This window comes from Streptomyces sp. NPDC042100, from assembly GCF_055582325.1.
Map to the genome: position 1 here is coordinate 1 of NZ_JBVJDK010000006.1, position 115,343 is coordinate 115,343.

Annotated in this window: 91 protein-coding genes, 1 tRNA gene, 1 rRNA gene and 1 pseudogene (1 of these 94 running past the window's edge); 64 read left to right on the plus strand and 30 right to left on the minus strand. The window is 73.4% G+C overall.

Going from position 1 to position 115,343, the window contains the following annotated elements; translation table 11 throughout:
* Nucleotides 1–93: ribosomal RNA gene (rrf, locus tag ACZ6J5_RS14865) — 5S ribosomal RNA — on the plus strand; the annotation flags it as partial.
* Nucleotides 94–98: 5 nt separating this feature from the next.
* A tRNA-Thr gene (locus tag ACZ6J5_RS14870) sits at nt 99–171 on the plus strand.
* A 112-nt stretch (nt 172–283) separates the two neighbouring features.
* Here the strand turns inward: ACZ6J5_RS14870 and ACZ6J5_RS14875 are convergent.
* Nucleotides 284–2,935, minus strand: a complete 2,652-nt coding sequence (locus ACZ6J5_RS14875) for a SpoIIE family protein phosphatase (protein WP_469391389.1) — start codon at nt 2,933–2,935, stop codon at nt 284–286.
* 272 nt (nt 2,936–3,207) lie between these two features.
* On the opposite strand from ACZ6J5_RS14875, the gene ACZ6J5_RS14880 reads away from it, so the two are divergent.
* The 10 genes from ACZ6J5_RS14880 to ACZ6J5_RS14925 all read left to right on the plus strand — a co-directional run bounded on the left by ACZ6J5_RS14880 (nt 3,208) and on the right by ACZ6J5_RS14925 (nt 18,168).
* Nucleotides 3,208–8,676 carry a HAMP domain-containing protein gene (locus ACZ6J5_RS14880; protein WP_469391391.1) on the plus strand — a complete coding sequence of 1,823 codons (5,469 nt, stop codon included), beginning with the start codon at nt 3,208–3,210 and terminating at the stop codon, nt 8,674–8,676.
* A gap of 280 nt (nt 8,677–8,956) precedes the next feature.
* Complete coding sequence (locus ACZ6J5_RS14885) at nt 8,957–9,631, plus strand: response regulator (protein WP_351661616.1); 675 nt, start codon at nt 8,957–8,959, stop codon at nt 9,629–9,631.
* 149 nt (nt 9,632–9,780) lie between these two features.
* The gene (locus tag ACZ6J5_RS14890; RefSeq protein ID WP_469391393.1) at nt 9,781–12,609 is read left to right on the plus strand and encodes a DNA translocase FtsK; all 2,829 of its coding nucleotides are present in this window, start codon (nt 9,781–9,783) and stop codon (nt 12,607–12,609) included.
* Nucleotides 12,610–12,851: 242 nt separating this feature from the next.
* Nucleotides 12,852–13,685: a helix-turn-helix domain-containing protein gene (locus ACZ6J5_RS14895; protein WP_469391395.1), complete on the plus strand. Its 834-nt coding sequence runs from the start codon at nt 12,852–12,854 to the stop codon at nt 13,683–13,685.
* A gap of 73 nt (nt 13,686–13,758) precedes the next feature.
* Nucleotides 13,759–15,318 (plus strand): 30S ribosomal protein S12 methylthiotransferase RimO, encoded by a 1,560-nt coding sequence (gene rimO / locus ACZ6J5_RS14900; RefSeq protein ID WP_469391397.1) that lies wholly within the window; start codon nt 13,759–13,761, stop codon nt 15,316–15,318.
* A complete protein-coding gene (gene pgsA, locus ACZ6J5_RS14905) occupies nt 15,315–15,989 on the plus strand; it encodes a CDP-diacylglycerol--glycerol-3-phosphate 3-phosphatidyltransferase (RefSeq protein WP_469391399.1) in 675 nt (224 codons plus the stop codon). Before rimO ends, pgsA begins: the two co-directional genes overlap by 4 nt.
* Nucleotides 15,986–16,519 carry a CinA family protein gene (locus ACZ6J5_RS14910; RefSeq protein ID WP_469391401.1) on the plus strand — a complete coding sequence of 178 codons (534 nt, stop codon included), beginning with the start codon at nt 15,986–15,988 and terminating at the stop codon, nt 16,517–16,519. Before pgsA ends, ACZ6J5_RS14910 begins: the two co-directional genes overlap by 4 nt.
* Nucleotides 16,520–16,628: 109 nt before the next feature.
* Nucleotides 16,629–17,003 carry a helix-turn-helix domain-containing protein gene (locus ACZ6J5_RS14915; protein WP_469391403.1) on the plus strand — a complete coding sequence of 125 codons (375 nt, stop codon included), beginning with the start codon at nt 16,629–16,631 and terminating at the stop codon, nt 17,001–17,003.
* Nucleotides 17,004–17,242: 239 nt separating this feature from the next.
* Nucleotides 17,243–17,713 carry a Dps family protein gene (locus ACZ6J5_RS14920; protein WP_469391405.1) on the plus strand — a complete coding sequence of 157 codons (471 nt, stop codon included), beginning with the start codon at nt 17,243–17,245 and terminating at the stop codon, nt 17,711–17,713.
* Nucleotides 17,714–17,838: 125 nt separating this feature from the next.
* Nucleotides 17,839–18,168 (plus strand): hypothetical protein, encoded by a 330-nt coding sequence (locus ACZ6J5_RS14925; protein ID WP_469391407.1) that lies wholly within the window; start codon nt 17,839–17,841, stop codon nt 18,166–18,168.
* Here the strand turns inward: ACZ6J5_RS14925 and ACZ6J5_RS14930 are convergent.
* The 3 genes from ACZ6J5_RS14930 to ACZ6J5_RS14940 form a co-directional block, all read right to left on the minus strand.
* Nucleotides 18,116–18,880, minus strand: coding sequence for an SDR family NAD(P)-dependent oxidoreductase (locus tag ACZ6J5_RS14930; protein ID WP_469391409.1), 765 nt, complete (start codon nt 18,878–18,880; stop codon nt 18,116–18,118). The two genes, ACZ6J5_RS14925 and ACZ6J5_RS14930, sit on opposite strands and share 53 nt — an antisense overlap.
* A gap of 151 nt (nt 18,881–19,031) precedes the next feature.
* The gene (locus ACZ6J5_RS14935) at nt 19,032–19,829 is read right to left on the minus strand and encodes a DNA-formamidopyrimidine glycosylase family protein (RefSeq protein WP_469391411.1); all 798 of its coding nucleotides are present in this window, start codon (nt 19,827–19,829) and stop codon (nt 19,032–19,034) included.
* Nucleotides 19,830–19,863: 34 nt separating this feature from the next.
* A complete protein-coding gene (locus ACZ6J5_RS14940; protein WP_469391412.1) occupies nt 19,864–24,558 on the minus strand; it encodes an Lhr family ATP-dependent helicase in 4,695 nt (1,564 codons plus the stop codon).
* A gap of 90 nt (nt 24,559–24,648) precedes the next feature.
* Between ACZ6J5_RS14940 and ACZ6J5_RS14945 the strand changes: the two genes are divergently transcribed.
* The 3 genes from ACZ6J5_RS14945 to ACZ6J5_RS14955 all read left to right on the plus strand — a co-directional run bounded on the left by ACZ6J5_RS14945 (nt 24,649) and on the right by ACZ6J5_RS14955 (nt 26,707).
* The gene (locus ACZ6J5_RS14945; protein ID WP_469391414.1) at nt 24,649–25,539 is read left to right on the plus strand and encodes an AraC family transcriptional regulator; all 891 of its coding nucleotides are present in this window, start codon (nt 24,649–24,651) and stop codon (nt 25,537–25,539) included.
* Nucleotides 25,540–25,667: 128 nt separating this feature from the next.
* On the plus strand, nt 25,668–26,402 hold the full coding sequence (locus ACZ6J5_RS14950; protein ID WP_469391416.1) for an AzlC family ABC transporter permease: 735 nt from the start codon (nt 25,668–25,670) through the stop codon (nt 26,400–26,402).
* Complete coding sequence (locus ACZ6J5_RS14955) at nt 26,399–26,707, plus strand: AzlD domain-containing protein (RefSeq protein WP_469391418.1); 309 nt, start codon at nt 26,399–26,401, stop codon at nt 26,705–26,707. The genes ACZ6J5_RS14950 and ACZ6J5_RS14955 overlap by 4 nt, the downstream gene beginning before the upstream one ends.
* A gap of 24 nt (nt 26,708–26,731) precedes the next feature.
* Here ACZ6J5_RS14955 and ACZ6J5_RS14960 read toward each other — a convergent pair whose 3' ends face one another.
* A complete protein-coding gene (locus tag ACZ6J5_RS14960; protein ID WP_469391420.1) occupies nt 26,732–27,652 on the minus strand; it encodes a hypothetical protein in 921 nt (306 codons plus the stop codon).
* 79 nt (nt 27,653–27,731) lie between these two features.
* Between ACZ6J5_RS14960 and ACZ6J5_RS14965 the strand changes: the two genes are divergently transcribed.
* From ACZ6J5_RS14965 to recX, 4 genes are all read left to right on the plus strand, one after another.
* On the plus strand, nt 27,732–27,926 hold the full coding sequence (locus ACZ6J5_RS14965) for a DUF3046 domain-containing protein (protein ID WP_469391421.1): 195 nt from the start codon (nt 27,732–27,734) through the stop codon (nt 27,924–27,926).
* 166 nt (nt 27,927–28,092) lie between these two features.
* Nucleotides 28,093–29,250 carry an AI-2E family transporter gene (locus tag ACZ6J5_RS14970; protein ID WP_469392144.1) on the plus strand — a complete coding sequence of 386 codons (1,158 nt, stop codon included), beginning with the start codon at nt 28,093–28,095 and terminating at the stop codon, nt 29,248–29,250.
* Between the two features lie 192 nt (nt 29,251–29,442).
* Nucleotides 29,443–30,570, plus strand: a complete 1,128-nt coding sequence (recA, locus tag ACZ6J5_RS14975) for a recombinase RecA (RefSeq protein ID WP_469391423.1) — start codon at nt 29,443–29,445, stop codon at nt 30,568–30,570.
* Between the two features lie 4 nt (nt 30,571–30,574).
* A complete protein-coding gene (gene recX / locus ACZ6J5_RS14980; protein ID WP_469391425.1) occupies nt 30,575–31,141 on the plus strand; it encodes a recombination regulator RecX in 567 nt (188 codons plus the stop codon).
* A 123-nt stretch (nt 31,142–31,264) separates the two neighbouring features.
* On the opposite strand, the gene ACZ6J5_RS14985 is transcribed toward recX, so the two are convergent.
* From ACZ6J5_RS14985 to ACZ6J5_RS15020, 8 genes are all read right to left on the minus strand, one after another.
* Nucleotides 31,265–31,687, minus strand: a complete 423-nt coding sequence (locus ACZ6J5_RS14985; protein WP_469391427.1) for a rhodanese-like domain-containing protein — start codon at nt 31,685–31,687, stop codon at nt 31,265–31,267.
* The gene (locus ACZ6J5_RS14990) at nt 31,684–32,226 is read right to left on the minus strand and encodes a cupin domain-containing protein (protein ID WP_469391429.1); all 543 of its coding nucleotides are present in this window, start codon (nt 32,224–32,226) and stop codon (nt 31,684–31,686) included. The genes ACZ6J5_RS14985 and ACZ6J5_RS14990 overlap by 4 nt, the downstream gene beginning before the upstream one ends.
* Before the next feature lie 76 nt (nt 32,227–32,302).
* The gene (locus ACZ6J5_RS14995; RefSeq protein WP_358477332.1) at nt 32,303–32,389 is read right to left on the minus strand and encodes a putative leader peptide; all 87 of its coding nucleotides are present in this window, start codon (nt 32,387–32,389) and stop codon (nt 32,303–32,305) included.
* A gap of 32 nt (nt 32,390–32,421) precedes the next feature.
* Nucleotides 32,422–34,071 carry an FAD-dependent monooxygenase gene (locus tag ACZ6J5_RS15000; RefSeq protein ID WP_469391431.1) on the minus strand — a complete coding sequence of 550 codons (1,650 nt, stop codon included), beginning with the start codon at nt 34,069–34,071 and terminating at the stop codon, nt 32,422–32,424.
* A gap of 161 nt (nt 34,072–34,232) precedes the next feature.
* On the minus strand, nt 34,233–35,159 hold the full coding sequence (locus ACZ6J5_RS15005) for an amino acid ABC transporter permease (protein WP_469391433.1): 927 nt from the start codon (nt 35,157–35,159) through the stop codon (nt 34,233–34,235).
* A complete protein-coding gene (locus ACZ6J5_RS15010; RefSeq protein WP_469391435.1) occupies nt 35,156–35,803 on the minus strand; it encodes an amino acid ABC transporter permease in 648 nt (215 codons plus the stop codon). Before ACZ6J5_RS15010 ends, ACZ6J5_RS15005 begins: the two co-directional genes overlap by 4 nt.
* A gap of 224 nt (nt 35,804–36,027) precedes the next feature.
* Nucleotides 36,028–36,945, minus strand: a complete 918-nt coding sequence (locus tag ACZ6J5_RS15015) for a glutamate ABC transporter substrate-binding protein (RefSeq protein WP_469391437.1) — start codon at nt 36,943–36,945, stop codon at nt 36,028–36,030.
* A gap of 90 nt (nt 36,946–37,035) precedes the next feature.
* Nucleotides 37,036–37,821: an amino acid ABC transporter ATP-binding protein gene (locus ACZ6J5_RS15020; RefSeq protein ID WP_469391438.1), complete on the minus strand. Its 786-nt coding sequence runs from the start codon at nt 37,819–37,821 to the stop codon at nt 37,036–37,038.
* A 285-nt stretch (nt 37,822–38,106) separates the two neighbouring features.
* On the opposite strand from ACZ6J5_RS15020, the gene ACZ6J5_RS15025 reads away from it, so the two are divergent.
* Nucleotides 38,107–38,811: a response regulator transcription factor gene (locus ACZ6J5_RS15025; RefSeq protein WP_469391440.1), complete on the plus strand. Its 705-nt coding sequence runs from the start codon at nt 38,107–38,109 to the stop codon at nt 38,809–38,811.
* Nucleotides 38,812–38,829: 18 nt separating this feature from the next.
* Nucleotides 38,830–40,269, plus strand: coding sequence for a sensor histidine kinase (locus ACZ6J5_RS15030; RefSeq protein ID WP_469391442.1), 1,440 nt, complete (start codon nt 38,830–38,832; stop codon nt 40,267–40,269).
* Nucleotides 40,270–40,308: 39 nt separating this feature from the next.
* Here ACZ6J5_RS15030 and ACZ6J5_RS15035 read toward each other — a convergent pair whose 3' ends face one another.
* Nucleotides 40,309–41,307, minus strand: coding sequence for a TAXI family TRAP transporter solute-binding subunit (locus tag ACZ6J5_RS15035; protein WP_469391444.1), 999 nt, complete (start codon nt 41,305–41,307; stop codon nt 40,309–40,311).
* Between the two features lie 87 nt (nt 41,308–41,394).
* Entirely contained in the window at nt 41,395–42,351 is a 957-nt protein-coding gene (locus ACZ6J5_RS15040) for a LysR substrate-binding domain-containing protein (protein WP_469391446.1), read from the minus strand.
* Nucleotides 42,352–42,461: 110 nt separating this feature from the next.
* On the opposite strand from ACZ6J5_RS15040, the gene ACZ6J5_RS15045 reads away from it, so the two are divergent.
* The 6 genes from ACZ6J5_RS15045 to ACZ6J5_RS15070 are packed head-to-tail and all read left to right on the plus strand — an operon-like array spanning nt 42,462 to nt 48,327.
* The gene (locus ACZ6J5_RS15045) at nt 42,462–43,625 is read left to right on the plus strand and encodes a four-carbon acid sugar kinase family protein (RefSeq protein WP_469391448.1); all 1,164 of its coding nucleotides are present in this window, start codon (nt 42,462–42,464) and stop codon (nt 43,623–43,625) included.
* Entirely contained in the window at nt 43,622–44,950 is a 1,329-nt protein-coding gene (gene pdxA, locus ACZ6J5_RS15050; protein WP_469391450.1) for a 4-hydroxythreonine-4-phosphate dehydrogenase PdxA, read from the plus strand. Before ACZ6J5_RS15045 ends, pdxA begins: the two co-directional genes overlap by 4 nt.
* A gap of 10 nt (nt 44,951–44,960) precedes the next feature.
* A complete protein-coding gene (locus ACZ6J5_RS15055; RefSeq protein ID WP_469391451.1) occupies nt 44,961–45,635 on the plus strand; it encodes a HisA/HisF-related TIM barrel protein in 675 nt (224 codons plus the stop codon).
* A gap of 34 nt (nt 45,636–45,669) precedes the next feature.
* The gene (gene miaB, locus ACZ6J5_RS15060) at nt 45,670–47,202 is read left to right on the plus strand and encodes a tRNA (N6-isopentenyl adenosine(37)-C2)-methylthiotransferase MiaB (RefSeq protein WP_469391453.1); all 1,533 of its coding nucleotides are present in this window, start codon (nt 45,670–45,672) and stop codon (nt 47,200–47,202) included.
* 44 nt (nt 47,203–47,246) lie between these two features.
* Complete coding sequence (locus tag ACZ6J5_RS15065; protein ID WP_469391454.1) at nt 47,247–47,609, plus strand: hypothetical protein; 363 nt, start codon at nt 47,247–47,249, stop codon at nt 47,607–47,609.
* Nucleotides 47,610–47,619: 10 nt separating this feature from the next.
* Complete coding sequence (locus ACZ6J5_RS15070; protein ID WP_469391456.1) at nt 47,620–48,327, plus strand: class III extradiol dioxygenase subunit B-like domain-containing protein; 708 nt, start codon at nt 47,620–47,622, stop codon at nt 48,325–48,327.
* A 143-nt stretch (nt 48,328–48,470) separates the two neighbouring features.
* On the opposite strand, the gene ACZ6J5_RS15075 is transcribed toward ACZ6J5_RS15070, so the two are convergent.
* Together ACZ6J5_RS15075 and ACZ6J5_RS15080 are read right to left on the minus strand one after the other, a co-directional pair.
* Nucleotides 48,471–48,728, minus strand: coding sequence for an antitoxin (locus ACZ6J5_RS15075; protein WP_469391458.1), 258 nt, complete (start codon nt 48,726–48,728; stop codon nt 48,471–48,473).
* A gap of 75 nt (nt 48,729–48,803) precedes the next feature.
* Nucleotides 48,804–49,052 carry a hypothetical protein gene (locus tag ACZ6J5_RS15080; protein WP_469391460.1) on the minus strand — a complete coding sequence of 83 codons (249 nt, stop codon included), beginning with the start codon at nt 49,050–49,052 and terminating at the stop codon, nt 48,804–48,806.
* Nucleotides 49,053–49,164: 112 nt separating this feature from the next.
* Between ACZ6J5_RS15080 and miaA the strand changes: the two genes are divergently transcribed.
* The 6 genes from miaA (at nt 49,165) to hflX (ending at nt 57,257) form a co-directional block, all read left to right on the plus strand.
* Nucleotides 49,165–50,103: a tRNA (adenosine(37)-N6)-dimethylallyltransferase MiaA gene (miaA, locus tag ACZ6J5_RS15085; RefSeq protein ID WP_469391462.1), complete on the plus strand. Its 939-nt coding sequence runs from the start codon at nt 49,165–49,167 to the stop codon at nt 50,101–50,103.
* A 108-nt stretch (nt 50,104–50,211) separates the two neighbouring features.
* On the plus strand, nt 50,212–50,676 hold the full coding sequence (locus ACZ6J5_RS15090) for a hypothetical protein (protein WP_469391463.1): 465 nt from the start codon (nt 50,212–50,214) through the stop codon (nt 50,674–50,676).
* 219 nt (nt 50,677–50,895) lie between these two features.
* Nucleotides 50,896–51,789 carry a diaminopimelate epimerase gene (dapF, locus tag ACZ6J5_RS15095; RefSeq protein ID WP_469391465.1) on the plus strand — a complete coding sequence of 298 codons (894 nt, stop codon included), beginning with the start codon at nt 50,896–50,898 and terminating at the stop codon, nt 51,787–51,789.
* A 141-nt stretch (nt 51,790–51,930) separates the two neighbouring features.
* Nucleotides 51,931–54,072: a RelA/SpoT family protein gene (locus ACZ6J5_RS15100; protein ID WP_469391467.1), complete on the plus strand. Its 2,142-nt coding sequence runs from the start codon at nt 51,931–51,933 to the stop codon at nt 54,070–54,072.
* Nucleotides 54,073–54,137: 65 nt separating this feature from the next.
* Nucleotides 54,138–55,616 carry a M1 family metallopeptidase gene (locus tag ACZ6J5_RS15105; protein ID WP_469391469.1) on the plus strand — a complete coding sequence of 493 codons (1,479 nt, stop codon included), beginning with the start codon at nt 54,138–54,140 and terminating at the stop codon, nt 55,614–55,616.
* A 147-nt stretch (nt 55,617–55,763) separates the two neighbouring features.
* Nucleotides 55,764–57,257: a GTPase HflX gene (gene hflX, locus ACZ6J5_RS15110; RefSeq protein WP_469391471.1), complete on the plus strand. Its 1,494-nt coding sequence runs from the start codon at nt 55,764–55,766 to the stop codon at nt 57,255–57,257.
* A 91-nt stretch (nt 57,258–57,348) separates the two neighbouring features.
* Here the strand turns inward: hflX and ACZ6J5_RS15115 are convergent, their stop codons facing one another.
* Both ACZ6J5_RS15115 and ACZ6J5_RS15120 read right to left on the minus strand, forming a co-directional pair.
* Nucleotides 57,349–58,518, minus strand: a complete 1,170-nt coding sequence (locus ACZ6J5_RS15115; RefSeq protein WP_469391473.1) for a trypsin-like serine peptidase — start codon at nt 58,516–58,518, stop codon at nt 57,349–57,351.
* Between the two features lie 186 nt (nt 58,519–58,704).
* Complete coding sequence (locus ACZ6J5_RS15120) at nt 58,705–59,883, minus strand: trypsin-like serine peptidase (RefSeq protein WP_469391475.1); 1,179 nt, start codon at nt 59,881–59,883, stop codon at nt 58,705–58,707.
* 319 nt (nt 59,884–60,202) lie between these two features.
* Here ACZ6J5_RS15120 and ACZ6J5_RS15125 point away from each other — a divergent pair, with 319 nt between their 5' ends.
* The 5 genes from ACZ6J5_RS15125 to ACZ6J5_RS15145 all read left to right on the plus strand — a co-directional run bounded on the left by ACZ6J5_RS15125 (nt 60,203) and on the right by ACZ6J5_RS15145 (nt 68,474).
* A complete protein-coding gene (locus ACZ6J5_RS15125; protein ID WP_469391477.1) occupies nt 60,203–61,672 on the plus strand; it encodes a diaminobutyrate--2-oxoglutarate transaminase family protein in 1,470 nt (489 codons plus the stop codon).
* Nucleotides 61,673–61,773: 101 nt separating this feature from the next.
* Entirely contained in the window at nt 61,774–63,726 is a 1,953-nt protein-coding gene (locus tag ACZ6J5_RS15130) for an IucA/IucC family protein (RefSeq protein ID WP_469391479.1), read from the plus strand.
* Between the two features lie 104 nt (nt 63,727–63,830).
* On the plus strand, nt 63,831–64,526 hold the full coding sequence (locus tag ACZ6J5_RS15135) for a GNAT family N-acetyltransferase (RefSeq protein WP_469391481.1): 696 nt from the start codon (nt 63,831–63,833) through the stop codon (nt 64,524–64,526).
* 88 nt (nt 64,527–64,614) lie between these two features.
* Nucleotides 64,615–66,435, plus strand: a complete 1,821-nt coding sequence (locus tag ACZ6J5_RS15140; RefSeq protein ID WP_469391483.1) for an IucA/IucC family protein — start codon at nt 64,615–64,617, stop codon at nt 66,433–66,435.
* A 50-nt stretch (nt 66,436–66,485) separates the two neighbouring features.
* Nucleotides 66,486–68,474 (plus strand): ATP-dependent DNA helicase, encoded by a 1,989-nt coding sequence (locus ACZ6J5_RS15145; protein WP_469391484.1) that lies wholly within the window; start codon nt 66,486–66,488, stop codon nt 68,472–68,474.
* Nucleotides 68,475–68,563: 89 nt separating this feature from the next.
* On the opposite strand, the gene lexA is transcribed toward ACZ6J5_RS15145, so the two are convergent.
* Nucleotides 68,564–69,352 (minus strand): transcriptional repressor LexA, encoded by a 789-nt coding sequence (lexA, locus tag ACZ6J5_RS15150; RefSeq protein WP_046911342.1) that lies wholly within the window; start codon nt 69,350–69,352, stop codon nt 68,564–68,566.
* A 535-nt stretch (nt 69,353–69,887) separates the two neighbouring features.
* On the opposite strand from lexA, the gene nrdR reads away from it, so the two are divergent.
* From nrdR to ACZ6J5_RS15165, 3 genes are all read left to right on the plus strand, one after another.
* A complete protein-coding gene (gene nrdR, locus ACZ6J5_RS15155) occupies nt 69,888–70,397 on the plus strand; it encodes a transcriptional regulator NrdR (RefSeq protein WP_469391486.1) in 510 nt (169 codons plus the stop codon).
* A 185-nt stretch (nt 70,398–70,582) separates the two neighbouring features.
* On the plus strand, nt 70,583–73,471 hold the full coding sequence (locus tag ACZ6J5_RS15160; RefSeq protein WP_469391488.1) for a vitamin B12-dependent ribonucleotide reductase: 2,889 nt from the start codon (nt 70,583–70,585) through the stop codon (nt 73,469–73,471).
* 193 nt (nt 73,472–73,664) lie between these two features.
* Nucleotides 73,665–74,399: a DUF6215 domain-containing protein gene (locus ACZ6J5_RS15165; RefSeq protein WP_469391490.1), complete on the plus strand. Its 735-nt coding sequence runs from the start codon at nt 73,665–73,667 to the stop codon at nt 74,397–74,399.
* 68 nt (nt 74,400–74,467) lie between these two features.
* Here the strand turns inward: ACZ6J5_RS15165 and ACZ6J5_RS15170 are convergent, their stop codons facing one another.
* Nucleotides 74,468–74,998, minus strand: coding sequence for a TerD family protein (locus tag ACZ6J5_RS15170; protein ID WP_469392146.1), 531 nt, complete (start codon nt 74,996–74,998; stop codon nt 74,468–74,470).
* 87 nt (nt 74,999–75,085) lie between these two features.
* Here ACZ6J5_RS15170 and ACZ6J5_RS15175 point away from each other — a divergent pair, with 87 nt between their 5' ends.
* A complete protein-coding gene (locus ACZ6J5_RS15175) occupies nt 75,086–75,904 on the plus strand; it encodes an arylamine N-acetyltransferase family protein (RefSeq protein WP_469391491.1) in 819 nt (272 codons plus the stop codon).
* Nucleotides 75,905–75,936: 32 nt separating this feature from the next.
* Entirely contained in the window at nt 75,937–76,542 is a 606-nt protein-coding gene (locus ACZ6J5_RS15180; RefSeq protein WP_469391493.1) for a YdbC family protein, read from the plus strand.
* Between the two features lie 221 nt (nt 76,543–76,763).
* Here ACZ6J5_RS15180 and ACZ6J5_RS15185 read toward each other — a convergent pair whose 3' ends face one another.
* Nucleotides 76,764–77,426, minus strand: a complete 663-nt coding sequence (locus ACZ6J5_RS15185) for a TetR/AcrR family transcriptional regulator (protein WP_469391495.1) — start codon at nt 77,424–77,426, stop codon at nt 76,764–76,766.
* Nucleotides 77,427–77,530: 104 nt separating this feature from the next.
* Here ACZ6J5_RS15185 and ACZ6J5_RS15190 point away from each other — a divergent pair, with 104 nt between their 5' ends.
* The 4 genes and pseudogenes from ACZ6J5_RS15190 to ACZ6J5_RS15205 form a co-directional block, all read left to right on the plus strand.
* Complete coding sequence (locus ACZ6J5_RS15190; RefSeq protein ID WP_469391497.1) at nt 77,531–79,147, plus strand: ABC-F family ATP-binding cassette domain-containing protein; 1,617 nt, start codon at nt 77,531–77,533, stop codon at nt 79,145–79,147.
* A gap of 33 nt (nt 79,148–79,180) precedes the next feature.
* Nucleotides 79,181–79,840, plus strand: coding sequence for a histidine phosphatase family protein (locus ACZ6J5_RS15195; RefSeq protein WP_469391499.1), 660 nt, complete (start codon nt 79,181–79,183; stop codon nt 79,838–79,840).
* 12 nt (nt 79,841–79,852) lie between these two features.
* Nucleotides 79,853–80,764 carry an ADP-ribosylglycohydrolase family protein gene (locus ACZ6J5_RS15200; RefSeq protein ID WP_469391501.1) on the plus strand — a complete coding sequence of 304 codons (912 nt, stop codon included), beginning with the start codon at nt 79,853–79,855 and terminating at the stop codon, nt 80,762–80,764.
* 127 nt (nt 80,765–80,891) lie between these two features.
* Nucleotides 80,892–81,197: pseudogene (locus ACZ6J5_RS15205) on the plus strand (DUF4153 domain-containing protein); the annotation flags it as partial.
* A gap of 264 nt (nt 81,198–81,461) precedes the next feature.
* Here the strand turns inward: ACZ6J5_RS15205 and ACZ6J5_RS15210 are convergent.
* Complete coding sequence (locus ACZ6J5_RS15210) at nt 81,462–83,015, minus strand: MFS transporter (protein ID WP_469391503.1); 1,554 nt, start codon at nt 83,013–83,015, stop codon at nt 81,462–81,464.
* A 134-nt stretch (nt 83,016–83,149) separates the two neighbouring features.
* Here ACZ6J5_RS15210 and ACZ6J5_RS15215 point away from each other — a divergent pair, with 134 nt between their 5' ends.
* The 3 genes from ACZ6J5_RS15215 (at nt 83,150) to ACZ6J5_RS15225 (ending at nt 85,421) form a co-directional block, all read left to right on the plus strand.
* Nucleotides 83,150–83,773 (plus strand): TetR/AcrR family transcriptional regulator, encoded by a 624-nt coding sequence (locus ACZ6J5_RS15215; RefSeq protein ID WP_469391505.1) that lies wholly within the window; start codon nt 83,150–83,152, stop codon nt 83,771–83,773.
* Between the two features lie 192 nt (nt 83,774–83,965).
* Complete coding sequence (locus ACZ6J5_RS15220; RefSeq protein WP_469391507.1) at nt 83,966–84,676, plus strand: ribonuclease HII; 711 nt, start codon at nt 83,966–83,968, stop codon at nt 84,674–84,676.
* 133 nt (nt 84,677–84,809) lie between these two features.
* Nucleotides 84,810–85,421, plus strand: coding sequence for a hypothetical protein (locus tag ACZ6J5_RS15225; protein ID WP_469391509.1), 612 nt, complete (start codon nt 84,810–84,812; stop codon nt 85,419–85,421).
* A gap of 129 nt (nt 85,422–85,550) precedes the next feature.
* Here the strand turns inward: ACZ6J5_RS15225 and ACZ6J5_RS15230 are convergent, their stop codons facing one another.
* Both ACZ6J5_RS15230 and ACZ6J5_RS15235 read right to left on the minus strand, forming a co-directional pair.
* Entirely contained in the window at nt 85,551–86,177 is a 627-nt protein-coding gene (locus ACZ6J5_RS15230) for a hypothetical protein (RefSeq protein ID WP_469391511.1), read from the minus strand.
* Between the two features lie 222 nt (nt 86,178–86,399).
* Nucleotides 86,400–88,583 carry a RecQ family ATP-dependent DNA helicase gene (locus ACZ6J5_RS15235; protein ID WP_469391513.1) on the minus strand — a complete coding sequence of 728 codons (2,184 nt, stop codon included), beginning with the start codon at nt 88,581–88,583 and terminating at the stop codon, nt 86,400–86,402.
* A gap of 146 nt (nt 88,584–88,729) precedes the next feature.
* Between ACZ6J5_RS15235 and ACZ6J5_RS15240 the strand changes: the two genes are divergently transcribed.
* The 7 genes from ACZ6J5_RS15240 (at nt 88,730) to ACZ6J5_RS15270 (ending at nt 99,164) form a co-directional block, all read left to right on the plus strand.
* Nucleotides 88,730–90,205, plus strand: coding sequence for a DUF4192 domain-containing protein (locus tag ACZ6J5_RS15240; protein WP_469391515.1), 1,476 nt, complete (start codon nt 88,730–88,732; stop codon nt 90,203–90,205).
* A 169-nt stretch (nt 90,206–90,374) separates the two neighbouring features.
* Nucleotides 90,375–92,411, plus strand: a complete 2,037-nt coding sequence (locus tag ACZ6J5_RS15245; RefSeq protein WP_469391517.1) for a glycogen debranching N-terminal domain-containing protein — start codon at nt 90,375–90,377, stop codon at nt 92,409–92,411.
* 64 nt (nt 92,412–92,475) lie between these two features.
* Nucleotides 92,476–93,249 (plus strand): NUDIX hydrolase, encoded by a 774-nt coding sequence (locus tag ACZ6J5_RS15250; protein ID WP_469391519.1) that lies wholly within the window; start codon nt 92,476–92,478, stop codon nt 93,247–93,249.
* A gap of 120 nt (nt 93,250–93,369) precedes the next feature.
* Nucleotides 93,370–95,160 (plus strand): ABC transporter ATP-binding protein, encoded by a 1,791-nt coding sequence (locus ACZ6J5_RS15255; RefSeq protein ID WP_469391520.1) that lies wholly within the window; start codon nt 93,370–93,372, stop codon nt 95,158–95,160.
* A 159-nt stretch (nt 95,161–95,319) separates the two neighbouring features.
* On the plus strand, nt 95,320–96,207 hold the full coding sequence (locus tag ACZ6J5_RS15260; protein WP_469391522.1) for a FadR/GntR family transcriptional regulator: 888 nt from the start codon (nt 95,320–95,322) through the stop codon (nt 96,205–96,207).
* 465 nt (nt 96,208–96,672) lie between these two features.
* Nucleotides 96,673–98,214 carry an RNA polymerase sigma factor gene (locus ACZ6J5_RS15265; RefSeq protein ID WP_469391524.1) on the plus strand — a complete coding sequence of 514 codons (1,542 nt, stop codon included), beginning with the start codon at nt 96,673–96,675 and terminating at the stop codon, nt 98,212–98,214.
* 131 nt (nt 98,215–98,345) lie between these two features.
* Entirely contained in the window at nt 98,346–99,164 is an 819-nt protein-coding gene (locus ACZ6J5_RS15270) for a serine protease (RefSeq protein WP_469391526.1), read from the plus strand.
* A gap of 100 nt (nt 99,165–99,264) precedes the next feature.
* Here ACZ6J5_RS15270 and ACZ6J5_RS15275 read toward each other — a convergent pair whose 3' ends face one another.
* Nucleotides 99,265–99,495 carry a DUF7455 domain-containing protein gene (locus tag ACZ6J5_RS15275; protein ID WP_046910811.1) on the minus strand — a complete coding sequence of 77 codons (231 nt, stop codon included), beginning with the start codon at nt 99,493–99,495 and terminating at the stop codon, nt 99,265–99,267.
* A 432-nt stretch (nt 99,496–99,927) separates the two neighbouring features.
* On the opposite strand from ACZ6J5_RS15275, the gene ACZ6J5_RS15280 reads away from it, so the two are divergent.
* The 3 genes from ACZ6J5_RS15280 (at nt 99,928) to ACZ6J5_RS15290 (ending at nt 104,290) form a co-directional block, all read left to right on the plus strand.
* Entirely contained in the window at nt 99,928–102,045 is a 2,118-nt protein-coding gene (locus ACZ6J5_RS15280; protein WP_469391528.1) for a DNA gyrase/topoisomerase IV subunit B, read from the plus strand.
* A gap of 182 nt (nt 102,046–102,227) precedes the next feature.
* Complete coding sequence (locus tag ACZ6J5_RS15285) at nt 102,228–102,701, plus strand: DUF485 domain-containing protein (protein WP_469391530.1); 474 nt, start codon at nt 102,228–102,230, stop codon at nt 102,699–102,701.
* Nucleotides 102,698–104,290 carry a solute symporter family protein gene (locus ACZ6J5_RS15290; RefSeq protein ID WP_469391532.1) on the plus strand — a complete coding sequence of 531 codons (1,593 nt, stop codon included), beginning with the start codon at nt 102,698–102,700 and terminating at the stop codon, nt 104,288–104,290. Before ACZ6J5_RS15285 ends, ACZ6J5_RS15290 begins: the two co-directional genes overlap by 4 nt.
* A 92-nt stretch (nt 104,291–104,382) precedes the next feature.
* Here ACZ6J5_RS15290 and ACZ6J5_RS15295 read toward each other — a convergent pair whose 3' ends face one another.
* Complete coding sequence (locus tag ACZ6J5_RS15295; protein WP_469391534.1) at nt 104,383–105,075, minus strand: response regulator; 693 nt, start codon at nt 105,073–105,075, stop codon at nt 104,383–104,385.
* A complete protein-coding gene (locus tag ACZ6J5_RS15300) occupies nt 105,072–106,748 on the minus strand; it encodes a sensor histidine kinase (RefSeq protein WP_469391536.1) in 1,677 nt (558 codons plus the stop codon). The genes ACZ6J5_RS15295 and ACZ6J5_RS15300 overlap by 4 nt, the downstream gene beginning before the upstream one ends.
* Nucleotides 106,749–106,886: 138 nt before the next feature.
* Between ACZ6J5_RS15300 and ACZ6J5_RS15305 the strand changes: the two genes are divergently transcribed.
* Complete coding sequence (locus ACZ6J5_RS15305) at nt 106,887–107,969, plus strand: CobW family GTP-binding protein (RefSeq protein ID WP_469391538.1); 1,083 nt, start codon at nt 106,887–106,889, stop codon at nt 107,967–107,969.
* Here ACZ6J5_RS15305 and ACZ6J5_RS15310 read toward each other — a convergent pair.
* Nucleotides 107,966–109,438: an FAD-dependent monooxygenase gene (locus ACZ6J5_RS15310; protein ID WP_469391540.1), complete on the minus strand. Its 1,473-nt coding sequence runs from the start codon at nt 109,436–109,438 to the stop codon at nt 107,966–107,968. The two genes, ACZ6J5_RS15305 and ACZ6J5_RS15310, sit on opposite strands and share 4 nt — an antisense overlap.
* Nucleotides 109,439–109,535: 97 nt before the next feature.
* Here ACZ6J5_RS15310 and ACZ6J5_RS15315 point away from each other — a divergent pair, with 97 nt between their 5' ends.
* Nucleotides 109,536–110,243, plus strand: a complete 708-nt coding sequence (locus ACZ6J5_RS15315; protein ID WP_469391542.1) for a TetR/AcrR family transcriptional regulator C-terminal domain-containing protein — start codon at nt 109,536–109,538, stop codon at nt 110,241–110,243.
* A gap of 107 nt (nt 110,244–110,350) precedes the next feature.
* Here ACZ6J5_RS15315 and ACZ6J5_RS15320 read toward each other — a convergent pair whose 3' ends face one another.
* Nucleotides 110,351–112,807, minus strand: a complete 2,457-nt coding sequence (locus tag ACZ6J5_RS15320; RefSeq protein ID WP_469391544.1) for a DNA gyrase/topoisomerase IV subunit A — start codon at nt 112,805–112,807, stop codon at nt 110,351–110,353.
* A gap of 223 nt (nt 112,808–113,030) precedes the next feature.
* Between ACZ6J5_RS15320 and ACZ6J5_RS15325 the strand changes: the two genes are divergently transcribed.
* Nucleotides 113,031–114,380, plus strand: a complete 1,350-nt coding sequence (locus ACZ6J5_RS15325) for a M16 family metallopeptidase (RefSeq protein WP_469391546.1) — start codon at nt 113,031–113,033, stop codon at nt 114,378–114,380.
* A 26-nt stretch (nt 114,381–114,406) separates the two neighbouring features.
* A protein-coding gene (locus tag ACZ6J5_RS15330) for a M16 family metallopeptidase (protein WP_469392148.1) crosses the window boundary here: on the plus strand, nt 114,407–115,343 show its 5' portion. 431 nt of this gene lie beyond the right edge of the window; only the first 937 of its 1,368 coding nucleotides appear in the window; it begins with the start codon at nt 114,407–114,409; its stop codon lies beyond the right edge, outside the window.

Consider the following 115,343-nt stretch of genomic DNA (forward strand, 5'->3'; position numbering starts at 1 on the left):
ACGCCCGGTTACATTCCGAACCCGGAAGCTAAGCCTTTCAGCGCCGATGGTACTGCAGGGGGGACCCTGTGGGAGAGTAGGACGCCGCCGAACAACCCGCCCTTTTAGCTCAGTCGGTAGAGCGTCTCCATGGTAAGGAGAAGGTCAACGGTTCGATTCCGTTAAAGGGCTCAGAGAAAAGGCCCCCGCCTGATGGCGGGGGCCTTTTTGTGTTTCCGGGGGATGAGAGGAGGGGGGGAGGGGAAGGCTGTTGACCTTCCCCTCCCCCCTCCTCTTCTCCGCTTCAGCGGTTGTGCGGTTCCGGGATGCGGAGGGCCAGGATGGCCATGTCGTCCGAGGCCGGCTCCTGGGCGAAGCGCTCGACCGCGCGCAGGACGCGGGAGGCGACCGCGCCGGCCGTCAGGCCCGTACACGACCTCAGGACCTCCGTGAGGCCGTCGTCGCCCAGCATCCTGGTGCCCTCGCGGCGTTCGGTGACGCCGTCCGTGACGCACAGGAGGACGTCGCCCGGGTCCAGGGTGACCGTCTGCTCGTACAGCTCCAGGTCGTCCATGACGCCGAGGAGGGGCTGCGGGTCCGCCGCGGGGCGGACCGTGCCGTCCTGGCTCAGACGGAGCGGGAGCGGGTGGCCGGCGCAGACGACCTTCAGGACCGCCGAGCCGTCCTCCTGCGGGCGCATCTCGCCGTACAGCAGGGTCAGGAAGCGGCTGCGGGCGCCCTCGTCGAGGATCGCCGCGTTCAGGCGCTCCAAGACGGCCGGGCCGCCGAAGCCCTCGCGGGCCAGCAGGCGCAGGGCGTGCCGGGCCAGGCCCGTGACGGCGGCGGCCTCCGGGCCCGTACCGCAGACGTCGCCGATGGCGAAGCCGTACGCGCCGTCGCGGATCGGGAAGAGGTCGTAGAAGTCTCCGCCGACCTCGTTGCCCTCGCCGGCCGCGCGGTAGATGACGTCGACCTCGACACCCGGGACGACGGGGAGGCCGGGCGGCAGCAGGCTGCGCTGGAGGGAGCGGCTGATGGCCGTGCGCTCCGAGTACAGGCGGGCGTTGTCCAGGGCCAGGGCGGCGCGCCGGGAGAGGTCCTCGGCGAGCTCCAGGATCTCCTGGCGGAAGTGGTCGTCCGAGGGCTTGCCGAGGGTCAGCATGCCGATGACGCGGTTGCGGGCGACGAGGGGCAGGACCACCGTCTCGCCGCCGACGGCCGTGGCGGTCGCCAGGGCCGTACCGATGCCGGAGGACATCGGGCCGCCGGGGGCGTCGAGTTCGCGCATCGAGGCGTTGAGGGCCGCACGGTGCGCGGCGTCGCCCGGGGCCGTCCACACGCGGGCGCCGGGCGTGGTCACCGGGTCCGGCGGGGAGATCGACACCAGCAGGGCCTTCAGGCCGTCGATCAGGTCCTCGTCCTCGTGCAGGACGTAGGAGAGGTACGGGTCGGAGGCCTGGTCGGCGATCGTGTAGACGGCGCACCAGGTGGCCAGGGTCGGGACCGTCATCTGGGCCATCAGGGCCAGCGTCTGGTCGCGGTCGAGGGTGCCGGCCAGCAGGTCGGAGGCCTCGACGAGGAAGCTGAGGGAGCCGCGGCGCAGGCGTTCGAGCTCGCCGAGGCGGGCGGACTCGACGGCGAGCGCGATCCGGTCGGCGGCAAACTGGAGGCGCAGGGCCTCCTCGTTGGAGTAGCGGTTGGCACCTTCCGCAGCGACGCCGAGGGAGCCGGTGAGGCGGCCCTCCACCTTGAGCGGGACCGTGACGACCGAGCGCATCCCGGTGCCTTCGAGGAGGGGTACGGCGCCGGGGACGGCGGCCAGGTCCTCGTGGACGGCGGGCATCCGGGCGGAGCCGTAGCGGCTGGCGCCGGTCTCGACGGGGACACGGGCGAAGCGCTGGCGGGCGGAGGGCAGGCCCGTGGTGGCCCGTACCTCCAGTTCGGTCTCGTCGTCGGTGGCGAGGAGGAGGAAGGCGGAGTCGCCGTCGAGCATGTCGCGGGCGCGCTCGACCGTGCGCTGGAGGAGGCCGTCGAGGTCGTCGGGGGCCGGGGAGCCGATGAAGACCTCGAAGGGGTCGGCGGCGGTGCGGCTCTCGGGGCCGGCGTCGGAGGCGGCGGGGCGCTGCGGGGTCTGGAGGACGGCGCGCTCGTACTCGCGGACGAGCAGGCAGACCGTGGACGGCTCGCCCTGGGCGTCGCGGACGCGCAGGTGGGAGGCGTAGACGGGGATGACGCGGCCGTCGGCGCAGCGGATGCCGTAGCTGCCCTCCCAGCGGGACAGGCGCAGGGCCTCGGCGAGGCCGGTGCCGATGCCGGGGGTGTGGGGCCAGGCGGCGAGGTCGCCGAGGGGTTTGCCGGTGACCTGCTCGGAGCCGTAGCCGAAGAGCTCCTCGGCGTCCTCGTTCCAGGCGGCGATGGCGCCGCCGCGGTCGATCTGGACGACGGCGACGCGGACGCGGCTCTCGGTGACGGGGAGGAGGGGGTCCGGCAGGACGGGGCCCGCGGAGCGGGTGCCGACGGGCCGCTCGGGCAGGTCGAGGTGGAACCAGACGTGCTTGCGGGTGGGGCTGTACTCGACGCCCCAGCGGGTGGCGAGGGCGGCGCAGAGCAGCAGGCCCCGGCCGTTCTCGCGGTCGGGGCCGGTCATGGCGCGGCCCTGCTGGACCGGGATCTCGCGCTCGGGGTAGCGGTCGGCGACCTCGATGCGGACGCCGTCGTCGGCGCGCAGGCAGAGGACGTCGGCGGCGGTGCCGGCGTGGATGACGGCGTTGGTGACGAGTTCGCTGGTGAGGACGACGGCGTCGTCGACGACCTCGGCGTACCCCCAGCCCTGGAGGGTGTCCCGGACGAAGGCCCGGGCGGTGGCCACGGACCGTCCGACGGGATCGAAACTGGCAGCCGCCCGCGCGGTGATCACTGAACTCCTCGTACGCGTCTCGACACCCGGCTCCGCCATGGTCGGTCTGCCCCTCCCGCCGCCTGTGCTCTTTCCGGCCGTCCGCACCGCACCCCGCCGCCGGGCGGACCGGGGCGGGTGGACAGCCGGATGCCAGGTTACTTACCTTCGCTGTCCCAGCGGATGCCGGTCATCGCTGTTTCCGTCCCCCGGGGGTGGGGACGTTGTGCGAAGCTGCCGAACTGTTATGGCCTGGTTCGGACACGGTGAAACACTGGGCAGGCTGGTAGCGAGAGACCGAGTGCATGGTCGACCCCTTCGGGAGGGACACGGTGGAGTCTGGCACGACGACGCGGCGCGGTGGCGGTTCGCGGGCGTGGGGGGCCTCCGGTGGCGGGCGGTCCCGGGGCGGCGGCACGGTGCAGGTGGACGCGGCGGCGCTGCAGCGGCTGCTCGGGGCGCTGGCGTCGATGCGCGACGGGAACTTCCGCAAGCGGCTGCCGGTCTCCGGCGACGGGGTGATGGCGGAGATCTCCGCCGTCTTCAACGAGCTCGCGGACCGGCAGACGCATCTGACGGGGGAGCTTTCGCGGGTGCGCCGGGTGGTGGGCCGTGAGGGCAAGCTGTCGGAGCGGCTGGAGACCGGGGCCGGCGAGGGGGCGTGGGCGGCGGCCGTGGAGGCCGCGAACGCGCTGGTGGACGAGTTGGCGCGGCCTGTCTCCGAGGTCGGGCGGGTGCTCTCGTCGGTGGCCGAGGGTGATCTGGGGCAGCGGATGGAGCTGCGCTCGGAGGGGGCGGACGGGACGACGCGGCCGTTGCGCGGCGAGTTCCTGAAGGTCGCCCGTACCGTGAACAACCTGGTCGACCAGCTGTCGGTGTTCGCCGACGAGGTGACCCGGGTCGCCCTGGAGGTGGGCACCGAGGGCAAGCTGGGCGGGCAGGCGCAGGTCCGGGGGATGTCGGGTTCGTGGAAGGACCTCACGGACTCGGTCAACACGATGGCGAACCGGCTGACGGCGCAGGTGCGGGACATCGCGCTGGTGACGACGGCGGTCGCGAACGGCGATCTGTCGCAGAAGGTCACGGCGAACGTGGCCGGCGAGATGCTGGAGCTGAAGAACACCGTCAACCGGATGGTGGACCAGCTCTCCTCGTTCTCGTCCGAGGTGACCCGGGTGGCGCGTGAGGTGGGCACCGAGGGGGAGCTGGGCGGCCAGGCGGAGGTGGCCGGGGTCGCCGGGGTGTGGAAGGACCTCACGGATTCCGTCAACACGATGGCGGGAAATCTCACCAATCAGGTGAGGGGTATCGCCGAGGTCACCACGGCGGTGGCCAACGGCGACCTGTCGCAGAAGGTGCGCGTGTCGGCGCGGGGCGAGATCGCGCAGCTCGCGGACACGATCAACCAGATGACGGAGACGCTGCGGACCTTCGCGGACGAGGTGACCCGGGTCTCCGGCGAGGTCGGCGCGCAGGGTCTGCTCGGCGGGCAGGCGCAGGTGCCGGGCGCGGCGGGCACGTGGAAGGACCTGACGGACTCGGTCAACACGGTCTTCCGGAACATCACCACGCAGGTGCGGGACATCGCGCAGGTGACGACGGCGGTGGCCAACGGCGACCTGTCGCAGAAGGTCACGGTGGACGTGGCCGGGGAGATGCTGGAGCTGAAGAACACCGTCAACACGATGGTGGACCAGCTGTCGGCGTTCGGCTCCGAGGTGACCCGGGTGGCGCGGGAGGTCGGCGTCGAGGGTCTGCTGGGCGGTCAGGCCGAGGTGCCGGGTGCGGCCGGTACGTGGAAGGACCTCACCGATTCGGTGAACACGGCCTTCCGGAACCTGACCGGCCAGGTGCGGGACATCGCGCAGGTGACGACGGCGGTGGCCAACGGCGACCTGTCGCAGAAGGTCACGGTGGACGTGGCCGGGGAGATGCTGGAGCTGAAGAACACCGTCAACACGATGGTGTCGCAGCTGTCGTCCTTCGCCGACCAGGTGACGCGGATGGCGAGGGACGTGGGCACGGAGGGCCGGCTGGGCGGTCAGGCCCGGGTGGACGGCGTGTCCGGGCGCTGGCGGGAGCTCACCGACTCGGTGAACTTCATGGCCGGCAACCTGACCTCGCAGGTGCGGCAGATCGCGCAGGTGACGACGGCGGTGGCGCGGGGCGACCTGTCGCAGAAGATCGACGTGGACGCGCGCGGGGAGATCCTGGAGCTGAAGAACACCATCAACACGATGGTCGACCAGCTCTCGGCCTTCGCGGACCAGGTGACCCGGGTGGCCCGCGAGGTGGGTACGGACGGGCGGCTGGGCGGTCAGGCGCAGGTGCCGGGCGTCGCCGGCGTGTGGCGGGACCTGACCGACTCGGTGAACGGCATGGCCGGGAACCTGACGGCGCAGGTCCGCAACATCGCGCAGGTCGCGACGGCGGTGGCCCGCGGCGACCTGTCGCAGAAGATCGACGTGGACGCGCGGGGCGAGATCCTGGAGCTGAAGAACACCCTCAACACGATGGTGGACCAGCTGTCCAGCTTCGCGGACCAGGTGACGAGGGTGGCCCGCGAGGTGGGCACCGAGGGCATCCTGGGCGGTCAGGCCGAGGTGCAGGGGGTCTCCGGCACCTGGAAGGACCTGACCCAGTCGGTGAACTTCATGGCGAACAACCTGACCTTCCAGGTCCGGAACATCGCCGAGGTCACCACGGCGGTCGCGCGCGGCGACCTGTCGAAGAAGATCACCGTGGACGCCAAGGGCGAGATCCTGGAGCTGGTGACGACCGTCAACACGATGGTGGACCAGCTGTCGAACTTCGCCGACGAGGTGACCCGGGTGGCGCGCGAGGTGGGCACCGAGGGCATCCTCGGCGGGCAGGCGCGGGTGCGCGGGGTGACGGGCATCTGGAAGGACCTGAGCGACAACGTCAACCTGATGGCCAACAACCTCACCAGCCAGGTGCGGAACATCTCCCGGGTCTCGGCGGCCGTCGCCAACGGCGACCTGACCAAGAAGGTCACCGTGGACGCGCGCGGCGAGGTCGCCGAGCTCGCCGACACCGTCAACACGATGGTGACGACGCTGTCCTCGTTCGCCGACGAGGTGACCCGCGTGGCCCGGGAGGTGGGCACCGAGGGCGAACTGGGCGGCCAGGCGCGGGTGCCCGGGGTGTCGGGCACCTGGAAGGACCTGACCGAGTCGGTGAACTCGATGGCCGACAACCTGACCGGTCAGGTGCGCCAGATCGCCGCCGTCACCACGGCCATCGCCAAGGGCGACCTCACCAAGAAGATCGACATCGACGCGCGCGGCGAGATCCAGCAGCTGAAGAGCACCATCAACACGATGGTCGACCAGCTGTCGAACTTCGCCGAGGAGGTCACGCGCGTGGCCCGCGAGGTGGGTACGGACGGGCAGCTCGGCGGTCAGGCCCGGGTGCGGGACGTGGAGGGCACCTGGTCGGACCTCACCCAGTCGGTGAACGAGATGGCCGGGAACCTGACCCGTCAGGTGCGGGCGATCGCGGCGGTCGCCACGGCGGTGACGCGCGGCGACCTCAACGTGAAGATCGACGGCGTGGACGCGGCCGGTGAGATCCAGGCGCTCCAGGACAACATCAACACGATGATCTCCAACCTGCGCGACACCACCCTCGCCAACGACGAGCAGGACTGGCTCAAGGGCAACCTGGCCCGGATCTCCGGTCTGATGCAGGGCCGGCGGGACCTGGACGACGTGGCCTCGCTCATCATGAGCGAGCTGACGCCGGTGGTCTCGGCCCAGCACGGCGCCTTCTTCGTGGCGATGCCGACGGGCTCCGCGCACAACGACGCCGAGCCGCTGGGCGAGGGGGAGGGCTCGTACGAGCTGCGGATGCGCGGCAGTTACGGCTACTCCGCCGGGTCGATGCCGACCTCGTTCCGGCCCGGGGAGACGCTGATCGGGACGGCGGCGGAGGAGAAGCGGACCATCCAGGTCAATGTGCCGCCGGGCTATCTGAAGATCTCGTCCGGGCTCGGCGAGGCGGCTCCGGCGCACGTCATCGTGCTGCCGGTGCTGTTCGAGGGGCGGGTGCTGGGCGTGATCGAGCTGGCGTCGTTCCAGCCGTTCACGCAGATCCAGCGGGACTTCCTCAACCAGATCGCCGAGCTGATCGCGACCACGGTCAACACGATCAGCGTCAACACCCGTACCGAGGTGCTGCTCCAGCAGTCGCAGGAGCTCACCGAGCAGCTGCGGGAGCGGTCGGCGGAGCTGGAGCACCGGCAGAAGGAGCTGCAGAACTCCAACGCGGAGCTGGAGGACAAGGCGGAGCTGCTGGCCCGTCAGAACCGGGACATCGAGGTGAAGAACACCGAGATCGAGGAGGCCCGGCAGGTCCTGGAGGAGCGGGCCGAGCAGCTCGCGGTGTCGATGCGCTACAAGTCCGAGTTCCTGGCGAACATGTCGCACGAGCTGCGCACGCCGCTCAACTCGCTGCTGATCCTGGCGAAGCTGCTCGCCGACAACGCGGACACCAATCTGACGCCGAAGCAGGTGGAGTTCGCCGAGACGATCCACGGGGCGGGTTCCGACCTGCTCCAGCTGATCAACGACATCCTGGACCTGTCGAAGGTCGAGGCGGGCAAGATGGACGTCTCGCCGACCCGGATCGCGCTGGTGCAGCTCGTCGACTACGTGGAGGCGACCTTCCGGCCGCTGACCGCGGAGAAGGGGCTGGACTTCTCGGTGCGGGTGTCGCCCGAGCTGCCGGCCACCCTGCACACCGACGAGCAGCGGCTGCTCCAGGTGCTGCGCAACCTGCTGTCCAACGCGGTGAAGTTCACCGACACGGGCGCGGTGGAGCTGGTGATCCGGCCGGCGGGCGCGGACGTGCCGCAGTCGATCCGGGAGCAGCTCCTGGAGGCGGGGACGCTGCGCGACCCGGACGCGGACCTGATCGCGTTCTCGGTGACGGACACCGGCATCGGCATCGCCCCGGGCAAGATGCGGGTGATCTTCGAGGCGTTCAAGCAGGCGGACGGCACGACCAGCCGCAAGTACGGGGGTACGGGGCTGGGGCTTTCGATCAGCCGGGAGATCGCGCGGCTGCTGGGCGGCGAGATCCACGCGGCGAGCGAGCCGGGCCGAGGCTCGACGTTCACGCTGTATCTGCCGCTGAGCCCCGGCGAGACGGCGCACCCCGGGCACGGGCAGGAGCCGCCGGAGGCCGCCGGGGCGCACACGCCGGTGGGCGACTTCGGCGACGGGCTCGTGCACTTCGCGCCGGCGCCGCCGGCCGAGGCGAGGTCCGGGGCGCTGTTCCGGCACCGGCGCAAGGCGGTCGAGCAGCCGCGGGCGGCCCTTCCCGGGCAGCCGGAGCGGACCGGCGCGGCCGAGCCGGAGGAGCGGCCGGAGCCGGCTCCGCGCCGTACCTTCGGCTTCGCCGGGGAGAAGGTGCTCATCGTCGACGACGACATCCGCAACGTCTTCGCCCTCACCAGCGTCCTGGAGCAGCACGGGCTCGCGGTGCTGTACGCGGAGAACGGGCGCGAGGGCATCGAGGTGCTGGAGCAGCACGAGGACGTGTCGGTCGTGCTGATGGACATCATGATGCCGGAGATGGACGGGTACGCGACGACGACCGCGATCCGGCGGATGCCGCAGTTCGCGGGGCTGCCGATCATCGCGCTGACGGCGAAGGCGATGAAGGGGGACAAGGAGAAGGCACTGGAGTCGGGCGCCTCGGCCTATGTGACCAAGCCCGTCGACCCGGACTTCCTGCTGACCGAGATGGAGAAGTGGATGCGGGACGGGGAGGGCTGAGCGGGGCCGGTGGCACCGGTCGGCCGGCGGGCCGGTGCCATCCGGGTGTGAGAGGCCCGGGGACGGGGAACCTTCTGGTCTCCCACCGCGTTCGACGTACGGGCACGGGGCCGTGCTCAGTGACAATGCGGTGACAGGGTGTGGCGACGGGCGGGGTGCGGCTACGATGACCGGCACAAGGACGGACGGCGCATGGGAGTCGTCTTCTGGGGCGGCGCCCGGTGCTTCCCCCGGCTCGCGGAGCCGGAGCGAGACAGTGCCGGGGCGAGGAGGACGGGGCATGGTGCAGAAGGCCAAGATCCTCCTGGTCGATGACCGGCCGGAGAATCTGCTGGCGCTGGAGGCCATTCTCTCGGCGCTCGATCAGACGCTGGTGCGGGCATCGTCCGGGGAGGAAGCGCTCAAGGCGCTGCTGACCGACGATTTCGCGGTCATCCTGCTGGACGTCCAGATGCCCGGCATGGACGGGTTCGAGACGGCGGCGCACATCAAGCGGCGCGAGCGGACCCGGGACATCCCGATCATCTTCCTCACCGCGATCAACCACGGCCCGCACCACACCTTCCGGGGATACGCGGCGGGCGCGGTCGACTACATCTCGAAGCCGTTCGACCCGTGGGTGCTGCGGGCCAAGGTCTCCGTCTTCGTCGAGCTGTACATGAAGAACTGCCAGCTCCGGGAGCAGGCGGCGCTGCTGCGGCTCCAGCTGGAGGGCGGCGGACACAACGGGCACGCCAAGGAGTCCGCGGGGCTGCTCGCCGAGCTCTCCGCCCGGCTGGCGGCGGTCGAGGAGCAGGCCGAGGCGCTGTCCAAGCAGCTCGACGACGACTCCGCCGACGCGGCGGCCGTCGCCACCGCGGCCCATCTGGAGCGCAAGCTCACCGGGCTCCGCCGTGCCCTCGACGCCCTGGAACCGGGCACGGGCGGCGCGCCCACGCTGCCCGCGCAGAGCTGACCCGGCGTCACTCCGCTTCGCCCGCGCGCCGGCGCGGAACGTCACCCGTAGGGCGTCGGCCGTGAGCGGGCGTCAGTTTCGCGCCCCGTAGCGGCGACACGAACGGGTGAGCTGTTTCCCCGGCCGCGTACACCGGTAACCTCAGCATCATGGCCTCACGTACGTCCGGCAAGGGTTCCCAGGGCACGGCGGGCACCGCGAAGCCGCGCGCCGGCCGTACGACCGGCACCGCGAAGAAGGCGGTGCCCGCGAAGGCGCCCGCCAAGCCTGCCGCGAAGAAGGCGCCCGCCAAGAAGGCGGCGCCCGCCAAGCGCGCGCCCGCGCGCAAGACCGCCGCGAAGAAGGCCGCGCCGCGCCCCGCGCCGTCCCCGACCGGGGGCCTCTACCGGCTCGTGCGCGGGCTCTGGCTGGGTCTCGCGCACGGTGTCGGCGCGATGTTCCGGGGGATAGGGCGCGGAGCCAAGGGCCTCGACCCGGCGCACCGCAAGGACGGCATGGCGCTGCTGCTGCTCGGCGTCGCCCTGATCGTCGCCGCCGGGACCTGGTCCAATCTGCGCGGTCCCGTCGGCGACCTGGTCGAGATGCTGGTCACCGGCGCCTTCGGGCGGCTCGACCTGCTGGTCCCGCTGCTGGTCGGCGCGATCGGCGTCCGGCTGATCCTCCACCCGGAGAAGCCCGAGGCCAACGGGCGGATCGCGATCGGGCTGTCGGCGCTGGTCGTCGGCGTGCTCGGGCAGGTGCACATCGCCTGCGGCTCGCCCGGCCGCGAGGACGGAACCAAGGCCATGCAGGACGCGGGCGGGCTCATCGGCTGGGCCGCCTCCAAGCCGCTCGTCTTCATGATGGGCGAGGTCCTCGCGGTGCCCCTGCTGGTGCTGCTCACGCTCTTCGGGCTGCTCGTCGTCACCGCCACCCCGGTCAACGCGATCCCGCAGCGGCTGCGCGCCCTCGGCGCCCGGCTGGGGATCGTCGAGCCGGAGTACGAGCCGGAGCACGACGACCTCCGTGACGCGCGCGACGCGTACGGCGACGACTGGCGCGAGGCCGGGCCCGGTCCCGCGCGCCCGGCGCGCCGGCGTGCGCCCGGCGCGGGGCCGGGCTACGACGCGGACGGGGCCGACCGGGCGGAGTCCGCGGCCCTGGAGCGGCGCGGCCGGCGCCGTACGCCGTCCTCGTCGGCCTTCGACACCGGCGGGCTCGACCCGGTCGACGTCGCCGCCGCGGCGGCCGCCGCCCTGGACGGGGCCGTCCTCAACGGGATGCCGCCGTCGCCGCTGGTCGCCGATCTGACCCGGGACCTGACCGCCGAGCGGGCCGCCGCCGTCGCGGCCGCCGCGGCCGAGGCCGCAGAGGCGCCCGGGGCTCCCGCGAAGCCGGTGCCGACCGCGCGCGGTGCCAAGGCGGCCGGGGAGCGGGCGTCCGGGGGAGTGCCGGACCTGACGAAGCCGGCGCCCGAGCCGACCGACCTGCCCGCGCGCGCCGAGCAGCTCCAGCTCTCCGGCGACATCACGTACTCCCTGCCCTCCATGGACCTGCTGGAGCGCGGCGGGCCCGGCAAGACCCGCAGCGCCGCCAACGACCTGATCGTGGAGTCGCTGACCAACGTCTTCGCCGAGTTCAAGGTGGACGCGGCCGTCACCGGCTTCACCCGGGGCCCGACGGTCACCCGCTACGAGGTGGAGCTGGGCCCGGCGGTCAAGGTCGAGAAGATCACCGCGCTGACCAAGAACATCGCGTACGCCGTGGCCAGCCCCGACGTGCGGATCATCTCGCCGATCCCGGGCAAGTCCGCCGTCGGCATCGAGATCCCGAACACCGACCGTGAGATGGTCAACCTCGGCGACGTGCTGCGGCTGGCCGAGGCGGCGGAGGACGACCACCCGATGCTGGTGGCGCTCGGCAAGGACGTCGAGGGCGGCTACGTGATGGCCAACCTGGCGAAGATGCCGCACATCCTGGTCGCCGGAGCCACCGGCTCCGGCAAGTCCTCGTGCATCAACTGCCTGATCACCTCGGTGATGATAAGAGCGACCCCGGAGGACGTCCGGATGGTGCTCGTCGACCCCAAGCGGGTCGAGCTCACCGCCTACGAGGGCATCCCGCACCTGATCACGCCGATCATCACCAACCCGAAGCGGGCCGCCGAGGCCCTCCAGTGGGTCGTGCGCGAGATGGACCTGCGCTACGACGACCTGGCCGCCTTCGGCTTCCGGCACATCGACGACTTCAACCAGGCGATCCGCGACGGCAAGGTCCAGCTCCCGCCGGGCAGTGAGCGCGAGCTCAAGCCGTACCCGTACCTCCTGGTGATCGTCGACGAGCTCGCCGACCTGATGATGGTGGCCCCCCGGGACGTCGAGGACGCCATCGTCCGCATCACCCAGCTGGCCCGCGCGGCCGGCATCCACCTGGTGCTCGCCACCCAGCGGCCCTCCGTGGACGTCGTCACCGGTCTGATCAAGGCGAACGTGCCCTCCCGGCTCGCCTTCGCCACCTCCTCGCTCGCCGACAGCCGGGTCATCCTCGACCAGCCGGGCGCCGAGAAGCTGATCGGAAAGGGCGACGGCCTGTTCCTGCCGATGGGTGCGAACAAGCCGACCCGTATGCAGGGCGCCTTCGTCACCGAGGCCGAGGTCGCCCTTGTCGTCCAGCACTGCAAGGACCAGATGGCGCCCGTCTTCCGGGACGACGTCACCGTCGGCGCCAAGCAGAAGAAGGAGATCGACGAGGAGATCGGCGACGACCTGGACCTGCTGTGCCAGGCCGCCGAGCTGGTCGTCTCGACCCAGTTCGGCTCCACCTCGATGCTCCAGCGCAAGCTGCGGGTCGGCTTCGCGAAGGCCGGGCGGCTGATGGACCTGATGGAGTCGCGCAACATCGTCGGACCGAGCGAGGGATCCAAGGCCCGGGACGTGCTTGTCAAACCGGATGAGCTGGACGGGGTGCTGGCCGTGATCCGCGGGGAGTCCGACGGCTGAGCGGGGGAGTCCGACGGCCGGCGGGAGTGGCCGGAAGACGCCGTGACGAGACCGGGCCGAGACTCACTCGTAAGGGAACGAGGGCAACCGTTTCCCTTGGGCATACGTCAAGTTGGAGGGAGGGACAGGACGATGTCCCAGCCTCATGGCGTACAAACGACGCCCGCCCGGTTGCCCCACCCTTTCGTACCACCCATAGACTGAACGTCCAGCAGGTGGCTACACGCTCGAAAGGCGCTCTCGTGTCCATCGGCAACTCCCCCGAATCCCCCGAGGACGACCGGAACTTCCCGGCAGATGACCGGGATTCGATCGGTCGCGCCCTCCAGCAGGCCCGTGTCGCCGCCGGTCTCACCGTCGAAGAGGTCAGCGCCTCCACCCGAGTGCGCGTGCCGATCGTGCACGCGATCGAGGAGGACGACTTCTCGCGCTGCGGCGGCGACGTCTACGCCCGCGGGCACATCCGCACCCTCGCGCGCGCCGTCCGGCTCGATCCGGCCCCCCTGATCGAGCGGTACGACGCCGAGCACGGCGGCCGGCCCGCCCCGACCCCCGCGGCGCCGCTCTTCGAGGCGGAGCGCATCCGCCCCGAGCCGCGCCGCCCCAACTGGACCGCCGCCATGGTCGCGGCGATCGTGGCCGTCGTCGGCTTCGTCGGCTTCACGATGTTCAACGGGAACGACGTGCGCGGCAACGGCGCGGTCGCCGAGGGCCCCGCCCCGGCGCCCAAGGCCACCGCCAGCGCCAAGCCCAAGCCGGTGAAGCCCGCCCCCAAGCCCGCGCCCTCCGAGAGCGCCATCGCGGCGGTCCCGCAGGACAAGGTCACCGTGAAGCTCACCGCGACCGACGACAAGAGCTGGATCTCGGCCAAGGCGCACGACGGCAAGCTGCTCTTCGACGGACTGCTCCTCCCGGGCGAGTCCAAGACCTTCCAGGACGACGAGCGCGTGGACCTGATCCTCGGCAACGCCGGGCCGATCGAGCTCTACGTCAACGGCAAGAAGGTCCAGGACACCTTCGAGTCCGGCCAGGTCGAGCGCTTGTCGTACACCAAGGGAGACCCCGAGGCCGGCTGATCCCGGTGACGTGAGTGACGAGGGTGAACCCTGCGCGGCGGAGGTACGGCCGGGACGAAGTAGTCTTGAGTCCATGCCCGAACGCCGTACCGTCGCCCTTGTCACTCTCGGCTGCGCCCGTAACGAGGTGGACTCGGAGGAGCTCGCAGGCCGCTTGGCAGCGGACGGCTGGGAGCTCGTCGAATCCGCCGAGGACGCAGACGTCGCCGTCGTCAACACCTGCGGCTTCGTCGAAGCCGCCAAGAAGGACTCCGTCGACGCCCTCCTCGAAGCCAATGATCTGAAGGACCACGGCCGCACCCAGGCCGTCGTCGCCGTCGGCTGTATGGCCGAGCGCTACGGCAAGGAACTCGCCGACGCGCTCCCCGAGGCCGACGGCGTGCTCGGCTTCGACGACTACGCCGACATCTCCAACCGCCTCCAGACCATCCTCAGCGGCGGCAGTGTCGAGGCGCACACCCCGCGTGACCGGCGCAGCCTGCTGCCGCTGTCCCCGGTGGAGCGCCAGAAGGCCGCCACGGCGGTCGCCCTGCCCGGCCATGGGTCCGCCGCGGCCGCTGAGGCGCCTGAGGCGCCCGAGGCGCCCGTCGCCCCGGAGAACGTGCCGACCGACCTCCCCGACGGCCTGGCGCCCGCCTCCGGCCCCCGCGCGCCCCTGCGCCGCCGCCTGGACACCAGCCCGGTCGCCTCGGTGAAGCTGGCGTCCGGCTGTGACCGCCGCTGCTCCTTCTGCGCGATCCCGTCCTTCCGCGGCTCCTTCGTCTCGCGCCGCCCCTCGGACGTGCTGAACGAGACCCGCTGGCTCGCCGAGCAGGGCGTCAAGGAGGTCATGCTGGTCTCCGAGAACAACACCTCGTACGGCAAGGACCTCGGCGACATCCGCCTCCTGGAGAGCCTGCTGCCCGAGCTGGCCGCCGTCGACGGCATCGAGCGCGTCCGGGTCAGCTACCTGCAGCCCGCCGAGATGCGCCCCGGCCTGATCGACGTGCTCACCTCGACCGAGAAGGTCGTCCCGTACTTCGACCTGTCCTTCCAGCACAGCGCCCCGGACGTGCTGCGCGCGATGCGCCGCTTCGGCGACACCGACCGCTTCCTGGAGCTCCTGGAGACGATCCGCTCCAAGGCCCCGACCGCCGGCGCCCGCTCCAACTTCATCGTCGGCTTCCCCGGCGAGACCGAGGCGGACTTCGCCGAGCTGGAACGCTTCGTCACCCACGCCCGCCTCGACGCCATCGGCGTCTTCGGCTACTCCGACGAGGACGGCACCGAGGCCGCCACGTACGAGCACAAGCTCGACCAGGACGTCGTCGACGCGCGCCTCGCGCACCTCTCCCGGCTCGCCGAGGAGCTCACCGCCCAGCGCGCGGAGGAGCGGATCGGAGAGACCCTGGAGGTGCTGGTCGAGTCCTTCGACGAGGAGGCCGACGGCTGGATCGGCCGCGCCGCGCACCAGGCGCCCGAGACCGACGGCCAGGTGCTGCTCCCGGCGGACTCCGCCGAGGGCCTCGGCCTGGCCCCGGGCCGCATGGTCACGGCCAAGGTCGTGGACACCGAGGGCGTCGACCTGGTCGCCGAGTGCTGCGACGTCCTGGGCGAGGCGCAGGGTCCCGGTGCCGAGGAGGCGGACAGATGACCGGAGTGCCGGCATCCGCGACGGGCGGGTCCGGTACGCCGGCGCCCCGCGGCAAGCTGGGCACCGCGGCCGTCAAGCAGGCCGGCCTCTGGAACATCGCGAACATCCTCACCATGGTCCGGCTCGTGCTCGTGCCCGGCTTCGTGGTGCTGCTCTTCCAGGACGGCGGGCACGACCCGGCCTGGCGCGCCTGGGCGTGGGCGGCGTTCGCCGTCGCCATGATCACCGACGTCTTCGACGGGCACCTGGCGCGCACGTACAACCTGGTCACCGACTTCGGGAAGATCGCCGACCCGATCGCCGACAAGGCGATCATGGCGGCCGGCCTGATCTCCCTCTCGTACCTCGGGGACCTGCCGTGGTGGGTCACGGGTGTGATCCTCGCCCGTGAGCTGGGGATCACCCTGATGCGGTTCTGGGTGATCCGGCACGGGGTCATCCCGGCCAGCCGGGGCGGCAAGATGAAGACCCTCGCGCAGGGCACGGCGGTCGGCATGTACGTGCTGATGCTCACCGGTCCACTCGCCACCCTGCGCTTCTGGGTGATGGCGGTGGCCGTCGTGCTGACGGTCGTCACCGGCCTCGACTACGTCCGGCAGGCCGTCACGCTGCGCCGCCGGGGACTGGCCGCCGAGCGCGCCGCGGCGGCCGCGGAGGCGGACGGACGATGAACGAAGCCGCCCGGGTGCTGGAGCTGCTCGCGGAACGAGGCCAGACGCTGGCCGCCGCGGAGTCCCTCACGGGCGGTCTGGTGGCCGCGGAGCTGACCGGGGTCCCCGGGGCCTCGAAGAACTTCCTCGGCTCCGTCACGGCCTACGCGACGCCGCTCAAGGAGCGGCTGCTCGGGGTCGACGGCACCCTTCTGGCGGAGCGAGGCGCGGTCGATCCCGAGGTCGCGCTGCAGATGGCGGCGGGTGTGCGGACCCGTCTGGGGGCCGACTGGGGCATCGCGACCACGGGGGTCGCGGGGCCCGATCCGCAGGACGGACAGCCCGTGGGGACGGTCTACGTGGCCGTCGCCGGGCCCTCGGGGGAGCGCTGCGGGGCGGGCAAGGTGGCCTCGTTGCGATTGAACGGCGATCGCGCGGAAATCCGTAGAGAGAGCGTGCGGAGCGTGCTCGAATTGCTCCGAGAGCTGCTCGGCGGAGAACACCCGGAAAATGCGCGGGCACAGGATACGGAACAGAACGGGGGAGATTGATGTTTGCAGCCATGAGTGAACACGACATCGCTCCCCGCACGGCCGCGGCGCGAGGCGGTACGGTGGGGCGTGAAGGATGCGGCTACGCGGTCCGAGGAGGGAGCCACCGATGATTCTGCTCCGTCGCCTGTTGGGTGACGTGCTGCGTCGGCAGCGCCAGCGCCAGGGCCGTACTCTGCGCGAAGTCTCCTCGTCCGCCCGAGTCTCACTCGGCTATCTATCCGAGGTGGAGCGGGGGCAGAAGGAGGCGTCCTCCGAGCTGCTCTCCGCGATCTGCGACGCGCTGGACGTACGGATGTCCGAGCTCATGCGTGAAGTCAGCGACGAGCTGTCACTGGCCGAACTGGCCGCGTCGGCAGCGGCGAGCGAACCGGTGCCGGCGCCGGTCCGCCCGATGCTCAACTCGGTTTCGGTGACGTCGGTGTCCACCGAGCGGGTGACCATCAAGGCGCCCGCCGAGGCTGTGGACGTCGTCGCGGCCTGAGGCCGACGCATCTCGATCGAGCGCTACCGAGCCCCGGTCGGCACCCCCTCGCGGGGTGCCGACCGGGGCTCGCTCTCGTTCCGCGAGGCCGCCCTCCTCCCCGCCCGCCCCGCTGCCCGGCGTACCCCGCTCCCCCCGCGTTCGGAGCCCCGGGCGCGGTGTGCGGTGAGGTGTTTGAGATGCCGGATCGGGGCGAGACGTGCAGGGTGGGGGAATATACGACTGTTGGGAGAAAAGGCATGTCCGTGGTCAAGAGCCCGCTGTCCGAGACCGATCTCAAGACGGTCGGAGGCGCCCTGCAAGGGGCGCTGGTCGATCTGGTCGATCTCGCCCTGGTGGCCAAGCAGGTGCACTGGAACGTGGTCGGCCCCCGGTTCCGCTCGGTCCACCTGCAGCTCGACGAGGTCGTCACCACCGCCCGCACGCACTCCGACACCGTGGCGGAGCGCGCCTCCGCGATAGGAGTGAACCCGGACGGGCGGGCGACGACGGTGGCGTCCGGCAGCGCGATCGGCTCCGTCCCGGACGGCTGGATCAAGGACGAGGACGCCGTGCGGATCCTCGTGGACGCGCTCGGCGCCGTGGTGGCGCGGATGCGCGAGCGCATCGACGCGACGGGTGATCCGGACCCGGTGAGCCAGGACATCCTGATCGCGGTCACGGCCGACCTCGAGAAGCACAGCTGGATGTACCAGGCGGAGAGTGCCTGACGATGGCGGAGCGCCGGACGGCGGCGGGAGCGACCGCGATACGCGTGGTGTGCGCCCGGTCTGCCCCTTGTGCGCCCTCCCGCAGGGTGATCCTGCCGGACTAGCGTCGACCGGAGGAGGCGGCCATGGTACGGCGACGGGTTCCGCTGGTGACGCTCACGCTGGTCGCGGTCGGGCTGGTGGCCGGTGGGCTCTGGTGGTGGGCGGTGATGCGCCTGCTGCTGGTGCCGGGGGAGGCGGGACCGGTCGAGGGGGCGGTGGCCGCGGGCGGCTGGGGGCTGAGCCTGTTGCCGGTGCACGTGGCCGCCTCTTCGCGACGACGGGCTGCCGCCTCGGGGCGTCCGGGTGGTCAGGGAGGTCCCGGAGGTCAGGCAGGTCTCGGGGCGGTGCCGGAGCTGCCGGTCACCACGGCATGGCGACGCCGCCGTTGGGGCGGAGGATCTGGCCCGTCGTGAACGAGGAGGCGTCGCTCGCCAGGTGCAGCACCGCGTGTGCGATCTCCTCGGACTCGCCGACGCGGCCGAGCGGCGAGACGCGGACCATCATCGCCTCGGCCTGCTCCTGCGCGGCCGGCTCGTGGCGGTCGGTCATCGGGGTGCGGATCCAGCCCGGCGCGACCGCGTTCACCCGGATGCCGTGCCGGCCCACCTCGGCGGCGAGCGTCTTCGTCAGCTGCACCACGGCCGCCTTGGCGACGCTGTAGCAGAGCAGCCCCGGGCTCGCGGTGTCCATCGCCCCGGAGGCCATGGTCACGATGGAGCCCGGGACGCCGTGCTCGATCATGGCGCCCGCCGCCTCCTGGCAGGCGTGCAGCACGCCCTTGAAGTTGACCGCGAGGACCCGGTCCAGGTCCTCCTCGCGGGTCTCCAGGACCGTACTCGTGTGCATGATCCCGGCGACCGCCGCCATCACGTGCAGCGGGCCCGCGGCGCGCACCGCGGCGGCGAGGGCCGTGCGGTCGGTGACGTCCAGGGCGTGGACGTGCGCGGTGCCGCCGCGCCGGCCGATCCGGGCCGCGGTCTCCTTGAGGCCGTCCGCGTCGCGGTCCGCGCAGTGGACGGCGGCGCCCGCCTCGGCGAGCAGCTCGGCGGTGGCGCGGCCGATGCCGCTCGCCGCTCCGGTGACGAAGGCCGTGCGGCCGGTGAGGTCGTACGCGGTGAGGGCCATGACCCGGACGGTACGACCGGATCTGACGGGTCGTCAATTGGCGGGGGCGGTCGGATCCGGCGGGGACGTCAGGTCGGACCGGCGGGGACGCGGCCTGGGGTGAGCCGGGGGACGTGGCCTGGGCCGGGGCGCGGCCTGGGGCGGATGCGGGTCAGGCCGCTCCCGGGCCCGGGCCCCGTTGGCAGCCGGGGCACCAGTACGTCACCCGGTCGTCGAGCTCCGCCTTGCGGACCGGGCGGCCGCAGCGGGGACAGGCGCGGCCCTCGCGGCCGTAGACGTACAGCCGCTCGCCGGAGCGCCCGGTCGTGGTGGTGCGGCGGTCGGGGCGGGCCTTGTTCGCCTCCAGGAGACGGTGGGCGGTGACCGCCAGCCGCTCGGGGACGCCCGGCGGCAGCTCGCCGACCGGCAGCCAGGGGGTGACGGCGGCGAGGAAGGCCAGCTCCGACTTGTACACGTTGCCGATCCCGGCGAGGTTCCGCTGGTCGAGCAGCGCCTCGCCCAGCGGGCGCGCCGGGTCCCCGGCCAGGCGGCGGGCGGCCTCCTCGGCGTCCCAGTCGGGGCCCAGCAGGTCCGGGCCGAGATGGCCCACCACCCGCCGCTCCTCGGCGGTCCTGAGCAGTTCCAGGACCGGAAGCCGGTAGCCGTACGCGGTGAACTCCGCGTTCCCCAGGATCGCCCGGAGCTGGTGCTCCGCGCCGCCGCGCGGGCGCTCCCCGGTGGCGAAGACCCGCCACGCCCCGTCCATCCGCAGATGCGAGTGGAGCGTCAGCCCGCCCTCGATCCGGGCCAGCAGGTGCTTGCCGCGCGGCGTGACGTCGAGCACCCGCCGCCCGGTGAGATCGGCGGTCGCGAACCGGGGCACACGCAGGTCGGAGCGGGTCAGCACCCGCCCCGCGAGCGCCTCGTCCAGCCGGCGGGCGACGGACCAGACGGTGTCTCCTTCGGGCATGGGGCCATGATGCCCTCGGGGAGCACCGCCCGGGTCAGGCGCGCAGGCGGAGGCCCCTGGGGGTGGCGTGGAAGCCCGCGGCCTCCAAGGCGCGGGACAGGGGGGAGGTCAGGGCGGCCGCCCCGTTGATCCGCTCCACCGTCACCGTGCCGAGCGAGCCCGCCGTCGCCGCCGCGGCCAGGGACTCCGCCGCCGCCCGCAGGACCGGGGAGTCCGGGTCCGTCGGCCAGGACAGCAGCGTCTTGCCGCCCCGCTCCATGTAGAGCGCGAGCTCGCCGTCGACCAGCACGACCATCGCCCCCGCCTTGCGGCCCGGCTTGTGGCCGGCGCCCGTCGGCGGCTCCGGCCAGGAGAGGGCGGCCCCGTACGCGTTCGCCGGGTCGGCCGCCGCCAGGACCACCGCGCGGGGGCCCGCGCCCTCTTCGACGCCCCGGTCCCGCGCGGTGGCCGCCGCGCGCAGCCGGTCCACGGCGCCGTCCATCGCGAACTGGGCCGCGCCGAGCCCCTCGACCACATAGCCGCGGCGGGCCTGGCCGCTGTCCTCGAACGCGGACAGGATCCGGTACGTCGCCGAGAAGCCGCCCTCCACGCCCTCGGCCGCCACCGCGCCCCGGGTCACCACCCCGTGCCGGTCCAGGAGCGTGCGGGCCAGGGCGTGCGCCCGGTGCGTCGGCTCCGGCTCCGGCGGCGGCAGCAGCGACCACCGGCCGCTCACCGTCGGCGGACCCGTGCGGGAGGCCGGGCGGGAGGCCGCGCCCAGCGTCCCGTACCGCCCGCGCGGGACCGTGCGCCGGGCCCGGTGGGCCGTGGCGCCGGCCGTGCGGCCCGAGCCGAGCAGGGCCCGCAGCGGGGCCAGTGTGTCGTTGGTCAGCCGCCCCGACCAGGCCAGGTCCCACAGGGCGTCGGCGAGCTGCGGGTCCGTCGCGTCCGGGTGGGTGGTCGCCCGCACCTGGTCGGCGATCTGCCGGAAGAACAGCCCGTACCCCCCGGAGAGGGCCGTCAGGAGGGACTCGTGGAGGGCCGTCTGCTCCAGCGGGTGCGGCGGGGGCAGCAGCAACGGGGCCGCGTCCGCCAGATACAGCGAGATCCAGCCGTCCTTGCCGGGCAGCGCCCCCGCGCCCGCCCAGACCACCTCGCCGGTCGTCGTGAGCTCGTCGAGCAGGGCCGGGGAGTAGTCCCGCACCCGGGACGGCAGGATCAGCTTCTCCAGGGCCGAGGCCGGCACCGGGGCGCCCTGGAGCTGCTCGACCGCGCGGGCCAGGCCGTCGATCCCGCGCAGGCTGCTGCTCCCCAGGTGCTGCCACTGGGGCAGGAACGTGGCGAGGGCGGCCGGGGCGACCGGCTCCAGCTCGTGCCGCAGGGCCGCGAGGGAGCGGCGCCGCAGCCGGCGCAGCACGGCCGCGTCGCACCACTCCTGGCCGATGCCCGAGGGGTGGAACTCGCCCTGCACGACCCGGCCGGCCGCCGCCAGCCGCTGGAGGGCGCCGTCGGTGACCGCCGTGCCCAGGCCGAAGCGGGCGGCGGCGGACGAGGAGGTGAAGGGGCCGTGGGTCCGGGCGTGCCGTGCCAGCAGGTCGCCCAGCGGGTCCTTCACCGGCTCCGTGAACGCCTCGGGCACTCCGACCGGCAGCGCCGTGCCGAGCGCGTCCCGCAGCCGGCCCGCGTCCTCGATCGCGGCCCAGTGCTCGGCGCCCGCGATCCGCACCCGGATGGCCCGGCGGGCCCGGCCCAGCTCCGGCGCCCAGTCGGGGGCGGCGCCCCGCGCGGCCAGCTCCGCGTCGGTGAGCGGCCCCAGCACCCGGAGCAGGTCGGCCACCCCCTCCGCGTCCTTGATCCGCCGGTCCTCCGTCAGCCACTGGAGCTCGCGCTCCAGCTCGGTGAGCACGTCCGGGTCGAGCAGCTCGCGCAGCTCCGCCTGCCCGAGGAGCTCGGCGAGCAGCCGGGAGTCCAGCGACAGGGCCGCCGCGCGGCGCTCGGCGAGCGGCGAGTCGCCCTCGTACAGGAACTGGGCGACGTAGCCGAAGAGCAGGGAGCGGGCGAACGGGGACGGCTCGGGGGTGGTGACCTCGACCAGGCGCACCCGGCGGGCCTCGATGTCCCCCATGAGCTCGGTCAGGCCCGGGACGTCGAACACGTCCTGGAGGCACTCGCGCACCGCCTCCAGGACGATCGGGAAGGAGCCGAACTCGCTCGCCACCTCCAGCAGCTGCGCCGCCCGCTGGCGCTGCTGCCACAGCGGGGTGCGCTTGCCCGGATTGCGCTTGGGCAGCAGCAGGGCCCGCGCGGCGCACTCGCGGAAGCGGGAGGCGAACAGCGCCGAGCCGCCCACCTGGTCGGTGACGATCTGGCCGATCTCGCCCTTGTCGAAGACGGCGTCGGCGGCGCCGACGGGTGCCTGCTCGCCGTCGAAGGCGGTGTCGGCGAAGCGGCTCGGGTCCACCGGGCCGCCCGCGCCGGCGGAGCCGCCCGGGCCGCCGGGGCCGTCGCCCGGGGGCCCGTCGAGGAGGTCGAGGCCCATCAGGTCGGCGTCCGGCAGGCGCAGCACGATGCCGTCGTCGGCGTGCATCACCTGCGCGTCCATCCCGTACCGCTCGGCGAGCCGGGCGCCCAGCGCCAGCGCCCACGGGGCGTGCACCTGCGCCCCGAAGGGCGAGTGGATCACGATCCGCCAGTCGCCCAGCTCGTCCCGGAAGCGCTCCACCAGGATCGTGCGGTCGTCCGGCACGTGCCCGCAGGCCTCGCGCTGCTCGGCGAGGTACGCCAGCACGTTGTCCGCGGCCCAGGCGTCCAGACCGGCGGCCACCAGCCGCAGCCGGGCGTCGTCCGGCCGCAGCGAGCCCACCTCGCGCAGGAAGGCGCCCACCGCGCGGCCCAGCTCCAGCGGCCGGCCGAGCTGGTCGCCCTTCCAGAACGGCAGCCGGCCCGGCACGCCCGGCGCGGGCGAGACCAGCACCCGGTCGCGGGTGATGTCCTCGATCCGCCAGGACGTCGTGCCCAGCGTGAAGACGTCGCCGACCCGTGACTCGTACACCATCTCCTCGTCGAGCTCGCCGACCCGCCCGCCGCCCTTCTTCGGGTCGGCGCCCGCCAGGAACACCCCGAACAGGCCCCGGTCGGGGATCGTGCCGCCCGAGGTGACCGCGAGCCGCTGGGCGCCCGGGCGGCCCGTGACCGTGCCCGCCACCCGGTCCCACACCACGCGCGGGCGCAGCTCCGCGAAGGCGTCCGAGGGATAGCGGCCGGCCAGCATGTCCAGGACCGCCGTGAACGCCGACTCCGGCAGCGAGGCGAACGGCGCCGCCCGCCGGACCAGCGCCAGCAGGTCGTCCGCCTGCCAGGTGTCCAGCGCGACCGTCGCCACCAGCTGCTGGGCCAGCACGTCCAGGGGGTTGGCCGGGACCCGCAGGGACTCGATGGAGCCGCTGCGCATCCGCTCGGTCACCACGGCCGACTGGACGAGGTCGCCCCGGTACTTCGGGAAGACCACGCCCGTGGACACCGCCCCCACCTGGTGCCCCGCGCGGCCGACGCGCTGGAGCCCGGAGGCGACCGAGGGGGGCGACTCGACCTGGACCACCAGGTCCACCGCGCCCATGTCGATGCCCAGCTCCAGGCTGGACGTGGCCACCACGGCGGGCAGCCGGCCCGCCTTCAGGTCCTCCTCCACCAGGGCCCGCTGCTCCTTGGAGACCGAGCCGTGGTGCGCGCGGGCCAGCAGCGGCGGGGCACCCTGGGCCGCCCCCGACTGGGCCATGATCTCGGCGGGCGGCTTCCCGTCGGGCAGGGCCTCGCCGGTGGCCCGCTCGTACGCGATCTCGTTCAGCCGGTTGCACAGGCGCTCGGCGAGGCGGCGGGAGTTGGCGAAGACGATCGTCGAGCGGTGGGCCTGCACGAGGTCGGCGATCCGCTCTTCCACATGCGGCCAGATCGACGGCCGGTCGCCGCCCTGAGCCCCGCCCGGGGCGTCCGACGCGGGGGAGCCGCCCAGCTCGCCCATGTCCTCCACGGGCACGACCACGGAGAGGTCGAACTCCTTGCCGGACGGCGGCTGGACGATCTCCGCCTTCCGCCGCGGCGAGAGGTAGCGCGCCACCTCCTCCACCGGCCGGACCGTCGCCGACAGGCCGATCCGGCGGGCCGGCCGGGGCAGCAGCTCGTCCAGCCGCTCCAGGGAGAGCGCCAGATGCGCGCCGCGCTTGGTCCCGGCGACCGCGTGGACCTCGTCCAGGATGACGGTCTCGACGCCCGCCAGGGCGTCCCGGGTGGCCGAGGTCAGCATCAGGAACAGCGACTCGGGGGTGGTGATCAGGATGTCCGGCGGCCGGGTCGCCAGCGCCCGCCGCTCGGCGGGCGGGGTGTCGCCGGAGCGGATGCCCACCCGCACGTCCGGCTCGGGCAGCCCGAGCCGGACCGACTCCTGGCGGATGCCGGTCAGCGGCGAGCGCAGATTGCGCTCGACGTCGACCGCGAGCGCCTTCAGCGGCGACACGTAGAGCACCCGGCAGCGCTTCTTGGCGTCGGCCGGCGGGGGCGTGGCGGCCAGCCGGTCGAGCGAGGCGAGGAAGGCGGCGAGCGTCTTGCCCGAGCCCGTCGGCGCGACCACGAGCACGTCCGAGCCCGCGCCGATGGCCCGCCAGGCGCCCTCCTGCGCCGCCGTGGGCGCCGTGAAGGCCCCGGTGAACCAGCCGCGGGTCGCGGGGGAGAACGAGTCGAGCGCGGACCTGACCATGCCCCCCATCGTGCACCCCGGCACTGACAACCGCCCGGACCTGGGGAAACCGGCTCGTGGCGGCGGAGCGGGGTGGCGGAGAATGGGGGCATGGCGAACGGCGACGCGGGGCACGGACGCGCGGCCCGGGAGCACGCGGCGGCGGGCGAGCCGGTCGGACGCGGCGAGCGGGCGCGGTACTGGCGCCCGGCGGGGCTCTCCGTGGACCTGCTGCACGCCCACTACGTCCGCAAGGAGTTCGCCCGGCACACCCACGAGAGCTTCGTCTTCGCCGCCATCACCGACGGGGTCGAGGCCTTCCACTACCGCGGCGACCTGGTCCGGGCCGGTCCCGGGCAGATCGCCCTGGTCAACCCGGACACCCCGCACACCGGGCACGCCGGGGTGCCCGAGGGCTGGACGTACCGCACGATCTATCCGGACGCCGAACTGGTCGCCGCCATCGCCGCCGACACCCTCGCCGTGCGGGGAGCCGTCGGCTTCGTGGAGCCGGTCGTCGACGACCCGTACGCGGCCCAGCTCGTCATCGGGGTGCACCGGGCCGCCGAGGAGGGCAACGCGCTGGCCGCCGACAGCATGCTGCGGCTGGTGACCGCGCGGATGCTGCGCAGCCACGGCGGGCGGGTCCGGCCGCTGGCCCCGCGCGCGGCCGGGGCCCGGGACGCGGCCCGCGCGCGGGCCGTCCTGGAGGAGCGGATGGCCGAGCCGCCGACCCTGGAACGGCTCGCCGCCGAGCTCGGCACCAGCCCCTTCGCGCTGCTCAGGGCCTTCCGCGCCGCCTACGGGATGCCACCGCACACCTGGCTCACCGACGCCCGGGTCCGGCGGGCCCGGCGGCTGCTCGACGCGGGCACGCCCCCGGCGCAGGCCGCCGTCGCCGTCGGCTTCACGGACCAGCCGCACCTCAACCGGCACTTCACCCGGAGCGTGGGCGTGCCCCCGGGGGCCTACCAGCGCGCCCGGCGCTGGTCCCTGTCGTAGCGGGTGGGCGCGTGGGACGGCGGGGTACGCGGGACGGCGGGGTACGCGGGACGGCGGGGTACGCGGCGCGGAGGCGTGCGCAAGAACGTACAAGACCCCGTCCGCCGTCCTCCCGTACCGTCCCCGACGTGGCAGAACAGACAGCACCCCCGCACATACGCGACACATCGGCAGTCCCCGGGAAGAGCGACGCGGCCGTCGTCCGTGACGCCCTCGGGGTGGGCGTCGCCGTCGGGCTCTCCGGCTTCGCCTTCGGCGTCACCTCGGCGGGCTCGGGCCTCAGCCTGCTCCAGACCTGCGCGCTCAGCCTGCTGGTGTTCACCGGAGCCTCCCAGTTCGCCCTGGTGGGCGCGCTCGCGGCGGGCGGGAACCCGTTCACGGCCGCCGCCGGGGCGTTCTTCCTCGGCACCCGCAACGCCTTCTACGGCCTCCGGCTCAGCCAGTTGCTCGCCTTCCGGCGGATCGTCCGGCCCTTCGCGGCGCAGTGGGTGATCGACGAGACCACGGCCGTCGCCCTCGCCCAGCCGGACCGGCGGACCGCGCGGCTCGGCTTCACCGTCACCGGCCTCGCCCTGTACGTGCTGTGGAACGCCACCACCCTGCTCGGCGCGCTCGGCGCCGAGGCCATCGGCGACACCGGTGCCTGGGGGCTGGACGCGGCCGGGCCCGCCGTCTTCCTGGCGCTGCTCGCGCCCATGCTGACCTCGGCCACCGAGCGGGCCACCGCCGCCCTCGCCGTGCTCCTCGGCCTCGGCCTGCTGCCGGTCCTGCCGGCCGGCGTCCCGGTGCTGGCCGCCGCGCTCGCCGCGCCCGCCGTGCTCTGGTTCCGGGGCCGCCGCGACCGCGCGGGGGAGGGCCGATGAACGTCTGGCTCGCCATCGGCCTGACCGCCGCCGGGTGCTACCTGGTCAAACTGCTCGGCCTGCTGGTGCCGGCCGACACCCTGGAACGCCCGCTGGTCCAGCGCCTCGCGGCCCTCGTGCCCGTCGCGCTGCTGGCCGCCCTCACCGCCCAGCAGACCTTCAGCAGCCAGGGCGCCCTCGCCCTCGACGCGCGCGCCGCGGGCCTCGGGGCGGCGGGTCTCGCCCTGCTGCTGCGCGCCCCCTTCCTGGTGGTCGTCGGCGCGGCGGTGCTCGTCACGGCGGGGGTACGGGCGCTGGGCGGCTGACACCGCGCCCCGCGCGGGGCCGTGTCAGATCGCGCGGCCGTGCGCGCGCAGCGTCCGCAGCGCCTCCACGGTCACGACCGGCCGCCACTCCAGGGCCGAGCCGGGCGCCCACCGCCGCCAGCCGATCGGCCAGCCGCCGTCCTCGTCCTGGCTCGCCGCGAGATGGTCCAGGGAGCGGGACATCTCCTCGTCCGTGAACCAGCGGCGGGCCAGCGAGTCGGGCACGCGCGCGTAGTCGTACGGGAAGTGGTGCTCGCCCGGCGCGTAGCCGTCCGCGACGGGGAAGTCCTCCGGCCGGTCCGGGTCGAGCACCGCGAGCCGCTGTTCCCGGACCAGCCGCCCGAGCCGGTCGCCGGCCGCCTGGGCCCGGGAGCGGTCCGGGACCCCGTCGAGGAAGGCGACCGCCGCCTGGACCTCGTACGGATGGGACTTCTCCAGCGATTCGACGGCCGCCCAGCAGAACTCGGTGGCCCGGAACAGCCAGGCGTGCCAGACCTGGTTGCGGTGGAGCAGCCCGACGACGGGGCCGGTGGAGAGCAGCGCGCCCGGCGGCCGGTCGACGACGGGCACGAACGGGGCCGCCGGATAGCCGCGCTGCGAGGGATGGATCGCGGGCAGCGCGCCCTCGGGTGTCGACACCTCGGTCAGATAGCGGCAGATGCGCTCGATCCGCAGCCCGCCGCAGCGGCCGATCGAGTCGAGCACCCGCAGGGCGTGCGCGGTGTGCAGCGGCTGGCTGACCGGACCGCGCAGGTCCGGTTCGAGGGCGTGTCCGTAGCCGCCGTCCTCGTTGAGGTACGCGCCGAGGGCGGTCTCCACCGGGTCGGCGCCGCCGCGCAGGAAGTGGTAGGCGAACCGGCGCTGTTCGAGCACGCGGGCGGTCAGCCAGACGAAGTGCTCGGCCCGGGCGAGCGGGGACGCGTTCTCTGGGGGTTTTCCGGCCATGTTCCGACCGTAGGGCGCACAGCCCGTCTGACAAGGGCTTAGGGCCGGGCTGCACCCTTGAGAGCGCGATACTGGTCTCATGCGGTTGACGATTTTCTGGGAGCGGATGGCCGACCACTTCGGGGCCGGGTACGCGGAGAGCTTCGCCAAGGACCATGTGATGGCCGAGCTCGGCGGGCGTACGGTGCGCGAGGCGCTGGACGCGGGCTGGGAGGCCAAGGACGTGTGGCGGGCGGTCTGCGCGGCCGTCGGCGTACCCGCCGAGAAACGGTGAGGTGACGGCCCCTGGCCGGAATGTCCGGACGGTGCGCGAGACTGGCGGGGTGGCCACCGACGACGCGAACGACACCCCACCTCCCGACGCCGCCGCGAGCGCGGCCGGCGGCGCGACCGCGACCGCTTCGGAGCCCGCTCCGGACGACGGGGTCCCCGCCGCGCGAATGCCGCGCTGGCTGCCCCGGGCCCTGGTGCTCGCGCTCGCCCTCTACGCCTGCTTCCAGCTCGGCAGCTGGGCCTTCCACCAGCTCGTCGGGCTGCTCGTCAACATCCTGCTCGCCTTCTTCCTGGCGCTGGCCATCGAGCCGGCGGTGGGACGCATGGCCGCGCGCGGGATGCGCCGGGGCCTCGCCACCTTCATCGTCTTCGTCGCCGTCCTGGTCGCGAGCGTCGGCTTCGTCGTCCTGCTGGGCTCGATGCTGGCCGGCCAGATCGTCGACATGGTCGAGAACTTCCCCAAGTACCTCGACTCGCTGATCAACTGGACCAACCAGCACTTCCACACCGACCTGTCCCGGGTCGAGGTGCAGGACAGCGTGCTGCGCTCCGACTGGCTGCAGAAGTACGTCCAGAACAGCGCCTCCGGCGTGCTGGACGTCTCCACCACCCTGCTCGGCGGTCTCTTCAAGCTTCTGACGATCTTCCTGTTCTCGTTCTACTTCGCCGCAGACGGGCCCCGGCTGCGGCGGGCGCTGTGCTCCGTCCTGCCGCCGGCCCGCCAGACCGAGGTGCTGCGGGCGTGGGAGATCGCCGTGGACAAGACGGGCGGCTACCTCTACTCGCGCGGGCTGATGGCGCTGATCTCCGGTGTGGCGCACTTCGTGCTCTTCGAGATCCTGGGCGTGCCGTACGCGCCGGCGCTCGCGGTCTGGGTCGGCCTGGTCTCGCAGTTCATCCCGACCATCGGCACGTACCTGGCGGGCGCGCTCCCGATGCTGATCGCGTTCACCGTCGACCCCTGGTACGCGCTGTGGGTGCTGGTCTTCGTCGTGGTCTACCAGCAGTTCGAGAACTACATGCTCCAGCCGAAGCTGACCTCCAAGACGGTGGACATCCACCCGGCGGTCGCCTTCGGATCGGTCATCGCGGGCACCGCGCTGCTCGGCGCGGTCGGCGCGCTGATCGCCATCCCCGCCGTGGCCACCCTGCAGGCCTTCCTCGGGGCGTACGTGAAGCGGTACGACGTGACCGACGACCCCCGGGTGCACGGGCACCGGCGCTACGGCGAGGCCGTGGTCGCCCGGCTCCAGAAGGCCCTGCACCACAAGAAGGACCAGGCCGGCGCGGGCCGGGAGGCCGGTTCGGGACCGGGGCGGGGATAGGCCCCGCGGCACCGGCGTGGTGCGCTTGACACGAAAATCGAACATCCATTCTCATGAGAGGCAGAGCCGAGGAACCACGGGCTTTTCGCCGAGTTATCCACAGGCTGGAAGAGGCGCCGGGGCCCATTGTCAGTGGCAGGGGTTAGCGTCTTTCACATGAAGCGATCGACTCAAGCAAACCGGGTGGAACCCATGGCAGGAACCGACCGCGAGAAGGCGCTCGACGCCGCGCTCGCACAGATCGAACGGCAATTCGGCAAGGGTGCCGTGATGCGCATGGGCGAGCGCTCGAAGGAGCCGATCGAGGTCATCCCGACCGGATCGACGGCCCTGGACGTCGCGCTCGGCGTCGGCGGCCTGCCGCGCGGCCGTGTCGTGGAGATCTACGGCCCGGAGTCCTCCGGCAAGACGACCCTGACCCTGCACGCCGTGGCCAACGCGCAGCGGGCCGGCGGCCAGGTCGCCTTCGTGGACGCCGAGCACGCGCTCGACCCCGAGTACGCCCGCAAGCTGGGCGTCGACATCGACAACCTCATCCTGTCCCAGCCGGACAACGGCGAGCAGGCCCTTGAGATCGTCGACATGCTGGTCCGCTCCGGCGCCCTCGACCTGATCGTCATCGACTCCGTCGCCGCGCTCGTCCCGCGCGCGGAGATCGAGGGCGAGATGGGCGACTCGCACGTCGGCCTCCAGGCGCGGCTGATGAGCCAGGCGCTCCGGAAGATCACCAGCGCGCTCAACCAGTCCAAGACCACCGCGATCTTCATCAACCAGCTCCGCGAGAAGATCGGCGTGATGTTCGGTTCGCCGGAGACCACGACCGGTGGCCGCGCGCTGAAGTTCTACGCCTCCGTGCGGCTCGACATCCGCCGCATCGAGACCCTCAAGGACGGCACGGACGCGGTGGGCAACCGCACCCGCGTCAAGGTCGTCAAGAACAAGGTCGCGCCCCCCTTCAAGCAGGCCGAGTTCGACATCCTCTACGGCCAGGGCATCAGCCGCGAGGGCGGTCTGATCGACATGGGCGTCGAGCACGGCTTCGTGCGCAAGGCCGGTGCCTGGTACACGTACGAGGGCGACCAGCTCGGCCAGGGCAAGGAGAACGCCCGTAACTTCCTGAAGGACAACCCCGACCTCGCCGACGAGATCGAGAAGAAGATCAAGGAGAAGCTGGGCGTCGGCGTCCGGCCCGAGGAGCCCTCGGCCGCGACCGCCGCGGACGCCGCGAGCGCCTCGGGCGAGCCGGCCGCCGACGGCGGCTCCGTCCCGGCACCGGCCAAGGCCGCCAAGGTGACCAAGGCCACCGCGGCCAAGAGCTGAACCGGTGACGGGCCGCACCGAATGGCCGGACGACAGCCCCGACTCGTCGAGGGCCGAGAAGGAGCTGTCGTCCCAGGATCCGGCTGAGCGGGCGCGGGCGATCTGCCTGCGCCTGCTCACCGGGACCCCCCGCACCCGCAAGCAGCTCGCCGACGCCCTGCGCAAGCGGGAGATCCCCGACGAGGTCGCCGAGGAGGTCCTGTCCCGCTTCGAGGACGTCGGGCTCATCGACGACGCCGCCTTCGCCGGGGCCTGGGTCGAGTCCCGGCACCACGGCCGGGGGCTCGCCCGCCGGGCGCTCGCCCGCGAGCTGCGGACCAAGGGTGTCGACGCCGCGCTCATCCAGGAGGCCGTCGAGCGCCTGGACTCCGACCAGGAGGAGACCCGGGCACGCGAGCTCGTCGACCGCAAGCTGCGCGCCACCCGCGGCCTGGAGCGCGACCGGCGGCTGCGCCGCCTCGCCGGGATGCTCGCCCGCAAGGGATACCCGGAGGGCATGGCCCTGCGGGTGGTCCGCCAGGCCCTGGCGGAGGAGGGCGAGGACACGGACGGCTTGGACGAGCCGTTCTAGCCGGGCCGGCCCCGGCCGACGCGACCCGCCCGGACCCGCTCCGACCCGCCCCCGAGGTAACCGGGCCCGGCCTCAGGCCGGCCCCCTCAGGCCCGGCCGCAGTCCCCGCCCCCGTCCGTCGCCCTACCGGCCGGTGCCTCTCGCCGGGAGGAGGACCGGGAGGCCCGCCGACTTCCAGGCCTGGAAGCCGCCGATGACGTCCGTGGCGCGGTGCAGGCCCAGTTGGTGCAGGGACGCGGCGGCCAGGGACGAGGCGTAGCCCTCGTTGCAGAAGACCACCACGCGCAGGTCATGGCTGTTCGCCTGGGGCGCGCGATGGCTGCCCAGGGGGTCCAGGCGCCATTCCAGCTCGTTGCGCTCCACGACCAGGGCGCCCGGGATCAGGCCGTCCCTCTCGCGCAGCGCCGCGTAGCGGGTGTCGACCAGCAGGGCGTCACCCGCCTCGTACGCCTCGTACGCGGTGCGCGCGTCGACGCGGTCCAGGCCCGCCCGGACCCGCTCAAGGAGCTCGTCGATGCCGACCCGTTCGTTCGCCGGCCCGCTCACTGCCAGTCCTCCGGGCGCTCGACCTGCTCCAGGCGGAGCACCGGGCCCGAGCGGCTGAAGCGCCGGATCAGCGGGAGCGGCGGATAGTAGGCGTGCACCGAGACCGCGTGCTCCGACGCCGACTCGTTGAGCACCTCGTGCACATGGTGGCGGCCGAAGGCGCGGCCTTGGCCCGCCGAGAGCTCCCGGCGGCGGTCCACCCCGTCCGCCAGCTCCAGGTTCTTCCAGCCGCCGGCCGGCAGCCGTACGGCCAGGGAGTTCTCCTTCAGGGCCCCGCGCGCGGTGGCGAAGGCGCCCAGCGACTCGGCGTGGTCGTGCCAGCCGGTGCCCGTGCCGGGCGGCCAGCCGATCAGCCAGGCCTCGCTCCCGCCGGGCCCGTCCAGCCGCACCCAGGTGCGGCCCTCCGGGTCGAGCGGCAGGGAGGCGATCAGCGCGGTGTCGGCGGCCGTGCGCCGGACGAAGTCCAGGAGCTCGGCCGAGGTCGGGGAGCCGGCCCGGGAGCCGGGAACGGGCAGGGGGGCGTGCTGTGTCTGGGACACGGAAGACCGTCCTGAGGGTTCGCGAAAGCGCGCACGACCGGGCCGGCGCGCGAAGAAGCGGAAGAGGGATGCGAATTCAGCAGGACGGACGACACATGCAGCCCGCGTAGCGGACCAGGTCCATATGGACCCTCCGCCACAGGCGCACATCGGTGTCGGTCACGTTCCGGAGTACACCATGCGCGCCTGCGAGGGTCAATTGACGTCCGCAGTCCGGTCACTGTCCGTGGACGTCTCCTGGACATCCGGGCTTCCGCCGCGCAGCGCGTCCGCCGCGGCGTGCAGTTCCTCGGGGCGGACCCCGGCGAACGCGGCGGCCAGGTGCCCGTCCGGGCGGACCAGCAGCACGGCGTGGGCCGGGGCGCCGGGGTAGCCCTCCGTCACCAGCAGCTCGGCGGGGGCCGGCAGGGCGTCCACCGCCTCGGCCAGCCTCGGCATCACACCCGCGCTCATCCAGTGCCGCCGGTCCCACACCCCGGTGCCCGGGGCGACCAGGACGACCAGCGACCGCCCCTGGCCGAGCCGGTCCCGCAGCCGCACGGTGGTGCCGTCGGGGGCCGTCACCCGGACGTCCTCCGCCGGGGCCCCGTCTGGTGTGCCGACCGGGATGCGCCCCTCCGAGAGCGGCGGGGCCAACGGGGAGTGCGGGTAGGCGGGCGGCGCGCCCAGCGGGCCGCGCCCCAGGTGCCCCTCGGTGAGCAGCGCGTCGTGCCCGCGCCCGCTCCCCGGCAGGTAGGCGCGCAGGCCCCCGCCGCCGCGCAGCGCCGGCAACGACTGGTCGGCGGCCCGCAGCCGGGCGGCGACGGCCGCGCGCCGCTCGCTCTGGTAGCTGTCGAGGAGCACGGGCGAGGTGTCCCGGTGGTGCCAGGCGCGGGCGAGCTTCCAGGACAGGTTGTCGACGTCCCGCAGCCCCTCGTCCAGGCCCTGGGTGCCGACCGCGCCCAGCAGGTGCGCCGCGTCCCCGGCGAGGAAGACCCGGTCCACCCGCCAGCGCCGGGCGAGCCGGTGGTGCACGGTGTACACGCCGGTGTCGATCAGGTCGTACGGCGGGGTGGTGCCCTCGCACCAGCCGGCCAGGGTGTCGCGGATCCGGGTCACCAGCGCGTCGGGGGTGACCAGGTCGCCGCGCGGCGGCAGCAGCCAGTCGATCCGCCAGACCCCGTCGGGCAGCGGCCGGGCCGTGATCTCGTCGCCCGCGCCCCGCCACGGCGGCTGACGGTGCGACAGGGCCTCGCCGGCCCAGGGGAGTTCGGTGCGCAGCGCGGCCACCGCGTGCCGCTCCACGGCCGTGCGCCCGGGGAAGCGGACCCCGAGGAGCTTGCGCACGGTGGAGCGGGCGCCGTCGCAGCCGACCAGGTGGCTGCCGCGCCACCAGGTGCCGTCGGTCCCGCGGGTGTGCGCGCCGACCCCGTGCCCGTCCTGCTCGATGGTGTCGACCCGTGAGTCGGGTACGAGGGTGATCAGCGGGTGCCGCGCGATCGCGTCGCGCAGTCCCCGGGCGAGGGCGTGCTGGGGGATGTGCAGGGGCGCGGGCGGGCCCTCGGCCCCGTCGGCCGCGCCGGCGTCGCCGGAGAGCCCGAGGTCGAGCGGGACGTGCCGGGTCTGCTGCTTGCGCCGGAGGGAGCGCCAGCCGACCCAGCGGACCCCTTCGTCACGCAGGGTGGTGCAGCCGAGCCGCTCCACCAGGGCGGCCGTGTCGGCGCGCAGCACGACGGTGCGGGCGGGGCGTGGCTCCTCCTTGCCGGGGCCCTCGTCGAGGACGACGCTGGGCACGTCCTGGGCGGCCAGGGCGAGGGAGAGCGCGAGGCCGACGGGCCCCGCGCCCACGATGATCACCGGGTCCACGGCGCGGCTCCTGAAGGCCGTACGGTCATGCGGGTAGCACAGCGAGAGGTGGCGCGGGCCCGGAGCTTGATCACAGAACGTATGCAACCCACTGCGGGTGCGTGCGTCAAGTGACAGGGGCAGCGGCGGTCGCCACTGCCCCCGGATGATGTCACATGCCGTCAGTTCTTCGTGATGGCAGGGCCGTCGGCGGGGCCCCCGGTGTCGCCCGTGGTGGTGCCGGTGCCGAGCGGGGCCGGCCCGGTGGCCGCGCCGGGGGCCGTGGCGGGTGTGCCGCCTCCGCCGGTCCTGGCGCGGCTGCCGCGCCGCTCGATCCAGGTGGCGAGCGCGGAGAGGGCCAGGCAGAGCGCGATGTAGATGACGCCGAAGACCACGATCACGGAGACGTACGGGTACTTGCCGTCGACCAGGGTGTTGGAGGCGATCAGCTGGGCCGAGTACAGCAGCTCGGGGTAGAGGATCATGTAGCCGAGCGAGGTGTCCTTGAGCGTCACCACGAGCTGGCTGATGATCGTCGGCAGCATGGCCCGGACCGCCTGCGGCAGCAGGACGGTGGTCATCACCTGGGTCTTGCTCATGCCGAGCGCGTACGCGGCCTCGCGCTGCCCGCGCGGCACCGCGTTCACGCCGGCCCGCAGCACCTCGGCCTGGACGCAGCCGTTGTAGATGGACAGGCCGAGCGCCAGCGCCCACATCGAGTAGTCGGTGAGGAAGGCGACCCAGACCGCGTAGATCGTGATCAGCAGCGGCAGCGAGCGGAAGACCTCGATGAAGCCGGTGGCCGCCCAGCGGACCGGCTTGTGGTCGGAGAGCCGGGCGACGGCGAGCAGCACGCCGAGGACGAGGGAGCCGACGGCCGCGAGACCGAAGGCCTTCAGGGTGGCGAGCAGCGCGTCGGCGATGTTCTGCCGGATGCCCGCGTAGTTGAAGATGTCCCACATCCCGGGGGCGAGGTGCCCCTTCTCGTTCAGCCGGACCACGCTCACGGCGAGCAGGGCCAGGATGAGGAGGGTGCCGAGGACGGCGTAGATCCGGTTGCGGACGCGGGCCTTGGGGCCGGGGGCGTCGAAGAGAACGCTGGCGCTCATCGGGCGACCTCCATGGTGCGCTCAAGGAGTCGGAAGAGACCGCTGATGGCGAAGGTGACGACGAGGTAGGCGATGGCGACCCAGACGAAGACCGGGGCGATCGCGTAGCCCTGCTCGCTCATGAGCGTCTGCCAGCCGAAGAGCTCGGTGACGCTGAAGGCGCCGGCGATGGCGGAGTTCTTGGTCAGCGCGATGAAGATCGAGCTCAGCGGGGGCAGCACGGTCCGGGTGGCCTGCGGCAGCACGATCAGCCGCAGCGTCTGCGAGAAGCTCATGCCCAGCGAGCGGGCGGCCTCGGCCTGGCCCAGCGGCACCGTGGAGATGCCGGAGCGGACGGCCTCGCAGACGAAGGTGGAGGTGTAGAAGCCCAGCGCGAGCGAGGCGAGCACGAAGGGGCTCATGCCCGGGAAGAGGATCTCCGGGACGACGAAGAAGAAGACCAGGAAGAGCAGGGTCAGCGGGGTGTTGCGCAGCAGGGTCACCCAGACGGTGCCGAAGAAGCGCAGCGGGGGGACGGGGGAGACCCGGAAGCCCGCGATGACGATGCCGAGGACCAGGGCGATGACCGAGCTGACGGCGGTGATCGACACGGTTCCTATGAATCCGTCGCGGAACTCCGGGAAATGGTCGAGCAGTACGTTCATGAGGACTCCGCGTCGGCAGTCAGCGGCGGGCGGGCGGTGGGCGGCGGGGCGGCGGCTGTGCGGGCAGGGGGCGCGGCGCCCCGCAGCGCCTGGCGGCGTACGGGGCGCTCACGCGCGGGCCGGATCGGCGTGGACCGGAGCGGTCCGCACCGGTACGGACCGATATAGACCAGTACGGATCGATGCAGACCGGTATGGACCGGTCCGTACCGCTCCGGAGTCGGTCAGTAGCGCACGACCGCCGGCGGCTCGGTGTAGGCGGAGCCGGAGAGGCCCAGGGTGGCCTCGTAGATCTTCTTGTAGGTGCCGTCCTTCTCGAACTTCTCCAGGACGTCGTTGACCTTGTCGCGCAGGACCTTGTCGTCCTTGTTCATGCCGATGCCGTAGGGCTCCTCGGTGAACGGCTTGCCGACGACCTTGAGCTTGCCGGCGTTGGCGGCGGCGTAGCCCTTGAGGATCGAGTCGTCGGTGGTGACGGCGTCGACCTGGTTGGTGAGCAGCTGCTGGACGCAGTCGGAGTACTTGCCGAGCTCGATGGTCTCCGCGCCGTACTGCGGCTTCTTGATCTCCTGGAGCGGGGTGGAGCCCGTGATCGAGCAGACCTTCTTGCCCTTGACCGACTCGGGGCCGGTGATCGAGGTCTCGTCCTTGCGGACCAGGAGGTCGGCGCCGGCCTTGTAGTACGGGCCCGCGAAGCCGACCTGCGCCTTGCGCTTGTCGTTGATGGTGTAGGTGCCGACGTAGTAGTCGACCTGGCCCGTGGAGATGGCGGTCTCGCGGAGCTTGGAGTTGACGGTCTTCCACTCGATCTTGTCGGGGGAGAAGCCGAGCTCGGCCGCGATCATCTTCGCGATCTCGATGTCGAAGCCGGAGCGCTCCTTGGTGGCCTGGTCCTCGAAGCCCAGGTACGGCTGGTCGGCCTTGGAGCCGATGATGAGCTTGCCGCGCTCCTTGGCCTTCTTGAAGGTCGGGGAGTTCAGGTCCACCCCGCTCGCGACGGCGTACGTGGGCAGCTTGGGCGCGGCGGAGTCGCCGGGCTTCGTGGCGGGCTTGTCGCCGGCCGAGCCCTCCTTGCCGCCGCAGGCGGTCGCGGTCAGGGCGAGTACGGCGACGGCCACGGCCGCGGTCTTGCGGAGCTTCATCGTGAACATCCCTCAGGTCGTGGGTAGTTGATCGTCAGTGTGCGGCGCGTCGCCGGATGGTGCGGCCGGGGGAGGGCCGGCCGGACGGCGTCAGTGGTGCAGGATCTTCGACAGGAAGTCCTTGGCCCGGTCGCTGCGCGGGTTGCTGAAGAACTCGTCCGGGGTGGCCTGTTCGACGATCTTCCCGTCGGCCATGAAGACCACGCGGTTGGCGGCCGAGCGCGCGAAGCCCATCTCGTGGGTGACGACCACCATCGTCATGCCGTCCCTGGCCAGCTGCTGCATGACCTCAAGGACCTCGTTGATCATCTCCGGGTCGAGCGCCGAGGTCGGCTCGTCGAACAGGATGACCTTCGGGTCCATGGCCAGGGCGCGGGCGATGGCCACGCGCTGCTGCTGCCCGCCGGAGAGCTGCGCCGGGTACTTGTCGGCCTGGGTGCCGACGCCGACCCGGTCCAGGAGCGCGCGGGCCTTGGTCTCGGCGGCCTTCTTCTCCGTCTTGCGGACCTTGACCTGACCCAGCATCACGTTCTCGAGCACCGTCTTGTGCGCGAAGAGGTTGAACGACTGGAAGACCATGCCGACGTCGGCCCGCAGCCGCGCCAGCTCCCGGCCCTCCTGGGGCAGCGGCTTCCCGTCGATGGTGATGGCGCCGGAGTCGATCGTCTCCAGCCGGTTGATGGTGCGGCACAGCGTGGACTTGCCGGACCCGGAGGGCCCGATGACCACCACGACCTCGCCGCGGGCGATGGTCAGGTCGATGTCCTGGAGGACGTGCAGAGCGCCGAAGTGCTTGTTCACGTCGGACAGTACGACCAGGTCGTCCGCGGCCGGTGCGGCGTCCTGGGAACCCTTGGTCACTGACTCTCCGCTCATCGGCTTCTGGCTCCGTCCTGCTCGGTTGGGGAGGACACTAGAGACCGGGTGTGACGTGCGTCATCAGATCTGAGCGAAGTTTGAGGATAACGATCCGGTCGCACCCGGGCACTCTGTGTGAAGGGGGCAGTCGGCGCCGTACCGGGTGGATAACGGAAACGCCGGGGGAACGGGGGGCCACTTGACTGTGGCCGTCGCCATCGGCGTTCATGCCCTGATAGACACGTAGGCATCGTGACGCCCGCGCGGCCACCGCGCGGAGGGACCACACGGAGGAGGAGGGCCATGAGACTGCTGCTCGTCGAGGACGACGACCACGTCGCCGCCGCGCTCTCCGCGATCCTCGCCCGGCACGGCTTCCACGTCACCCACGCCCGCAACGGCGAGGAGGCGCTCCAGGCCGTGCTGCCCGCCGCGCACGGCGAGCGTCCCTCGTACGGGGTGATCCTGCTCGACCTCGGCCTGCCCGACCAGGACGGCTACCAGGTCTGCGGCCGGATCCGGAAGCTCACCGCCACCCCCGTGATCATGGTGACCGCGCGCGCCGACGTCCGCTCCCGGATACACGGGCTCAACCTCGGCGCCGACGACTACGTGGTCAAGCCCTACGACACCGGCGAGCTGCTCGCCCGTATCCACGCGGTCAGCCGGCGCACCACCGGCGGCGAGGACGGCACCGGCACCGCCGAGGACGGCACCCTGCGCCTGGGCCAGGTCACCATCGAGCTGCCCACCCGCCGGGTCAGTGTCGACGGCGAGGCCGTCGCGCTCACCCGCAAGGAGTTCGACCTGCTGGCCCTGCTCGCCCAGCGGCCCGGCGTGGTCTTCCGCCGCGAGCAGATCATCAGCGAGGTCTGGCGCACCAGTTGGGAGGGGACCGGCCGCACCCTGGAGGTGCACGTCGCCTCGCTGCGCTCCAAGCTGCGGATGCCCGCCCTGATCGAGACCGTGCGGGGCGTCGGCTACCGCCTGGTCGCGCCCGCCGCCTGATCCCGGACCCGCCGGCACGTGCGCACCCGACTCCTCCCGCTCCTCATCGTCCTGATGGCCGGCGTCCTGCTGGCCCTCGGCTTCCCGCTCGCCGCCGGGCTCGCCGCCTCCGAGCAGCAGCGGGTGGTGGTGGACCGGCTGGACGACTCCGCGCGGTTCGCCGCGCTCGCGCAGTTCGTCGACGAGTCGGTCATCGGCCCCGACGAACGGCGGACCACCCTCAGCGGCGAACTCGCCAGCTACCACGACGTCTACGGCATCCGCGCCGGCATCTTCTACCGCAACAACCGTGCCATGGCCGCCGCCCCCGAGGACTGGGTCGTACCGTACGAGGGGGAGAGCAGACGCGCGTTCAACGAGGCGCTGCTCGGTCGCCGCAGCCACGACCCGCCGCAGGTCTGGCCCTGGCAGAGCGACGCCCGGCTCACCATCGCCTCCCCGGTCGTACGGGACGGTGACGTCGTCGCCGTCGTCGTCACCGACTCGCCCACCGGGCAGCTCCGCAGCCGCATCCTGCACGGCTGGCTGCTGATCTTCGCCGGCGAGTCCGCCGCCATGCTGCTCGCCGTCGGCGCCGCCTTCCGGCTCACCGGCTGGGTGCTGCGGCCCGTCCGGATCCTGGACGCCGTCACCCACGACATCGCCACCGGCCGGATGGCCTCACGCGTCGCCGCCGCCGGCGGACCGCCCGAACTGCGCCGCCTGGCCCGCTCGTTCAACGAGATGGCCGACAACGTCGAGGACGTCCTGGAACAGCAGCGGGCCTTCGTCGCCGACGCCTCCCACCAGCTGCGCAACCCGCTCGCCGCGCTGCTGCTCCGCATCGAGCTGCTCGCCCTGGAGCTGCCCGAGGACAACGAGGAGATCGCCTCCGTGCGCACCGAGGGCAAGCGGCTCGCGCAGGTCCTCGACGACCTGCTCGGCCTGGCGCTCGCCGAGCACGCCGACGCCGACCTCCGGCTCACCGACATCGGGGCGCTCACCGCCGAGCGGGTCGCCTCCTGGCGCCCGGTCGCCGACGAGAAGGGCGTGGCGCTGCTCGCCGACACCGCCGCCGTCACCGCCTGGGCGGACCCGGTGGCGCTGTCCAGCGCCCTCGACGCGGTGATCGACAACGCCCTGAAGTTCACCCCGGCCGGCGAGGACGTCGCCGTCCGCGTGGCGCTGAGCCCCGGCGGCCGGACCGTCACCGTGGAGGTCGCCGACCACGGGCCGGGCCTCACCGACGAGGAGCTGGAGCGGGTCGGCGACCGCTTCTGGCGCTCCCCCCTGCACCAGAACGTCAAGGGCTCCGGCCTCGGCCTCTCCATCGCCCGGGTGCTGCTCACCGCCGGGGGCGGCGCCGTCGCCTTCGCCCGCCACGAGCCGCACGGGCTCAAGGTGACCGTCGCCGTCCCGCGCGACGAGCCGCGCCGGCAGGCCGGGCGCGGACAGGCGGCGCCGGGGCCCGCCGCGTAGAGCCTTCGGGGCGGGCCGGGCGGCCGGGCGGCGAGGCGGTCAGGGCTTCACGGAGCGGTAGTACCGCCGGGCGCCCTCGTGCAGGGGCAGCGGCTCGGTGTAGATCGCGGTGCGCAGATCGACGAGCTGCGCCGGGTGGACCTGCCCGCCGATCCGGTCCCGGCTGCCGATCACCGTCCGGGTCAGGCCCTCCACCAGGTCCGGATCCGCCGCGTCGGTGGTGACCAGGATGTTCGCCACCGCGAGGGTCTTCACCGGGTTGCCGTCCTGGGCCAGTCCGTAGGCGTCGGCGGGGATCACCGCCGAGCGGTAGTAGCGGGTGGACTCGCCCACGTCGTGCAGGCTGTCCACCAGGGAATCGTCGAGCTGCACCAGCCGGACCGGCGTCCGCTCGGACAGCTTCTGCACGGCCTCGGTGGGCAGGCCGCCGGACCAGAAGAACGCGTCGAGCCGCTTCCGCTCCAGCAGGCCCGGCATGGTGTCGATGCCCGCCGAGACCGGCCGGATGTCGACGTCCGGGGTGACCCCGGCCGCCGCCAGCACCCGGTCGGCGATCAGCCGCACGCCGGAGCCCGGCTGCCCGACCCCGACCCGCAGCCCGCGCAGGTCGGCCACCGACTGCACGGACGAGCCCTTCGGGACGACGAGCTGGACGTAGTCGTCGTAGAGCCGGGCGCAGCCGCGTAGCCGCTCGAAGCCGGGCCTGCGGTCGCGCTGGTACTGGGCCACCGCGTCCGCCGTCGCCACGGTGAAGTCCGCCTCGCCGGACGCGAGCCGCGCGAGGTTCTGCTGGGAGCCCTCGCTGTCGCGGAGCGTGATCGACACGTCCGGCAGATCGCGGTGGAGGGCCTCCTGGAGCAGCTTCCCGTACCGCTGGTACACACCCGAGGGCACGCCGGTGCTGAAGGTGACGTGTCCGCTCGGGGCCTTCGCGCCGAACGGCGCCAGCCACCACACCAGGGCGCCCGCCAGCACCAGCAGCGCCGCCGTGACCTGGAGGACGCGGCGGCGGGCGGTACGGGTGAGAGCGGGGAGCATGGCGCGATCCTGCCAGCTCGCTCCCCGTCCTGACCAGGGCGGACCGGGCCGGACCGGGCCGGATCAGTCCCCGGACACGTCCCTGAATCAGTCCCCGGAGCGGTCCCTGAAGCGGTACCCGGCGGGCGGCGTCAGCGGCGCCGCCTGCTCCCGCAGCCAGTCGAGCAGCGCGGCGACCCTCGTGTCCCGCTCCGGCGGGCGGGGGCTGAGCAGCCCGTAGCCGGTGCCGTCGGCGACGAAGCCGTACGGGGCCGCCAACTGCCCCCGCACCAGGTCGTCGTGGACGAGCGCGTACGGCCCGACGGCGACCCCGACCCCGGCGACGGCGGCCTGGAGCGCCAGGTAGAAGTGCTCGAAGGTCTGCTCGGGAGCGGGAGCGGGAGCGGGAGCCACGGAGAAGCCCGAGCCCGGGGTTCCGGGAGACTCCCGTCCCGTCAGGCGCCGCCAGTCCGCCCAGGCGGCCGGCCGGGTACTGGTGTGCAGCAGGGGCACCGGCTCCCCGGCGGTCAGCCGCGCGGCGAGCCCGGGGTGGCAGACCGGGCCGATCCACTCGTCGAAGAGCGGCACCCGGCTCACCCCCTCGGGCACGGCGAAGTCGTCCCGCCGCACCGCCGCGTCCACCGTGTCCCGGGCGAAGGCCACCGGCCCGCCGCCCGCCGACAGGTGCACGGTCAGCTCCGGGTGCCGGGCGGCCAGGTCCGGCAGGCGCGGGATCAGCCAGCGCATCAGCAGCGTCGGCTCGCAGGACAGCGCGAGCGGTCCGCCGGGCCGCCGGCCCGAGACCTCCAGGGCCGCCGCCTCGACCAGGTCGAGCGCGTCCCGGACCGCCGCGGCGAGGCGGCGGGCCTGCGGGGTGGGGCGCAGGGCGCGCGGGCCCCGCTCGAAGAGGGGCGTGCCGAGGGCCCGCTCCAGATTCCGCACCTGGCGGCTGACCGCCCCGTGGGTGACGTGCAGCTCCCGTGCCGCCCGGGTCATGCTCGCGTGGCGCACGGTCGCCTCGAAGGGCAGCAGCGTGTTCAGCGGGGGCAGGTCGGGCCGGCTCATGTGTGAAACCTACTCACAGGTGAGGTGAGAAGGAATCGCTTGTCCAGGGCATTCGCTCGGGCCAGTGTTGATCGTGTCACGGAACCCGAGCCGAGGGGCAATGCCACCCGATGGAGCCGTCCACCCTCGTCGTCCTCGCCGACGACCTCACCAGCGCCGCCGACGGCGCCGTCCCCTTCCGGCGGGCGGGCCACCCGGCCCTGGTCCTCTTCGCGCCGCCCGCGCCCGGCGCCGGGACCCCGGACCCCGGCGTCACCGCCGTCGACCTGGGCACCCGGCTGCTCGCCGAGCCCGAGGCGGTCGCCCGGACGCGAGCGGCGGCCGTCGCGTACGCGGGCGCCGACCTGCTGCTCAAGACGGTCGACTCGACGCTGCGCGGCCATGTCGCCGCCGAACTCCGCGCCGCCCTCGCCGGCTCGGGCCGCCGCGCGGCCGTCCTCGCCCCCGCCTTCCCCGCCGAGGGGCGCACGACGGTCGGCGGCGTCCAGTACGTCCGGGGGGTACGGGTCGACGAGAGCGAGTTCGCCCGCGACCCGGCCCACCCGGTCCGCACCGCCGAGCTCGCCGCGCTGCTGCCCGAGGCCGTCGCCGTCGACGCCGGCCGGCTCGGACTCCTCGCCGGGGACGGGGTGTTCACGTGCTCGGCGGCCACGGACGCGGAGCTCGACGCGCTCGTCGCCGCCGTGCCCCGGCCCGAGGAGGTGCTGTGGGTCGGCTCCCCGGGCCTCGCCGCCGCGCTGGCCCGCCGCCACGGCCGCGCTCCTTCCCGTACCGCCGCCCTCCCCGCGGCGCCGCCCGTCCACCGCCCGCTGGCCGTCGTCGGCAGCGCCAACCCCGCCAGCCGGCGCCAGCTCGCCGCGCTGTACGAGCGCGCGGGCGCGGCCGGAGCGGTCGCCGAGGACCCGGCCGAGGCGCTCGCCGCCCTGCGCGGCGCGACGGCGCCCCTGCTCGCGCTGCACACCCCCGACGCGCGGGGCGCCGATCCGGCCGAGCTGATCCGCCGTCTCGCCGCCTCGGCGGCCGGGGCGGTCGCCGAGGGCCTGGCCGACGGACTCGTGCTCACCGGCGGCGAGACCGCCGCCGCCGTCCTCGGCGTCCTCGGCGCCACCGGCGTCGAGCTGCGGGACGAACCCGAACCGGGCATCGCCCGCGGCACCCTGTACGGACCCGCCGCCCCCCGCCTCCCCGTCCTCGTCAAGGCGGGCGGCTTCGGCGACGACGGCGCCCTCGTCCGCCTCTGCGCGCTGCTGGCCGGGGGAGGCGAGGAGCGGTGAGCCGCCCCGGCCCCCGCCCGATCGCCCTCACCATGGGCGACCCGCACGGCATCGGGCCCGAGATCACCGTCAGGGCCTTCGCCGACCCCGGGCGCCCCGCCCCGGTCGTCGTCATCGGCGACCCCGCCGTCCTCGCCCGCGCCTGCCGCGTCACCGGCGTCCCGCTGACCGTCCACCCGGTCGCGAGCGCCGCCGAGGCCGCCGCCCTCGACCCGGGCCCTGGCGGCCCCGGCGGCTTCGGCGGTCCCGGCGACTGCGCAGGATCCGGTGGCCCTGGCGGCCTCGGTGGCCTCGGTGGCCCTGGCGGCCTCGGCAGCCCTGGCAGCCCTGGCAGCCCTGGTGGCCTCGGTGGCCCCGGTGGCCCTGGCGGCCTCGGCGGCCCCGCCGACCGCGCGAGGTCCGGTGGTCCCGGAGGCCCCAGTGCCCCCGGCAACCCCAGTGCCCCCGACCGCCCCATCGCCCCCGACCGCCCCGCCGCCCCCCGCCTCCTCCCCGTGCTCCCCGTCCTCCCCGACGGCCCCGCCCTCCCGGACGAGCCCGCTCTCGGCACCGTGGACGCCCGCGCGGGCGCCGCCTCCTTCGCGTACGTGCGCCGGGCGATCGAGCTCGCGCTCGCCGGAGAGGTGCGCGCGATCACGACCGCGCCGATCAACAAGGAGGCCCTCGGCCTCGCCGGACTGCCCTACCCCGGCCACACCGAGATCCTGGCCGAGCTCTCCGGGACCGAGCGGTACGCCATGATGCTGGCCAACGACGAGCTGCGGACCGTCCTCGTCACCGTCCACCAGTCGCTGCGCGACGCCATCGACGCCCTCACGCCCGCGCGCGAGCTGGACATCATCCGGCTCGCCCGCCAGGCCCTCGGGCCCGGCGCCCGGATCGCCGTGGCGGGACTCAACCCGCACGCCGGGGAGAACGGCCTCTTCGGCCGCGAGGACCTCGACGTCATCGCGCCCGCCGTGCGCGCCGCCCGCGCCGAGGGCATCGACGCCAGCGGGCCGCACCCCGCGGACACCGTGTTCATGCGGGCCCGCGCGGGGGAGTTCGACGTCGTCGTGGCGCAGTACCACGACCAGGGCCTGATCCCGGTGAAGTACCTGGGCCTGGAGCACGGCGTGAACATCACCCTCGGCCTGCCGTTCGTCCGCACCAGCGTCGACCACGGCACCGCGTTCGACCTGGCGGGCACCGGGACCGCCGACCCCACCAGCCTGCTCACCGCCCTGCGCCACGCCGCCGCACTGGCCGACCGCGCGGACGCCCTCGCCGGGGCCCGTGCCGAGGCCCGCGCGGACGCCCCGGCCGATCCCGCCGCCCATTCCTGAGGGGGACCCCATGGACTTCATCTTCATGCTCACCCGCGCCGACCGGACCGTCACCGACTGCCTCCACGTCCTGGACTCCGTCCGCGACCTCGGCATCACCCACATCGGCTTCAAGGACGTCGGCGTGGACCCGGCCACCCTGGCCCGCCTGCACGAGCAGATCAGGGAGCTCGGCGCCACCAGCCACCTGGAGGTCGTCGCCACCGGCCGCGCCCAGGCCCTCGACTCCGTACGAGCGGCCGCCGACCTCGGCGTCGACTGGCTGATGGGCGGGGTCTGGATCGAGGAGACCCTCGCCCTGCTCGACGGCGGCCCCGTCCGCTACCTGCCCTTCGCGGGCGAGCCCCAGGGCCATCCCACCCGGCTGGCCGGTTCCCCCGCCCGTATCGCCGCCGACTGCCGCCGCGCCGAGGCCGCGGGCTGCGCCGGGGTCGACCTGCTCGCCCACCGGGCCACCGAGGCCGACCCGCTCGACCTGGTCCGCGCCGCCCGCGCGGCCACGAAGGGCCGGCTCGTCGTGGCCGGCTCGCTGTCCACCCCGGCCCAGGTGCACGCGCTCGCCGAGGCGGGCGCCGACGCCTTCACGGTCGGTTCCGCGGCCTTCGCGGGCGCCGTCCGCCCGGCCGCCGGAGGGCTTGCCGCGCAGCTCACGGCCCTGGTCGAGGCGAGCGGCGGCCCGAGGTAGCCGGACAGTCCCGGGGCCCCCTTACCCTTGTGAGGTGACCAGCAGCAAAGACGGGACCGGAGCAGTGGCCGAGGCGGGCGTGACGCGCACCTACGAAGTACGCACCTACGGGTGCCAGATGAACGTCCACGACTCCGAGCGGCTCTCCGGCCTCCTGGAGGAGGCGGGTTACGTCAAGGCCCCGGCGGACGCCGACGGCGACGCCGACGTCGTGGTCTTCAACACCTGCGCGGTCCGCGAGAACGCCGACAACAAGCTCTACGGCAACCTCGGCCGGCTCGCCCCGCGCAAGGCCGGGCGTCCCGGCATGCAGATCGCCGTCGGCGGCTGCCTGGCGCAGAAGGACCGCGACACCATCGTCAAGAAGGCCCCCTGGGTCGACGTGGTCTTCGGCACGCACAACATCGGCAAGCTGCCCGTCCTCCTGGAGCGCGCCCGCGTCCAGGAGGAGGCGCAGGTCGAGATCGCCGAGTCGCTGGAGGCCTTCCCCTCCACGCTGCCGACTCGTCGCGAGTCCGCGTACGCCGCCTGGGTCTCGATCTCCGTCGGCTGCAACAACACGTGCACCTTCTGCATCGTCCCCGCGCTGCGTGGCAAGGAGGAGGACCGCCGCCCCGGCGACATCCTCGCCGAGATCGAGGCGCTGGTCGCCGAGGGCGTCTCCGAGATCACCCTGCTCGGCCAGAACGTGAACGCGTACGGCTCCGACCTGGGAGACCGCGAGGCCTTCAGCAAGCTGCTGCGGGCCTGCGGCGACATCGAGGGCCTGGAGCGGGTCCGCTTCACCTCGCCGCACCCCCGCGACTTCACCGACGACGTCATCGCCGCCATGGCCGAGACCCCGAACGTGATGCCGCAGCTGCACATGCCGATGCAGTCCGGCTCCGACACGGTCCTGAAGGCGATGCGCCGCTCGTACCGCCAGGAGCGCTTCCTCGGGATCATCGAGAAGGTGCGCGCCGCGATCCCGCACGCCGCCATCTCCACCGACATCATCGTGGGCTTCCCCGGCGAGACCGAGGAGGACTTCGAGCAGACCATGCACGCCGTCCGCGAGGCCCGCTTCGCGAACGCCTTCACCTTCCAGTACTCCAAGCGCCCCGGCACCCCCGCGGCCACCATGGAGGGGCAGATCCCCAAGGAGGTCGTCCAGGACCGCTACATGCGCCTGGTCGCCCTCCAGGAGGAGATCTCCTGGGAGGAGAACAAGAAGCAGGTCGGCCGCACCCTGGAGGTCATGGTCGCGGAGGGCGAGGGCCGCAAGGACGGCGAGACCCACCGGCTCTCCGGCCGCGCCCCCGACAACCGGCTCGTCCACTTCACCAAGCCGGACGAGGACGTGCGCCCGGGCGACGTGGTGACCGTCGAGATCACCTACGCCGCCCCGCACCACCTCCTCGCCGAAGGTCCGACCACCGGCGTCCGGCGCACCCGCGCGGGCGACGCCTGGGAGAAGCGCAACGCCGAGGCCGCCGCCAAGCCGGCCGGCGTGCTGCTGGGGCTGCCGAAGATCGGCGTCCCGGAGCCGCTGCCCGTCGCCGACGCGCCGGCCTGCGGAAGCCACTGAGGACCGGGCCGCCAGGCGACCGGGCCACGAGCAGAGGGGGCACCATGGGACGGTGGGCCGTCATCGCCCAGTTCGGCCGCAACGAGGGGTACGTCACCGAGGTGGTGTCCCGGGTGACCGGCACCCGGGACGACGCCCGGCAGGCGCTCGTCGAGGCCGCGCGGTGGTACCGCAGGCCGCGCCGGGAGAAGCGCCGCGAGGTGTTCCGCCTGCCGGACGGCGAGAGCCACCTGCTGGTGCTCCAGGGCGCCGTGACCCGCCTGGAGATCACCCTGACCGTCGCGGAGCTGCTGTACGACTCCGCCGACGGGCCGGACGCGCCCGAGGGCCAGGACGCGGCCGCCTGGGTCGCCGGGACCGCGGACGGTCCGGGGCGGTCTCCCGAGGACGGGCGCCCCGCACAGTAGGCTGCGGATCATGCTTGTCGCCGCCGCCGTGTGCCCCTGCCCCCCGCTGCTCGTGCCCGCCGTCGCGGCCGGTGCGGCGGCCGAGCTCGACGACGCGCGGACGGCCTGCTCCGACGCGCTCTCGGTGCTCGCCGCCGCCCGCCCCGACCGGCTCGTCGTCGTCGGCCCCGCGGGGGAGGGCGCCCGGGGCGTCCACCCCGGCGGGGCGGCCGGGTCCTTCGCCGGCTTCGGCGTCGACCTGACCGTACGGCTCGGCTCCGGGCCCGGCGGCGAGCGCCCGCTGCCCGCCTCGCTGGCGGTCGCCGGCTGGCTCCTGGAGCACACCGGCTGGGCCGACGCGCCCGTCGAGGGGCTCGGCGTCGCGGAGGACGCGGAGCCCGCGCGGTGCGCCGCCACGGGCCGGGAGCTGGGCGCCTCGGCCGAGCGCGTCGCCCTGCTCGTGATGGGTGACGGCAGCGCCTGCCGCACCGTGAAGGCGCCCGGCTACCACGACGAGCGCGCCGAGGGCTTCGACGCCGGGGCCGCCCACGCGCTCGGCACGGCCGACCCGGCCGCCCTGCTCGCCCTGGACCCGGACCTGGCCCGCGCGCTCAAGGTCTCCGGCCGGGCCCCCTGGCAGGTGCTCGCGGGCGCCGCCGAGGGCGCGGGCCTGGAGGGCCGGCTGTTCTACGAGGACGCCCCCTACGGCGTCGGCTACGCGGTCGCCGCCTGGAGCTGAGCCCGCGCGGGCACCCCCCCCTGACGTACGACGGCGGACGGCCGCGGAGCGTGCTGCTCCGCGGCCGTCCGCCGTGCTCGTACGAAGGCCGTCCGCCGTGCTCGTACGAAGGCCGTGTCCGTACGAAGGGACCGGGGTCCGCGTCAGGCGGCCGGCGGCGGGGTCGTGCCGCCCTGACCGCCGTCCGGCCCGTCCTTGTGGGCGAGCTTCTCGATGGCCTCCTTGGCCTTCCCGGTGCCCGTCTCGATCTTGTCGCTGTACTTGCCCTTGGTCTTCTCGTCGACCATCTTCGCGGCCTTGTCCAGGCCCTGCTCCACCTTGTCCCCGTGCTGCTGCGCGAGGTCCGTGACCTTGTCCTTCGCCGGGGCGAGCTTGGCCTTCAGTGAATCCAGGAGACCCATGGGGTCACCCTCCCTCCGACGGACCCCCGAGGGCCCGTGTCCGTGCCGGTCGTGCCGGTCCGTACTGGTCCGTGTTTACTTCCGGGCGCCTTCGCCGGCCCCGTTGTCCGCGGCCGCCTCGGCCGACTGCTGCTTCGGGATCTCGACGGCCTCGGCCTTCGCCTCGGCCGCCTCCGGCGCGGCGGGCCCGGCGGCCTCGTCGCCGCCGTCCGCCGCCTCCGCCTGCGGCTCCTCGGTCACGGCCGCCGGCCCGGCGGTGTCCGTGACCTCCGTGACCTCGGCGTCCTTGGTGCCCTTGCGTCGAAACATCGCGAAAACGCCCATATCTGCTCCCTAGCCTACTCAGGGTCGGAATCCCGCAACAGCAACGAAGCCCGGTGGGGCCCGTCACGTCGCTCGTTCGGGGACGCGCCCCGGGGTTTGCGAGACTGGTGCGGTGAGAAGCGCACCTCCCGCCCCGCGGGTCATCGCCGTCGTCGGTCCCACAGCGGCCGGCAAGTCCGATCTGGGCGTCTACCTCGCCCAGCAGCTGGGCGGCGAGGTCGTCAACGCCGACTCGATGCAGCTCTACCGGGGGATGGACATCGGCACCGCCAAACTGACGCTGGAGGAGCGCGACGGCGTCCCGCACCACCTCCTCGACATCTGGGACGTGACCGAGGCCGCCAGCGTCGCCGAGTACCAGCGGCTGGCCCGCGCGGAGATCGACCGGCTGCTCGCCGAGGGCCGCGTCCCGATCCTCGTCGGCGGCTCCGGCCTCTACGTGCGCGGCGCCCTCGACGTGATGGAGTTCCCCGGCACCGACCCGGAGGTCCGGGCCCGCCTGGAAGCCGAACTGGAGGAGCGCGGCTCCGGCGTGCTGCACGCCCGGCTCGCCGCCGCCGACCCGGAGGCCGCCCACGCCATCCTGGCCGGAAACGGACGCCGCATCGTGCGCGCCCTGGAGGTCATCGAGATCACCGGAAAGCCCTTCACGGCCAACCTGCCCGGCCACGAGTCCGTCTACGACACCGTGCAGATCGGCGTGGACGTCGGCCGCCCCGAACTCGACGAGCGGATCACCACGCGCGTGGACCGCATGTGGGAAGCCGGGCTGGTCGACGAGGTGCGGGCGCTGGAGGCGCTGGGCCTGCGCGAGGGCCGTACGGCCGCCCGCGCGCTCGGCTACCAGCAGGTGCTCGCGGCGCTCGCGGGGGAGTGCACCGAGGACGAGGCGCGCGCGGACACCGTGCGCACCACCAAGCGCTTCGCCCGCCGCCAGGACTCCTGGTTCCGGCGCGATCCGCGCGTCCACTGGCTGAGCGGCGCCCTCGCGGACCGGGGAGAACTCCCGGGTCGGGCGCTGACGTTGGTCGAACGAGCGGTTACAGCCTGATCACGTGATGGCATCGGGACGTCATGCCCGTCATTCCGGGGGGTGAGGCCGTGCCATCATCGAGCATCGATCGACCAAGTGGAGTCCGAGTTGGGAGGGCGCGTGGCGATGGAGGCCGGCCCTCGCGACACGGAAGAGCAGGCCGCCGTCCGGGGGGAAACCCCCGGTGGGGCGGCCGGTCTGACCCCGGACGGGCCCGACCAGGCCGAAGGCAGCGCCGTACAGGTGGACGCGGCGGAGGTCGAGGTGGAACTGCGCCCGCAGCGCCGCCTGAGGATCTGGCAGCTCGCCCCGATCGTCGGACTCGCCGCCGTCGGCTCGCTCATGTTCGCCTTCCCGCTCGCCTTCGGCTCGGGCGACGGCGGCGCCGTCGTCGCCATGCTCGGACTGCTCATCAGCTCCTGCGCGGCCGGCTGGGGCATGATGGCCGCCCGCCGGGTCGGCTACACCTGGCCGGGCCTGCCCGCCCGAGGCTCCGGCGAGCGGCCGAACTGGCGCGCCCTCGCGCTGTACGTCTCGCTGAGCGCCCTCCTGGTCGCCCTGGCCGTCTGGCGCGTCGCCCGCCTCCGCTGATTCCGGTCCCCTGATCCCGGTCCTCTGATCCCGATCACCTGGCCCCGGTCCCCTGATCCCGATCACCTGGCCCGGTCTCCGCCGATCCCCCCGCCTCCTGGCCCCGGTCTCCGCCGATCCCCCGGCCTCCTGGCCCTGGCCTCCGCCGAGACCGGCCTCCTGGTCCCGCCCCCTGGACCGTCCCGGCCGCTGTCGGCGGCGACCCGTACAGTTGATCCCGTGACCAGCGCGCAGACCTCGCCCCTCGCCTTCCTCAAGGGCCACGGCACCGAGAACGACTTCGTGATCGTCCCCGACGCGGACAACGCCGTGGACCTGCCGCCCGCCCTCGTCGCCCGGCTGTGCGACCGGCGGGCCGGGATCGGCGGCGACGGCGTGCTGCACGTGGTGCGCAGCGCCGCCCACCCCGACGCGCGGCACCTGGCCGACGAGGCCGAGTGGTTCATGGACTACCGCAACGCGGACGGCTCCGTCGCCGAGATGTGTGGCAACGGCGTCCGGGTCTTCGCCCGCTACCTGGAGCACGCCGGGCTCGTCACCGCCGGCGAGGTCGCCGTCGCCACCCGCGGCGGCGTCAAGCGCGTCCACCTCGACAAGGACGGCTCCGTCACCGTCCGCATGGGCCGCGCCGTGCTCCCCGAGGACGGCGTCACCGTCACCGTCGGCGAGCGCAGCTGGCCCGCCCGCAACGTCGACATGGGCAACCCCCACGCGGTCGCCTTCGTCGACTCCCTCGACCACGCGGGGACCCTGTACGACGAGCCGCCGTACGAGCCCGCCGCCGTCTACCCGCACGGCGTCAACATCGAGTTCGTCGCCGACCGGGGCCCCCGCCACGTCGCCATGCGCGTCCACGAGCGCGGCGCCGCCGAGACCCGCTCCTGCGGCACCGGCGCCTGCGCCGTGGCCGTCGCCGCCGCCCGCCGCGACGGCGCCGACCCCGCCCGCACCGGCACCCCCGTCACGTACACCGTGGACGTCCTCGGCGGCACCCTCGTGATCACCGAGCACCCCGACGGCGAGATCGAGATGACCGGGCCCGCCGTGATCGTCGCCGAGGGCACCGTGGACCCGGCGTGGCTCGCGCCCCGAATCGAAACCGGCACCGACTGATTCGTCCCTCGAATGGGTGATCCGGTTCACGCTCGGCGAGAGCGGGACTGCGCCACGTGGTGGGGTCGGTAGCATCAAGCACCGGCCCGCCGGGCACACCCCGCCCCGGCCCTCCGCCGGTCCATGCCGCCGGAGGTGCCCATGAGCGCAGAGGCCACCAACCCCGTGAGCGAGGCCACCGGGCCCGACGCTCCCGGCCGCAGACGCGGCCGCCCGAGGATCGACCTGCGCCGGCTCGGCCGCGCCGCGCTCCTCGGCGCGACCGCCGGACCCGCCGTGCGCGACCGGCTGCCGGACGCCATCGGGCACGTCGCCGAGGCGCACCGCGCCCACCACCCCGAAGCCGACCTGGCCGTGCTGCGCCGGGCGTACGTCCTCGCCGAGTCCTCGCACCGGGGCCAGTTCCGCAAGAGCGGCGAGCCGTACATCACCCACCCGCTCGCGGTCACCCTGATCCTCGCCGAACTCGGCGCCGAGACCACCACCCTGACCGCCGCCCTCCTCCACGACACCGTCGAGGACACCGAGGTGACCCTCGATCAGGTGCGCCGCGAGTTCGGCGACGAGGTCGCCTACCTCGTGGACGGCGTCACCAAGCTGGAGAAGGTCGACTACGGGGCGGCGGCCGAGCCCGAGACCTTCCGCAAGATGCTCGTCTCCACCGGCAACGACGTCCGGGTCATGTCCATCAAGCTCGCCGACCGTCTGCACAACATGCGCACCCTCGGCGTGATGCGCCCCGAGAAACAGGTCCGCATCGCCAAGGTCACCCGGGACGTCCTCATCCCGCTCGCCGAACGCCTCGGCGTCCAGGCCCTCAAGAGCGAGCTGGAGGACCTGGTCTTCGCCATCCTCCACCCCGAGGAGTACGAGGCCACCCGCGCCCTGATCGCCGGGAACAGCGGCGCCGACGACACCCTCGGCGCCATCGCCGAACAGGTCTCCGGGCTGCTGCGCGAGGCCGGTGTCGGCGCCGAAGTGCTCGTCCGGCCGCGCCACTTCGTCTCCGTCCACCGGGTCCGCCTCAAGCGCGGCGAACTGCGCGGCAGCGACTTCGGCCGGCTCCTCGTCCTCGTCTCCGAGGACGCCGACTGCTACGCGGTCCTCGGTGAGCTGCACACCTGCTTCACCCCGGTGGTCTCCGAGTTCAAGGACTTCATCGCGGCCCCCAAGTTCAACCTCTACCAGTCGCTGCACACCGCCGTCGCCGCGCCCGACGGCGCCGTCGCCGAAGTCCTCATCCGCACCCACCGGATGCACAAGGTCGCCGAGGCGGGCGTGGTCGCCCTCGGCAACCCGTACAGCGGCCAGGACGCCACCGCCGAACAGCCCGGCGAGGACGGCGAGCGCGTCGACCCCACCCGCCCCGGCTGGCTCTCCCGGCTCCTCGACTGGCAGCAGTCCGCCCCCGACGCCGACACCTTCTGGACCTCGCTGCGCGCCGACCTCGCCCAGGACCAGGAGATCACCGTCTACCGCGCCGACGGCGGCGCGCCCGGCGCCATCAGCCTGCCGCCGGGCGCCACCTGCGTCGACGCCGCCTACGCCCAGTACGGCGAGGCCGCCCACAGCTGCCTCGGCGCGCGGGTCAACGGCAGGCTCGCGCCCCTGAGCACCGTCCTCGCCGACGGCGACACCGTCCAGCCGCTGCTCGCCCAGGACACCGCCTCCGGGCCCTCCCCGCAGTGGCTCGACCACGCCCGCACCCCCGCCGCCCGGATCGCCATCACCGGCTGGCTCCAGGCCCACCCCGAGGCCGCCAAGATCCCCGCCGCCGCCCCCCGCCCCGCCGCCGGTGTCACCGCCGACCGGCGCTCCGGCGCCCGGCTGCGCGCCGAGCTGCCCGGCACCGAGACCCCCGCCGTCCGGCCCGCCGGCTGCTGCACCCCCGTACCGCCCGACGAGATCACCGGCTTCGTCGTGCGCGGCGGCGCCGTCACCGTCCACCGCACCGGCTGCGCCTCCGCCGACGCCATGCGGCGGCTCGGCCGCAGCCCCGTCACCGTCGACTGGGGCGACACCGACGCCTGCCGGGTCACCCTGGTCGCCGAGTCCTTCGGCCGCCCCCGGCTGCTCGCCGACCTCACCGAGGCCATCGCCACGGAGGGCGCCGCCGTCGTCGCCGCCACCGTCGAACCCCCCAGCGAGCAGCGGGTCCGGCACACCTACACTCTCCAACTCCCGGACGCCGCCGGGCTGCCCGCCCTCATGCGGGCCATGCGGGACGTCCCCGGCGTCTACGACGTCAGCCGCGCCCGGCACCCCGCGTCACCGCGGCCCTGACCCCTTCGGGTGGCGGGCGCGCGCGCCGCCCGAAGGAGCGGCCCGCGTCCTGGTAGCGGTAGCCCATGCCGCTCCCCACCCGTACCCGCCGCCATCCCTCGCCCCGCGCGCGCGTGCTGCGCTCCGCCGTCCTCGTCGCCCTCTCCGCCGGGCTCGTCGCCGCCGCGCTGCCCCCGGCCGCGCCGCTCGGCATCGGGGACCCGCTCTTCCCGACGCTCGGCAACCCCGGCTACGACGTCCTGTCGTACGACATCTCCCTCACCTACCCCGGCCGCAACACCGAGCCCCTCGCGGGCCTCACCCGCGTCCAGGCCCTCGCCACCGACGACCTGGACCGGATCAACCTCGACTTCACCCACGGCACCGTCTCCGCCGTCACCGTCGAGGGCGAGCCCGCCGCCTACGAGACCGTCGGCGAGGACCTGGTGATCACCCCCGCGCGCCCGGTCGCGCGCGGGGAGGCCGTCGAGATCGACGTCACGCACACCAGCGACCCGCGCGGGCCCGCCGACAGCGGCGGCTGGGTCCGCACCGGCGACGGCCTCGCCATGGCCAACCAGGCCGACGCCGCCCACCGGGTCTTCCCGTCCAACGACCACCCCTCCGACAAGGCCTTCTTCACCTTCCGGATCACCGCCCCCAGCGGGCTGACCGCCGTCGCCAACGGGCTCCCCGAGAGCCGCGTGGACAACGGCGCCACCACCACCTGGACGTACCGCACCGCCCACCCCATGGCCACCGAGCTCGCCCAGGTCTCCATCGGCGACTCCACCGTCGTGCACCGCGAGGGCCCGCACGGCCTCAGGCTCCGGGACGTCGTGCGCACCGCCGACCGCGAGCTCCTGGAGCCCTGGCTGCGGCGCACCCCCGGCCACCTGGAGTGGCTGGAGAGCCGGCTCGGCACGTACCCCTTCGAGACCTACGGGGTGCTGATCGCCGACGCCGACACCGGCTTCGAGCTGGAGACCCAGACCCTCTCCCTCTTCGAGCGCGGCCTCTTCACCGAGCCCGGCTACCCCGAGTGGTACGTCGACTCGATCATGGTCCACGAGCTCTCCCACCAGTGGTTCGGCGACAGCGTCTCGCCCCGCGTCTGGTCCGACCTCTGGCTCAACGAGGGCCATGCCACCTGGTACGAGGCGCTGTACGCCGAGGGGAAGGGCGGGCCCACCCTGGAGCGGCGCATGAAGGCCGCCTACGGGGCCTCCGACCAGTGGCGCGCGGACGGCGGCCCGCCCGCCGCGCCCAAGCCGCCGGAGCCCGGCGAGAAGATCAGCCTCTTCCGCCCCGTCGTCTACGACGGAGCCGCCCTCGCCCTGTACGCGCTGCGCCACGAGATCGGCACCGACGCCTTCCAGCGGCTGGAGCGCGCCTGGGTGGACGGGAACCGGGACGGCACGCCCGGCACCGCCGACTTCACCGCGCTCGCCGAGCGGATCTCGGGCCGCGACCTGAAGCGCTTCTTCGCCGACTGGCTGTACGCCGAGAAGACCCCGCCGATGCCGGGCCACCCGGACTGGAAGAGCCGGGCGCCCCGGGCCTGAAACCGGGATGACGGGCCCGGTGCGGTCATGTCACCATCTTCTGGTCGGCGGCGCGGCCGGGCCCCGGGAATTCTTCCCGGACGTCACGCGTTGTGACTGCCGTGACGGATTTTTCCGTGACCACTTCCTCTTCGACGTAAGGATCCAATGACCTCCTCTTCATCTTCTTCCCAGGACGAGCAGCGCTTCGCGGAGACCAGCCGCACCGAGAGCCTTCGGGCCGATGCCCTGATGGAAGAGGACGTCGCCTGGAGCCACGAGATCGACGGGGAGCGGGACGGCGACCAGTTCGACCGCTCCGAGCGCGCGGCCCTGCGCCGCGTGGCCGGCCTCTCCACCGAGCTCGAGGACGTCACCGAGGTCGAGTACCGCCAGCTGCGCCTGGAGCGCGTCGTGCTGGTCGGTGTGTGGACCTCGGGGACGGTGCAGGACGCGGAGAACTCCCTGGCGGAGCTCGCCGCGCTCGCCGAGACGGCCGGTGCCCTGGTGCTCGACGGCGTCATCCAGCGCCGCGACAAGCCGGACCCGGCCACCTTCATCGGCTCCGGCAAGGCCCGGGAACTGCGGGACATCGTGCTGGAGACCGGTGCCGACACCGTCGTCTGCGACGGTGAGCTCAGCCCCGGCCAGCTGATCGCCCTCGAAGACGTCGTCAAGGTGAAGGTGGTCGACCGGACCGCCCTCATCCTCGACATCTTCGCCCAGCACGCCAAGTCCCGGGAGGGCAAGGCGCAGGTCGCGCTCGCGCAGATGCAGTACATGCTGCCGAGGCTGCGCGGCTGGGGTCAGTCGCTCTCCCGTCAGATGGGTGGCGGCGGCGGTGGCGGCATGGCCACCCGAGGCCCCGGTGAGACCAAGATCGAGACGGACCGGCGCCGGATCCGCGAGAAGATGGCGAAGATGCGCCGGGAGATCGCGGAGATGAAGACCGGCCGCGACATCAAGCGCCAGGAGCGCCGGCGGAACAAGATCCCGTCGGTCGCCATCGCCGGTTACACCAACGCGGGCAAGTCCTCGCTGCTCAACCGCCTCACGGGCGCGGGCGTCCTGGTGGAGAACGCGCTGTTCGCCACCCTCGACCCGACCGTGCGCCGGGCCGAGACGCCCACCGGCCGGGTCTACACCCTGGCCGACACGGTGGGCTTCGTCCGGCACCTGCCCCACCACCTGGTCGAGGCCTTCCGCTCCACCATGGAGGAGGTCGGCGACTCCGACCTCATCCTGCACGTGGTGGACGGCTCGCACCCGGCGCCGGAGGAGCAGCTGGCGGCGGTCCGCGAGGTCTTCCGCGACGTCGGCGCGGTGAACGTGCCGGAGATCGTCGTCATCAACAAGGCGGACGCGGCCGACCCGCTCGTCCTCCAGCGCCTGCTCCGGGTGGAGAAGCACTCCATCGCCGTCTCCGCCCGCTCGGGCGAGGGCATGGAGGAGCTGCTGGCGCTCCTGGAGTCCGAGCTGCCGCGCCCGCAGGTCGAGATCGAGGTCCTGGTGCCGTACACCGAGGGCGGTCTGGTCTCGCGGGTGCACGCCGAGGGCGAGGTCCTCTCCGAGGAGCACACCGCGGAGGGCACCCTGCTCAAGGCGCGGGTGCACGAGGAGCTGGCGGCGCTGCTCGCGCCGTACGTCCCGGCCGCGCACTGACGCGGGCGCCGACGGGCGCCTCGGACCGGCGAAAGCGCCGGCCGTCTCCCCTCCGGGAGGCGGCCGGCGCTTTCGCGTGGGTGGGTCCGGGTCAGCGGGCGAACTTCTTGCTGACCATCTCGTGGGCCGCCTTGGCGCCCTTGCCGAGCTGCGGTCCGGCCAGCCAGCCGTTGCCGCCGGCCGGGCCGATCGAGGTGTTCGACACCAGCGCCGTGGTGCCGTTGGGCAGCACCCGGAACCAGCCGCCGCCGGAGGAGCCGCCGGTCATGGTGCAGCCGATGCGGTACATCGTCGGCGTGGCCGGGGCCGTGGTGAGGCGGGTGCCGCGGTCCAGGCACTTGTGCATGATCATGCCGTTGTACGGGGGCGCCGCCGGGTAGCCCCAGGCGCCGAGGGTGCCGGCCTGCGCGGCGGACGGCGCGGAGAAGTCGACCGGCAGGGCCACGCCCACGGTCTCCTCCAGCGACTTGCGGCCCCGCTCCGGCTGGACGTGCAGCACGGCGTAGTCGTACGGCCAGGCCTGGTTGGTGCCGCCGCTCTTGATCCACTCGCCCGAGGTCACGGCCCAGTCGGCCCAGTACTGCCCGTACGGGTAGATCTCCTGCGGCTGCGCGTTGCGCAGCGCCGCCGGGGACTTGCCGAGGTCGTTGAAGGCCGGCACGAAGGTGATGTTGCGGTACCAGCCGCCCTTCTTGCCCGCGTGCACGCAGTGGCCGGCCGTCCACACCAGGTTGGACTTGCCCGGGTGGCGCGGGTCCTTGACGATCGTGCCGGAGCAGACCATCGAGCCCTGCGGCGAGTCGAAGAAGATCTTGCCGACCGGGGCCGCGTTGCGGTGGTACGGGGTCTTCTCGCGCTGGGCCGTCACCGGACGCGGCACCGGGTCGCTGCCGGAGCTGCCCGCCTGCGCGGTGATCGTCGGGTCGGGGCTCTTGGCGGACTGCATCCGGGCCGGGTCCCAGAGGCCGTCGATCACCGGGTTGACGAAGTCCTGGGCCTCGCGGAGCCAGGTGTCCTGGTCCCAGTTCTTCCAGTCGCCGTTCTTCCACTTGTCGAGGTCGACGCCGTGCTTCTTCAGCTTGCCGGCGATGTCGTCGACGAGGTCCGCGCCGGAGCCGTCCGAGGCGGGCGCGCTGGAGGCCGAGGGCGTGTCGGCGGGCTTGTCGGCCGCCGGGGTCTCCGTCGGGCCGCAGGCCGTGGCGGTCAGCGCGAGCGCCGCCGCCAGGGCCGTGAGGCCGGGCAGGAGTCGTATGGAACGCATGAAGTGTCTGTCCCCCTGGGTTGTTCGCGCGTCCGGCCGCCGGGCCGCTCGCGGACCGTGGTCCGGAACCGGCCGCCGGGGCGGGATCGCCCGCCCGGGATTGCCATGGACGCGTCACTAGCGGTGCACAGTATGCCCGGCGCGGAGGGCGGGACCCGACGGGGTCCCGCCCTCCGGACCGCCGGGTCAGCGGTTCGCGTACTTCGCGCTGACGCCCGCGTAGACCGCCTTGGCCTCGGCACCGAGGCGCGGCCCGGCCAGCCAGCCCGCCGTCACCGGGCCGATCGAGGTGTTCGACACCAGCGCGGGCTTGCCGTCCCGGCCGGTGGCCACCCAGCCGCCGCCGGAGGAGCCGCCGGTCATGGAGCAGCCGATCCGGTACATCGTCGGCTGGTCCGTCTTCACCGAGAGCCGGCCCGGCTTGTCCTGGCACCGGAACATCCGCTGCCCGTCATAGGGCGGGCCCGCCGGGAAACCGGTCGCCGTCATCTTCGCGATCTTCGGCACCGCCGGGGCGTTGAACTCCACCGGGAGCGCCGAACCGACCGTCTCCTCCAGCGACTTGCCCGTCCCGCCCTTCTCCGGCGTCACGTGCAGCACGGCGAAGTCGTACGGGGCGCCCTGGCCGCCGGTCTGCCCGCCCTGCGCGATCCACTGGTCGGAGGTCTTCGCCCAGTCGCTCCACCACACGCCGTACGGCGCGATCTCCTCGCGCGGCGCCTTCTCCAGCTCGGCGGTCGGCTTCCCGGCGTCGTTGTACGAGGGCACGAAGGCGATGTTGCGGTACCAGCCGCCCTTCTTGCCCGCGTGCACGCAGTGGCCCGCCGTCCAGACCATGTTGGACTTGCCCGGGTGCGCCGGGTCCTGGACCACCGTGGCCGAGCAGACCATCGAGCCCTCGGGCCCGTCGAAGAAGACCTTCCCGGAGGCGGGCGAGGACGAGTGGTACGGCGCCGGCACCGAGGCCGCCCGCACCGGGACCGGCGTCGGGTCGGTGACGCCCTTGTCGCCGGAGAGGTCCTCCTCCTTCACCGGCTTGTCGGGCCGCTCGGCGTCCCGCATCCGGTCCGGGTCCCAGAGGTCCTCGATGATCGGGTTGACGAAGTCCTTGGCCTCACGCAGCCACTTGTCCTTGTCCCAGTTCTTCCACTCGCCGTTCCGCCACCGGTCCACGTCGATCCCGTGGTCCTTCAGGCGCTGCTTCAGGTCGTCCGGGATCGTGAGCTTCCCGTCCGGGCTCGGCGTCGCGGTGGCGCTGGGCTTGTCACCCCCCGCGTTGTCCTCCGTCGGACCGCAGGCCGTCGCCGTCAGCGTCAGCGCCGCGACGGCGGATGCCGCAACCAGCAGCGGACGAATCGATCGCATCTCGTGATCCCCCTGGGACTACGTCAACTTGTGCATCAGTGAACCGTCCCGGCACGGACGGCCGCGCCGGGTGAAGCCCCCACTATGCCGGTGCCGGAGGGGACGGCACGACGCAGGTCCGCGGTTCCGCCCGCCAACGGCCTTTGCCCGGGCGTGATCCGGGACACGCCAAGGTTCTCGGCCTCCGCCCGTGATCCCCGGCAGGCCCCGTCGTTGGTACGGACGGGGGACACAACGACGTTGTCCGGGACACCTCTTCGGGTGGCACCGCAACGTACCGATGTGCAACGCGAACGTGACAGCGGGAGGACAGCGAGCCGTGGCCGTGACCGAACCAGCTCCGGCCGTGACGCCGGCCGAGCGGACCTGCGACGCCCACCGGGACGCGGCCGGGGACGCGCACCGTCCCGGCCCCCGGGACGCGCCCCCCGGCGAGCCGCGTCCGGCCGGTGAAGGGGCCGCCCAGGGCATCCTGCGCCGCCAGGCCCAGCGGGAGTCGGCTGCCCGCACCTACGCGCGCTCGCTGCCGATCGTCCCCGTACGGGCCCGGGGCATCACCATCGAGGGCGCCGACGGACGCCGCTACCTGGACTGCCTCTCCGGCGCCGGGACCCTGGCGCTCGGCCACAACCACCCCGTCGTCCTCGAAGCCATCCGCAAGGTCCTCGACTCCGGCGCCCCGCTGCACGTCCTGGACCTCGCCACACCCGTCAAGGACGCCTTCACCACCGAGCTCTTCGCCACCCTGCCGGCCGGACTCGCCGACGACGCCCGCGTCCAGTTCTGCGGCCCGGCCGGCACCGACGCCGTCGAAGCCGCCCTCAAGCTCGTCCGCACCGCCACCGGCCGCGGCGGCGTCCTCGCCTTCAGCGGCGCCTACCACGGCATGACCGCCGGCGCCCTCGACGTCTCCGGCGGCGCCACCGACGTCCGCGTGGCCCGGCTGCCCTACCCGCAGGACTACCGCTGCCCCTTCGGCATCGGCGGCGAACGCGGCGCCGAACTGGCCGCCCGCTGGACCGAGACCGCCCTCGACGACCCCAAGAGCGGCGTCCCCACCCCCGCCGGGATGATCCTCGAACCCGTCCAGGGCGAAGGCGGCGTCATCCCCGCCCCCGACAGCTGGCTGCGCCGGATGCGGGAGCTCACCGCAGCCCGGGGCATCCCGCTGATCGCCGACGAGGTGCAGACCGGCGTCGGCCGCACCGGCACCTTCTGGGCCGTCGAGCACAGCGGCGTCGTCCCCGACGTGATGGTCCTCTCCAAGGCCATCGGCGGCTCCCTCCCGCTCGCCGTCGTCGTCTACCGCTCCGAGCTCGACGCCTGGGAGCCCGGCGCCCACGCCGGCACCTTCCGAGGCAACCAGCTCGCCATGGCCGCGGGCGCCGCCACCCTCGCGTACGTCCGGGAGAACGGGCTCGCCGCCCGCGCCGGCGTCCTCGGCGCCCGGCTGCTCGGGCAGCTCCAGGGCCTCGCCGCCGCCCACCCCTGCGTCGGCGACGTCCGGGGCCGGGGCCTGATGATCGGCGTCGAGCTGGTCGACCCCGAGGCCCCGGACACCGACACCGCCCCGCCGCCGGACCCCGTCCTCGCCACCGCCGTCCAGCGCCAGTGCCTGGACCGCGGCCTCATCGTCGAACTCGGCGGCCGGCACAACGCCGTCGTCCGGCTGCTGCCCCCGCTCACCCTCACCGACGAGCAGGCGGCCGCCGTCCTCGACCGCTTCGCCGACGCCCTCGCCGCCGCCGAACGTGCCCACCGGGCCCGCCCCACGGGGCCGCCCCGCTGACACCGGGCCCCCGCCGCGTCCGGGCCGCGCCCCGCCCCCGGACCCGCCCGGACCGCACCCGCCCGGCCGCATTCCCCGGCCCGCCTCCCAAGGAAGCCCCCGTGAATCCCACTCCCGCCCACGAATCCGCCGGCGCCGCCTGCGCCCCGCTCACCGCCGAGCCCACCGTGCCCCGCCAGTACCCGGGCCCGGCCACCGGGGCCCACACCGGGGCACTGACGGCGGCGGTCATCGCCGCCCCCACCGGCCCGGCCCGGCCCACCACCCCCGCCGGCGGCCCGGACCCCCTGGACGACCCCGACCCCCACCGCGCCGCCGACCAGGCCGCCGTCGAGAACCTGCTCCGCTGCTGGGTACGCGAGAAGGACCTCAAGGGGCCCGGGTCCGGCGCCGGCACCGGCGCGGGGAGCGGACCCGGCGTCGGCGGCGGACCCGGCACCGTCGGCACCCTCCGCATCCCCCTCGTCTCCTCCGGCACCGTCCTCGTCGTCCCCGTCCGCTACTGGTCGCCCACCGGCTGGCACCGCTTCGGTGCCCCCGCCCTCGAAGGGCTCCCCGCCACCGCGCCGACCGTCGACGCCGTCACCCTCGCCGCCCTGCTCAGCCGCGAGACCGGCCGCCCCGAAGGCACCGAACTCGTCGGCCGCGTCGCCGACTCCGCCCGCCGCACCGCCGAGTTCATCGCTCTCCGGCGCCGCGAACCGCTCCCCGGACCCGGCGCCGACCTCTTCCTCACCGCCGAGCAGTCCCTCCTCCTCGGCCACCCTCTGCACCCCACCCCCAAGAGCCGCGAGGGCCTCTCCGACAGCGAGTCCCGCCGCTACTCGCCCGAGACCCACGGTTCCTTCCGGCTCCACTGGATGGCCGTCGACCCCCGCGTCCTCGCCACCGACTCCGCCTGGACCGAACAGGGCCGACCCGTCGCCGCCCCCCAGCTCACCGCCGCCCTCGCCGAGGGCCTCGACCTCCCCGACGGCACCGCCGCCCTGCCCCTGCACCCCTGGCAGGCCCGCGAGCTGAGGCACCGCCCCGCCGTCGCCGCCCTCCTCGACGCGGGCCTGCTCCACGACCTCGGCCCGCACGGCGCCCCCTGGCACCCCACCTCCTCGGTCCGCACCGTGCACCGCCCCGGCGCCCGCGCCATGCTCAAGCTCTCCCTCGGCGTACGGATCACCAACTCCCGCCGCGAGAACCTGCGCAAGGAGCTCCACCGGGGCGTCGAGGTGCACCGGCTGCTGCGCACCGGACTCGTCGACGAGTGGCAGGCCGCCCACCCCGGCTTCGACATCGTCCGCGACCCCGCCTGGCTCGCCGTCGACACCCCCGGGGGCGAGCCCGTCCCCGGGCTCGACGTGATGATCCGGCACAACCCCTTCGCCGCCGGCGACGACGCCGTCTGCCTCGCCGCCCTCACCTCTCCCCGGCCCGGCCCCGGCTCGCCCCGGATGAGCTCGCGGCTCGCCGAGGTCGTCGTCCGGCTCGCCGCCCGCACCGGCCGCCCCACCACGGCCGTCGCCACCGAATGGTTCCTGCGCTACCTCGACCTGGTCGTCCGCCCCGTCCTCTGGCTCGACGGCCACGCCGGTGTCGCCCTGGAGGCCCACCAGCAGAACACCCTGGTCCTGCTCGACCCCGAGGGCTGGCCCGCCGGCGGCCGCTACCGCGACAACCAGGGCTACTACTTCCGCGAGTCCCGCCGCGACGAGCTGGAGAGCCGCCTGCCCGGCATCGGCGCGACCAGCGACACCTTCGTCTCCGACCAGGTCACCGACGAGCGCTTCGCCTACTACCTCGGCATCAACAACATCCTCGGCCTCATCGGCGCCTTCGGCGCCCAGCACCTCGCCGACGAGCGCGTCCTGCTCGCCGCCCTGCGCCAGTTCCTCACCGCCTCGACCGGCCTCGGGTCCCCGCTGCCGCACCGCCTCCTGGAGGCCGCGACCCTGCGCTGCAAGGCCAACCTGCTCACCCGCCTGCACGGCCTCGACGAACTGGTCGGCCCCGTCGACACCCAGTCCGTCTACGTCGCCGTCACCAACCCGCTGCGCGCCTGACCCGTCCCGGGCCCGCCGCACCCCTCCGCACCGCCCGGGCCCACCCCAGGCCCCCGCACCCCACGGAAACCACCGACACCGACCCGCCGAGAGGAGAGCACCCCGTGCCTCCCACCGAAGCGCACCCCGGCCCCGGACCCACCGGCGCCGACGACACCCTGGACCTCCAGCTCACCGAGGAGTTCGTCGCGCTCCTCGCCGCCGGCCCGCCGGACCCGCCCGCCGACGCCGACCTGCTGGACTCCGTCGCCGACTGGCGGCCCGCCGCCACCCCCTTCGGCTCCTTCCGGCTCGTCCCCGTACGTCTCGACCGGGACCTGCCGCTCGTCGCCCGCTGGATGAACGACCCCGCCGTCGCCGCCTTCTGGGAGCTCGCCGGAGCCCCGGAGGTCACCGCCGCCCACATCCGCGCCCAGCTCGACGCCGACGGCCGCAGCGTGCCCTGCCTCGGCGTCCTCGACGGCACCCCGATGAGCTACTTCGAGATCTACCGCGCCGACCTCGACCCGCTCGCCCGCCACTATCCCGCGCGCCCCCACGACACCGGGATCCACCTGCTCATCGGCGGCGTCGCCGACCGAGGCCGGGGCCTCGGCACGGGCCTGCTGCGCGCCGTCGCCGACCTCGTCCTCGACCACCGGCCCCGCTGCACCCGGGTCCTCGCCGAGCCCGACCTGCGCAACACCCCCTCCGTCGCCGCCTTCCTCGGCGCCGGCTTCCGCCTGTCCGCGGAGGTCGAGCTTCCGGAGAAGCGCGCCGCGTTAATGGTCCGCGACCGTGCCCACCGCCAGGTCCTGTGACCGGCGCCTGAGCACCACCGCCCGAGCCGCTTCCCCCGTCCCGTACCCACCGCCCGACCCGCAGCGGTGCCCACCCAGAGGAGTCCCCGTGTCGCCGTCCCCTGCACCCCACGACTCCGCCCCGCCCACCCCGCCGGCCCCCAGCGGGCCGCCCGAACTGAACCCGGCCGCCTGGTCCCGCGCCTCGGCCCGGATGCTCGCCAAGGCCCTCGCCGAGTTCGCCTACGAGGAGGTCATCGAACCCCTACCGGCCGGGCCCGGCGGCGAGGACGGCCGGACCCGCCCGTACACCCTCACCCTCGACGACGGCGGCACGCTCGCCTTCACCGCCCGCCGCGGCGCCTACGACGGCTGGCGGATCACACCGGGCTCGATCACCGTGGACGGCGCCCCCGCCGGCGACCCGCTGGAGTTCCTCGTCCGCGCCCGGCGCCTGCTCGACCTCGACGGCGCCACCCTCGGACACCTCATCCGCGAGCTCACCACCACCCTCGCCGCCGACACCCGGCTCGACCACACCGCGCTGCCCGCCGCCCGGCTCGCCGAGCTCGGCTACGCGGAGCTCGAAGGCCACCAGACCGGCCACCCCTGGCTCGTCCTCAACAAGGGCCGCATCGGCTTCTCCGCCGCCGACACCGCCCGCTGGGCCCCCGAGTCCCGCCGCCCCGCCCGGCTGCCCTGGATCGCGGTCAGCAGCCGGATCGCCGCCTACCGCGGCGTCGCCGGCCTCGACACCCCCGAGCTGCTGTACGCGCGCGAGCTCGACCCCGAGGTCCGGGAGGGCTTCCACGCCGCCCTGCGCGCCCGCGGCCTCGACCCGGACGGCTACCTCCTGCTGCCCGTCCACCCCTGGCAGTGGGACGAGGTCCTGCTCCCGCTGTACGCCCCCGCCATCGCCTCCGGGGCCCTCGTACCGCTCACCGAGGACCCCGACCTGCGGCTGCCGCAGCAGTCGGTCCGCACCTTCCTCAACACCAGCCGCCCCGACCGCCACACGGTCAAGCTCCCGCTCTCCGTCCTCAACACCCTCGTCTGGCGCGGCCTGCCCACCGAACGCACCCTCGCCGCCCCCTCCGTCACCTCCTGGGTGCACGGCCTGCGCGACACGGACCCCTTCCTGCGCGAGGAGTGCGGGGTGATCCTGCTCGGCGAGGTCGCCTCCGTCACCGTCGAGCACCCGCTGTACGACCGGCTGCCGGAGGTGCCGTACCAGTACAAGGAGCTCCTCGGCGCGATCTGGCGCGAGCCCCTGCGGCTGCCGCCCGGCGAGCGCGCCCGGACCCTGGCCGCCCTGCTGCACACCGACCCCGACGGGCGCGCCTTCGTCGCCGAGCTCGTCGGCCGCTCCGGGCTCGCCCCGCGCGCCTGGCTCCAGCGCCTCTTCGCCGCCCTGATGCCGCCGCTGCTGCACTTCCTCTACCAGTACGGCACGGTCTTCTCCCCGCACGGCGAGAACGCCATCGTCGTCTTCGACACGGACGACGTGCCCGTACGCCTGGCGATCAAGGACTTCGTCGACGACGTCAACATCAGCGCCCACCCGCTGCCCGAGCACGCCACCATGCCGGACGACGTCCGGGCCGTGCTGCTCACCGAGGAGCCCGACTTCCTCACCCAGTTCATCCATTCGGGGCTCTTCGTCGGCGTCTTCCGCTACCTCGCCCCGCTGTACGAGGAGCAACTGGATCTCCCGGAGGAGGAGTTCTGGACCCTGCTGCGCGCCGAGATCCTGCGCCACCAGGCCCGCTTCCCCGAGCTGAAGGAACGCTTCGAGCTGTTCGACCTCCTGGTCCCGCGGATCGAGCGCCTCTGTCTCAACCGCAACCGGCTCCACCTGGACGGCTACCGCGACCGGCCCGAACGCCCGCACGCGGCCGTCCACGGCACCGTCCCGAACCCGCTCGCGTGAGCACGGGGGAGGGACCGGCTGTCGGTGTCGCCCCGTAGGCTGGAAGGGCTATGACGAAGCCATCCCTCCCCGATCTCCTCCACGCCGCCGTCGCCGCCGTCGGCGGCGTGGAGCGCCCCGGCCAGGTCGCCATGGCCGAGGCCGTGACCGAGGCCATCGACGACGGTTCCCACCTACTCGTCCAGGCCGGCACCGGCACCGGTAAATCCCTCGGCTATCTCGTTCCGGCACTGGCGCAGGGGGAGCGGGTGGTGGTCGCGACGGCGACGCTGGCCCTCCAGCGCCAGCTCGTCGAGCGCGACCTGCCGCGCACGGTCGACGCCCTGCATCCGCAGCTCCGGCGCCGCCCCGAGTTCGCCATGCTCAAGGGCCGGTCGAACTACCTGTGCCTGCACCGGCTGCACGAGGGCGTCCCGCAGGACGAGGAGGAAGGCCTCTTCGACCCCTTCGAGGCGGCCGCCCCCACCAGCAAGCTCGGCCAGGACCTGCTGCGGCTGCGGGACTGGTCGGACGAGACGGAGACCGGCGACCGGGACGATCTGACCCCGGGCGTCTCCGACCGGGCCTGGGCGCAGGTCTCGGTCTCCTCGCGCGAGTGCCTGGGCGCGAGCAAGTGCGCGTACGGGCCGGAGTGCTTCGCCGAGGCGGCCCGCGAGCGCGCCAAGCTCGCCGAGGTCGTCGTCACCAACCACGCGCTGCTCGCCATCGACGCGATCGAGGGCGCCCCGGTCCTCCCGCAGCACGAGGTGCTGATCGTGGACGAGGCCCACGAGCTGGTCTCCCGGGTCACCGGCGTGGCCACCGGCGAGCTCACCCCGGGCCAGGTGAACCGTGCGGTGCGCCGGGCGGCGAAGCTGGTGGACGAGAAGACCGCGGACCAGCTGCAGACGGCCGCCGAGGGCTTCGAGCGGCTGATGGAGCTGGCGCTCCCGGGCCGCCTGGAGGAGATCCCGGAGGACCTGTCGTACGCGCTGATGGCGCTGCGCGACGCCGCCCGCGCGGTGATCACCGCCCTCGGCAACACCCGGGACCGCTCGGTCCAGGACGAGGACGCCGTCCGCAAGCAGGCCATGGCCTCGGTGGAGACGGTGCACGGGGTGGCCGAGCGGATCACCATGGGCTCGGAGTACGACGTCGTCTGGTACGAGCGGCACGACCGCTTCGGCGCCTCGCTGCGGGTCGCCCCGATGAGCGTCTCCGGGCTGCTGCGCGAGAAGCTGTTCGCCGACCGCTCGGTGGTCCTCACCTCCGCCACCCTCAAGCTGGGCGGCGACTTCAACGGGGTGGGGGCCTCGCTCGGGCTGGCCCCCGAGGGCACCACGGGCGACGACCTGCCGGTCTGGAAGGGCATCGACGTCGGCTCGCCCTTCGACTACCCGAAGCAGGGCATCCTCTACGTCGCCAAGCACCTGAACCGGCCCGCCCGGGACGGCGAGCGCGGCGACATGCTGGACGAGCTGACGGAGCTGATGCAGGCGGCCGGCGGACGGACGCTCGGCCTGTTCTCCTCGATGCGGGCCGCCCAGCAGGCGGCGGAGGAGCTGCGGAGCCGGATCCCCGAGCTGCCGATCCTGCTCCAGGGCGAGGACACCCTCGGCGAGCTGATCAAGAACTTCGCCGCCGACCCGAAGACCTGTCTCTTCGGCACGCTCTCGCTCTGGCAGGGCGTGGACGTGCCGGGCCCGAGCTGCCAGCTCGTGGTCATGGACAAGATCCCCTTCCCTCGGCCCGACGACCCGCTGATGAGCGCGCGGCAGAAGGCGGTGGAGGACGCGGGGGGCAACGGCTTCATGGCGGTCGCGGCGACGCACGCGGCGCTGCTGATGGCGCAGGGGGCCGGCCGGCTGGTCCGGGCGACCGGGGACCGGGGTGTCGTGGCGGTGCTCGACCCCAGGCTCGCGACGGCCCGCTACGGCAGCTATCTGAAGGCCTCGCTGCCGGACTTCTGGTACACCACGGACCGCAATCAGGTGCGCAGGTCGCTGGCGGCCATCGACGCGGCGGCCTCGGCGGCGGCGTCGGCGGCGTCGGAGGAGTAGCCCACGTCCTGGGGGCCCTGGAGACACGGCAGGGCCCCGGGACCGGCGCAGTGGGTCCCGGGGCCCGGTTCAGGGCTGACGAGGTGAGGTCACACCCGTCGCAGCACGGCGACGACCTTGCCGAGGATGGTGGCCTCGTCGCCGGGGATCGGCTGGTACGCCGCGTTGTGCGGGAGCAGCCAGACGTGGCCGTCCTCGCGCTTGAAGCGCTTGACCGTGGCCTCGCCGTCGAGCATGGCGGCGACGATGTCACCGTTCTCCGCGACGGGCTGGCGGCGGACCGTGACCCAGTCGCCGTCGCAGATGGCGGCCTCGATCATGGAGTCGCCGACGACCTTGAGGACGAAGAGCTCGCCGTCGCCGACCAGCTGCCGGGGGAGCGGGAAGACGTCCTCGACGGACTCCTCGGCCAGGATGGGGCCACCGGCCGCGATCCGGCCGACCAGGGGGACGTACGAGGCGGCCGGCTTGCCCGTGGTGTCCGTCGGCTGGGTGCTGGGCTGGTCCGAGCCCCGGACCTCGTACGCGCGCGGGCGGTGCGGGTCGCGGCGCAGGAAGCCCTTGCGCTCCAGGGCCATGAGCTGGTGCGCCACGGAGGAGGTGCTGGACAGGCCCACGGCCTGGCCGATCTCGCGCATCGACGGCGGGTAGCCGCGGCGCTGGACCGAGTCGCGGATGACCTCGATGACGCGGCGCTGCCGGTCGGTGAGGCCGGAGCTGTCGGCCCGGATGCCAGGGGGGCGTCCGGGGAGTGAGCGGGCGGGTCGGCCTGGCTCCTCCCCGTTCATGGCTGCGTCATTCATCGCATGCACCGGCTCGAGTCGGCCCTGGGAGCGGTCCTGGGCAGTGATGGTGGCACTGTCTGCGGTGGTGGTCACGTCGGCGGCCCCTCTCGAATGGTCTCCCTGGCTGGCACAACGGTAGTGGCTTTCGAAAGGTTGCGCCAAACACACGTTCGAGTGAAAAATCGCAGATCGCCTTACGTGTGTGCGTACGGGGGTGTATACGCCGTCCACGGAGCGTGACCGAACGCTTCCTGGGAGCCCATCCGCAGCCTCTCCGGAGGGTCGGCGCCGAGGGAGTCGAGGACGGCTCAATTCGGTCATTGCGGTAACCTTCAGCGCCGGGTCGCCCGCGGCCGGGTGCCCTCCCAGTGTCGCACCGGGCACCCCGGAATCCGCGCCGCCGCGCCCTTCCCGTACCCTCGTGGCCGGTCGGGAGCGGCGACACGCGGTTCGGGTCGAAATCGCGGACGAACCCAAGATCTAGTGGTTGTATCGCATCAGCCACCTAGAAGTAGTGGTCCTCGGTCCTCCGGGGGTCTCCACATCACCTATGCTGGTGGTCGCTTCGAGGGCCTTGACGGGCCCGGTGAGGCTATTCAGTCGTGCCGCGAGGGAGGGTCGGAACCACATGCACTGCCCCTTCTGCAGGCACCCCGACAGCCGGGTCGTCGACAGTCGCACCACCGATGACGGAACGTCGATCCGACGCCGTCGCCAGTGCCCCGACTGCTCCCGCCGTTTCACCACGGTGGAGACGTGCTCGCTGATGGTGGTCAAGCGGTCCGGGGTCACCGAGCCCTTCAGTCGTACCAAGGTCATCTCCGGCGTGCGCAAGGCGTGCCAGGGGCGGCCGGTCACCGAGGACGCCCTCGCCAAGCTCGGCCAGCGGGTCGAGGAGGCGGTGCGCGCCACCGGCAGCGCCGAGCTGACCACCCACGACGTGGGCCTGGCCATCCTGGGCCCGCTGCAGGAGCTCGACCTCGTCGCGTACCTGCGGTTCGCGTCCGTTTACAAGGCCTTCAACAGCCTCGAAGACTTCGAGGCCGCCATCACGGAGCTCCGTGAGCGGCCTCCCGCTGAGCCGCGCGGGACCGGAGCGACCCCCGAGGTCCCCGTTCCCGCCACCCCCGCCGACTAGACCGGCGGGCCGGCCCGACCCGTCAGCGGTCGGTCCGGCACAGGCCGCCGTGCGGCCCCGAAAGACCTGCCCCGGGCCGACCATGAGGTGCCCGTGGCAACTGCACTACAAGACGAAGTACAGAAGGCGGAGCCCTGGAATTTTCCGGGCGCTTCAGCGTGTTTTGCCCGTATATGGGAGGCGGCATGACAGAGACGGCGAGCGGTCCGGCACGTGGTTCCCGCACCAAGGGAGCCAAGGCGGCGAGCAAGGGCCTGCGTATCGAGCGCATCCACACCACCCCCGGCGTGCATCCGTACGACGAGGTGAGCTGGGAGCGCCGTGACGTCGTCATGACCAACTGGCGCGACGGCTCGATCAACTTCGAGCAGCGCGGCGTCGAGTTCCCCGACTTCTGGTCGGTGAACGCGGTCAACATCGTCACCAGCAAGTACTTCCGCGGGGCCGTCGGCACCCCGCAGCGCGAGACCGGTCTCAAGCAGCTCATCGACCGGATCGTGAAGACCTACACGAAGGCCGGCGAGGAGTACGGCTACTTCGCCTCGCCCGCCGACGCCGAGATCTTCGAGCACGAGCTGGCGTACGCCCTCCTGCACCAGATCTTCAGCTTCAACTCCCCGGTGTGGTTCAACGTCGGCACCCCGCAGCCCCAGCAGGTCTCCGCCTGCTTCATCCTGTCCGTCGACGACTCCATGGAGTCGATCCTCGACTGGTACAAGGAAGAGGGCATGATCTTCAAGGGCGGCTCCGGCGCCGGCCTGAACCTCTCCCGCATCCGCTCCTCCAAGGAGCTGCTCTCCTCCGGCGGCAACGCCTCCGGCCCGGTCTCCTTCATGCGCGGCGCCGACGCCTCCGCGGGAACCATCAAGTCGGGCGGTGCCACCCGCCGCGCGGCCAAGATGGTCATCCTCGACGTCGACCACCCGGACATCGAGAACTTCATCGAGACCAAGGTCAAGGAGGAGGAGAAGATCCGCGCCCTCCGTGACGCGGGCTTCGACATGGACCTGGGCGGCGACGACATCACGTCCGTCCAGTACCAGAACGCCAACAACTCCGTCCGCGTGAACGACACGTTCATGAAGGCCGTCGAGGCCGGCGGAAAGTTCGGCCTGACCTCCCGCATGACGGGCGAGGTCATCGAGGAGGTCGACGCCAAGTCGCTCTTCCGCAAGATGGCCGAGGCCGCGTGGGCCTGCGCCGACCCGGGCATCCAGTACGACGACACGATCAACCACTGGCACACCTGCCCCGAGTCCGGCCGCATCAACGGCTCGAACCCGTGCAGCGAGTACATGCACCTGGACAACACGTCCTGCAACCTCGCCTCGCTGAACCTGATGAAGTTCCTCAAGGACGACGGCAAGGGCCACCAGTCCTTCGACGTCGAGCGCTTCTCCAAGGTCGTCGAGCTCGTCATCACCGCGATGGACATCTCCATCTGCTTCGCCGACTTCCCCACCCAGAAGATCGGCGAGAACACCCGCGCCTTCCGCCAGCTCGGCATCGGCTACGCCAACCTCGGCGCCCTGCTGATGGCGACCGGCCACGCGTACGACTCCGACGGCGGCCGCGCCCTCGCCGGTGCCATCAGCTCCCTGATGACCGGCACCTCGTACCGGCGCTCCGCCGAGCTCGCCGCGGTCGTCGGCGCCTACGACGGCTACGCGCTCAACGCCGAGCCGCACCAGCGCGTGATGCAGCAGCACGCCGACGAGAACACCAAGGCCGTGCGCTTCGACGACCTGGACTCGCCGATCTGGGCCGCCGCCACGGAGGCCTGGCAGGACGTGATCCGCCTCGGCGCCAAGAACGGCTTCCGCAACGCGCAGGCCTCGGTCATCGCCCCCACCGGCACCATCGGTCTCGCGATGTCCTGCGACACCACCGGCCTTGAGCCCGACCTCGCCCTGGTCAAGTTCAAGAAGCTGGTCGGCGGCGGCTCGATGCAGATCGTCAACGGCACCGTCCCGCAGGCCCTGCGCCGCCTGGGTTACCAGGAGGAGCAGATCGAGGCGATCGTCGCCCACATCGCCGAGCACGGCAACGTGGTGGACGCCCCCGGCCTGAAGACCGAGCACTACGAGGTCTTCGACTGCGCCATGGGCGAGCGCTCCATCTCCGCGATGGGTCACGTCCGCATGATGGCCGCCATCCAGCCGTGGATCTCGGGCGCCCTCTCCAAGACCGTCAACCTGCCGGAGACGGCGACGGTCGAGGACGTCGAGGAGGTCTACTTCGAGGCCTGGAAGATGGGCGTCAAGGCGCTCGCCATCTACCGCGACAACTGCAAGGTCGGCCAGCCCCTCTCCGCCAAGAAGAAGGAAGCGGAGAAGGCCGAGGTCACCGCGAAGTCCGAGGCGACGATCCGCGAGGCCGTCGAGAAGGTCGTCGAGTACCGCCCGGTGCGCAAGCGCCTCCCCAAGGGCCGTCCGGGGATCACCACCTCCTTCACCGTGGGTGGCGCCGAGGGCTACATGACCGCCAACTCCTACCCGGACGACGGTCTCGGCGAGGTCTTCCTGAAGATGTCCAAGCAGGGTTCGACGCTCGCGGGCATGATGGACGCCTTCTCCATCGCCGTCTCCGTCGGCCTGCAGTACGGCGTCCCGCTGGAGACCTACGTCTCGAAGTTCACCAACATGCGCTTCGAGCCGGCCGGCATGACGGACGACCCGGACGTGCGGATGGCGCAGTCGATCGTCGACTACATCTTCCGCCGCCTGGCGCTGGACTTCCTGCCCTTCGAGACCCGCTCCGCGCTCGGCATCCACTCCGCCGAGGAGCGCCAGCGTCACCTGGAGACCGGCTCGTACGAGCAGTCCGAGGACGACGTGGACGTGGAGGGCCTGGCCCAGTCCGCGCCGCTCGCCCAGGAGCCGAAGGCCGTGGCCGCCGAGGTCCGCGTCGAGGTCCCGGCCCCGAAGCAGGCCCACACCTCGGCCGAGCTCGTCGAGATGCAGCTGGGCATCAGCGCGGACGCCCCGCTCTGCTTCTCCTGCGGCACGAAGATGCAGCGCGCCGGCTCCTGCTACATCTGCGAGGGCTGCGGCTCGACCAGCGGTTGCAGCTGAGCGGTGCTGAGGAGTTCCAGCGGCTCCAGCAGTTTCAGTAGTTCCGAGTAGGTCCTGAAGGGGGCGTCGGCCACAGGTCGGCGCCCCCTTCGGCGTATCCGCGCGAGCGCCCCCTTTTTCCGTACGCGTTTTTGCCTACTCGCAGGTAGGCTCGCCGCCGCGTGATCATCACGCGCGTACGACAGGGGGGAACGTGACCGAGGGAACCGAAGGCGCGGACGGGACGCTCAGCCGCTCGAACGTGGCCGGGCAGGCGATCGCCGCGCTGGCGCTGGGGGCCGTCCTGGCGGGCGGCTTCTGGTACATGGCGAGGACCGGCATGGAGGAGGCCGAGGCGCGCGGACCGGCCGTGTGCACGCCCGCGCACCCCGCGACGCCGAAGGGCTCGCCGGAGCCGAAGCGCACCCGCCCGGCCGGATACGTCCCGGGCGACGCGCTCTGCCGGGCGCTGAACCGCCCGGACCTGCCGCGTCTCCTGGGCACCCCCGGCGAGGAGGCGCAGAACGCCTGGGGCAGTGACGGGTGGGTCGGCCTAGAGGGGGGCACCGGCATCGCGTCGCCCGAGGGGGACGTGCGCTTCCCGACGTACTCGGCGAACCTCTCGGTCTCCTACGACCGCCTTTCCGTCGCCACGATGGGGCGGCTCCTCGGGAGGACGGCGGAGCCCACACGGGTGCTGGGGCGCCAGGCGGTCCTCTACTCGGACCGGACGATCGCCCTCAAGATCCCGCTCGCCGGCGGGAGCAAGGCCGAGAGCGCCCCCGGCGGCATCGCCCGGCACCTGCTCGTCGCCAAGGACGCCAAGGACGGCGGCGGTTCGTACGAGCTCGTCATCTGGCGCCAGGACGAGGCCGTCCCCGACGACGCGGCCCTGCTGCGGGTCGCCGAGCACGTGCTGCCCACGCTGCCCGGCTGGACCGCGCGGTGAGGCGGGCGGCCGGGCGGTGAGGCGAGCGGGGCCGGGCGTCGTCCGTCCGGTCCCCGCCCCGCCGCTGCTCAGGCGCGCCGCGCGCCCATGTGGGCGCCGAAGTCGCCCGGATCGGTGTCGAAGCCGACGGACAGCGGACGCAGGGTCCACACCTCGGGCCCCTCGCGGGTGAACTCGACGACCGTGGCGGCGGTCGCGTCCGCCACGGACGAGAAGTCGTCCTCCAGCAGCTCGGTGTAGCCCTCGCGGACCCGGACGCCCGTGTGGGCGACCTGGCCGAAGGTGAGCCGGCCGTCGCGCTGCTGGATCGCCACGCCGACGACCACGCGCGCGTAGCGGGGCGCCAGGCGCGTCAGCTCCAGGGTCATCGCCTCGTCGTAGCCGAAGCCCTGCCCCGTGCGGCTGTCCCGGTTGAGGGTGATGGTGCCGTCGGGCGAACGGCTGTCGAAGTGCACGAGATAGGCCGGCGGGCCGTAGGGCGCGTCGGCGGTGTAGACCCCCGCGACGAGGTCCAGGTCGTGTGCCGGGCTCCCCATCGGACTCGGGTCCCACTTGAGCGTCACCTCGGCCTTGCCGACCCCCTTGTTGAGTCCGCTCACCATGAATCCCCTCTCCCTGTGCGGTTCCTGACGTCCCGTTCATGGTGTCATGTGATCAACGTGTCATCGGTTCGGGGGGAGCGCGGTATGTGGAGCGGGGAAGAGCTGGATCTGGACGCATATCTGGCGCGGATCGGCCACTCGGGCACCGTCACGCCGGACCTGCGGACGCTGCGCGCGCTGCACCGGGCCCATGTGGCGGCCATCCCCTTCGAGAACGTGGACGTGGCACTCGGGCGTCGCGTCCCGCTCGATCTGGTCAGCCTTCAGGGCAAGTTGGTCGGCAGGCGCCGCGGCGGCTACTGCTACGAACAGAACTCGCTCTTCGCCGCGGTCCTGGAGCGGATCGGCTTCGACGTGGCCGGGCGCGCGGCCCGCAACCGCTCGCGCGGGAGCGCGCTGACGCCCATCACCCACGCCCTCCTCGTCGTCACGGTCGACGGCGAACAGTGGCTCGCCGACACCGGGTTCGGCTGGCAGGGCCCGCTGGAACCGGTCCCCCTGACCGACGGCGCGCGGGTCGAGCAGGACGGCTGGGTCTTCGGGGTCGTGGCCGAGCCCGGGGGCGTCCACGTGCTGCGCTCGCTTCGCCCGGAGGGGTGGGCCGACCTGTACGCGTTCGCGCCGCACCCCGTGTACCCGGTGGACTTCGAGCTGATGAACCACTACAGCTCCAGCCACCCGCTGTCGCGCTTCGTCGGCCAGGTGGTGGCCCTGCGTCCGGGTGCCGACGCGCGGCTCGCGCTCGTACGGTCCACCCTGACGTCGGTGCGCGTGGACGGTACGACGGAGGAACGCATGCTCGGACCTGCGGAGTTGACCGGAACGCTGGACCGGCTCTTCGGAATCGAACTGGACGACGAGGAGGCCGAAGGGCTGCTGCGGCTGGGGTCCGCGACGGTCTGACGGGGCGTTGTTCCGACCCGTACCATGGCGCGGTGCTGGTCAAGTGGATTCGCTGCACCGTGGTGGACCGTCGAGGGTTCGAGCGGGGGCAGCGGAAATGGGCGGGGCTGCTCGGGGAGCCGGGCTTCCGGGGGCAGGGTGGCGGCTGGAGCCGGCGACGGCCGGATGTCGCCCATGTCTTCGCGTTCTGGGAGAGCCGGGCGTTCTACGACTCGTTCATGGCGCGCTCCCATGACCGGCTCGCCGCGGCGCAGGCCGGCACCTTCAAGAACGCCCAGGTCAAGCTGTTCGACCACCGATTCGACGTGAAGACGGGGTTCGAGCCGCGGTTCGCCGACGCCGACGTGGCGCGGGTCGCGCACAGCCGGGTGCACGAGGAGCGGGCCGAGCACTTCGCCCTCATGCAGGAGAAGGTGTGGAACCCGGCGATGGCCGGGTCCCCGGGGATGCTCCGCGGGGTCTTCGGCGAGGCGCCGGGGCACGAGTTCCTGGTGCTGTCGATGTGGAACTCGGCCGCCGAGCACGGGAAGTACCGCGTGGAGCGGATCGAACGCCTCGGCCTGCGCGCCCAGACCGCCGCCGATGTGGCGGCCCTGACGGGGGACGTCGTCCAGCTTGAGTCGGCCTGGGCGGTCTGACCTGGGTCTGTGTGTCTGTGTGTCTGCGTCTGCGTCTGCGTGTCCGCGTGTCTGGGGGACGGTGCGCGGGGGCGGTGCGTAGGGGAGAGTGCGCGGGCGGGGCGGGGCGGGGCGGGGCGAGGCGGGGCGAGGCGGGGTGCGGCGGTGCGCGGTGGGCCGGCTGGCCGGGTGGGGTGTGGTGAGCCCGGCGGGGGTGCGGTGGGACGGGCGGGTGACGCGGGTCAGGGCGGGGACGCCGGCCCGGTCGCCGGAGCCGCCGTGCTGATGAAGGCCCCCGCCTTCACCGCCGTGAGCACCGTCCGCGCCGCCTCCTCGGCCACGGTGGCGTCCACCGGCTCCCGGGTGACGAACAGGCGCAGGAAGAGCGGTGCCGACACGGCCCGCACGACCGCGCCCGCGTCCGTCCCGGCCGGGGCCTCGCCACGGGTCACGGCCCGGTCCACCACGGGCTCGCAGCGCCGGAACCGCTCCGTGTAGAAGGCGCGGAGGGAGTCGGCGGCCGTCGCCGACTGGAACGCGGCGGCGACGAAGGCCGTCGGCGCGGCGGCCCGCGCCGGGTCGGCGAAGGAGTCGGCCAGCTCGCGGGCCAGCGCCAGCAGATCGCCCCCGAGGCTCCCGGTGTCCGGTGCCGTCCACGCGTCCTCGCCGGCGAGCGCGAGCGCGTCGGCGAGCATGCCCTCGACGCCCCCCCAGCGCCGGTAGAGCGTCGTCTTGTGCACGCCGGACCGCTCCGCGACGTACTCGACCGTGAGGGCGGGATAGCCGTGCTCGGCCAGCCCGGTCAGGACCGCGTCCCGGACGGCGGCACGGGTCCGCGCCGTGCGCCCGCCGGGGCGTCTGCTGCCGGGGGCGGGGGAGGTCTCTGTCTCGGACGACTCGTTCAATTGCGACTCCCGTTGCGTTAGTGGCTACGAGTGTGCCACACTCACCGTAACGCGACAACCGTTGTGTTAATCGGAGCTCGTCCTTCCCGCACCGGAGGCGCCCCTTGCCCACGCCCACCCAGATCTCCCTTCACGACGCGACCGTGACCCGTGGCGAACGCCTGCTGCTCGACCAGGTCTCACTCACCGTGCGCCCCGGCGAGCGGATCGGGATCGTGGGGGAGAACGGAGCGGGGAAATCCACCCTGCTCCGCATCCTCGCGGGACTCGACGCCCCCGACTCCGGCGAGGCCGTCACCGTCGCCGACGGCGGCACCGCACTGCTCGCCCAGACACCCGAGCTGCCGCCCGGAGCCACCGTCGCCGAAGCCGTCGACGCCGCGCTCGGCGAGCTGCGCGCCATGGAGCGGCGCCTGCGCGCACTGGAGGCCGGCCTCGGCGCGGCGGACCAGTGGACCCTCGATGCCTACGGGGACCTGCTCACCGCCTTCGAGCTGCGCGGGGGATACGAGGCCGACGCCCGCGTCGACAAGGCCCTGCACGCCCTCGGCCTGGCCCACCTGGACCGGGAGCGCGGGCTCGGCAGCCTCTCCGGCGGCGAGCGCGCCAGGCTCGGGATCGCCTGCGCCGTCGCCGCCGCGCCCGAGGCGCTGTTCCTCGACGAGCCGACCAACCACCTGGACGCCCGGGCGCTCGACTGGCTGGAGGACTCCCTCCTCGCCCACCGGGGCACCGTCGTGGCCGTCTCCCATGACCGTGCCTTCCTGGAGCGGGTGGCCACCGCGATCCTGGAGGTCGACGCGGACCGCCGCGCCGTCGTGCGGTACGGAGACGGCTACGCGGGCTTCCGCGCCGAGCGGGCCGCGGCCCGGCGCCGCTGGGAGCAGGCCCGCGCCGACTGGCTGGCCGAGACCGAGCGCCTCGCCGCGTACGCCACGACCACCGCCCACGGAGTGGCCGCGGGCCGGGCCGCCAAGGACAACAACAAGATGGCGTACGACCGCGCGGGCGGCCGGGTCCAGGCCGCCGTCTCCGGCCGCGTGCGCCACGCGCAGGAGCGGCTGCGGCGGCTCCAGGAGGAGCCCGTCCCCGAGCCGCCCCGGCCCCTCTCCTTCACCGCCCGGCCGGCCGTCGGCCGAGCCCGGGGCGAGCTCCTCTCCCTGGACGGGGTGCGGGTCGCCGACCGGCTGCGCGTCGGCCGGCTCACCGTCGCCGCGGGCGAACGGCTGCTGATCCACGGGGGCAACGGGGCCGGCAAGACCACCCTGCTCCGGGTCATGGCGGGCCTGGCCCAGCCCGACGCCGGCCGGGTCACCCGCCAGGGCCGCACGGGATATCTCGCCCAGGAGATACCGGCGCACCGGCCGGCCGAACGCCTCCTCGCCGCCTTCGGCCGAGGACTCCCGCTCACCGAGGACGAGCGGAGCGAACTGCTCCTCTCCTACGGACTGTTCCGCCCCGACGACCTGCGGATACCCGTCGGACGCCTTTCCGCGGGCCAGCGCCGCCGCCTGGCGCTCGCCCGGCTGCTCGCCCGCCCCGCCGACCTGCTGCTGCTCGACGAGCCGGCCAACCACCTGGCGCTCGGCCTCGTCGAGGAGCTGGAGGAGGCGCTGGAGCGGTGGCCGGGTGCCGTGGTCGTCGTCTCCCACGACCGCGCGCTCCGCCGCCGCTTCACCGGGACGGTACGCCAGATGGACTCCGGACACCTGCTCGACTGAGCCATATGGCGCGCGGCGATCTAGGGTCGTCCCATGGCACGACCGCGGCGCATCGTCCTCGTACGGCACGGAGAATCCGAGGGCAATGCCGATGACACGGTGTACGAGAGGGAGCCCGACCACGCGCTCCGGCTCACCGGGACCGGATGGCGGCAGGCCGAGGAGACGGGGGGACGGCTGCGGGAGATGTTCGGGCAGGAGCAGGTCAGCGTCTATGTGTCGCCCTACCGGCGGACGCACGAGACCCTGCGCGCCTTCCGCCTCGATCCGGAGAACATACGCGTCAGAGAGGAGCCGCGCCTGAGGGAACAGGACTGGGGAAACTGGCAGGACCGGGAGGACGTACGCCTCCAGAAGGCCTACCGGGACGCCTACGGGCACTTCTTCTACCGCTTCGCCCAGGGAGAGTCGGGTGCCGACGTGTACGACCGCGTCGGGGCGTTCCTGGAGAGCCTCTACCGGAGCTTCGAGGCCCCGGACCACCCGCCGAACGTCCTGCTCGTCACCCACGGGCTGACCATGCGGCTGTTCTGCATGCGCTGGTTCCACTGGACGGTCGCCGACTTCGAGTCGCTGTCCAACCCGGGAAACGCGGAGGCCAGGACGCTGCTGCTCGGAGCGGACGGGAAGTACCGGCTCGACCGGCCCTTCGAACGCTGGCGTACCCCGGAACCGTATGGCCCCACCGGATAGAGTGGCAGAGCGATGACCGCTGATTCCTCTTCCGACCGGCGCCTCGACCGCGCCCTGGCCAGCCTGCGCGGGCTGTCCGTGGGGGACGCCCTGGGTTCCCAGTACTTCGTCCCCGCCCACTATCCCCTGCTGAAGCGGCACGAGCCGCCCACCGGTCCCTGGCAGTGGACCGACGACACCGAGATGGCCTGCTCCGTGCTCGCCGTGCTCGTCACCCACGGCCGGATCGACCAGGACGCGCTCGCCGCGTCCTTCGCCCACCATCACGACTTCGACCGGGGCTACGGCCCCGCCGTCAACCGGATGCTCCGGCTGATCCGGGAGGGCGGCGACTGGCGGGAGCTCGCCGCCGCCCTCTTCAAGGGGCAGGGCTCGTGGGGCAACGGCGCAGCCATGCGGATCGCCCCGCTCGGCGCCTGGTACGCCGACGACCCCGAGCAGGCCACCCACCAGGCCGAGATCTCCTCGTACACCACCCACCAGCACCGCGAGGCCGTGGTCGGCGCGATGGCCGTCGCCGCGGCCGCCGCGCTCGCCGCCGACCCCGCCGGGCCGCCCACCCCCGAGGCGCTGCTCGACGGCGTCATCGCCCTGGTCCCGCGCAGCGCCGTCGGGGCCGGTCTGCGCCGGGCCCGCGACATGCTCGACTACGGGGACGCGGGGACCGTGGCGGCCGTCCTCGGGAGCGGCCGGCGCACCAGCGCGCACGACACCGTGCCGTTCGCGCTCTGGTCCGCCGCGCGGTCGCTCGGCGACTACGAGCGGATGTTCTGGACGACCGCGGCCGTCGGCGGCGACGTCGACACCACCTGCGCCATCGCGGGCGGAGTCGTAGCCTCCGGCACGACCGGGGCGCCGCCGGCCGCGTGGCTGGAACAGACCGAGGAACTGCCCGCCTGGCTGCCGAGCGGGCCCCCCGCCTAGCGGACCGCGACGCCCGACCGCCAAGGCCCCGCGCCGGGGCCGGGTGTCACGGTCCTGCCACGGGGGCCTCCGGGCGGGTTCGCGGGGGCTGGGCGCGACGAGAGTCGGCCGCTCCGAAGCGCCGCTCATGACAAGAGCGCGCCGCCGAGACACCCGCCCCCCCGGACGCCTCCCGCGGCGGCGGGATGCCGTGGGTCTGGAGCGGGGCGCGGCAGCGCGCGGCGTCGCCATCCTGCTGATCATGGCCGCCGGGGTCTGGGGCGCCCGGCTGCCGCCCCGCGCGATCGCCGCGAGCGCGGCCGGTTTCGTCTTCGCCGTCGGCCTTATCCAGCCGGACGCCGTGATCGCCCGGCAGAACGTCGACCGGCACGAGCGGCTCGGCAAGATCGACGTGCGGTACCTCAGGGGCCTCTCGGCCGAGGCCGTCCCCGCCCTCGACCGGCTCCCGGAGCCGCTGCGCTCCTGCGCGCTCGCCGGGATCCACGAACCGCTCCAGGAGGCGGACGGGGGAGCCGGAACACGAGGAGCCGGGAGCCGGGAGCCGGGAGCCGGGACATCCTCGATGCCCGCCCGCCGACCCGTACGCCGGGGGAGTGCGGCCCGTCCGGCCGTGAGGAGGACTAGGACCCGCACGCCGACCCGTACGGCTCCCCCTGACCCGTACCGGATCAGGGGGAGCCAAGGGGCGCCGGACGGGTCAGGCGACCGGGCCGCCGGCGCCCGCCGTCCCGCTCAGCGCCGCCAGGTCGCTCTTGCGCACCCGGATCACCGTCACCGCCGTGACGAAGGCGACCAGTGCCATGACCACCGCGGCGGTGAACGCCAGCGAGATGCCGGCCGTCAGCACCTCGTGGGACCAGGGCGGCGGCAGCTCGTGGGTCCGGGCGAACTCCGCCTGCTGTGCGGGCGTCGCCTGCGCGAGGAACTCCTGGACCTGCGTGCGCCCCTCCTCCCGGCTGGCCGTGCCGAAGACCGTGACCAGGATCGACAGGCCCAGCGACCCGCCCACCTGCTGGGTCGCGTTGAGCAGCCCCGACGCCGCCCCGGCCTCGTGCTGCGCGACCCCGGAGACGGCGGTCAGCGTGAGGGTGACGAAGTTGAGGCCCATGCCGAAGCCGAAGACGAGCATCGGGCCGAGGACCCCGCTCAGATAGGAGCTGTCCGAACTGATGAAACCCAGCCAGAAGAGGCCGATCGCCGTGCCCGTCGCCCCGGCCACCATGAACGGCTTCGGGCCGAGGACCGGCAGCATCCGCTGGGCGAGCGCCGCGCCGAGGCCGATGGCGAGCGTCACCGGGAGGAACGCGAGGCCGGAGCGGATCGGGCTGTAGCCGAGCACGTTCTGCACGAACAGGACGATGAAGAAGAACATGCCCATCATGGCGGCGGCCAGGCTCAGCATGATCACGTACGTGCCGGAGCGGTTGCGGTCGGCGAACATCCGCAAGGGGGTGATGGGTTCGCGGGCCCGCGACTCGACGAGCGCGAAGAGCGCCAGCAGGATGCCCGCCGCGATGAAGGCGGTGAGGGTGAGCGGGTCCTTCCAGCCCTCCTCGGATGCGCGGATGAAGCCGTAGACGAGCGCGGTCATGCCGAGGGTGGAGGAGAGCGCCCCCGCGAGGTCGAAGCGGCCGGGGTGGCGCTCGGACTCGTTGATGAAGCGGGGTGCCAGGAAGGCGATGACCAGGCCGATCGGCACGTTCACGAACAGCACCCAGCGCCAGTCGAGCCACTCGGTGAGCATGCCGCCGGCCAGCAGGCCGATGGCGCCGCCGCCGGCCGAGACGGCGGCGAAGACTCCGAACGCCCGGTTCCGCGCCGGGCCTTCGGGGAACGTCGTGGTGATCAGCGCCAGTGAGGTCGGCGAGGCGATCGCCCCTCCGACACCCTGCAGGGCGCGCGCGGCCAGCAACTGCCAGGGCTCCTGGGCGAAGCCGCCCAGCAGCGAGGCGAGGGTGAAGACGAGGATGCCGGTCATGAACACCCGGCGGCGCCCGAGGATGTCGCCCGCCCGGCCGCCGAGCAGCAGCATGCCGCCGAAGGTGAGCGTGTACGCGCTCAGCACCCACGACAGGTCGGTGGTGGAGAAGGAGAGCGCCTGCTGGATGTGCGGGAGTGCGATGTTCACGATCGTGGCGTCGAGGACGACCATCAACTGGCAGGCGGCGATGACGGTGAGAGCGATTCCCGGCCGGTTCGGGTGGCTGGCGGAGCCTGGACCTGTCCGGGTGCCCACCGGAGATGTTGTCACTGTGTATCCCCCACGGAAGAATCCAGTGAACGCACTCGTTCACTGTCCTCCACGGTAGTGATTCCCCCTCAGAGAACGCAACCGTTCACTGAGTACTGCCGCCTGCCCGAGGACGGCCCAACAGAGAGGTTCTGATGGTTACTTCGCACTCCGTGGCCCCCGCTCGGCCACCGGGGTCGGCGCCACGGCGGCATGGCGCGGTGCTGGAGCGCGCGATCCTCGACGCGGCGCTCGAACAGCTCGGCACGGTCGGCTGGAACGGTCTGACGATGGAGGGCGTCGCCGTCGGTGCGCGGACCGGCAAGGCGGCGGTCTACCGCCGCTGGTCCTCCAAGGAGGACCTCGTCGTGGACGCGCTCCGGGCCGCGCTCCCCGCCCTCGGCGACGCCCCCGACCACGGGAACGTCCGCGAGGACCTCTACCAGCTGTGCCGGAGGGTGCGGGCGGCGATGTACTCGAAGCCCGGGTTCGCGCTGCGAGCCGTCATGCACGAATGCGACGCCGAAGCCGCGGAGCGCTTCCACGCACTGATCCTCACCCGCGTGACCGATCCCTCGAAGCGGCTGCTGCGGGAGGTCCTGGAACGCGGTGTGGTGCGCGGCGAGGTCCGCGCGGACGCCCCAGGCGACCTGGTGTACGACGTGATCCCCGCCATGATGATGTACCGCTCGAAGGTGTGCGGCAGCGAATGGACCGACGCCGAGATCGCCGAGATGATCGACCGGGTGATGGTCCCCCTGCTACGGAGCGGGGGCTAGGAACAGGCCCTGGAACGGGGCCCGGAGCGAGGGTGCGGAGCGATGGCCGGGAAGCGCGGTCCGGGCGGCCCCGAGTGCTCCGTGAGGGGTCCCCGATCCGGGCGTTTCGGGTCGGGATCCGGGCGGGTCCGGGTCACCAGGTGGAATTCGGGTACCGGCGGAGGCGGCCGTCGGCGTAACCTGTCAAGCGCCATGCCGTACGAACCACCCACCCACACTGTCGAGCGCTCGATCCGCGCCACCACCGGCGCCAAGATCGTCGCCGGGGTCGACGAGGTCGGCCGCGGCGCGTGGGCCGGTCCCGTGACCGTGTGCGCCGCCGTCACCGGCCTGCGCCGGGCCCCCGCCGGACTCACCGACTCCAAGCTGATCACCCCGAAGCGGCGCACCGCGCTCGCCGCCGAGCTCCAGGACTGGGTGACGGCGTACGCGCTCGGCGACGCCTCGCCCGAGGAGATCGACGAGCTCGGGATGACCGCGGCGCTCCGGCTTGCCGCCGTCCGGGCCCTCGAAGGCCTTCCGGTGCGCCCGGACGCGGTGATCCTCGACGGCAAGCACGACTACCTCGGCAGCCCCTGGCGGGTCCGTACGGTGATCAAGGGCGACCAGTCCTGCATCGCCGTGGCCGCCGCCTCGGTGATCGCCAAGGTCCGGCGCGACACCATGATGGGGGAGCTGGGAGCGGAGTCGGAGGAGTACGCGGCGTACGCCTTCGGGGCCAACGCCGGATATCCCTCACCGGTCCACAAGGCCGCGCTGGAGGAACGGGGCCCCACCCCGTACCACCGGCTCTCCTGGTCCTACCTCGACGCGATGCCGCGCTGGCGGCACCTGAAGAAGGTCCGTGTCTCCGCCGAGGCGGCCGCGCTGGAAAGCGGGGGCCAACTCGGCTTCGAATTCTGACTTCCGGCCGCCGGACCTCTCCGGCGGGACCCCGAACGGGATCCCGCCGGCGGAGCCCGGTCCAGCGGCCGGGGCGCCACCGTGCGCCCACCCGCCGGAGCTCCCCGCGACGGCGTTTGATAGACATCCACCCATGCCTCCCATCCCCGAGGAGCCTCAGATTTCTGAGAGTGCCCAGGGTCCCCGCGCGACCGCGGCAGCCGACCGCCCCGTGCCGACCCCCCGCCCCGTACCCGGCCCGCGTACCGCGGCCACCCCGCGACCCGGACGCCCGGGCCCCGGCCCCGCGCGGCCCGCGCCGCCGGTGCCGCGCCCGCAGCCGGCCGCTCAGGAGAATCGTTCCGGCCAGGTGGCCGGAACCCAGATCCAGCTGATTCCGGCCACCGCCGACGGCGCGCTCGACGCCGCCGAGGAGGCCGTGGACCTGCTCCTGGAGTCCGGCCGCGCCCCCGGCGACGTGCTGGTGCTCACCACCGGCGAGCAGCACCCGTGGGCGGCGCACGAGCTGTCCTTCGGCGAGAGCGCCTACTGGGCGCAGCAGGACGCCCGCGAGGACGTGTTCTTCGCGGACGCGGCCTCCGTGGAGCGGGCCGCGGCCCGTCCCGTGGTGGTCGTCGCGGTCAACGGCGGTGCCGACGCCGCCGTCGCCCGGTCCCTGCCCGAGGCGCTGACCCGGGCGACCACCCTGCTGGTCGTCTGCGGCGAGCCCGAGCGCGTCAACGCCGTCCTCGGCGCCGGCGTCTGACAACAGCCGTACCTCCGGAGCCCGGCAGTCCCCTCGGGGGCGGCCGGGCTCCGCGCGCGTCGAGGGCCATGGTCGTCGCCGTCGTCGCCGTCGTCGTCGCCGTCGTCGAGGGGTGGTGCCGGTCGCCGCTCAGCGGGCGGCGGCCCGGCGCAGCGGCTCCGGCGCGCCGCTCGCGATGCGCGGGACGAGCCGGTCGAAGGCCGACTCCTCGCCGAGCGGCACGGGCGGCGAGTCGAAGCTGGGCCGCCGTCCGCCGCGCCCCTCGCCGAGCACCTGCCAGCCGCCCCGGGTGAGCGTGATGTACGCCCCGCAGCGAAGCCCGTGGAGCGTGCAGGCGTCCCGCAGGCCCCACATCCAGGCCCCGTCCTCCTCCGTCCACCGCTCGTCGCCCTCGCGGCAGTAGAGCAGCACCGCCGTCCGTACCGGGGCGCGCCGGCGCAGATCGTGCGGGATCACCCGGCGCAGGTGGGAGAGGAGTGCGTTGCGGAACTCCCAGCCGTCCGCCGGACCGGGCCGACGGGTGAACGAGGCGCTGGCGGCGATCCGCTCCTCAGGGTCGAGGACGGCGACCACCGCGGTGGCGGGCGTGGGTAGATGCCGGGAGTGCAGGCCGCTGACGACCTCTCGGGGGCTGCGCAGCAGCGGGATCCCCGCCGTGGCCCACTCCGCCGGTTCGAGTATCCGAGCGAGGCGACTGGCCGACCCGGACGGGGAAGCGATGGACGATGCTGAGGACGGAGCGAATCCGAGGGTCACGGTCCTCCCTTCGGATACACGCCCGCTCGGCGGGCAGGGTCAGATAGGCGAGAGGGCGCACCACGGCACGGTCCATCCGGGCCGCGTACGGACCGTTCGGGGCGGATTCCCAATTGTTCCTGGCCCGTGCGCGGGCGGCAACGAGCAATTGAGGCCGCTGACTGGATTGAACCGGTATGACTCTCATATCCCTGCCCCGTCGCCCATTGTTCACTCCCCGTTTCACCCCTGGACGGCGAGCACCAGCGGATACACCCCCTCCGCTCCCGCGCGCCGCAGCAGCCTCGCCGTCACCGCCAAGGTCCAGCCACTGTCGGAGAGGTCGTCCACCAGCAGCACCGGCCCGCCCGCCGAGGCCAGGCGCTCCGCGAGATCGGCCGGGACGACCAGGGACCGCTGCAGCCCGACCACCCGCTGCGCGCTGTTGGTCCTGGAGATCCGCAGGTCGGCGGCCTCCGGCGCGTACTCCACCGTGCCGAGCAGCGGCATCCTGCCGATCTCGGAGATCCGCCGGCCGAGCGATCCCACCAGCCGGGGCTTGCGGTGCGAGGCGACCGTGACCACGCCGGCCGGCCGGGGCGGCGCGTCCGGGCCGCCCGAGGCCCAACCGCCCGGGCCCTTCGCCCAGTCGGCGAGCACCCGCACGACCGCCTGCACCACGTCGTCCGGCACCTCCCCGTCCGGGGCGCCGTCCGAGAGCATCGGCCGCAGCCGGTTGCCCCAGCCGATGTCCGAGAGCCGGCCCAGCGCCCGGCCCGGGGAGGACTGCTCGCCGGCCGGGATACGGCCCTTCAGATCCACCCCTACGGCGGCCAGCCCGGTCGGCCACATCTTGCGCGGCTCCACCTCGACACCGGCCCGCCGCAGCTCGCCCTGCGCCGTGTCGAGTGCCGAATCGGAGACCTTGGCGTCGAACCTGACGCCCGCGCAGTTGTCACAGCGCCCGCACGGGGCCGCCGCCTCGTCGTCCAGCCGGCGCCGCAGGAACTCCATCCGGCAGCCGTCCGTCGTCGCGTACTCCCGCATGGCCTGCTGCTCCGCCGACCGCTGCCGGGCCACCCACGCGTACCGCTCGGTGTCGTAGACCCAGGGCTGCCCGGTGCTCTCCCAGCCGCCCTTCACCCGCTTCACGGCCCCGTCCACGTCGAGGACCTTCAGCATCGTCTCCAGGCGGGTCCTGCGCAGCTCGACCAGCGGCTCCAGCGCGGGCAGCGACAGCGGGCGGCCCGCCCGCGCCAGCACGTCCAGGGTGCGGCGCACCTGCTCCTCGGGCGGGAAGGCGACGGAGGCGAAGTACTGCCAGATGGCCTCGTCCTCCTTGCCGGGGAGCAGCAGCACCTCCGCGTGCTCCACGCCGCGGCCCGCGCGTCCCACCTGCTGGTAGTACGCGATCGGGGAGGACGGCGAGCCGAGGTGCACCACGAAGCCGAGGTCCGGCTTGTCGAAGCCCATGCCGAGCGCGGAGGTCGCGACCAGCGCCTTCACCCGGTTCGCCTGGAGGTCGTCCTCCGCCTGCTGCCGGTCCGCGTTCTCGGTCCGCCCCGTGTAGGAGGAGACCGTGTGCCCGCACGCCCGCAGATGGGCCGTGACCTCCTCCGCCGCGGCCACCGTCAGCGTGTAGACGATCCCGGAGCCGGGCAGCTCGTGGAGGTGGTCGGCCAGCCAGGCCAGCCGGTGGGCCGCGTCCGGCAGCCGCACCACGCCGAGGCTGAGGCTCTCGCGGTCCAGCGGTCCGCGCAGCACCAGCGCGTCGGAGTCCCCGCCCGTGCCCAGCTGCTCGGCGACGTCCGCCGTCACCCGGGCGTTCGCCGTCGCCGTCGTCGCGAGCACCGGCACCCCGGCCGGCAGGTCCGCGAGCATGGTGCGCAGCCTGCGGTAGTCCGGCCGGAAGTCGTGGCCCCAGTCCGAGATGCAGTGCGCCTCGTCGACCACGAGCAGACCGGTCGCGGCGGCGAGGGTCGGCAGCACCTGATCGCGGAAGTCCGGGTTGTTCAGCCGCTCCGGGCTGACCAGCAGCACGTCCACGGAGCCGTCGGCGACCTCCCGCTGGACGGTCTCCCACTCCTCCGTGTTCGACGAGTTGATCGTGCGGGCGCGGATGCCCGCCCGCGCCGCCGCCTCGACCTGGTTGCGCATCAGGGCCAGCAGCGGCGAGACGATCACCGTCGGTCCGGCCCCGCGCTCCCGCAGCAGCGAGGTCGCCACGAAGTACACCGCGGACTTGCCCCAGCCCGTGCGCTGCACCACCAGTGCCCGGCGTCTGTCCGCGACCAGCGCCTCGATGGCCCGCCACTGGTCCTCGCGCAGCCTCGCCGCGCCCGTCGGATCGGAGACGAGACGGGCGAGCACGGCATCGGCGGCGGCGCGGAGGGCGGCGCGGTCTTCGGGACGGTCTGCGTCGGTCATGCCCCCATGCAACCCGATCGGTCGGACAATCGGCGAACGGACCGCCCGACCTGTGGATAACTCACGGCGGCGATCACCGCGAGTTATCCACAGGAGGTTATCCACAGGGGTTTCGCGATCGGCCCGTTCGCGGGACCGTCCTGTCCATGAACACGAACCACCACGCATCCCACGGTCCCTCCACGCCCCCGCAGATCACTCTGCGTGGCCCCGCCGAGCTGGCCGACGCCCTGCCGTTCATGCTCGGCTTCCACCCGAGCGACTCCGTCGTGCTCGTCGCGCTGCACGGAGAGAGCGGTCGCTTCGGCGGCCGGGTCAGGCTCGGCATTCCCCGCGCGCCCCACGAGTGGGCCGACACCGCCGAGCACCTTGCCGAGTGCCTCGTCGAGGGCAGCACCCGGCGCGGCGACCGCCCCGACGCGATCGTCGTCTTCCTCTGCCAGGACCCCGCGCCCGGCGAGACCGGCCGGCACGTCATGGAGCGGCTCCGCCCCTTCTCCCAGCGCCTGCGCACGGCCTGCGGCGCGCTGGACGTCCCCGTCCTCGAGGCCCTCTGCGTCTCCGACGGCCTCTACTTCTCGTACTGCTGCGCCAGCGCCCACTGCTGCCCGCCCGACGGCACACCCCTCGCCCTCTCCGGTACGACGGTGATGGCGGCGTCCGCTGCCTACGCGGGAATCCAGGTGCGCGGCTCGCTCAAGGAGATGGAGGCGCGGCTGAAGCCCAGGCCGGCCGACGACGACACCTCGCGCCCCTCGGCCCAGCGCGCGGCTCTCGGTGAGGCGGCCTTCGAGCTCGTGCCCAAGATCCTCGACGCGCCCGCCGGGCACGGCCGCACAGAGGTCCGGGCGACCACGATCGAGCTCGCCCGCACGCTGATCACCCGCCTCGCGGAGCCCGCCGTCCCGGGTTCCGTGGCGGACCGTCCGCACGACGTGCTGACCGGCCGGGCGGGCCTCGCGGCGGGCCGGGGGCATGGGTCGGCCGACGCCGCCGACGACGCCAGGATCACCGAGGGGGAGGCCGCCGCGCTGATCCTCGGGCTCCAGGACAGGGACACCCGGGACCAGGCCGCCGAATGGATGGAGGGCCCCGAGGCCGACGGGGCGCTGCGGCTCTGGCGGGCCCTGTCCCGGCGCTGCGTCGCCCCGTACCAGGAGTACGCGGCGGCCCCGCTGGCCCTCGCGGGCTGGGTCGCCTGGTCCAGCGGCGACGAGCCCTCCGCCCGCGTCGCGATCAGCCTGGCGCTGGAGGCCGACCCGGAGTACGTCTTCGCCCGCCTGATGCACCAGGCGTGCAACGAGGGACTCGACCCGGAGTCGCTGCGCAGCTGCCTCCGCAACGAGCGCGCCGCCCGGGAGGCCGCCGAGCGGAAGCCGGACGGCGAGGACGGCGACGGTCCGGGCCGCGAGCCCTGCCGGGCGACCGGGCCGCGCGACCGTCGCAGGGTCGCCGACCGGCCCGCCGGACCCCGCCCCCGCACCACCGCTCCACGGGCCGCCCGTCGCGGCGGAGCCGGCCGCGCACCCGGCGCGGGCGGTGCGGCCCGGCGCCGGGCGCCGGCTCCCAGGACCGTGGTGCTCCGCCGCACCGGGCGTCGCGGGACGAGGAGCGGCGGATGAGGCCCGTGACCCCGCGGGCCGCGGCGGCGTTCACCTGTGTGGCGGTTCCGCGCGAGCCGGACCGCCGCCCCACTGCCGGCAGCGCGGACCGATCGCGCGGCTCCCGGCGCACCCGCCGTCCGGACCGGCCGAGCCGCCCGGACCGCACAGAGAGCACCGCGCACCCGTCATGGCCCCCAGCTCCGCCCAGGCCCCCGGATCCACCGCCGGACACCCGTCCCCCGTCGGAGCCACCGGGGCGAGTCGCCCCGGTGACCTGCCCGCCGTGCACGACGCCCTCGTCTGCGTCGCCCTGCCCGCGCTCTCCGTCAGTCCCCGGCAGGCCCAGCTCACCGGCGCCGGCCTCGAAGGGGTCTACCTCTCCGGACGCAGGCTCCTCTCCCGCTGCGTCCTGCGGATCGCCGGCCGTGAACCCGTCCCGCTCCAGGGCCGCGCGAGCGCGGCGGACCGCGCCGAGTTCCTCGGCGTCCTGCGCACGCCCGGCGACACCGGACCCGACCCCGGCCTCACCGTCGAACGCTCGCGGGAGGCCGACGGCACCGAGCGGATCACCCTGCGCAGCTCCGCCCCCCGCACCGTGCGGCTCCCCGTGGAGATCGCTCTGGGCACGGATCTCGCGGACCTGGGCGCGGTGGCGGCCGGACGCCCGGGACCAGAGCTCCGCGCGAGCGTCCACGGCACCGGGCTGCGCTGGACCGGCACCGACGGAAGCGCCGTGGCGGTCACGGCGGACCCGCCGCCCAGCGACGCCCTCGCCGCCGCCGGCCTGCTCCGCTGGGAGGCCGAGCTCACACCCGGCGACGGCTTCGTCCTCACCCTCCGGGTCCGCGGCGAGCGGATCACCCGTCAGCCGGGCGGCGGCGCCGGCCGGCCCGGCGGCCACATCCTCGCCGACGCCACCGCAGAGGGGGACGACCCCCGGCTCGGCGAGCTGCTGCGCACGTCCCTCGCCGATCTGCGCGCCCTGCTCCAGCGCGACCCGGCCCACCCCGTCGATGTCCACCTCGCCGCCGGAGTGCCCTGGCGCTGCGGACCGGTCACCGCGGAGGCGCTGTGGGCGGCCCGCATGGCCCTCCCGCTCGGCACCAGGCTCGCCGCCACCACCCTCCACGCCCTCGCCCGCACCCAAGTCCGGGGGGCCGGACCCGAATCGGGCCGCGTCCCCGGGCCGCTGCGGGACGCCGGCCCGCACCTGCCGCCCCGCTGCACCGGCGTCGAGGCCACCCTCGCCTTCCCCGCCGTGCTCGCCGAGGCCCGGCGCTGGGGACTGCCCGAGCAGGACCTCGCCGAGCTCATGCCGGCCGCCGAGCGCTGCCTGGAATGGTTACGGGGCTCCCTCGACGGCAGCGGGTTCGTGCGGGAGTCGGGGCCCGCCGGGCCGGTCCGGGCCGAGACCCAGGCCCACGCGCACCGTGCCGCCGTGCTCGGCGCCGACCTCCTCGACGCCTGTGCGCGGCCCGGCGGGGACGGTTGGCGGGAGTGGGCGAGGGCCCTGCGCGACCGGTTCCGCGACCGGTTCTGGATCGACGACCCCGCCGGCGGACGCCCGGCGCTCGCCCGCACCCCCGACGGGCGCCTCCTGCCGTACTTCGGCGGCTGGGCGGCGCACCTCCTCGACACCGGACTCACCGCCTCGGGCCGGTACGCGCCGGGTCTGCTGGACAAGAGCCAGACGGAGCGGCTCGCCCGGCTGCTCACCGCTCCGGCGGCGGACTCCGGCTGGGGACTGCGCGGCCTCGGCACGAAGGAGCCGGGCTACAACCCCTTCGGGCACCGCTCCGGAGCGGTGCGGACGCACGAGACCGCGGTGGCCGTCGCCGGGCTCTCCGCTGCGGGCTACGAGGCCGAGTCGGCCGCGCTGCTGCGCGGGATCCTCGACGCGTCGGCCGCCTTCGAGCACCGGCTGCCCGAGATGTACGCGGGGGAGCGGCGGACGTCCGGTTCGCTGCCCGTGCCGCACCCGGCCGCCTGCCGGCCCGCGGCCGTCGCGGCGGCCGCCGGGGTGCAGCTGCTGACCGTGCTCGTGGGCGTCCGGCCCGACGCCCCAGGCCGCACGGTCGCGCTGCACCCGCTCCGTTCGGCCCCGGTCGGCGAAGTCCGGCTGTCGGGGCTCCTCGTCGCGGGCGAACCCTTCGCCGCGCGGGTCGGCCGGCTCGGCCTCGGGATGGTCGAGGAGGCCGCGCCGGGCCTCCAGCTGGGGGTGTGAAGAAGTGGAAGGCGATCCTTCCCGTGGGCGTGTTTATCGTCAGGGAGACGACTATGATCGCGGCATGCCTCCCTACGACCCGTCGGCCTTTCCGCCCTTCGCTGTCACCGTCGACCTGGTCGTGCTCACCGTGCGGCGCCACGCCCTGTGCGCGCTGGTCGTGAAACGGGGCGAGCAGCCGTTCCAGGGGCGGTGGGCGCTGCCCGGCGGCTTCGTCCGGGCCGACGAGGACCTCGACGGCGCCGCCGCCCGCGAGCTGGTGGAGGAGACCGGGCTGTGCGTGCACGACCCGGGCGCCCCCGGGCCGGTGCCGGGGGCCGGGGCGCATCTGGAGCAGCTCGCCACCTACGGGGCGCCCGACCGCGACCCGCGGATGCGGGTGGTCAGCGTGGCGCACCTGGCGTTGGCCCCGGACCTGCCGGCGCCCCGCGCGGGCGGCGACGCCAACAGCGCGCGCTGGGCACCCGTCGAGGACCTGCTGGGGCTGGAGGCGGCAGGCGCCGCGCACGAGGACGGGCAGCCGGAGGCGCTGGCCTTCGACCACGCCCGGATCCTCGCGGACGGCGTGGAGCGCGCCCGCTCCAAGATCGAGTACTCCTCGCTGGCGACGGCGTTCTGCCCGCCCGAGTTCACGGTCGGCGAGCTCCGCCGGGTCTACGAGGCGGTGTGGGGTGTCGCGCTCGACCCGCGCAACTTCCACCGGAAGGTGACCGGCACGCCCGGCTTCCTGGTTCCGGCCGGTGGCACCACGACCCGTCAGGGCGGCCGTCCCGCCCAGCTGTTCCGTGCTGGTGGGGCCACCCTGCTGAACCCGCCGATGCTCCGCCCGGAGGTCTGACCGGCGGTCTCCCGGCGGCCTCGCGCCGCCAACCCTGCGCCAAAAGTCCGAAATATGGCGTTATCTTGCTGGGACAGCCGCCCTGCCGCGGAGCGGTCTCACCTACCCGCGAGAGAAGCGATGCTCCAGGCCATCGGACTCACCAGCACCCCCCGCCGGGACCGCCCGGCCGCCGTGGACGACCTCACCTTCGAGGCGCGGCCGGGCACCGTCACCGCCCTGCTCGGACCCGCCGGCTCCGGCAAGACCACCGCCCTGCGCCTCATGCTCCAGCTCGAACCGGGGCGTGGCGTCACCCACTTCCGGGGCCGGCCGCTGCACCGGGTCGCCCACCCGGCCCGTGAGGTCGGCGTGCTGCTCGGCGACGTCCCCGGCCACCCCTCCCGCACCCTGCGCAGCCAGCTGAGGATGCTCTCCGCCGCCGCCGGAGTGCCCGGCGCCCGGGCCGACGACCTCCTGCGGGCCGTGGGCCTCACCGGCGTCCACGACCAGCGCATCGGCACCCTCTCCCTCGCCATGGACCGCCGACTCGGCCTCGCGTCCGCCCTGTTGGGCGACCCCCATGCCCTGCTGCTCGACGAGCCGGCCGCCGGACTCTCCGTACGCGAGAGCGCCTGGCTGTACGAACTGCTGCGCGCCCACGCCGACGAGGGCGGCACCGTGCTGTACACCACCGCCGACCCCAAGGACGCCGCCCGCAACGCCGACCGGGTCGTCGCGCTCGACCGCGGCAGGCTCGCCGCCGACCAGGACGCCGCCGACTTCGCCCGCACCCGGCTGCGCCCGCGGGTCGCCGTCCACACCCCGCACGCCGCCCGGCTCGCCGCCGCCCTCACCCAGGAGTCCCGCGCCGCCCGCCGCCCCGTCGAGGTGGTCGCGGACGGCGGCGGCCGGCTCTCCGTCTACGGCAGCGACTGCGCCACCGTCGGCGAGAGCGCCTTCCGTAACGGCGTCCTCGTCCACCGGCTCACCGAGGAGACCGGCGACGGCGGGGCGGCGGCCGACGGGGCCCGCCCCGCCGGCGGAGCCGGACCCGACGGCGACGGCCCGACGCCCGGCGCCGACGCGGTCATCCCCGTCGGCGGTGCCGGTGTCGCCCCCGCCCACGCCTCTACGCGGCGGACGCGCGGCGTCCGGAGCCGTTCGCCGCTGCGGCCCCTGCGCTACGAGGCGCGGCGGCTGGTCGGGGTGCCGTCCACGTACCTCGTCGCCGGGGCGGTCCTGCTCGTCTCCGTGGCGCTCTCCGTGCTGCTCGCCCGCAGCGGACGGACGCCGCTGCCCGCCGTGCTGGCCGGGTGGCCCGGGATCTCGCCGCTGCCGCCCGCCGCCCTCGGGGCCGGGCTGCTCGGCGCCTTCGCCTTCGCCGAGGAGTACCGCTATCCGGCGCTCACCACCGGGCGCGGGGTCGTCCCGCGCCGCCTCGGCCTGCTCGTCGCCAAGCTGTCCGTCGCGGCGGCCGTCGGCGCGGTCCTCGCGCTCCTCGTCGTCGTCGTGGACCTGGAGGCCCTGCGCCTCGTCTATGGCGGCGAGTTGATCCCCGTACCGAAGAACTGGGCCACCTTGTGCGCGAATTGGTTCGGGCTCGTGATCGGCTGCGCCTGGGCCGGAGTGCTCGGCGCCGGCGTCTTCCGGGCGGCGGCCGCGGGGATCGCCGCGGTCCTCGCCGTGCCCGTGCTCTTCGCCCCTCCGCTGCGGACCGCCCTCGCGGGGGCCTCCGGCCGCTCGGTGGCGGGACTCCCGGCCCGGCTGCGCGAGTTCGCGAGCGTCGAGTGGTCCTCGGCCGCCGACCGCTGGGTGATGGGAGTGCTGCGCGTGGTCGGGCAGCCCGTGGGGGTGGCGTTCGCGATGACATTGACGGTCCTGCTCTGCGCCTATGTGCTCACCGGCCTTCGCGGTAGAGCCCGTTGGTGATCACCTTTCGACCGAAGTCGTTCGCTTGGCGTCAACTCCCTTGAAAAGCGCCCTTTATGTCCGTTTAATCGTCAATTGTGTAAGGAGCGCCGATCACCCTTTCGTGTGCTTTTCACCAAAGACCTCAAGGGGCACGAGGGGCACGCCGACAAAGGATGCGTGAGTACCCTTGCGCACACGATGATGACCGCCGCCCGTTCCGTCGAGTCCGGCCTCGGCGCCCCGGGCGACCTCGACCGCTACCCCTACGCGGAGGCGCCCGGAGCCGACCGCGTCGGACCGCCCGCCTGGGAGGGCTCGGACTCCGATCTGGGCCGCGTCGGCCGCCGCACCGCCGGCAGCCGCGGCCGCGGACTGCACGGGCAGCTCGTCCAGCAGCTCGGCCAGATGATCGTCTCGGGCGACCTCGGCGCCGACCGCCCCCTCGTACCGGAGGAGATCGGGCAGCGCTTCGAGGTGTCGCGCACGGTCGTCCGCGAGTCGCTGCGCGTGCTGGAGGCCAAGGGCCTCGTCAGCGCCCGGCCCAACGTCGGCACCCGGGTTCGTCCGGTCAGCGACTGGAACCTCCTCGACCCCGACATCATCGAGTGGCGCGCCTTCGGCCCGCAGCGCGACGACCAGCGCCGTGAGCTGAACGAGCTGCGCTGGACCATCGAGCCCCTGGCCGCCCGTCTCGCGGCCGGGCACGGCCGGGAGGACGTCCAGCAGCGCCTCGCCGACATGGTCGAGATCATGGGGCACGCCTACGCCCAGGGCGACGGCATCACCTTCTCCCGCGCGGACGCCGAATTCCACGCCCTGCTGATCCAGCTCGCCGCCAACCGGATGCTGGAGCACCTGTCCGGCATCGTCGGCGCCGCGCTCCAGGTGTCCGGCGGCCCCGCCACCGGCTGCGACCGCCCCGGCGAGGCCTGCCTGGCGCACCACGCGCGGATCGTCGACGCCCTCGCCGCCGGGGACGCCCACGGCGCCGAGACGGCCATGCGCCAGCTGCTGACCGTCCACCCCGAGGTGGAGCGTGTCGTCCCGGCCCCCCGCGAGCACTGAGGCCCGCGCGTGGCGCCGCGGCCGGGAGCGGGTGGACGATCCCGCCGGGCACCCTCGGACCCGAGTGGAGCCCGGGGGTGAACGGCGGCCCCCGGCCGCGCCAGGGTCCGGCGGCCCGTGGGCGCGGGCGGGCGGATCGCGCCGAACGGGTCGATCGCGCCGAGTCAGGATGATCACGAAGAAGCGGCCGATCGGGCTGATCGAGTCACCTTCCGACCGTTTCGTTCAATAATGGGCGTGAATGGTGTGTGACTCGGGCCACGCGGATTGGGCGTAACACTCCTCGAAGCCGCGCGATGACCTAAGAGGTGACAGCCGAGGAAGGAATACAGCAGCCCTTGAGGGCGCTGTGCAGTTCCCCGGTCCAGCCCGCGCCGTCGGCACATTCCCGGCCGACGGTCGTCGGCTCCAGCCTGATCCAGGGCGGGGCCGGAAGCCGTTTTCCATCGTTCCGAGAGGTTGTTCGTGTCGGCCAGCACATCCCGTACGCTCCCGCCGGAGATCGCCGAGTCCGAGTCTGTGATGGCGCTCATCGAGCGGGGAAAGGCTGATGGGCAGATCGCCGGCGATGACGTGCGTCGGGCCTTCGAAGCTGACCAGATTCCGCCAACCCAGTGGAAGAATGTTCTGCGCAGCCTCAATCAGATCCTCGAGGAAGAGGGTGTGACGCTGATGGTCAGTGCAGCGGAGTCGCCGAAGCGCGCCCGCAAGAGCGTCGCTGCGAAGAGCCCGGCCAAGCGCACCGCCACCAAGACCGTCACCGCCAGGACGACGACTGTGACGAAGACCGTCGCCGCCTCCGCGGCGTCGACGGCCGAGAGCGCGGACCCGTCCGACGAGGCGGGCGCGCCCGCGAAGAAGGCCGCCGCCAAGAAGACCGTCGCCAAGAAGACGGTGGCCAAGAAGGCCGTCGCCAAGAAGACGGCCGCCAAGAAGACGTCCAAGAAGGACGACGAAGAGCTGCTCGAGGGCGAGGAGCTGCTCGAGGACGTCGCGCCCGGCAAGGACGAGGAAGAGGCCGAGGGCGAGAGCAAGGGCTTCGTCCTGTCCGACGAGGACGAGGACGACGCGCCGGCCCAGCAGGTCGCCGTCGCCGGTGCCACCGCGGACCCGGTCAAGGACTACCTGAAGCAGATCGGCAAGGTCCCGCTGCTCAACGCCGAGCAGGAGGTCGAGCTCGCCAAGCGCATCGAGGCCGGTCTGTTCGCCGAGGACAAGCTGGCGAACTCCGACAAGCTCGCTCCCAAGCTCAAGCGCGAGCTGGAGATCATCGCCGAGGACGGCCGCCGCGCCAAGAACCACCTCCTGGAGGCCAACCTCCGTCTGGTGGTCTCCCTGGCCAAGCGCTACACCGGCCGCGGCATGCTCTTCCTGGACCTGATCCAGGAGGGCAACCTCGGTCTGATCCGCGCGGTCGAGAAGTTCGACTACACCAAGGGCTACAAGTTCTCCACGTACGCCACCTGGTGGATCCGGCAGGCGATCACCCGCGCCATGGCCGACCAGGCCCGCACCATCCGTATCCCGGTGCACATGGTCGAGGTCATCAACAAGCTCGCCCGTGTGCAGCGCCAGATGCTCCAGGACCTGGGCCGCGAGCCCACCCCGGAGGAGCTGGCCAAGGAGCTCGACATGACCCCTGAGAAGGTCATCGAGGTCCAGAAGTACGGCCGCGAGCCGATCTCGCTGCACACCCCGCTCGGCGAGGACGGCGACAGCGAGTTCGGTGACCTCATCGAGGACTCCGAGGCCGTCGTCCCGGCCGACGCGGTCAGCTTCACGCTGCTCCAGGAGCAGCTGCACTCCGTCCTCGACACGCTCTCCGAGCGTGAGGCCGGTGTCGTCTCGATGCGCTTCGGTCTCACCGACGGGCAGCCGAAGACGCTGGACGAGATCGGCAAGGTCTACGGCGTGACGCGTGAGCGCATCCGCCAGATCGAGTCGAAGACCATGTCGAAGCTGCGCCACCCGTCGCGTTCGCAGGTCCTGCGCGACTACCTCGACTGATCCGCGCCTCGGCGTACGAAGGGCCCGGTTCCCCCGTAAGGGGGCCGGGCCCTTCGCCGTGCGCGCGTGCGGCGGAGACGGGCGTGCAGGACTCTGGGTGAACCGACATCACCGGAGAGTCAGGAGAATTCATGCGTCGTTCCATCGCCCGAGCGCTGACCGGTGCCCTGGGCCTGATCGCGGCGGCGGCGCCGCCCCTGGCCGTCGCCGGGCCCGCCGCCGCGGACAGCGTCGTGGTCGGCGGGCAGCCGGCCAGGATCACCGACGCGCCCTGGGTCGTGGCGCTCTCCAGCCGTGACCGGTTCGGGGGTACGCGCGCGGGGCAGTTCTGCGGCGGAGTGGTCGTGGCGCCGACCAAGGTGCTCACGGCGGCCCACTGCCTGGGCCGGGAGGCCCTCGGGGGCGAGCCGTGGCAGCTGCGCGACTTCAAGGTCATCGCCGGCCGCACCTCGCTGCGGGGCCAGGGCGGCCAGGAGGTCCGGGTCACCGGGACCTGGGTGAACCCGGACTACGACCCGAGAACCAACTCGGGCGACATCGGGGTGCTCACCCTGGAGCGGGAGCTGCCCGCCTCGTACGTGATCGCGGTGGCGGCTCCGGGTGGCTCGGCGCTCGACCCGGGGACGCCCGCCGACGTGTACGGCTGGGGCGACACGACCGGAAACGGCGCCTACGCGATGTCGCTGCGTTCGGCGCGCGTGCAGGTGCTGCCGGACGCGGCCTGCGAGCGGGCGTACCCGGGCGGTGCTGGGGTCGCGTACCGGGGCGACACGATGCTGTGCGCGGGAGACCCGCAGGGGGGCAGGGACGCCTGCCAGGGGGACAGCGGGGGGCCGCTGGTGGCCCAGGGCCGGCTCATCGGCCTGGTGTCCTGGGGGAGCGGCTGCGGCCAGGCGGAGAACCCCGGGGTCTACACCCGGGTCCCCGCGGTGCTGCCGCAGCGCCTCTGAGGGCATGAGAACGGGCGGCCACCCCCCTTGTGCCACGGGGATGGCCGCCCGTCGGCCGGTCGTCAGGGACCGGCGCCACGCTCGTCGTGGATGAGAAGCGTCAGTGCTCGTCGCCCATCGTGCGGGCCGGCACATCGGTGAGCCGGTCCGTCTCGTCCTGTATCTCTGCGGCGATCTTCTTGAGTTCCGGCTCGAACTTACGTCCGTGGTGGGCGCAGAAGAGCAAGTCACCGCCGCTCGTCAGCACGACACGCAGGTATGCCTGGGCGCCGCAGCGGTCGCAGCGGTCAGCGGCCGTCAGGGGGCTCGCGGGGGTCAGAACAGTAGTCACGTCGCCTCTTCTCTAGCTCGACGAGCTGTCGTACCAGGGTCAACATCCAACCAGGCCGAAAACGTTCCCGCTCGTGGCTTTTCCTCGAAACTTCTTCCCAAGGTGGCTGTCTGCTGCCGGTTGGCGGCGAATGAGCCGTATTGCTTCGCACTACGGGTTTCGCATTGCTGTGTGTGGTCGCATCCTCCCGGCGGGTTGCCGGTTGTTCATGAGGACGTGCCCGAACCCTAAATGGTTCATGCCTGGAAGGGAACGTGATGTTCGCGTCACCCCATCGAGGGATCGAACATCCATGCGACCCTGGACTAGCATGAGGAATCAGGTGGGTGGCGTTACAACGGCTCTACCAGGCATCGGTACCCTCTGACCGGTGACCGACGCCGGGCCTTACCCCACCGGGCCAGATTTCAAATTCAGCGAGGAGCGAACCGCGTGACCGCCGAGACGTCCGTGCCGTCCAGTGCGCTGCTGACCGCAGACCGTGACGGTTCCAACTACACCGCGCGGCACCTGCTCGTCCTGGAGGGGCTCGAAGCCGTCCGCAAGCGACCCGGCATGTACATCGGGTCCACCGACAGCCGTGGCCTGATGCACTGCCTCTGGGAGATCATCGACAACTCCGTCGACGAGGCCCTCGGCGGCTACTGCGACCACATCGACGTCGTCCTCCACGAGGACGGCTCCGTCGAGGTCCGGGACAACGGGCGCGGCATCCCCGTCGACATCGAGCCCAAGACCGGGCTCTCCGGCGTCGAGGTCGTCATGACCAAGCTGCACGCCGGCGGAAAGTTCGGCGGCGGTTCGTACGCCGCCTCCGGAGGTCTGCACGGCGTCGGCGCCTCCGTGGTGAACGCCCTCTCCGCGCGGCTCGACGTCGAGGTCGACCGCAACGGCGCCACGCACGCCGTCAGCTTCCGTCGCGGCGTCCCCGGCATGTTCACCGAGCAGGGCCCCGACAGCCCCTTCGACCCGTCCGGCGGGCTGATCAAGGGCAAGCGCGTCCCCAAGACCCGCACCGGCACCCGCATCCGCTACTGGGCCGACCGCCAGATCTTCCTCAAGGACGCCAAGCTCTCCCTGGAGACGCTGCACCAGCGCGCCCGCCAGACCGCCTTCCTCGTCCCCGGTCTCACCCTCGTCGTCCGCGACGAGCGCGACCTGGAGGGCGTCGGCAAGAGCGAGGAGACGTTCCGCTTCGACGGCGGCATCAGCGAGTTCTGCGAGTTCCTCGCCCAGGACAAGGCCGTCTGCGACGTGCTGCGCCTCACCGGCCAGGGCACCTTCAAGGAGACCGTCCCGGTCCTCGACGACCGAGGCCACATGACCCCCACCGAGGTCACCCGCGAGCTGGGCGTCGACGTCGCCCTGCGCTGGGGCACCGGCTACGACTCCACGGTCAAGTCCTTCGTCAACATCATCGCCACCCCCAAGGGCGGCACCCACGTCTCCGGTTTCGAGCAGGCGATCACCAAGACGGTGAACGAGGTGCTGCGCTCCGCCAAGCTGCTGCGCGTCGCCGAGGACGACATCGTCAAGGACGACGCCCTGGAGGGCCTCACCGCGGTCGTCACCGTCCGCCTCGCCGAGCCGCAGTTCGAGGGCCAGACCAAGGAGGTCCTCGGCACCTCCGCGGCCCGCCGGATCGTCGCCAACGTGGTCGCCAAGGAGCTCAAGGCCTTCCTGACCTCCACCCGGCGCGACGCCAAGGCCCAGGCCCGCGCCGTCCTGGAGAAGGCCGTCGCCGCCGCCCGTACCCGGATCGCGGCCCGCCAGCACAAGGAGGCCCAGCGCCGCAAGACCGCGCTGGAGACCTCCTCGCTGCCCGCCAAGCTGGCCGACTGCCGCAGCGACGACGTCGAGCGCAGCGAGCTCTTCATCGTCGAGGGGGACTCCGCCCTCGGCACCGCCAAGCTGGCGCGGAACAGCGAGTTCCAGGCGTTGCTCCCGATCCGCGGCAAGATCCTCAACGTCCAGAAGTCCTCCGTCTCGGACATGCTCAAGAACGCCGAGTGCGGGGCGATCATCCAGGTCATAGGGGCGGGCTCGGGCCGCACCTTCGACATCGACGCCGCCCGCTACGGCAAGATCGTCCTCCTGGTCGACGCCGACGTCGACGGCGCGCACATCCGCTGCCTGCTGCTGACCCTCTTCCAGCGCTACATGCGCCCCATGGTCGAGGCCGGCCGCGTCTTCGCCGCCGTGCCGCCGCTGCACCGCATCGAGCTCATCCAGCCGAAGAAGGGCCAGGACAAGTACGTCTACACGTACTCGGACGGCGAGCTGCGGCAGACGCTCCTGGAGTTCCAGCGCAAGGGCGTCCGCTACAAGGACTCCATCCAGCGCTACAAGGGCCTCGGCGAGATGGACGCGGACCAGCTGGCGGAGACCACCATGGACCCCCGCCACCGCACCCTGCGCCGGATCAACATCGGCGACCTGGAGTCGGCCGAGCAGGTCTTCGACCTCCTCATGGGCAACGACGTGGCCCCCCGCAAGGAGTTCATCACCAGCTCCGCGGCGACTCTGGACCGCTCCCGTATCGACGCCTGACACCAGCCCGACGGCACCACCGGCCGGTCCGTCCGATATGCCTATCGGACGGACCGGTCAGGCACATCAGGGGATCCTTCACCTAATGGGGTGAAGAGCGAGGGAGAAGAGTCCGGGATCTTCCCGCTCTGTCCATCCTTGGCACGCGGCCGAAACGGTTCGCTGACAAGGAGAGTTCACCGGTGGAGAAGCAGGAGGGGCGCGAGCCCGCCGCGGTGCGGATCGACGACCCCTGGTACGACACACCGGCCGCCGGCCGGGGCGAGCACGGCGCGGCCGGAGGGCCCGCCACGAGAGCGCTCGGCGGCCTCCCCGGGCAACGGGCGCACAGCGCGGCCGAGATCTATCTGGAGGTCCAGCGCAGCCCCGCCTTCCAGGAGGTGCGCCGCCGCTACCGCCGCTTCGTCTTCCCGGCCGCCGCCGCCTTCATCCTCTGGTACCTCGCCTACGTCGTCGCCGCGACCACCGCCCCCGGCCTGATGGCCCGGCCCGTCGTCGGCGCCGTGAACGTGGCGATGCTCGCCGGACTCGGCCAGTTCGCCACCACCTTCCTGCTGACCTGGGCGTATGCCCGGCACGCCCGGCTGCGCCGGGACCGCGCGGCCCTGGAGCTGCGCTGGGACACCCAGGAGATGACCCGGGGAGCACGCCGATGAGCGGAAACCACCAGACCCTGTCCCTGGTGCTGTTCAGCCTCTTCATCGCCGTCACCCTCGGGATCACCACCTGGGTCGGCCGGAAGCGGCAGGGCTCCGCGGAGGAGTTCTACGCCGGCGGGCGGCTCTTCTCGCCCATGGAGAACGGCTTCGCCATCGCGGGCGACTACATGTCGGCCGCGTCCTTCCTCGGCATCTCCGGGCTGATCGCCCTCTTCGGTTACGACGGGATGCTCTACTCCGTCGGCTTCCTCGTGGCCTGGCTGGTCGTCCTCCTCCTCGTCGCCGAACTGGTCCGCAACTGCGGCCGCTTCACCCTCGCCGACGTCGTCGCCTCCCGGATGGCCGAGCGCCCCGTGCGGATCGCCGCCGGAACCTCCTCCGTCACCGTCTCCGTGCTCTACCTCGTGGCCCAGATGGTCGGCGCCGGAAGCCTCGTCGCCCTCCTCCTCGGCGGCACCAGCGAAGCCGCCCGCTCCTGGACCGTGATCGGCGTCGGCGCCCTGATGGTCGTGTACGTGTCCTTCGGCGGCATGCGCGCCACCACCTGGATCCAGATCGTCAAGGCCGTGCTCCTGATGGCCGGAACGATCGCCCTCACCGTGCTCGTCCTGGTCCACTTCCACGGCGACTTCGGCCGGCTGCTCACCGCCGCCGCCGACCGCAGCGGCCACGGACGGGCCTTCCTCGCCCCCGGGCTGCGCTACGGCGGCGACTGGACCGCGCGGCTCGACTTCGTCAGCCTCGGGCTCGCCCTGGTGCTCGGTACCGCCGGACTGCCGCACATCCTGTCCCGCTTCTACACCGTCCCCACCGCGCGGGCGGCGCGCCGGTCCGTCGTGTGGTCCATCGGGCTCATCGGCTGCTTCTACCTGATGACGATCGTCCTCGGCTTCGGCGCGGCGGCCCTCGTCGGCCCCGACGCCGTCCGCGCGTCCAACAGCGCCGGCAACACCGCCGTGCCCCTGCTCGCCCTCGACCTCGGCGGCGGCGCGGGATCCACCGGCGGCACCGTCCTCTTCGCGGTCGTCGCCGCCGTCGCCTTCGCCACGATCCTCGCCGTCGTCGCGGGCATCACCCTCGCCTCCTCGGCGTCCGTCGCCCACGACCTCTACGCCTCGCTGCGCCGCCGAGGCACCAAGGAGCACAGTGAGGTGACCGTCGCGCGCTGCGCCGCCGCCGGGATCGGGGTCGCGGCCATCGGCCTCGGGCTGCTCGCCCGCGACCTCAACGTGGCCTTCCTCGTCGGCCTCGCCTTCGCCGTCGCCGCCTCGGCGAACCTGCCGGTGCTGCTGTACTCGCTGTTCTGGCGCCGCTTCACCACCCGGGGCGCGGTCTGGTCGGTGTACGGGGGCCTGATCCCCGCCGTGCTGCTGGTGCTGGTCTCCCCGGTCGTCTCCGGAAGTCCGGAATCCCTCTTCCCGGGCGTCGACTTCCAGCTCTTCCCGCTCCAGAACCCGGGCGTGATCTCCATCCCGCTCGGCTTCCTCGCGGGCTGGCTCGGCACGGTCACCTCGCACGAGCCCCCGGACGAGGCCCGGCACGCCGAGACGGAGGTACGGGCACTCACCGGGGCGGGGGCGGTGTGAGGGACTGGGGGAGGAAGGGCCCGTTCACAAGGGTTCCAGGGCGTCCCTGGGGCGGCATGGCTCCCCGAGGCTCCAGGCCCGCCCCGGGCGGCTCAGCGGGCCGCTGAGGCCGTCCACTCGTAGCGGTGCTCGGGGCGGCCCGTCTCGCCGTACTTCAGGGAGAGGCGGACGCGGCCTGTCCGCTCCAGCAGCTTGAGGTAGCGCTGGGCGGTCTGCCGGCTCACCCCGGCCCGCTCGGCGATCTCCTGCGTCGACAGGGCGCCCGCGGCGGCGAGCAGTACCTGCCGCACCAGCTCCGCCGTCGTGGGCGAGTGGCCCTTGGGGAGTTCGGAGGCGACCGCGCCGGCCGAGAGCGCGGCGAAGAACCGGTCCACCTCGGCCTGCTCCGCCTCCCCGCCGCCCTCCAGGGCCCGCCGCAGCACCGCGTAGGCCTCCAGTTTGGTCCGCAGCCCGGCGAAGCTGAACGGCTTGACCAGGTACTGCAGGGCCCCGTGCCGCATCGCGGCCTGGACCGTCGCCACGTCACGCGCGGCGGTCACCATGATCACGTCGCTCTGCTGGCCGCGCGCCCGCAGCTCCCGGACCACCGCGAGGCCGTTGCCGTCGGGCAGGTAGTGGTCCAGCAGCACCAGGTCCACCGGGGGCTCGGCGTCGGCGAGCCGGGCCAGGGCCTCGGCCGCCGAATGCGCGACCGCGACCACCTGGAAGCCGGGCACCTTGGCCACGTACGCGGCGTTGATCCGTGCCACGCGCGGGTCGTCGTCGACGACCAGGACGCCGATCACCGCATCTCCCCGCTCGGCTCCCCGGCGGGCGCGGGCACGGCGGGCTCCGCCTCGCCCAGCGTGTCGGGCAGGACGACGGTGAACTCCGCGCCCCCGTCCGCGCCCGTGCCGACCCGGGCGACGCCGCCCCGGCGCTCCGCGAGCCGGCGCACCAGGGCGAGCCCCAGCCCCCGCTTGCCGTGCGCCGGGAGCTCCTTGGTGCTCCAGCCCTCGGTGAAGATCAGCTCACGTCGCTCGGGCGGCACGCCGGGACCGCTGTCGGCGACCCGCAGGACCACCGTGCGGCCTTCCGCCCGCAGATCGACCTCCACGCGCGCTTCGACGGTGGCGGCGACGGCGTCCAGGGCGTTGTCGACGAGGTTGCCGACGACCGTGACCAGCTCGCGCGGATCGACCAGGCGGTCCGGCAGGAGCGAGCCGGGGGCGATGCGTAGCGACACGCCCCGCTCGGCGGCGACGGTCGCCTTGCCGACGAGCAGCGCGGCGAGCAGCGGGTCGCGGACCTTCTCGGTGACCTGCTCGGCGGTGGTGCGGTGCACCCCGACCACCTCGTTGACGAAATCGGCCGCCTCCTCGTACATCTCCAGCTCCAGCAGCCCGAGCAGGGTGTGCATCCGGTTGGCGTGCTCGTGGTCCTGGGCGCGCAGGGCGTCGATCAGGCCGCGCGTCGAGTCGAGCTCGCGGCCCAGCCGCTCCAGCTCGGTGCGGTCGCGCAGGGTGGCGACGGCGCCCCCGTCGTGGGTGGGCATCCGGTTGGCGATCAGCACCCGGCTGCCGCGCACCGTCACCAGGTCCTCGCCGGTCGCGCGCCCCGCGAGCACGTCCGCCGTCCGCCCGGAGCCCAGCACCTCGTCCAGGGGGTGCCCGGTCGCCTCGGGGCCCAGTCCGAGCAGCCGCTGGGCCTCGTCGTTCATCAGCCGGATCCTGCCCGTCCGGTCGAGGGCCACCACACCCTCCCGGATGCCGTGCAGCATCGCCTCGCGCTCGGCCAGCAGCGCCGAGATGTCGGAGAAGGCCAGGTCGTGGGTCTGCCGCTGGAGCCTGCGCGAGATCAGGTACGCGGCCAGCGCGCCGGCCGCCAGGGCGCCGCCCGCGTACTTGAGGATGCCCGGGATCGCCGCGACCAGGCGGTCGCGGACGCTGTCGTACTCGATGCCGACGGACACCGCGCCGACGATCTCCCCCTTGGCGTCCCGCAGCGGCGCCTTGCCGCGCGCGGAGCGCCCCAGGGTGCCGCTGTCGATTTCCATGACGTGATGGCCGGCCAGGACCTCGCTGGGATCGGTGGAGACGACCCGGCCGATCTGGCCGGGGTCCGTGTGGGACCAGCGGATTCCGTGGGTGTCCATGACCACCACGTACTCGGCGCCCGTGGTCCGCCGGATCCGCTCCGCCTCCGCCTGCACCGGGCCCTGCGCGGTGGGCTTGGTGGCCCGCAGGTCGGCGGCGACCCCCGCAGAACCCGTGGTCTGCGCGATCGCGAGGGCCCTGCGCATGGCCTGGTCGTCGAGCTGGGCACTCAGCGGGGCCAGGAAGAGGCCGGTGGCCAGCACGGTGACACCGGCGGCGATGGCCAGCTGCATCAGCAGGACCTGCGAGAACATCCGCCTGGGCCACCCGAACCTGCGGCGGCGGACGGGGGGCCGCGCGGAGGTGGGGGCTGCGGGGCTCATGGCGGAAACGGTACGGGGACGGGGCGCCGACCGGAAATGCCGCTCCCCGGATCCCGGCGGGGGCCTGCCTATCCTGGGGGCTTCGCGCGCGGGCTCAGCCGATCCGCGCGGGCGCCGAAGTCCCGGAGGACAGCACCCTTGACCACCCAGCAGATCCCCGTTGTCGTCCTGGCCGGGTTTCTCGGGGCGGGGAAGACCACCCTGCTCAACCACCTGCTGCGCAGCGCGCGCGGGACGCGGATCGGGGTCATGGTCAACGACTTCGGTGACATCGGGATCGACGCCATGACCGTCGCCGGGCAGGTCGGCTCGACCGTCTCGCTGGGCAACGGCTGCCTGTGCTGCGCGGTCGACGCGAGCGAGCTCGACACCTACCTGGAGGTGCTCACCCGGCCCGAGGTCCGCCTCGACGTGATCGTGATCGAGGCCAGCGGCCTCGCGGAGCCGCAGGAACTGGTCCGCATGGTGCTGGCCAGTGAGAACGAGCGGATCGTCTACGGCGGGCTGGTCGAGGTGGTCGACGCCGCCGAGTTCGCCGCCACGCGCGCCCGGCACCCGGAGACAGACCGGCACCTCACGGTCGCCGACCTGGTCGTCGTCAACAAGGCCGACCGGGTCGCGGCCGAGGAGCTGCGGGCCGTGCGCGAGACGGTGACCGCGCTCGCCCCGAGGGCGGCCGTGATCGAGGCCTCGCACGGGCGGATCGACCCCGAGCTGCTCTTCGACCGGGTCGTGCCGGAGGGCGAGATCGAGGGCCAGATGTCCATCGAGGACTTCCTCTACGGTCCCGAAGGCGACGACGGGTCCGAGGACGCCGGGCACGCCCACCCGCACGCCGCCTACGACACGGTCTCCCTGAGCACGGCGACCCCGCTGCACCCGCGGCGGCTGATGGCGTTCCTGGACGGGCGCCCCGAGGGCCTCTACCGGCTCAAGGGCTTCGTCGACTTCGGCGCCGCCGACCCGGCCAACCGCTACGGCGTCCATGCCGTCGGCCGCTTCCTGCGCTTCCTCCCCGAGCCCTGGCCCGAGGGCGAGGAGCGGCTGACCCAACTGGTTCTGATCGGCACCGGCGTCGACGCCGCCGCCCTGCGCAAGGAGCTCGCCGGGTGCGAGCAGGACGGGCCGGGGAACCTTCTCGACGAGCGCTCCATGTGGGGTGTCCTGCGGTACGTGCCCGGCAGCGAGGACGAGCCCGAGGAGACGGACGGCATCGTCTAGACCGTCGCTTCGGCCGGAGTCGTGCCGAGCGTGGCGAGATAGCGGCCGAGGCCGCCGCCCGCGTCCGCGCCGGCCCAGCCCACGTATCCGTCGGGGCGGATCAGGAAGAGGCCCGTCCCGTACGCCGCGCAGCCGGGCAGCTCGGCCGTGCGCACCGTGCCGTACGGCAGGGCGGGCAGCGGCACCCCGACCGAGAGCAGGGTCGGGTGCGGGCCCCGGAAGACGTCGAAGAGCCGTCCGGCGCCGTACCGGCCGTCCGGCGCGCGGTCGCCCGCGCGCAGGGCGCCCTCGGGGAGCCCGGTCCGGGTCTCCACGGCGAGCGCCGAGTCCCGGTAGCCCAGCGCGAGCTGCTGCACCTCCGCACCGCGCCGCGTCCCCGCGTCGCCCGCGGAGCTCGCCCGGTGCAGGCGGGTGCTGATGCCGAGGACGCCGGCGGCGACGGGCAGCCGCTCGGCCTCATAGGAGTCCAGCAGCGCGGCCGGGGCGCCGCGCCTCAGTACCCGGCCTAGCTTCCAGCCCAGGTTGTACGCGTCCTGGATGCCGGTGTTGAGGCCCTGGCCGCCCGCCGGGGAGTGCACATGGGCCGCGTCGCCCGCCAGAAAGACCCGGCCGTCGCGGAAGCGGTCCGCCATCGCCGCGCGGGCGCGGAAGTCGGAGGCCCACCGCACCTCCAGGACGTCCGCCGCCCGGAGCGGAGTGCGGTCGGCGAGGAGCGCGCGCACCGCGTCTGGCCCGGTGTCCACGGCGCCCTCCTCGTCCTCGAAGGCGGCGACGAGCTGGAACTGCTCGCCGCCCGGCAGCGGGCACAGCGCCACGGCCCCGCCCGGCGCCTTGGGCCACACATGCCAGTGGTCCCGGTCCGCGAGCGTGCCGGGGGCGAGCCGGAGGTCCGCGACCAGCATCGGCCGGGGGTCCACGGTCTCGCCCGTCATGCCGATGCCGAGTGCCCGCCGCACGGTCGAGCGTCCGCCGTCGGCCGCCACGAGATAGCGGGCCCGCGCCCGCGCGCCGGTGGAGAGCTCGGCCGTGACCCCGTCCTCGTCCTGCCGGAAGGCGGTGAGGGCGGTGCCGAACCGGACCTCGCCGCCGAGCTCGCGGAGCCGCTCGTACAGCACCTCCTGGGTGCGGGACTGCGGGATGAGCAGGATGTTCGCGTACGGCACCTGCTCGGTCGGCTCGGAGCGGGCCATCATGTCCCACTCACCCTGCCGCTCCGCGCCCTCCCAGGTGCGCATCAGGGGATAGGGCGCGCCCGCGGCCAGGATCCCGGGCAGGGCCCCGAGGTCGTCGAGCACCTCCAGGCTGCGGGGCTGGATCCCCTTGCCGCGCGAACCGGGGAAGAGGCGGTCCGCCCGCTCCAGGAGCAGGGCCCGCACGCCCTGTCTGGCCAGGTCGATGGCGAGCACCAGGCCGGTGGGCCCCGCCCCGGCGATGACGACGTCCGTCTCGACGACCTCGGTGGTCTCCATGCGCTGCCTCCGCTCACGCGTCCTTAACGACGTTAAGTTCCATTGGTCAGAGGATCCCCTTAACGGCGTTAAGTTGTCAAGGGGATACCGTGACCGGGTGGCGACGAAGAAGACGACCCGGCTCGACCCCGCATCGGTGGCGGAGACCGCGTTGAGCCTGCTGAACGAACGGGGCCTCGACGGGCTCACGCTCCGCGCGATCGCCCAGGAGCTGAACGTCCAGGCCCCCGCGCTCTACTGGCACTTCAAGAACAAGCAGGCGCTGCTCGACGAGATGGCGACCGTGATGTACCGGCGGATGGTCGAGGACCCCGCCTCGCGCCCGGCCGGCGAGCTCACCTGGCAGGAGCGGATCCTCGCGGTCAACCGGGGCCTGCGCGCCGGGCTGCTGCGCTACCGCGACGGCGCCAAGGTCTACAGCGGCGCCCGCTTCACCGGCACCGACTTCGCCGCCGACATGGAGCTCCAGCTGGGCTCGCTGGTCGACGCGGGCTTCTCGCTGCACCAGGCCGTCCGGGCCAGCACCACGGCGTATCTGTACACCCTCGGCTTCGTCACCGAGGAGCAGGGCACCGAGCCGGTGCCGGGGGAGCGCCGGGAGGGCTTCGACCTGGAGGGGCGCGCGGAGCGGCTCGCCGGGTATCCGCTCGCGGCGGCGGCCGGACCGGAGCTCTTCGCCGACTACGACGACGGCTTCGAGGAGGGCCTGCGCCTGATCGTGGCCGGGATCGAGGCCGTCTACGCCCCCGCCGGGGCCCGTCCCCCCGGCCCCGGGGCCACCGCCCGAGCCGCCGAGGCCCCCTGAGGCGCCGCTCCCCCCCCGCGTAGCCGAAAGCCCTCCTCGTACCCGAAAGCCCTCCGCCCCGCGCGGGTGCGCGCGGGGCGGAGGGCTTGCTGCGGACCGGGGCCGGGCTAGCCGATCGGGCCCGCCACGATGTCCACCGGCTGCGTCAGCGGGGTGCCCGAGCCGTCGCGGCGCGGGTCGGGGTCCGGGAGCTCGGACGGGGTGCCGTTCTTCTGTGCCGCGTGGGCGGGGACGACGCCCGCCCAGGCCAGGATCAGGACGTCCTCGCCCTTCAGGAAGCGCTGGCAGCGCACACCGCCGGTCGCCCGGCCCTTGCGCGGGTACTGGTCGAACGGGGTCAGCTTCGCCGACGTGGCCGAGGCGTCCAGCGTGCCCGTGGAGCCCGCGACCGTGAACACCACCGCGTCCGCCGCCGGATCGACGGCCGTGAAGGAGATGACCTCGGCGTCCGGGGCCAGTTTGACGCCGGCCATGCCGCCCGCGGGCCGCCCCTGCGGCCGGACCTGGGCGGCCGGGTAGCGCAGCAACTGGGCGTCGGAGGTGATGAAGACCAGGTCCTCCTCGCCCGTTCGCAGCTCCGTCGCGCCGACGATCCGGTCGCCGTCCTTGAGGGCGATGACCTCCAGCTCGTCCTTGTTGGACGGATAGTCCGGCACCACGCGCTTCACCACGCCCTGCAGCGTGCCGATCGCGAGCCCCGGTGAGGTCTCGGCGAGCGTGGTGAGGCAGACCACCGTCTCGTCCGCCTCCAGGGAGAGGAACTCGGTCAGCGGCGCGCCGCCCGACAGGTTCGGCGCGGCGGCCGTGTCGGGGAGCTGCGGGAGGTCGATCACGGCGATTCTCAGCAGCCGGCCGGTCGACGTCACCGCGCCGACGTCACCACGCTGGGTGGCCGCGACCGCGGAGACGATCGCGTCGTGCTTGACGCGCTTGCCGTCCGGATCGGCGGGCGGCACCTCCGCCGTCGCCGTGCGGGCGAGCAGACCCGTGGAGGACAGCAGCACCCGGCAGGGGTCGTCCGCGACCTCCAGGGCCACGGCGGCGACGGGGGCGCCCGCCGACTCCAGCAGGACCGTCCGCCGGTCGGTGGCGAACTTCTTGGCGACCGCCGCCAGCTCCGCCGAGACCAGCTTGCGCAGCTCGGAGTCGGAGTCCAGGATCCCGGTCAGCTCGTCGATCTCACCGGTGAGCCGGTCGCGCTCGGTCTCCAGCTCCAGCCGGTCGAACTTGGTGAGCCGGCGCAGCGGGGTGTCCAGGATGTACTGCGTCTGGACCTCGCTCAGGGAGAAGCGCTCCATCAGGCGCTCCTTGGCCTGCGCGGAGTTGTCGCTCTCCCGGATCAGCCGGATGACCTCGTCGATGTCGAGGAGCGCGACGAGCAGCCCCTCCACCAGGTGCAGCCGGTCGCGCTTCTTGCCGCGGCGGAACTCGGAGCGGCGCCGGACCACCTCGAAGCGGTGGTCGAGGTAGACCTCCAGGAGCTCCTTGAGGCCGAGCGTGAGCGGCTGGCCGTCGACCAGGGCCACGTTGTTGATGCCGAAGGACTCCTCCATGGGCGTCAGCTTGTACAGCTGCTCCAGGACCGCCTCCGGCACGAAGCCGTTCTTGATCTCGATGACCAGGCGCAGGCCGTGGTTGCGGTCGGTGAGGTCCTTGACGTCGGCGATGCCCTGGAGCTTCTTGGAGCCGACCAGGTCCTTGATCTTGGAGATCACCTTCTCCGGGCCGACGCTGAAGGGCAGTTCGGTGACGATGATGCCCTTGCGGCGGGCCGTCACGGTCTCCACGCTCGTGGTCGCGCGGATCTTGAACGTGCCGCGGCCGGTCGCGTACGCGTCCTTGACGCCGGAGAGGCCGACGATCCGGCCGCCGGTCGGCAGGTCGGGACCCGGCACGAAGCGCATCAGCGCCTCCAGGTCCGCGTTCGGATGGCGGATCAGGTGGCGGGCCGCCGCGATGACCTCGCCCAGGTTGTGCGGCGGCATGTTGGTCGCCATGCCGACCGCGATGCCGGAGGCGCCGTTGACCAGCAGGTTCGGATAGGCGGCGGGGAGCGCGACCGGCTCCTGCTCCTGGCCGTCGTAGTTCGGCGCGAAGTCGACGGTGTCCTCGTCGATGGACTCCGTCATCAGGAGCGCGGCCGGCGCCATCCGCGACTCCGTGTACCGCATGGCGGCCGGCGGGTCGTCGTTGCCGAGGGAGCCGAAGTTGCCGTGGCCGTCGACCAGCGGGAGGCGCATGGAGAAGGGCTGCGCCATGCGGACCATCGCGTCGTAGATCGACGCGTCGCCGTGCGGGTGCAGCTTGCCCATGACCTCGCCGACGACACGGGCGCACTTGACGAATCCGCGCTCGGGCCGCAGACCCATCTCGCTCATCTGGTAGACGATGCGGCGCTGCACGGGCTTCATGCCGTCGCGGGCGTCGGGCAGCGCGCGCGAGTAGATCACCGAGTACGCGTACTCGAGGAAGGAGCCCTGCATCTCGTCGACGACGTCGATGTCGAGGATTCGCTCCTCGAACGCGTCGTCCGGCGGCGGTGTCTTCGTGCTGCGGCGGGCCATCGCGGCTGCGGCTCCTTCACCAACAAGGTTGATCTGACGCGGACCATTGTGGACCGTCCCGCTGACAACCGGCACCGCGACCCGTGCCTGAGGGCGCCCGGGGTCACCGTCGCGCCCCTCCGCGACCCGGAAGAGGGACGTCGGCGAGGGACGGGAACTTCGCCAGGTGTCGGCGCGCTTGCATACAGTGGCAGGACTTCACATCGCGATCGAAGGGACGTACATGCCCATGGGTCACACGGCCACGGCCGAGGCCGGCTCCGGCGGCCTGACAGCGACCGAGCACCGGCTGGCCAACGGCCTGCGCGTGGTGCTCTCGGAGGACCGCCTGACCCCGGTCGCCGCGGTCTGCCTCTGGTACGACGTCGGCTCGCGTCACGAGGTCGAGGGCCGCACCGGCCTCGCCCACCTCTTCGAGCACCTGATGTTCCAGGGCTCGAAGCAGGTCCACGGCAACGGCCACTTCGAGCTGGTGCAGGGCGCCGGCGGCTCCCTCAACGGCACCACCAGTTTCGAGCGCACCAACTACTTCGAGACCATGCCGGCCCACCAGCTGGAGCTCGCGCTCTGGCTGGAGGCCGACCGCATGGGCTCGCTGCTGGCCGCCCTGGACGACGAGTCGATGGAGAACCAGCGCGACGTCGTCAAGAACGAGCGCCGCCAGCGCTACGACAACGTGCCGTACGGCACCGCCTTCGAGCGCCTCACCGCCCTCGCGTACCCCGAGGGCCACCCGTACCACCACACGCCCATCGGCTCCATGGCCGACCTGGACGCGGCCACCCTGGAGGACGCGCGGAACTTCTTCCGCACGTACTACGCGCCGAACAACGCGGTCCTCTCGGTCGTCGGTGACATCGACCCGGAGCAGACGCTCGCCTGGGTCGAGAAGTACTTCGGCTCGATCCCCGGCCACGACGGCAAGCCCGCGCCGCGCTCCGGCGAGCTCCCCGGGGTCATCGGCGAGCAGATCCGCGAGGTCGTCGAGGAGGAGGTCCCGGCCCGCGCGCTGATGGCCGCCTACCGGCTGCCGCACGACGGCACCCGCGCGTGCGACGCCGCCGACCTGGCGCTGACGATCCTCGGCGGCGGCGAGTCCTCCCGCCTGCACAACCGGCTGGTCCGCCGCGACCGCACCGCCGTCGCCGCCGGTTTCGGCCTGCTGCGGCTGGCCGGCGCGCCCTCGCTCGGCTGGCTGGACGTGAAGGCCTCCGGCGGCGTCGAGGTGCCCCGGATCGAGTCGGCCGTCGACGACGAGCTGGCCCGCTTCGCCGCCGAGGGCCCGACGCCCGAGGAGATGGAGCGCGCGCAGGCCCAGTTGGAGCGCGAGTGGCTGGACCGGCTGGGCACGGTCGCCGGCCGCGCCGACGAACTGTGCCGGTACGCGGTGCTGTTCGGCGACCCCCAGCTCGCCCTGACCGCCGTGAACCGGGTCCTCGACATCAGTGCCGAGGAGGTGCAGGAGGTCGCCAAGGCCACGCTGCGCCCGGACAACCGCGCGGCGCTGGTCTACGAGCCGGTGGGCGCCGACGGCGACAGCGAGAGCGACGAGGAAGAGGGAGCGGACCAGTGACCGACACGGCCGCGTCTTTGACGAACATGACCTTCCACCCCCAGCCCCAGCCGGGCCAGGCCAAGCCCTGGGCCTTCCCGGCCCCGGAGCGCGGCGCCCTGGACAACGGGCTGACGGTGCTGCGGTGCCACCGCCCCGGCCAGCAGGTGGTGGCCGTCGAGATCTCGCTCGACGCCCCGCTGGACGCCGAGCCCGAGGGCCTGGACGGCGTGGCCACGATCATGGCCCGCGCCCTGTCGGAGGGCACCGACCAGCACACCGCCGAGGAGTTCGCCGCCGAGCTGGAGCGCTGCGGCGCCACCCTGGACGCGGCGGCCGACCACCCGGGCGTACGGGTCTCCCTGGAGGTCCCGGTCTCCCGGCTGCCCAAGGCGCTCGGCCTGCTCTCGGAGGCGTTGATCTCCCCGGCGTTCCTGGAGACCGAGATCGAGCGGCTGGTGAACAACCGCCTCGACGAGATCCCGCACGAGTCGGCCAACCCGGCCCGCCGCGCGGCCAAGCAGCTCTCCAAGGAGCTGTTCCCGGCCTCCGCGCGCGTCTCCCGGCCCCGCCAGGGCACCGAGGAGACCGTCGCGGCGATCGACGCCGCCGCCGTCCGCGCCTTCTTCGACGCGCACGTGCGGCCCGCCACGGCCACCGCCGTCATCGTCGGCGACCTCACCGACGTGGACGTCGACAAGGTGCTCGCGGAGACGCTGGGCGCCTGGACGGGCGACGCAGGCACCCGGCGCCCCATGCCGGCCGTCACGGCCGACGACACCGGGCGGGTCGTCATCGTGGACCGCCCCGGCGCCGTCCAGACGCAGCTGCTCATCGGCCGCGTCGGCCCCGACCGCCACGACCGCGTGTGGCCGGCCCAGGTGCTCGGCACGTACTGCCTCGGCGGCACCCTCACCTCCCGGCTGGACCGCGTCCTGCGCGAGGAGAAGGGCTACACGTACGGTGTGCGCTCCTTCGGCCAGG

Excerpts from the sequence above, each read along its gene's own strand:
- ACZ6J5_RS15290 (WP_469391532.1), top strand. The coding sequence starts at position 102,698 with ATGAGCGGAAACCACCAGACCCTGTCCCTGGTGCTGTTCAGCCTCTTC.
- ACZ6J5_RS15175 (WP_469391491.1), top strand. The coding sequence starts at position 75,086 with ATGTGGAGCGGGGAAGAGCTGGATCTGGACGCATATCTGGCGCGGATC.
- ACZ6J5_RS15075 (WP_469391458.1), bottom strand. The coding sequence starts at position 48,728 with ATGGGTCTCCTGGATTCACTGAAGGCCAAGCTCGCCCCGGCGAAGGAC.
- ACZ6J5_RS15310 (WP_469391540.1), bottom strand. The coding sequence starts at position 109,438 with ATGGAGACCACCGAGGTCGTCGAGACGGACGTCGTCATCGCCGGGGCG.
- ACZ6J5_RS15225 (WP_469391509.1), top strand. The coding sequence starts at position 84,810 with ATGCCTCCCATCCCCGAGGAGCCTCAGATTTCTGAGAGTGCCCAGGGT.
- ACZ6J5_RS15120 (WP_469391475.1), bottom strand. The coding sequence starts at position 59,883 with ATGCGATCGATTCGTCCGCTGCTGGTTGCGGCATCCGCCGTCGCGGCG.
- ACZ6J5_RS14915 (WP_469391403.1), top strand. The coding sequence starts at position 16,629 with ATGATTCTGCTCCGTCGCCTGTTGGGTGACGTGCTGCGTCGGCAGCGC.
- ACZ6J5_RS15200 (WP_469391501.1), top strand. The coding sequence starts at position 79,853 with ATGACCGCTGATTCCTCTTCCGACCGGCGCCTCGACCGCGCCCTGGCC.
- ACZ6J5_RS15055 (WP_469391451.1), top strand. The coding sequence starts at position 44,961 with ATGGACTTCATCTTCATGCTCACCCGCGCCGACCGGACCGTCACCGAC.
- ACZ6J5_RS15010 (WP_469391435.1), bottom strand. The coding sequence starts at position 35,803 with ATGAACGTACTGCTCGACCATTTCCCGGAGTTCCGCGACGGATTCATA.
- ACZ6J5_RS15025 (WP_469391440.1), top strand. The coding sequence starts at position 38,107 with ATGAGACTGCTGCTCGTCGAGGACGACGACCACGTCGCCGCCGCGCTC.
- ACZ6J5_RS14935 (WP_469391411.1), bottom strand. The coding sequence starts at position 19,829 with ATGCCCGAAGGAGACACCGTCTGGTCCGTCGCCCGCCGGCTGGACGAG.
- ACZ6J5_RS15040 (WP_469391446.1), bottom strand. The coding sequence starts at position 42,351 with ATGAGCCGGCCCGACCTGCCCCCGCTGAACACGCTGCTGCCCTTCGAG.
- pgsA (WP_469391399.1), top strand. The coding sequence starts at position 15,315 with ATGACCGGAGTGCCGGCATCCGCGACGGGCGGGTCCGGTACGCCGGCG.
- ACZ6J5_RS14875 (WP_469391389.1), bottom strand. The coding sequence starts at position 2,935 with ATGGCGGAGCCGGGTGTCGAGACGCGTACGAGGAGTTCAGTGATCACC.
- ACZ6J5_RS15090 (WP_469391463.1), top strand. The coding sequence starts at position 50,212 with ATGGAGGCCGGCCCTCGCGACACGGAAGAGCAGGCCGCCGTCCGGGGG.
- ACZ6J5_RS14955 (WP_469391418.1), top strand. The coding sequence starts at position 26,399 with ATGAACGTCTGGCTCGCCATCGGCCTGACCGCCGCCGGGTGCTACCTG.
- rimO (WP_469391397.1), top strand. The coding sequence starts at position 13,759 with ATGCCCGAACGCCGTACCGTCGCCCTTGTCACTCTCGGCTGCGCCCGT.
- ACZ6J5_RS14940 (WP_469391412.1), bottom strand. The coding sequence starts at position 24,558 with ATGGTCAGGTCCGCGCTCGACTCGTTCTCCCCCGCGACCCGCGGCTGG.
- ACZ6J5_RS14930 (WP_469391409.1), bottom strand. The coding sequence starts at position 18,880 with ATGGCCCTCACCGCGTACGACCTCACCGGCCGCACGGCCTTCGTCACC.
- ACZ6J5_RS15015 (WP_469391437.1), bottom strand. The coding sequence starts at position 36,945 with ATGAAGCTCCGCAAGACCGCGGCCGTGGCCGTCGCCGTACTCGCCCTG.
- ACZ6J5_RS15300 (WP_469391536.1), bottom strand. The coding sequence starts at position 106,748 with ATGAGCCCCGCAGCCCCCACCTCCGCGCGGCCCCCCGTCCGCCGCCGC.
- nrdR (WP_469391486.1), top strand. The coding sequence starts at position 69,888 with ATGCACTGCCCCTTCTGCAGGCACCCCGACAGCCGGGTCGTCGACAGT.
- ACZ6J5_RS15115 (WP_469391473.1), bottom strand. The coding sequence starts at position 58,518 with ATGCGTTCCATACGACTCCTGCCCGGCCTCACGGCCCTGGCGGCGGCG.
- ACZ6J5_RS15020 (WP_469391438.1), bottom strand. The coding sequence starts at position 37,821 with ATGAGCGGAGAGTCAGTGACCAAGGGTTCCCAGGACGCCGCACCGGCC.
- ACZ6J5_RS14890 (WP_469391393.1), top strand. The coding sequence starts at position 9,781 with ATGGCCTCACGTACGTCCGGCAAGGGTTCCCAGGGCACGGCGGGCACC.
- ACZ6J5_RS15065 (WP_469391454.1), top strand. The coding sequence starts at position 47,247 with ATGGGACGGTGGGCCGTCATCGCCCAGTTCGGCCGCAACGAGGGGTAC.
- ACZ6J5_RS14925 (WP_469391407.1), top strand. The coding sequence starts at position 17,839 with ATGGTACGGCGACGGGTTCCGCTGGTGACGCTCACGCTGGTCGCGGTC.
- ACZ6J5_RS15105 (WP_469391469.1), top strand. The coding sequence starts at position 54,138 with ATGCCGCTCCCCACCCGTACCCGCCGCCATCCCTCGCCCCGCGCGCGC.
- ACZ6J5_RS15250 (WP_469391519.1), top strand. The coding sequence starts at position 92,476 with ATGCCTCCCTACGACCCGTCGGCCTTTCCGCCCTTCGCTGTCACCGTC.
- ACZ6J5_RS15220 (WP_469391507.1), top strand. The coding sequence starts at position 83,966 with ATGCCGTACGAACCACCCACCCACACTGTCGAGCGCTCGATCCGCGCC.
- ACZ6J5_RS14965 (WP_469391421.1), top strand. The coding sequence starts at position 27,732 with ATGCGGTTGACGATTTTCTGGGAGCGGATGGCCGACCACTTCGGGGCC.
- ACZ6J5_RS15035 (WP_469391444.1), bottom strand. The coding sequence starts at position 41,307 with ATGCTCCCCGCTCTCACCCGTACCGCCCGCCGCCGCGTCCTCCAGGTC.
- ACZ6J5_RS15215 (WP_469391505.1), top strand. The coding sequence starts at position 83,150 with ATGGTTACTTCGCACTCCGTGGCCCCCGCTCGGCCACCGGGGTCGGCG.
- ACZ6J5_RS14910 (WP_469391401.1), top strand. The coding sequence starts at position 15,986 with ATGAACGAAGCCGCCCGGGTGCTGGAGCTGCTCGCGGAACGAGGCCAG.
- hflX (WP_469391471.1), top strand. The coding sequence starts at position 55,764 with ATGACCTCCTCTTCATCTTCTTCCCAGGACGAGCAGCGCTTCGCGGAG.
- ACZ6J5_RS14920 (WP_469391405.1), top strand. The coding sequence starts at position 17,243 with ATGTCCGTGGTCAAGAGCCCGCTGTCCGAGACCGATCTCAAGACGGTC.
- ACZ6J5_RS15255 (WP_469391520.1), top strand. The coding sequence starts at position 93,370 with ATGCTCCAGGCCATCGGACTCACCAGCACCCCCCGCCGGGACCGCCCG.
- ACZ6J5_RS15235 (WP_469391513.1), bottom strand. The coding sequence starts at position 88,583 with ATGACCGACGCAGACCGTCCCGAAGACCGCGCCGCCCTCCGCGCCGCC.
- ACZ6J5_RS15325 (WP_469391546.1), top strand. The coding sequence starts at position 113,031 with ATGCCCATGGGTCACACGGCCACGGCCGAGGCCGGCTCCGGCGGCCTG.
- ACZ6J5_RS14885 (WP_351661616.1), top strand. The coding sequence starts at position 8,957 with ATGGTGCAGAAGGCCAAGATCCTCCTGGTCGATGACCGGCCGGAGAAT.
- ACZ6J5_RS14945 (WP_469391414.1), top strand. The coding sequence starts at position 24,649 with ATGGCGAACGGCGACGCGGGGCACGGACGCGCGGCCCGGGAGCACGCG.
- ACZ6J5_RS15320 (WP_469391544.1), bottom strand. The coding sequence starts at position 112,807 with ATGGCCCGCCGCAGCACGAAGACACCGCCGCCGGACGACGCGTTCGAG.
- ACZ6J5_RS15240 (WP_469391515.1), top strand. The coding sequence starts at position 88,730 with ATGAACACGAACCACCACGCATCCCACGGTCCCTCCACGCCCCCGCAG.
- ACZ6J5_RS15160 (WP_469391488.1), top strand. The coding sequence starts at position 70,583 with ATGACAGAGACGGCGAGCGGTCCGGCACGTGGTTCCCGCACCAAGGGA.
- ACZ6J5_RS15080 (WP_469391460.1), bottom strand. The coding sequence starts at position 49,052 with ATGGGCGTTTTCGCGATGTTTCGACGCAAGGGCACCAAGGACGCCGAG.
- ACZ6J5_RS15195 (WP_469391499.1), top strand. The coding sequence starts at position 79,181 with ATGGCACGACCGCGGCGCATCGTCCTCGTACGGCACGGAGAATCCGAG.
- ACZ6J5_RS15005 (WP_469391433.1), bottom strand. The coding sequence starts at position 35,159 with ATGAGCGCCAGCGTTCTCTTCGACGCCCCCGGCCCCAAGGCCCGCGTC.
- ACZ6J5_RS15070 (WP_469391456.1), top strand. The coding sequence starts at position 47,620 with ATGCTTGTCGCCGCCGCCGTGTGCCCCTGCCCCCCGCTGCTCGTGCCC.
- ACZ6J5_RS15100 (WP_469391467.1), top strand. The coding sequence starts at position 51,931 with ATGAGCGCAGAGGCCACCAACCCCGTGAGCGAGGCCACCGGGCCCGAC.
- ACZ6J5_RS15270 (WP_469391526.1), top strand. The coding sequence starts at position 98,346 with ATGCGTCGTTCCATCGCCCGAGCGCTGACCGGTGCCCTGGGCCTGATC.
- ACZ6J5_RS15145 (WP_469391484.1), top strand. The coding sequence starts at position 66,486 with ATGACGAAGCCATCCCTCCCCGATCTCCTCCACGCCGCCGTCGCCGCC.
- recA (WP_469391423.1), top strand. The coding sequence starts at position 29,443 with ATGGCAGGAACCGACCGCGAGAAGGCGCTCGACGCCGCGCTCGCACAG.
- ACZ6J5_RS15045 (WP_469391448.1), top strand. The coding sequence starts at position 42,462 with ATGGAGCCGTCCACCCTCGTCGTCCTCGCCGACGACCTCACCAGCGCC.
- ACZ6J5_RS14970 (WP_469392144.1), top strand. The coding sequence starts at position 28,093 with ATGCCGCGCTGGCTGCCCCGGGCCCTGGTGCTCGCGCTCGCCCTCTAC.
- ACZ6J5_RS14960 (WP_469391420.1), bottom strand. The coding sequence starts at position 27,652 with ATGGCCGGAAAACCCCCAGAGAACGCGTCCCCGCTCGCCCGGGCCGAG.
- ACZ6J5_RS15245 (WP_469391517.1), top strand. The coding sequence starts at position 90,375 with ATGGCCCCCAGCTCCGCCCAGGCCCCCGGATCCACCGCCGGACACCCG.